The following is a 99,678-nucleotide window of genomic DNA, read 5'->3' on the forward strand; positions in this document are numbered from 1 at the left end:
AAAGCGTCTCGGTGCTCGTGTTGATGCTTTCGATACACGTCCCGTTGTTGAAGAACAGGTAAAGTCCCTGGGCGCATCTTTCGTTAAGATAGACCTGGGTGAGATGGGACAGACCGATCAGGGCTACGCTAAGGAGCTCACACCCGAGCAGATAGCTAAACAGCAGGAAGCTCAGGCTAAGGTGTGCGAACGTTCAGATATCGTCATCACTACCGCTAAGGTATTCGGTAGAAAGGCTCCACGCCTTATCGGCAAGGACGTTCTTGACCGCATGAAGAAGGGCGCAGTTGTTGTAGATATGGCAGTTTCCACTGGCGGTAACGTTGAAGGCTCAAAGCTCTTTGAGGACGTTGTTACCGAAAACGGCGTTACTATCATGTGCGGCGATATGCTTGAAAGACAGGTACCTTACGATGCATCAAAGATGCTCTCGGGTAACTTCTACGCATTCCTGACCCACTTCTATGATAAGGAAAGCAAGGAACTCAAGGTAAATCTCGAAGATGAGATCATGCGTGGCTGCCTGCTCACACAGGGCGGACAGATAATCCACGAGCGCTTCAAGAATAACTGATTCTTGGCGAATGAATCGAAAACGTTTTCTTAAAAATGATCAGGAGGTAAAGTAAAATGGCGACAGGCGAAATTCTTTTGCTGGTATTCGTGTTCGTTATCGCAGGATTCCTGGGCGTAGAGCTTATCTCGAAAGTGCCCTCGCAGCTGCATACACCCCTTATGTCGGGTACAAACGCGATCTCGGGCATCACTATTGTCGGTGCGATATCTGCAACAGCAGTAGCACTCCAGACAGATGGTATGCTCAGCAATATCTGCGGATTTGCAGCGATAGTTCTGGCAACTATAAACGTTATCGGCGGCTATCTGGTAACAGACAGAATGCTTGGTATGTTCAAGAAAAAAGGGGAGGATAAGAAGTGAATTTTGAAAATATCCGCACCGTCTGCACGACAGTGCTCTATATGGTATCCTCTGTACTGTTTATAAGAGGCATCAAGCTTCTGGGTAAGGCAGACACAGCACGTAAGGGTAATCTGATGTCTTCCGTAGGTATGCTCATCGCAGTAGTTACCGTGCTTTTCGAGAAAGATGTCACAAAAACAGTCACCAAAAACGGACCTATTAACAACGCATATGTCTGGGGCGTTGCAGCAATCGCTCTCGGAAGCATCATCGGTGCTATCTGGGCTAAAAAGGTAGAAATGACAGGTATGCCACAGCTGGTTGCTCTGTTCAACGGCTTCGGCGGACTTTCCAGCTTACTGGTGGCACTGACACAGTACATGACAGCCGAAAACATCAATACATTCTCAGCTATCGCACTAGGACTTACAGTAGCCATCGGTGCAATCGCATTCACAGGCTCGGTAGTTGCATGGGGCAAGCTGAGCGGCAAGATGTTCAAGAAGAACGTAACAATCCCTGCCAAGAACGCTATAAACGGCCTGCTGGCAGTTGTGGGACTTGTAGGCGTTGCTATCTACGCTCTGAGCATTGCAGGAGCAGTTGATGCAAGTGTAGGCACCATCGGTATAATCATCGTAACAGCTGCTTACCTTATACTGGGCTTCACAATGGTAGTTGCAATCGGCGGCGGCGATATGCCCGTTATCATCTCCCTGCTGAACGCTTTCTCGGGACTTGCAGCTGCATTTGCAGGTCTTTCCATCAGCAACAGCGTGCTGGTAGTATCCGGTTGTCTGGTAGGTACTTCGGGACTTATCCTGACCCTCATCATGTGCAAGGCTATGAACAGAACTCTTTACGCACTGCTGTTCAGCAGCTTCGGCGCAACCAAGAAGGGTGCTGCAGGCGAGCAGAAAGAGCCCAAGTCCATGTCTGTTGAGGACGCATATCTCATCCTCGAAGCAGCAAGCAGCGTAGTATTTATCCCAGGTTACGGCATGGCTGTTGCTCAGGCACAGCACGCTGTAAAGGAACTCTGTGACAAGCTTGAAGCTAACGGCGCAGAAGTAAACTTCGCTATCCACCCCGTTGCAGGACGTATGCCCGGTCACATGAACGTACTTCTGGCTGAGGCAAACGTACCTTACGAGCAGCTGAAGACCGCTGACGAGATGAATCCCCAGATGTCAAACACAGACGTTGCCATCGTTATAGGTGCAAACGACGTTGTTAACCCCTCCGCTATCAACGACGAAAGCTCTCCTCTTTACGGAATGCCTATCATCAACGCATTCGAGGCTAGAACTGTTTTCGTTCTCAAGCGTGGTAAGGGTACAGGTTTCTCAGGCGTTGAGAACCCCCTGTTCACCAACGACAACACCGTTATGATCTACGGCGACGCTAAGAATACTGTGGCTCAGCTGGTTAGTGAGTTTGAGGAATAAAATGAATGGGGGCTGAAAAGTCCCCATTTTTTGAGGTGATAAAATGAAGTATCGCGTTAATGATACGCTGACACTTTGCAAGGGCAGGACTGTTTCAATAGAAAATGACCTGACGGCATCGGGTGAAAAATTTGATACTGCTGATGTTGATAGCGTAATAAGAAACGCCGTTGTTATCGGCTCAGATTCTGTCTACAAGGCTGATATCGCCATAACTGACGGCAGGATATCTGCCATAGGCGGGGCTGACGATAAGGCTTGCAGGCAGATAGATGCCGAGGGGCTTGTTCTTACGGCGGGGCGAATTCGCACCGTGAGCGGATCTCTGGATTCCTATATGCTGGAAGAACTGCTGTTCTCGGGCGTTTCTACACTTACTTTTGATTCACAGCCCAGTGATAATGATATCAAGATGATGCTGGAACACCCCATGAACTACTGTGTCTGTTTTGACGGTCATCAGCATGATTCAGACGAACTGTTGCACCATGTGGGTGATGTGGCTGTGGGCAGGATAGCAGATCTGTACATTTGGAAGTGTGAAAAGTTCAACATTGCGCCCGAAAAGATAATCAAGTTCGGCAGATGTATCTTTGACAGAAGCCTTACAGACCGCAAAGACATTATCTACGCACTTTCCTATGATACCACCCGCAGACCTGCAAGGTCAGCATCGGTATTCTTCACCTCACATAATGACGTAAATGGCTACTTCGGCAGACTTTATGAGACCGAACACACTATGATCGCTCTTGACACAAAAAAATAACACCCACCATAAAATCAAGTGGGTATATTACCAAAAAATCGGGAACGCAGATGCGCTCCCGATTTTGTTATTTCTTGTTTGCCACAGATATACGGTTGACTGCTCTTTTGAGCTGTCTTTCAGCAAGGTCGAATTCAGTGCGGCTCGACTCGGCTTTGAGCTGTTTTTCAGCCCTTGCCTTTGAACGCTCGGCACGCGCTACGTCTATCTCATCAGACCATTCCACTGCCGATGTAAGCACCGTTACTGCGCTATCCTCCGATACCTTGACTATGCCGTCTGATATCGCAGCACTGCGGAAATTTCCGTCAGCTTTAATTTTAAGCTCGGAAGGCACTATGCTTGCCACATAAGGCGCATGACCTTTCAGTATGCCCACATAGCCCGAGGTAGTCTTTGCCACCAGCTGTTCGGCATCGCCCTCAAAGAATATCTTCTCGGGGGTCAGTACTCTTAACTTGAAAACTGCCATAGTTTCCGCCTTTCGTTAGTTTTCTTCTGCCGACTTCTTAGCCTTTTCCACAGCTTCATCGATAGAGCCTACGAAGAGGAATGCGCTCTCGGGCAGGTCGTCATGCTTGCCTTCGATTATCTCCTTGAATCCGCGGATAGTTTCTTTCAGCGGTACATACTTGCCCTGATAGCCTGTGAACTGTTCAGCCACGAAGAAAGGCTGTGACAGGAAACGCTGTATCTTTCTCGCACGGGATACGGTCAGCTTATCCTCATCGGAAAGTTCGTCCATACCCATGATTGCGATGATATCCTGAAGTTCAACATATCTCTGGAGTATCGACTGTACCTGTCTAGCCACCTGATAGTGCTCGTTGCCAACTATCTCAGGGGTCAGTATACGTGATGTTGACTCCAACGGGTCAACTGCGGGGAAGATACCCAGTGATGCTATGTTTCTCGAAAGAACTGTGGTAGCATCCAGATGTGCGAATGTAGTAGCAGGTGCGGGGTCTGTAAGGTCATCAGCAGGCACGTAAACTGCCTGTACCGATGTAATCGAGCCCTTGTTGGTAGATGTGATTCTCTCCTGAAGAGCGCCCATCTCTGTTGCAAGAGTAGGCTGATATCCAACGGCTGAGGGCATACGTCCCAGCAGTGCCGAAACCTCAGAACCTGCCTGAGTAAATCTGAATATATTATCGATGAACAGCAGAACGTCCTGACCTTCAACATCACGGAAATACTCTGCCATGGTCAGTCCAGAAAGACCAACTCTCATTCTTGCTCCGGGTGGTTCATTCATCTGACCGTATACGAGAACGGTCTTGTCGATAACTCCCGACTCTTTCATTTCCCAGTAAAGGTCATTACCCTCACGGGTACGCTCACCAACGCCTGTAAATACGGATATACCGCCGTGCTGATTGGCAACGTTGTTTATAAGCTCCTGAATAAGAACTGTTTTACCAACACCTGCACCGCCGAACAGACCTATCTTACCGCCCTTGAGGTAAGGTGCGATAAGGTCGATTACCTTGATGCCTGTTTCCAGTATCTCATTAGCGGCAGTCTGCTCCTCGTAAGAGGGAGGCTCGCGGTGTATCTCCCAGCGTTCAGCTGTTTCTGGTGCGGGGAGGTTATCTACGGGGTCACCCAGCAGATTGAACATTCTCGAAAGAGTTTCCCTGCCCACGGGAACAGATATAGCTCTGCCCGTATCCACAGCGTCAACGCCTCTGACCAGACCGTCAGTTGAGGACATGGCGATACATCTTACCACATCATCGCCGATATGCTGTGCGACCTCGACCACCAGCTTGGTGCCGTTATTGTCTATCTCAAGCGCATTCAGAAGGTTAGGCATATGATCTTTTTCAAAGCGAACGTCAACGACCGCTCCGACGATCTGCACTACCTTTCCTATGTTAGTGCTTTCCATTATCTGACTTCCTTTCCGAACTCATAGTCTGCATACAGCAACTGCCTGTCTGCTACGCAAACTATGCCGCACACATAATTATGAATTATGAATTATGAATTATGAATTGTCATTAAGGCTTGCCGAGCTTATCTCGGTTATCTCCTGAGTGATCTGTGCCTGTCTTGCACGGTTGTACAGCAGTGACAGCTTATCGATCATCTCGCTTGCGTTGTCGCTGGCGGATTCCATAGCCGTTCTTCTCGCCGCCTGCTCGGAAGCGAAGCTGTCAACTATGGCGGAATACAGCATTCCGCCCATATATTCGGGTATCAGGCTGTCGAACACAGCCTCGGGAGATGGGTCGTATATGGTCATGGGGTGCTTTTTGCCAAGGTATTCCAGATTTTCCACTGGCAGAATCCTCAGGTGCTGAGGTTCCTGTGTCATAACCGATACGAATGTGGTATAGATCAGCTCCACTGCATCGAAATCGCCTATCTTGAATCTGTCGATGACCTTGTTGGCTATCATCATCGCATCGACCAGCTCGATTCCCTCGGCTATCTGCGGGAAACCCTCGATCAGCTTGTATTCGCGCTTCTCGAAATACTCCACAGCCTTTTTGCCTATCGCCATGATAACGGCTTCTCCGCCGCTTTCTGCTATCTCATCAGCCTTGCGCTTTGCAAGCTTCAGAACATTGGAGTTGAAACCGCCCGCAAGTCCTCTGTCGCCCGCTATGACTATCAGCAGCACCGAATTCTTGAACTTTTTCTTGGTGAACACCGAGGTGAACTCATGGTCGCGGGATATATCCGCCATCACCTGAAAAACGCCCTCAAAGAACGGGTGTACCGCTTCGGCTCTCTCCTTGGCTTTCCTCATCTTCGAGGACGCCACCAGCTGCATAGCCTTGGTTATCTGCATGGTGCTTTCCACGCTTTTTATACGGCGCTTAACGTCCTTCATGTTAGCCATAAGCCGTTCTCCTTACTTTTGCTGCATAAACTTCTCCGCAAATGCTTTCAGCACTTCTTTCAGTGCCTTCTCGTTCTCTGCGGTGAGTTCCTTTGTATCACGTATGGACGCAAGGATATCGGGGTGAGATTCATCGAGGAAAAGGAACAGATCCTTTTCGTACTCACGTATATCCTCAACGGGTATAGTTTTTAGGTAATTATTTACAACAGCGTAGATTATAACTACCTGCTTCTCAACATCAACAGGGGAGTTCTTGGACTGCTTCAGAACTTCCACGATACGCTCGCCCTGTGCAAGTCTGTCCTTGGTATCCTGGTCGAGGTCTGAACCGAACTGTGAGAAGCTCTGCAGCTCTCTGTACTGAGAATACAGCAGCTTCAAAGGACCCGATACCTTCTTCATAGCCTTTATCTGAGCCGAACCGCCGACACGGGATACCGAGATACCTGGGTTAACGGCAGGTCTTACGCCCGAGAAGAACAGCTCGGTCTCCAGGAATATCTGACCATCAGTGATGGATATTACGTTTGTGGGTATGTACGCTGAAACGTCGCCCGCCTGTGTTTCGATGATAGGCAGAGCGGTTATCGAACCGCCGCCGTTCTCTTCGTTCAGGCAGCAGGCTCTTTCAAGCAGACGGGAGTGCAGATAGAATACATCGCCGGGGTATGCTTCACGACCTGTAGGTCTTTTCAGCAGCAGCGACATTGTTCTGTACGCAACAGCGTGCTTTGAAAGGTCATCGTAGATACAGAGCACATCTTTGCCCTGTAACATGAAATATTCAGCCATAGCAACGCCTGCATAGGGAGCTATGTACTGCAAAGGCGCCATCTCCGACGCGGTAGCCGATACTACTATGGAATAATCCATAGCGTCGTTCTTTGTCAGCGTATCAACAATATTCGCAACTGTTGATATCTTCTGACCGATAGCGACATAGATACAGATAACATTCTTGCCCTTCTGGTTGATGATAGTATCAAGGGCGATGGTGGTCTTACCTGTCTGTCTGTCGCCGATTATAAGTTCACGCTGACCTCTGCCCACGGGTATCATGGAGTCTATAGCCTTGATACCTGTCTGGAGGGGTCTGCTTACTGATTTTCTTGTGATTATGCCGAATGCGGGGCTTTCAACGGGTCTTGTCTCGTTCGTGAGTATAGCGCCCTTGCCGTCGATAGGTGCGCCCAGCGCATTTACAACTCTGCCCAGCATAGCTTCGCCAACGGGTACGGATACTATCCTGCCCGTTCTCTTAACGTTCGAGCCTTCTCTGATGCCTTCCTCGGTACCCAGCAGAACGCAGCCGACAAAATCCTGTTCCAGGTTCATCGCCATGCCGTATGTGCCGTTCTCGAATTCCAGCAGCTCGCCCGACATACACTTCTCCAGTCCGTTGACCCTTGAAATGCCGTCGCCCACCGTACATACAGTACCCACATCATCGAGCACCAGCTTGGTACGGTAGTTCTTTATCTGTGATTTTATCAGACCTGTTATCTCATCAGGACGTAAATTCATAATTTTCCGTTCCCTTCCGTATGTTTAAATGAAACTTCGCCTTTACGCGATAGTGTTCGTTATCTGAGCTTTCAGCTTTTCCAGTCTTGTCTTTACGCTGGAATCCAGCTCAGTATTGCCGTAGCGCACCACTATACCGCCTATTATCGACTTATCGATCTGCTCAGTCAGCACGATGCGTCTGCCCGTGGTCTTGCTGAGCTTATCTGTAAGGCGGTTCCTGATTTCTGCTGTCATCGGCTGTGCGGTAACGGCAGTAACTTCCAGCAGACCCAGCTTATCGTTGTACATCTGCCTGAATTCGCCGTATATCTCACCGAGCCTGTCAGCTCTGTTCTTCTCGGCAGTCAGACACAGAAAATCCAGCAGCAGAGCATCTATCTTATCTCCGAAAACAGCTTTGAGGCTGTCTGCCTTTTCCTTGCCTGATATCAGCGGTGATGCCAGAAATCTCAGATACTCGGCACATTCCTTGTCTTTCATGAGCTCCTGAAACTCGCTGTAATCGCTGAAAACCTTTTCCAGCTTATCCTGCTCGGTACAAAGCTCAAACAGCGCTGTGCTGTAAACCTTGCCTACTGTCTCAGCCATCAGTTTTCACCCACGTTATCAATGAATTCGCCGATCAGTCTTTCGTTATCGGCGCTGCTCAGGTCTTTTTCAATAACAGCCTGTGCCGCCTGGAAAGCGATATCGGTGATATCGTCCTTTATCTTGTTTACCGCGATCTTCTTCTCGCGTTCGATCTCGCTTCTTGCCTGCTCGGTGATGCCCTTGGCTTCGACCTTGGCATCAGCGATTATCTCATCGCTTCTCTGCTGAGCCTTGCGGGTAGCCGCCTGGATTATCTTAGCGGATTCTTCCTTTGCACCGCTTATGCGCTGTTCGTAATCCTCCTCCAGCTTTTCGGCTCTCTCCTTGGCTTCGTCCGCCTGTTTATAGGTCTCAGCGACCTCGTTCTTTCTGTCCTCAATGACCTTGTTCACTTTGCTGAACAGGAAATGTTTCATAACAAGGAACAGTATAAGCAGGTTGAGCCATGTAGCGATGATCGTAGTGAGATTTACCGACAGAAAATCGGTAACGTCACCTCTCGCCAGTATCATATGCAAAACCTCCCTTATATCAGAACACTGTACATATAAGCTATATTACAGCTTGCCGATAAAGGGGTTGCCGAACATCAGTATCAGCGCAACAACGAAAGCGTAGATACCTGTTGACTCTGCCATTGCGACACCGATGAACATTGTTCTTGTGCAGTCGCCCTGAGCTTCGGGCTGTCTTGCGATGGATTCGATAGTCTTACCAACAGCGTAGCCCTCACCGATACCGGGTCCGATACCTGCGATCATTGCAAGACCTGCACCCAGTGCGGAACAACCTAATACAAATGCCTTATCACCTAACATAATAAAAACCTCCAAAGTTTTGTTTACCTATATTTGTTCGCAGTTATACTGCGTATCTAACATTATTATCTCGTCTGAACGAGTATTGATCTGCGGTCAGCTTTTAGCTTTGAGTTCATCAAATCCGCAGGCCACTGTACATTTGCTGTCGCTGTACTCGGCATACCAGTAATGACGGTCATCTATCACAAGATAATCTGCATCGCAGTCATGCTTTGCGGTGAACCTGTATTTCAAAAACACAAATATCCGCCCGTCAGCTTTGCTGATATATGTTTCCTTTACGATATTTCCCGATGCCAGTTCTTCATCGACTATGCGTTTTATAGGCGCTGACAGCTTAGCGAGATGTTCTTCGCTTATCATTCCTCAGCCGCTGCCGCAACGTTTACCATTGTCAGGGTGGAGAATATATAAGCCTGTATACAGCCTGAGAACAGGTCGAAATAGATACTCAGCACGGCGGGTATACCTACCTGTAATATGCTGAGTGCCCATGCACCGAATTCAAAGTGAACATGGAGCGCAGTTGAAGCCGCACCCAGTGCGGAATAGAGAAGTCCTGTTATTACCATGCCGCCCGCAACGTTACCGAAAAGACGGAACGCCATAGATGCGGGAGTTGCTATCTCACTTATGATATTCAGCGGGAATATGAAGAATACAGGCTGTCCGAAACTCTTCAGGTATCCACCGAAGCCGTTTGTCTTTATCTTGGTGTAGGTTATCAGAATAAATGTGAGTATCGCCCATGCGGCTGTAACGTTTATGTCCGCCGTCATCGACCTAAGACCCACCATGCTTATCAGTGCGCCAAGCACCGCAGATACCAGCAAAGCGCCTATGTAGGGGGCGTAATACATCATCTTTTCGCCCATCGACTGCTTTACCATGCCGTTGACGAAGTTCACGAACATTTCCGCCACGATCTGCCGTTTGCTCTCGGGCTTCTTTTTAAGGTCTTTTGTAAGCCACAGACAAAGCAGTGTCACCACAGCGATTATCAGCCAGCCCATGACTACCGTTTCGGTTATTATCAGAGGTCCTATCTCAAAGACTATCTTAGGACCGTCGCCCAATCCGTTCATAAAAAGCTATCCTTTCCTGCCGAAAAACTGATCGGCTGTAAGTATCATTTTCGGGAAAAGCTGAGGTATCAGTATCCCCGTGAAGTTTGCAATACCTGTATATGCGGCGGCACAGCTGAGTATTACCAGTGATGCTACCCTTACTGCGTAGCACACGCGCATTTTGCGCACAGCAGATTTTCTGTCCAGCTTTACTGCGCTTTCGCAGCTTCGTCCGAAGTATTCAAACTGAGCGCACATAAATCCGTAGCCCAACAAGAATCCCAGCAGCTGTGCAAAGCTGAATCCCCAGAACAATGTGACAGCAAATCCTATGACTGTCAGCACCGCGCCCCACTTGTATATCATCACAAGCAGTGGCCTTGTCACCGAGGCATTATCACCCGAAAGCTTTGGTTTTTCACGGTTTTCCATGTATTAGCCCTGCCTTTCGGTTTGAAATACACTCGCACATACAAATTAATTATAGCATCTTTTCTTTTCTTTTTAAAGGGGTTTAAAGTATCTGCAGCAAGTTTTACAATTTGTTAACAAAATGCTCTCGAAGAAAGGGTATAATTTCTTGAAAATGGGGTAAGTACAGTGCATAAATATGACCATTGGTCATTTGTTGGTATTATAATATCATATCCTGCTAGTTATGTCAATTAGCAAAATGACCAATAGTCATTAATTGCCTAAAAAATGTAGATGTTTGCATTCTAAAAAAACTTTGCTGAACTTCCATCGTTTATATCCAATAAAACAAAATGCAACAAAAAATTCACTACATCTTGACAATTTTTGCTGGATATGATAAAATTGTACTATATTTAATAGGAAAATAGCAAATATTTATTTTCAGCGCAGCAAAAAATCGTGGAAGGGGGCTTACTATGATCGTTGAGGGTTATGAACTGCCGAAATACAGCGTACTTATGTCGGTCTATGATCAGGAGCTTCCCGAAAATCTGAATCAAAGCCTTGAATCTATGTTAAAGCAGTCCTACCCGCCATCGGATTTTGTGCTGGTATGCGACGGCAAACTGACCAATGCGCTGGACGTAATAGTAAAATCTTTCCAGAACGAGTATAAAGATATATTCCGCATAGTGCGCATAGATGAGAATGTGGGCGCGGGCAAGGCGGTCAACAAAGGCATAAAAGCCTGCCGCTATGAGTATATAGTCCGCATGGACAGTGACGATGTATCACTGCGCGGAAGGTGCATGAAAGAAATGTTCCTGTTTGCGGTGAAGCCCGAACTTGATATCGTCGGAAGTTTTGTAGAGGAATTCGATGACCTTACGGACAAGACCCTTACGCTGAAAAGAGTTCCGCTGGAACAGAAAGAGATCCTCAGTTACTCTAAGCAGCGCAACCCTTTCAATCGGCAGACTGTGGCTTTTCGAAAAAGCAAGGCGCTGAAGGTGGGGGGGTATAGTGATCTCAAGCTTTGCGAAGATTATGATTTTGCCGTAAGAATGCTGGCAGACGGTGCAAAGGGTCAGAATATCCCCGAGGTGCTGGTGAGATACAGGGTCAGTGAAAGCACACCAAAGATAAGAAGCAGCTGGCGTCTGACAAAGGGCTTTATCGCCGTGAGGTGGAAACTGTTCACTGAGGGCTACATAGGTCTGAGAGATTTCTTCACGCCCTGTTTTTTACAGCTGATTCTTTTTATATTTCCAATGCGGTTCACGCGATGGTTTTACAGAAAATTCCTGCGTGATACAAAGATCACTCCCCCGACTGCAGAAGTTCTCGGGCGCGATCAGAAATGAATATCAATAATGAATAGTGGATAATAAAGGTGTCTGCACAGCAGACGAGTTTTAAAATATCATCGTGTAAAGCGTTACCTTTATTATCCATTATATATATTATCGTATATACGAAAGGGGTGATACCTGGCAGACAGAATCACACACAGGGTATGGATAAACGGAGGGTATACAAATGAAAAAAATCAAAAGGATCCTTGCGCTCACAATTGCACTAACGATGAGCTCAGGTCTGATCGGGTGTACAAACAGCACCAAGGAAGAAAAAGGAAAGAAAAAATCGGACAATGCAGAAAGCAGATCTGACGATAACAGCTCAGCCGAGGAAAAGCCTGCTGTAGCAGAAACAACGGGCGACTTTGATCTTTCGGACTTCACATCGGATTACGATGTCCCCGAAGATTTCTCCCTTGAACTTGAAGCAGAGAAGGGTACTTTGCTGAATGAAGCGATGTTTATGGACAAGGCTTTCGCAGGGGAGTTTTCAGGTGACGGATATGTTGCCGTGTATGAAAAGGGCGACGAGGTGACATTCGATATCGAACTGCCTACAAAGGGCAGCTACAACGTGATACTGCGCCTTGCAACCGACAATGTGAATTCGGAAAACCTTATCACGTTAGACGGCAGTGCGGTCAAAAAGTTCACATCAAGCGAACCCAAATTTGCGGAAGTCACCGCTGAAAACGTACTTCTTGATGGTGGTTCACATACGCTTGGTGTTCGTGCGGAAAAAGGGCATATATATGTTGATACGCTGAAGATAGTTCCAGCTGCGGCAGTTGATATCACGCAGTATGAAGTCACGGCGACGCTGTGCAATCCCAATGCCAGCGACAACGCAAAGCGTCTTTACAGCTTTCTGCGGGCAACATACGGCAAGTACACCATATCCGGGCAGTATTCTGGGGATAACATGGGTTCTGAAGCCCGTGAGTTTATCGAGATAAACAAGCGTACAGGCAAAACTCCCGCGATTCTCGGCCTTGATGTTGTGAATCTCGGCATATCCACCAAGATAGATCATCAGGCAGGCGGCGGAGATATGGTACCGATACAGGCGATGGACTGGTACAACAATCACAACGGAATAGTGACACTTTGCTGGCACTGGCACGCTCCCGCGCAATATCTTGAAGCGAACGGTCAGCCCTGGTGGAGAGGATTCTACACCGACAGCACGAATTTTGACTTGGGCAAGGCTATGAGCGGAGAGGACAAAGAAGGCTATGATGCCATAGTTGCCGAGCTGGATAATATGGCTGAACAGCTGAAACCTCTGGCAGAAGCCGATATCCCCATACTGTGGAGACCTCTTCACGAAGCCGCGGGTGATCCGAAATATCCCAACAATGCCTGGTTCTGGTGGGGCGCTTCGGGCAAGGAACCATATCTGGAACTCTACAAGCTGATGTACGATAAGTTCGTGAATGAGTATCATCTGGATAATCTCATATGGGTATGGAATGCCCAGAACCAGAGCTGGTACCCCGGTGACGAATACGTTGATATCGTCGGCTACGACTGCTATCCTGCGGAACAGGACAGTTCTTCACAGAAGTACTACTATGATTTCCTGAAAGAGTGTTCACCTACAGGCAGCAAGATCATCGCTGAGACTGAAAACGGAGCAATGTTTGACCCCGATGCCGCTTTTAACGAGGGTACCAGATGGGCATATTTCAGTACATGGAACGGCGAGTTCGCCATAAAGAACAGTCAGCTTTCCGATCAGTATACCACTTTTGAGATGTGGGACAAGATCTATTCAAGCGACCGAGTTCTTACACTTGAAGAACTCCCCGACCTCAAAAAGTGGCCCATCGAACTTGAAGCATACCTCGCCTCAAAATAAAGATTAAAAAAGACCGCGGACGGTTCCGCGGTCTTTGCTGTTTGTATGGGAATATGGGATAGTTTCTTTTGTTGCAGATGTTCGCTTACAGCCCCTTGCCCAGAGCCGAAGCGTGCTTGATTTCTTTCGGGGTCATGAACATACCCAATATGTAGGTGCTCATGATATCCGTATCTTCGATAGTTATTTTCTTTCCGTCGATCCTGAGTTCCTTAACGGCGGTCTGCCCGTCGGGAGCTCTGCCGAATACCATTTTGTATTCAACGCCATCTTTGTCGATACCGGTGAACGTCACTTTGTTGACGCTGAAATCGAACCACCAGTGACATTCTTCAAAATAGCTGTCGAAAGCTTCGCCGTAGCTGCTGCTTTCAAGCTGGATGTTATCGTTCAGGTTGAAGTCGTAATTTGTATGGGATACTATGAATACTTTTCCCACCGCATACAGGAACATACCGACGGTGATGATTATGATGAACTTTATAACATTGGCTAAACCATTGCTGAAAACGCTTCTGTTGGCCTGCTTACCGCTGCCTGTTCCCGTTGAATAGGGGTTGGTCTTAGTATCCTTGCGGGGATCGTAGTTGTCGGGATGATGTTCTTTGCGGGCTTTAGGTGTGCCGTAATTCTCATCGAGCCTGTCCATCTGTCTGCCCGACCTTGTGGCTGCATAAGGCGTCTGAGTCACCAGCCTTGATGCAGTGAGCCCGTCACGCTCCCTGTCAGTTGAAAATTGATTTCTTTTACCCAGCTCAGCGCCGTTATAAGCCGGGATAACCTTTCCGCAGCCCGGGCATATTTTGGCAGAGCTGTCAACGCTCGCACCGCAGAATCTGCAAGTTATGTTCATTGAAACTTCCCTTTCCTTTCAAACTTTGCTCGGGGATCAGATATATCTTATTACCCCTACAACCCGTCCGAGTATCTCCACATTATCAAGTATTATCGGATCCATAGTATCGTTTTCGGGCTGAAGTCTGAAATGACCTTCTTCTTTGTAGAAAGTCTTGACTGTAGCGTCGCTGCCTTCTACCAGTGCAACGACTATCTGTCCGTTCTCGGCAAATGAAGTCTGTTCAACTACAACAGTATCACCGTCGAGGATAGCGGCGTTTATCATGGATTCGCCGCGTACTTTAAGGGCAAACAGAGGATTTCCGTAATGCCTTGCAGGCTGAAAGCTTATATATTCGCTCACATATTCTATGGCTGTTATGGGAGTACCCGCTGTTACAGTACCCACAAGAGGTATCAGCATACCGCCGCCGCCCACCAGCTTTATCGCGCGGTTCTGGTTGTCGCTTTTTTCAAGGAAACCCTTAGCGGTCAGTGTTTTGATATACCTGTGTGCGGTTGAAGTGGATTTGAAGCCGAAATGGGCGCATATCTCCCTTACCGTAGGGGGATATCCATCCTCAACTCTCTCTTTAATAAATTCAAATACCTTGCGCTCGTTATCGGTGACTTTCATATGCTCCTCCTTTGCGGCAGCTGTGTCAGTCGTTCTCTCTCAGTTTCTTTGCCAGTTTCTTCGCTAGTTTGTAAACATCTCCGCAGCCGAAGGTTATCAGGATATCTCCCTCTTCGGCATTCTTGATTATATAGTCGATGCATTCATCGAAGTTCTTTTCCTTCTGCTCGGCGGTCTGCTTGTCAACGACCTCATGGGGAGTATCGAACCAGACAGCGTTCTTGGTCTTAGTGCCCAGCATTTCGGTGTAGATGCCGTGCTCGTTCTTTTCGCGGCTGCCCATTATATCCGTTATAACGGATATATCGGCTATCTCCAGCGCTCTTGCGAAATCGTCCATCAGTATCTCGGTGCGGGAATAGGTAAAGGGCTGGAACACTGCCCAGACTCTCTTGAAATCAAGACCCTTGGCTGCGCGGAGAGTAACTTCTATCTCCTTGGGGTGATGCGCATAGTCATCAACTATGGTAAGACCCTTTACCTTGTCTATCAGCTGGAAGCGTCTTATGGCGCCGTGGAAGCTTGCAAGACCCTTGGCAGCAGCTTCAAAGGAAAGTCCCGAATACCTTGCGGCAGCCATAGCAGCAAGTGCGTTGAGCACATTGTGGTCGCCGGGGACATTTATCTCAGCCTCGCCTAGAACTTCTCCCTTATAGAATACGGTGAACTTGGTCACCAGACCCTTTTTGCTGATTATCTCGGCAGAATAATCATTAGCCTTATCCCAGCCGAAGCTTATAAGCTCCTTGCCCGATATGCCCTCAAGTGATTTCCTTGTATTGGCATCATCGCCGTTGTAGATAACAGCTTTGGTAGCCATATCTGCAAAGGAGTGGAAGCTTTTGATTATATTTTCGATAGTCTTGAAATACTCCAGATGATCCGCATCAACGTTGAGTATTATTGCACAGTCTGGGTGGAGCTTCAGGAAATGATCCTGATACTCGCAGGCTTCACAGACCATATCCTTTGATCTGCCCGCTCTGCCCGAACCGCCAATGCTGGGCAGCTTGCCGCCGATAACACAGCTGATGTCCTCACCTGCATCAACGAATATCTGTGTCAGCATCGAAGATGTGGTGGTCTTGCCGTGGGTGCCACATACGCAGAGTGCGTTATCGTACCAGCCGGTTATAACGCCGAGTATATCCGCTCTCTCGCATACGATGGCATCGCTTGCCTTTGCTGCGATCAGCTCGGGGTTATCCGCCATTATCGCCGCGGTGTATATTATAAGCTCAGCGCCCTGGATATTCTCGGCTCTCTGTCCGAGGAATACTTTTATACCTAACTTGCGTACTGCTTCGAGCGTTTCTGTCTCGTTATTGTCCGAGCCTGAGATCTCGTATCCTTTTGTATGGAATATCTGCGCCAGCGGATACATACCCGAACCGCCGATGCCGATAAAATGAACTCGCTTTATTTTACTGAGTGCTTCTTCTGTCAGTACCGAACTCATGTAAAGTTCCTCCCTGTATGAAAACATTTATTCTATTATATTATACTACACTTTTCAAAAAAAATATTGACATTTTAAGAATATTTATTTGCTATGTGGTAAACATATTCTCAAATAACAAATGCGGCCATAAAATCGGAGCGATTTTCGTATGATTTCCGCAATTAAAGTGAGGGTATAGGGCAGTATGGAGATATCAGGTATAAAAATAAGAAAGATAACAAACATCGGTCGGTTGAGGGGTATAGTCAGCGTGACATTTGATGATGTATTGGCAGTACACGATATCAAGGTGGTGCAGGGAGAACGCAGACTTTTCGCGGCTATGCCCAGCAGGCGTGACGAAAACGGGATATACCGTGATATAGTTCACCCAATAACCGCTACGGCGCGGGCAGATATCGAGAACAGGATACTTCGGGCGTTTGAAGAGGAATGTATCCGCAGGGGTATATCAATTGATAGCTGATAGAAAGCGTAAACCACGCAAAGTTTTTCTTGCTCACAAAACAGGCGATTAAAGGACAGATGTTATTGCCTCGAAAACGTTTCCAAAAAATTAATGATAGGATATGTTAAGAAAAGTATAGTATAAACTATTCAAATCCGCGTGCTGTGTGCTATAATGAATAATATTTCAAAAAAGAGAGTAAGTAAGAAGACAGACATATCAAGGGAGGAAGAATATGTTTCAGCTCAGGTGGCTTTGGGCGAACCTTAAAGGCAGCCGCGCGGTGTATATCTGTGCGCTGGTGCTTTCGGTAGTCTGCAACGGAATGTTTGTGGCTGCACAGTATTTTCAGTCAAAGATAATCGATACTTTTGTATCCAACAAACAAGCCGCGGAAAATCTGCGGGATCACAGGGATCTTCTGCTGTGGCTGATCGCGGGCATGATAGGTGTAACGCTCCTGCGAACCAGCCTTACCTATACCTGCAATATGTACTATGAAAAGGCTTCGCAGGCGATGATATACAGGATACGCACTCACCTTTTCCGCAAAATAGAGAATCAGGATATGGATTTCTACGACCGCTACCGCACAGGCGACCTGATGACAAGGCTCACAGGTGATCTTGATATGGTAAGGCACATGGTATCCTGGGTAATAAGCAATACCGTGGCGAATCTCGCGCTGTTTGTGGCGTCGATGGTTTATTTCTTTACTATCGATTATCGTACGGCACTCTGCATAATGACCATGACACCTGTTATATTCTTTGTGACGAGGCTGTTCTCCCGCCATGCGGGACCCGCTTACCGTAAGGTAAGAGAAACTTCCTCAGCGCTTAACACTGCGGCACAGGAAAATATCTCGGGCAACCGCGTGGTCAAAGCTTTTGCAAAAGAAGACTACGAGATAGAAAAGTTCCGTCAAAAGGACGAGGAATACCGCGAATCGAACATCAAGGCGGCTATGGTATGGCTGAAATATCACCCCTTTATAGATATCGCGGCGGGTGCACTTTCGGTCATACTGCTGATATGCGGCGGATATTTCATGATAAAACAGCACCTTACCATGGGTCAGTATGTGGCTATATCGGGACTTCTCTGGGCTGTGGGCAACCCCATGAGGAATATGGGTACCTATGTCAACGATTTCCACCGCTTCATGGCATCGGCGGGCAAGGTAATAGAGATATACTATGAAGCACCCCGCATAGTTGACAGGGAAGACGCCCACGAGAACAAGGAGAAACTCCGCGGCGATATTGAGTTCAAGAATGTTACTTTCTCCATCGGCGAAAAGAAGATACTGGATAACGTCAGCTTCAAGATCAACGCAGGTGAGACTGTTGTAATAATGGGTGAAACAGGCAGCGGCAAGACCACCCTTGTTAACCTTATACCAAGATTTTTCGACTGCGACAGGGGAGAGGTGCTTGTGGACGGCAGAAATGTACGTATGCACAAGCTGCACACCCTGAGAAGCAGTATAGGCATAGCAACGCAGGACGTTCTGCTGTATTCGGATACCATAGATTCAAACATAGCCTATGGCGACAGCGATATGGAAGAAGAGTATGTAAGGCGTTGTGCCGAGCTTTCAGCGGCGAGTGATTTCATCGAGAAACTGCCCGATAAGTATGAGACTATCGTCGGCGAGCGCGGTGTCGGTCTTTCGGGAGGACAGAAACAGCGTATTTCGCTGGCAAGGGCGATAGCCGTAAGACCCGCTGTGCTGATACTGGATGATACCACCTCGGCGGTGGATATGGAGACTGAGCATTTCATTCAGCAGAGCCTCAGCGGCGGTCTGGATTTTGAATGTACCAAGATAATCATAGCCCAGAGGATATCCTCCTCAAAAAATGCGGATAAGATAATCATTCTTGAAGACGGAAAGATATCCGATATGGGTACCCACGAGGAACTTATTTCCCGTGAGGGCTATTACAGGCAGATATACGAACTCCAGAGCGGCATAAACTGCGCAGTAGAAAGCGGGGTGACGGTATAATGGCAAGAAACAAATACGATGTGGACGAACAGCTTGAAAAGCCATTTGACTTCGCCCATTTAAAAAGGTCATACGTTTACATAAAAAAGTATAAGGGCAAAATGATACTTTCGCTGCTGATAAGCATGGCGGCGGCAGTATGCGGCCTTGTGGGACCGCTGATAACTCAGCGGGCGCTGGACGTTACTATACCAAACAAGAACGTTAAAGAACTCATTCTTCTGGGTCTTGCCCTGCTGGGATTCAGCGTACTTGGCACGGTGCTTGGCAATATCCGAGGACGTATAATGACTGTTGTAGGTCAGGACATAATCTTCGATATCCGCGAGGACTTGTTCGCACATTTGCAGAAATTGCCCTTCACCTACTACGATGACCGTCCCCACGGTAAGATACTGATACGTGTTATAAACTATGTAAACTCCGTATCGGATATGCTTTCAAACGGTATAATCAACTTCGTTATGGAGATACTGAATATGCTGTTCATACTGGTGTTCATGGTGATAGTCAGCCCCAAGCTGACCATTGTGGCGATGTCGGGTCTGCCTTTGTTTATAATGGTAATGTTTGCCATCAAAAAGCAGCAGCGTATCGCATGGCAGGACGTTTCAAACAAGTCCTCCAACATGAATGCCTACTTGCAGGAAAACATCGTCGGCGCAAGGATAACTCAGGTGTTCACCCGCGAAGAGGAGAATGCCGAGATATACGACCATCTGAACGAGAAGTACCGCAAGTCATGGATGAGGGCGGTAAAGTATTCGAACCTTGTTTGGCCTGCTACGGATAATATTTCAACGCTGATAAGGGCATCGCTCTTCATCGTGGGACTTCTGGTCCTTCCGCGGGAAACAGTATCACTCGGTGTGCTAGCGGCTATGACGGGCTATGCGGGAAGATTCTGGCAGCCTATAATGAACATCTCAAATATCATGAACAACTTTATCAACAACGTTGCATATCTGGAACGTATATTTGAAACTCTGGACGAGCCTGTTACCATTACCGATAAAGAGGGTGCTGAGGAACTTGGCGATATAACAGGTCAGGTGAGTTTTGAGGACGTTACCTTTGGTTATGAGAAAGATATCAACGTGCTTGAGCATCTTTCCTTTGATGTTAAGGCAGGTGAGAGCGTTGCGCTTGTAGGACCTACAGGAGCGGGCAAATCCACCATAGTATCCCTGATATCACGATTTTACGATATCGAACAGGGCAGGATAACCGTGGACGGTGTGCCGATATCCGATGTTACACTGAAGTCCCTCCGCTCAAAAATGGGCATAATGCTTCAGGACAGCTTTATCTTTAGCGGTACGATAATGGATAACATTCGTTACAGCAAGCAGGACGCCACCGACGAGGAAGTCCGTGCGGCGGCTAAAACTGTCTGTGCAGACGAATTCATATGCCGAATGGATATGGGCTACGATACCGAAGTAAACGAGCGCGGCAGCAAGCTTTCGGGCGGCGAGAAACAGCTCATAAGCTTTGCAAGAACTCTTCTCAGCGACCCCAAGATACTGGTGCTGGACGAAGCAACATCTTCCATCGATGCAAAAACAGAAGCACTTCTGCAAAAGGGTATAGAACGTTTGCTGAAAGGCAGGACATCTTTCATAATTGCCCACAGATTATCAACTATCCGCAACTGTGACCGCATAATGTACATCGACGAAAAGGGTATCCTGGAAAGCGGTACCCACGACGAACTGATGGAAAAACGCGGTGCTTACTACGACCTCTACACTTCACAGTCCGCATAACATAAAAACACCTTCGTACCGTGCGATGGTACGGAGGTGTTTTTATAATTATCCCACAGGTTGAACGTCATAATAAAATCTGACTATCCCTTTGCCACACCACATAAAATGCCGAATCAACAGGGATATATTATGCTGACGTTATCTTTTCCCCGCCTGCGGCGGGGGAAAAGATAACCGCCAAACTCTCATTATGTTCCTTTGATCGATGTTAAGTCAGGTGTGTCAGCAGGATAACCATATAATAAAAGGCACTTCTGCCAAAAGAACGACAGAAGTGCCTTAAATACTATTTTACTGTATTTACTGCTTTTTATCAGCTCAGGAGCTTTTTGCCCTTTACGTGTGCAGCTATCTTGGTAACATCAGTGCTGTTGACTTTGCCGTCTTTATTTACGTCAGCACGCTGGAAAGAAGCTGCATCGAGTAACTTCTTACCCTTTGCATGAGCAGCAGCCTTTGTAACGTCGGTAGTGTTGATCTTACCGTCACCGTTAACATCGCCGAGCATGAAATCTACTAAAGTGCTCTTTTCAGCTATTGTAAGTGTGATGCTTGCAACAGCAGTGCCGTTAGCGTTCTTGACAGTGATAGTGGTATTACCCATGCTCTTGAACGTTACCTTGCCTGTATCGTCGATGGTAGCGACTTCAACATTGCTTGAAGACCAGGAAAGCGCATCTTTTGCTTCTGCGCCGCTTGCGGTGGTCTGCTTGCAGCCGAATTTGTAGCTCTTGTCTTTATAAGCCAGGGTTACCTTGCCTGTGAGGACCTTACCGTTCTGGGAAAGGATTGTCAGCTTTGAAGCAACGCGGTCATTATCAATGAATGTTACCTTGCTGGAGTTCTTCGCTGCATATTCCTGTGCTGTAGAATTGCTTGTACCGTAAAGTATGATCTTACCCTTGTTTCTTGTAAATACGGTCTTGCCAAGTGTTACAGTTCCGTTCTGACCAAAGTCAACGCTGTCAAGGTTGTGGCAGTCATTGAAAGCTTTATCAGCTATGGACTTCACGTTCTTGCCCAGTACAGCATTTCTCAGATAAATGTTAGCGCCGCAGGCACACTGTTCGATAGTTTCAACGGAATCAGGAACAACATATTTTGGATCACGTTTAGCAACGGGACGGGCGTGCAGGATCTTCATATCCTTGCTGTAAAGAATGCCGTCAACGCTTACGTATTCTTTATTATTTTTATTGACGTTGATGGCTTCCAGAGGAGTGTAGCCGTTCTTTTCAACTTCTTCCTGCTTGATGTAGATGTTGAGCATGGACATACTTATATCTGAAGCAGATGCGGGCAGATTGAGAACTTGCATACAGAAGTTGTTCTCGAATGCCTTGTTTCCGATGGAAGTGAGAGATTCTGGTATAGTATACTCGCCGTCCTTTGCGGATACTGTTCCGAGGGTGTGCAGGTAATAGCAGTAATAGAATGCGCTGTCACCCAGCTTAACAAGAGTTTTTGGGGGCAGAACTACCGTTTTGAGGTTGGTATCCTTGCTGAAGCAGCTTTCCGGTATCTCTATGATGTTTGAATTGTTAAAATCAACAGTATTAAGTGCTACATTTTCAGAGAAAGCGGCTTTGCCCAGCAGAAGCGTGTCTCCGTTAGCGGGAGTGCCGAAAACGATCTTGGTAAGAGCTGTCTTTGTGAATGCGTTAGCATCTATCTTGGTAAGGCTGTCAGGGAATGTAGAAGTTGTGCCGCCGCTTGATGAGGTGAATACAGCCAGTTTTTCGTCGCCGCTGAACGCACTGCTGCCTATGGTAGCAAGAGCAGAGCCCTTTTCCCACAGAACCTTTGTCATTGATGTACAGCCGCTGAAAGCTTCGCTCTTGATGACACTTACGTTCTTGGGGATCGCAGCACTTTGCAGGTTTTTGCAGTTCTTGAAGGTAGAAGCGTTGATCGTGTCAATGTGAGTAAATGCAGATGCACCGCTCTTGGTGTGAGGCATTTTCTTGAGTGACTCGCAGTCAGCAAATGCTGAATCACGTACCTGTTCGATGGTATCGTTCATTGTTATATCTTCCAGAGCAGTACACTTTTGGAAAGCAGAGGAACCTATAGTGGATACACTTCCAAGAAACTCGATTTTCTTAAGAGATGTACATCCATAGAATGCTTTCTCAAATATATTGTTTACTCCTTTTGGCATGAGTATAGTATTGTTTGAATTTCCAACTTCGTTTGAACCAAGCAGGCCTGTGCATCCGCTGAAAGCAGACTCACCTACAACAGCGAACTGAGAATTACTAGCAAAGTTTATGTACTTGAAGGCGGGGCAGTTTTCAAAACCGCTTTTCTGAACACCGCCAAGAGTTGCAGGGAACTGTAAAGTATAGGAAAGCTTTGTTGCGTTGCTGGGTGTGAGTGTTTCAAGTTTTTCACAGTTCTTGAAAACGCAGCCATCTTTAGTACCGATTATGCCAAGGTTCCTGGATACAATTACATCTTTAAGTGCTTTACAATCCTGGAATGTGTAATCATCGAGGGTTTCAACTGCATCGGGGATCCTGATACCTATCAGAGAACGGCAGCCTTTGAATGCACTTTTTCCTATCGAGGTAGCAGAATTGATATTTGCCTGAGTCAGACCGGAACAATTTTCAAAAGTGTTATCGGCGATCACCTGCCATGTTGCAGGCAGTACTACCTTGTCCCTGGTCTTGTTAGAATCGGATCTGGGATACAGAGACAGTACCCAGCAGCCTCCGAAAGCTCCCTTGCCAACGGTTGTCAGGTAATCGGAAACAACTACCTGCTGAAGCTTTTCACAGTTTGCGAAAGCAGATGCACCGATAATGGTATTGGCGGTTGGCAGATCTATGCTTACGAGTGATTTGCAGTTTGCAAACGCGTTTATGCCGATGGATTCGCAGACAGAACCCGCGGCACCACCCTCAAACGTGAATTTGGTAAGCGCTGAACAGTCGCGGAATGTTTCACCGGGTATCGAGGTGAAGTTGCTAGACCATGTGAAGTTCTGCAAAGAGGTGCAGCCCTTGAATATACTGCTTCCGCAGATGATAACATCAGATCCGTTTGGAAGTCTGTTATAGTTAAAGCCTGTAACGTTTACGGCAGTAAGGCTTATGCAGTTCGCAAAAGCGCTGGAGCCGATATTGGAAAGGGCATCATTACCGCTGAATCTGACGGTTTCCAGATCCTTACAGCCTGAGAAAGCGGTGTTGCCTATGCTTATCAGATTGGCGGGAAAATTCAGGTTCTTGATAGCGGTGTCATTTGTAAATGCACTGTTTCCGATGGAGATGAGATTTGCGCCGAACTTTATGTCAATAAGCTGAGGAACGCCTGAAAATGCTGAGTTATCTATTTTTTCGATGTTTGAAAGATCAAGAGTAGTACCCGATGTACCCACAAGATGATCGCAGTTGCTAAAAGCGCTTGTGCCAATGGTATTGATCTTGCTGCCGAAGGATACGGTCTGAAGAGCTTTACATCCGGAAGCGAAGCTTGAGCCTACGCAGGTCACGAGGTCATCTTTGAAGTTGATATGAGCAAGGTTCACATACTTGCTCAGCTTTGCGGTGCTTGAGGAAGGAGCATTAAGTGTAACTGTCTTACCGTCAAGAGAACCTGCAAAATTAATGATATCGTTTTTCAGACCACTCATATCAATATTCAGAGTAGTAGCACTGGCACTAACACCCAGGTATTCGTAAATATTTGTGGGTGTGATCACGATATCGCCGGTGTTTGTCTTAGTTACAGTGACATTTCCGATTACAAGTTTTGTATCAGCCGCAGAAGCAGTGATAGTATCTATCGCGGAAAAGCCGAAATTTGTGTTAGCAGGTATGCATGAAGCTACCATAAGCATTGCTGCCACGCCTGCTATGATCTTCTTTCTCATTTGTTTCTTCCTCCTTCAGGAATGTTCATAGTTTTATGTTGCTGTCCGAAAAATCGGGTACAAATGTACAAAATAATTATAACACATTTTTTACATTTATGCAATAGGCTGTATCGATTTTTTTTACTTTCGGTATTTTACACTGTTCGTGTGATATTCAGACACTGTAAAGCATATGATATACCAAAAAAAGGAGGCTTAGATATGACAGATATACAGGGCAGGCACAATGCTATTCTTGAAGACCGCAGCAAGCTGATGCTGACGGGTGTGAACGATGTGGAGCGCTTCGACGAAAATACGGTGGTATTATACACTCAGCTGGGGGAGCTAACTGTAAAGGGAGAAAAGCTCCATATCAGCGAACTCAGCGTTGAAAACGGCGAGCTAAATATTGACGGCGAGATATCCGCGATGGTCTACGGTCAGCGGGATGCTGTCAGCAGGCTGGACTTTTTGGGAAAGCTGCTGAGATGACACTGTTTGAAGCTGCTGCACAGCTGGGCGGGCTGCCCTCGGGGGTGATACTAGGTATGGTGTGGGGGATATTGTCCGTCCCGCGACTCCGGTGCCCGCGCTGCGTCTGTTTTGTTGGAGATATATTTGCTGTGCTGATGTTCTCATTCTGCCTGTTCATGCTCGGCGTGGGTATTGAAGGACACCTGCGTTATCCTACAGTACTTGGTACAGCGGTGGGGTTCTCGGCGGTGCGGGGGATATGGCATATCCTGCAAAAAGAGCTCGTCCATTTCGATAAAAAAGGATAAAATTATCGCCTGCGGCATTGTTGGCCACAGGCGGTCTGTTGTTATAGCTTGTCACCCTGATATGCATTTCTGCGGGACATTTCCATATCGATACCATTCAAAACGCGGCGTTTGTCGCGGCTCCACAGCGGTGCTATGAGTTCGTTTCGGTCGCCGTCCCCTGTAAGTCTTTCTATGACTATCTGCGGTGGCAGAAGTTCCAGCTGGTCGCAGATAATGCCTATATACTCGTCTCTTTCCAGAGTTCGGAACTCTCCACGTGCATACATATCGGCAAGTACCGTGCCTTTCAGTACATGGAGCAGATGAAGTTTCACCGCGTGGATATCCAGCTGCCCGACAGTTTGCGCCGATTCGCGCATCATGTCGGCTGTCTCACTGGGAAGTCCATTTATAAGATGTATACACACGTTGACGTTCTCCGCTCTCAGCAGTTCATATGCGCGTAGCAGGTCAGCATAGGTGTGACAGCGGTTCATAGCGAGAGCTGTGCTATCGTATATCGTCTGCAAGCCAAGCTCGACTGTGAGATATGTGTCTTTTGCCAGTTCACCCAGCATCTTCGCTTTTTCGCTGTCGATACAGTCTGCACGGGTGGCGATGCTCAGCCCTACTGCATTTTCAAGTTCAAGTGCAGCTCCGAACATCTCCCGCAGTATCCCCACATCGGCATAGGTGTTGCTTCCTGCCTGAAAATATGGGATACACAGCGCGTCAGCCCATTTTTTCTCCATAACGCCGCGTACTTGGGCATACTGTTCCTCAACAGATCTTCTTGGATCGCCTGCGAAATTTCCGCTCATCTTTGCCGAGCAGAAAGCGCATCCGCCGAAGCCTTTCGTGCCATCACGATTTGGACACCCGAGGTCGATATTCAGCGGGACTTTGTAAACCTTTTTGCCGAAGCGCTTTTTAAGATAATAGCTGTAGCTGTGGTAACGCTTGTTGTCGTCAGAATACTCAAAACCGTTCATCGTTCTTCGGGTACATCAGGGGGCGGTTCGGTGTCCGAGGGTTCGGTATCGGGCTTGGAATCCGGATCTTCGGTAACGGGCGGCTCGGTATCGGAAGGTTCGGTGCTGTCCTCGGTATCCTGAGTAGATTCGGTATGATGTGAGATAACAGTCGTAGTAGTAGTCACGAAGGGCGCCTCGTTGTTTGTGGTGGTCATTTCTTCGTCTGCATCTGGCATTGAGTAGGTCTTGTAGGTCGAGGCAGGTCTTGATACTGCCGTTGTTCCGCCGCCGGGGGCAGTTTCGTCGCGGTCTGCTTCGGTGACGGTGTTGCCGTCTTTGTCGGTCATGACTGCCTTTGTGGTCACGGCATTCTCGTCACGCTCATCGTTGTCAAAGGGGTTATATTCCTCGCCCTCCTGCTGACGCCCTATGAGGTTATTGTAGTTTCCGCTTCCTCTTTCGCTGATGGTGTTGCCTATGCCGTACAGAAAAGATATATGCTCCTCTGCCGACTGCATCTGCTCGGGTATGGGCAGTTCACGGAGATACCTTTTTTCGATGCCCTGTTCAAATTCACCACTGAGAAAACTCTCCTTTGTAAGCGTGAGCTCTTCGTCGTTACGTATCTTTCCTCCGTTTACCGCGAGGAATGATACCGCTATGAATATCATCAGCACCGAAAGTACCAGCAGGTTCAGATTATCGTAATGTCCCACGCCTGTTTCAAGTGCCAGAAACTGCACAGCACGGTCGTTTTCTTCACACTCATCGGGAAGGTCTACCTTTGCGGCTTCTGATTTCAGTTTACTGAATTGGTCTTCCATCTTGTCCTCCGATCTCATACCGCCGCATTAGCTGCGAGGGTTATAACGCTTATCACCAACACTGCCGCTGTTGCTATGGTCTTGCAGATGCGTACCGTTCCGTAAGCTTTTCTGCTTTTAGCCGAAAGCTTGTCCGCCGAGCCTGTTATCAGCCTGCGTACAGGTGTGCATACCACACAGAAAGCTATCAGTATCAGCACGCAGTTGTTGAGCACGGCGTCCTTAACTGCTACGCTTAAGGTGTACTGAACGCCTGAGCCCATCAGACCCAGCACCCATTTATGGTAGCCGAAAAATCCCTTGAATTCAAGCGCGCCGAATATCAGCAGGCTTGCCATAACAAGGTAAACATACTTGAAAAATGCGGGGAGTTTTGCCAGGATATTTTTCAGGAAAAGCTGTTCCAGCGCCACCAGCAGACCTGCCGCAAGCCCCACTATAAGGCTTATGGGCTTGACTGCGTACCACAGCCCCATGATACCGCCGCATATCACTGCACATACAGCAGTGCGTACTTTCGACTTGCTGTTAGGTATACCCAGCAAGTCGCTGAAAAATGCTATAACTGTGGAGTTGTAGCTCTTCACAAGTCCTGTGAAAAGCTCGTCGGGCTCTATGTCTCGGTAGTTTATCGGTAGCACGAACCCGCCCATCAGGCTGAATCCGCGGCTCATATCGCAAAGACCTGTAAACATAAAATAGTACTGTGCAAAGAATGCCAGCATACCCAGCCAGCAGCCCAGAGTAGTTATCTCGCTGCCGTTGAGACCCGCAGTGCGTATCTTGCGAAAAACCTCAGCCAGCAGTACTACCTTGCTAAGTCCCCAGATCATTTTGTTCAGACCGGCGTTCAGTTTTTCTGTGGTGACTTCGCGCTTTCGTATCTGACCTTCCATATCGCCGTAATGCACCATAGGACCTGCGCACATCAGGTGGAAAGATACCATATAAGTCATTATACAGAACACGTTCTTTTCGGCTCGTACCTTTCCTCGGCAGACGTCCGAAACGTAGGAAAATCCCCTCAGCGAATAGTACCCCATGCCTATGGGCAGCATAATGTCTTCAAGGGCGAGGGCTGTATCTGCGAACAGGTAGTTGTGCCCAAATATCAGCATCAGCGCCGCATTCATGATACCGTCCGCCGCAGTGAGGAGCACCGCTCCCGTGCGGTTCTTTTCGCGTATACTGCCGATGCATAGTCCCAGCGCCCAGTCAACCACCAGGGACAGGAATATCAGACATACTACAAAGGGTCTGCCCCAACTGAAAAACAGCAGTGAGGTGATTATCAGTATCAGGTTTTTATATTCCGAACTCCTGTCCAGCATGGAAAGCACCGTTGAAACGGGAAAAATTGCGAACAGGAAGATAAGGTCTGTGTAAGTCAAGATGAATTCTCCTTATATATCAAGTTCAGTTTGACTGAACTTGTGATTTTTAATATTAATCTGCATTGAAGTAACTTTGAACGGAAAAAGAACTGATTGCAGATTTTGCCGATATTTCGCGGTTTTTTGACGTTTTAATTAACGCGATTGAAGCTCTGTTATAATATTTTAGCACACTTCACAAAATTACGCAAGCGAATTTATAAAGAAAATCTAAATTTTTCAACTTTTAACCAAAACATATTGCAAATTATAATAATTGTGTTATAATAATAGCGTAGAGAAAAGTGATAGTGCGCCTATCAATACACGGCGCGGGGATATTCGGCAAAGGGATTTAAGCCCTTAACGGCGTGGCGTGCGCTGGTTTTCCGCGGTTCGGTTATTGACAGCATTCATGGCAATCAAGCTGTAAAGGCGCGTGGTTTGGAAGGAAGTGGCATCAATGTCTACTATACTAATTACTGGTGCCAGCGGCATGATCGGTCAGTACCTGACCTCCAGCCTGCTGCATAAAAAACACCGTGTATTCGCGGTGGATTCAAAAACGAATGACTTCATCGGCAAAGACAGCAATTACAGCTTTACTCAGTGTGATATCAATGATAAAAGAGCTATATGCAATATCATGGAATCAAATCATATCGACGTTGTAGTGCATCTTGCAAATTCCGTGGATAATGATATAGACTCACTGGTGACAGATGCCGAGATAAAGAAGAGCAAAGTTACCGATAAATATATCTATTCTGCGGCTGATAAGTGCGGTGTGGGATGCTTTATACTCCTCAGCACTACCGAGGTCTACGGCCTGCAGAAGGGCAGAGAGCCTATCAGAGAGACCATTGCTGAAAAAGCTATAACCAATTATTCAGTGATGAAGCTGAACAGCGAGAAGCTGATGGAAAAAGCTTTCAAAAAGAGCTCGACGATCCCTGTCGTAGCAAGGGTAGCGCCCATCTATGATGCTGAGCATACCGATAATCTTCATTCCCACGTTTTCGATCACAAGGAGAATGTCGGCTACGTTTTCGGTGAAGGCGACTACGGCTTTACTTTCTGCTGTGTGTTCAATCTTATCGATTTTATAAACGGTATCATATCCGTGCCTCAGGGCAAATACAGCGGCGTATATAATGTATGCGATTCAAGACAGCTGAACGCCAACGAGATAATCCAGTACGAAAAGGATCGTCACCGCATAGGTGCCGTTATCCGCCGTTCACCCGGCAGTGAAAAGGCAATGCTTTTCAACAAGGGCAAGATGAGGACTGATTATCGTTATTTTGACCCCACCATCACCTATAACAACTGGTCGTTCGATAATACCCGCGCAAAGCGTATCGCGCCCATGAGGTGGAACCTGAGCAATACGAAATAATAATGTATACAAAGCGCTCCCGTCTTTCGGGAGTGCTTTTTTTGCGTTAATGACCACAATAAACAATTATAGTATATTATTTTGATAAACAGGCGAAAACGGACGGAAATCTTTATGACATAGTTTGTTTAAGCATAGTGTCGAATGATAAAAAATGCGGTGTGGATTTATGCATATCTACAAAGATGCCAAGTGAATTGTGCAAACTCTTGACAAGTACACTTGGCAGTGGTATAATATCATCATACCAAGTACACTTGGCATAATACCAATAAAACTATGCACATCTGAAAGGATGATATTTATGGATAAAGAGAAAATACTGGCAATGAGCCGCGAAGAATATGAATATGAAGATCTGGCAGAAAGGGAGGCGTGTGAAAGAGGTTTTATTAAATCACACGCGCTGTTGTTCTATATTTGTCTGGCTCTGCTATTTCTGGATTTAATATATACTCATCGTATCAACGCCGGTTATCTTCTGATAACAACGCTGGACACTGCGATCAAATATTGGAATAAAGCAATGATTTCAAAAAAGAAGACCGATTGGTTATGCTTTATTCTGATGGTGTTAGCTGCAATTGCAGATGTTATCATAATGATCGTATTCTATTATCTTTACTCAGATATGTAGACAGATTATATATCGAGGTGCTGGACCTATGGACGAAACACTTATTCTTAAAAACCGCCTTAAAGAAGCCCGCGCCGAAAAACGGCTTTCTCAGGGTGCTCTCGCTAAGATGGTGGGAGTTTCACGCAATACTATAAGCTCGATAGAAACAGGGCAGTTCAGCCCGACTGCCAAGCTTGCACTTATAATATGTATAGCTCTGGATAAAAGGTTTGAAGACCTGTTTTACTTCGATTGAAGACACTTATCATTGTCAAGTATATGCATTTCGGGTGAAAATGAGCGAAAATGCGTCATTTTTGTAGAATGTGCATAGAAGTTGAGCGGAAACATTGTGAAAAATTTTATTACTTAAAATGCTCGGAAACTATGGTAATTTTGGCGGAAATCTGTTATAATATATTTACGACCGTAAATTGGCAGTATCCTGCTGCGCAATAAAACGGAATTTCAAAATTTTTGGAGGTAGATAACCTATGGCAACTAAGTATTGCTATCTCTTCTCTGAGGGTAATGCCAACATGAGAGAACTGCTCGGCGGTAAGGGCGCAAACCTGGCAGAGATGACCAACATCGGTCTTCCCGTTCCCCAGGGCTTCACTATCACTACCGAGGCTTGCACACAGTATTATGAGGACGGCGGTATCTCTGAAGAGATCCAGAAGGAGATCAACGAGTATATCGTAAAGATGGAAGGCATCACCGGCAAGAAGTTCGGTGACAAGGAGAATCCTCTTCTCGTTTCCGTTCGTTCCGGTGCAAGAGCTTCCATGCCTGGTATGATGGATACTATCCTGAACCTGGGTCTGAATGAGACTGTTGTTAACACTATCGCTGAGAAGTCCAACAACCCCAGATGGGCTTGGGACTGCTACAGAAGATTTATCCAGATGTATTCCGACGTTGTTATGGAGGTCGGCAAGAAGTATTTCGAAGAGCTGATCGACAAGATGAAGGAAGAGAAGGGTGTTACTCAGGACGTTGAGCTGACTGCTGACGATCTGAAGACACTGGCTGGCCAGTTCAAGGCTGAGTACAAGGCTAAGATCGGCGTTGACTTCCCTGACGATCCTAAGGAGCAGCTGATGGGCGCTATCAAGGCTGTATTCCGTTCTTGGGATAACCCCAGAGCTAACGTTTACAGACGTGATAACGATATTCCTTTCAGCTGGGGTACTGCTGTTAACGTACAGTCTATGGCATTCGGTAACATGGGTGACGACTGCGGTACAGGCGTTGCATTCACCAGAGATCCCGCTACAGGCGAGAAGAAGCTGATGGGTGAGTTCCTGACTAACGCTCAGGGCGAGGACGTTGTTGCAGGTGTTCGTACTCCTATGCCTATCCAGCAGATGGCTGAAACATTCCCTGAGGCTTTCGAGCAGTTCAAGCAGGTTTGCCAGACTCTCGAGAACCACTATCACGATATGCAGGACATGGAGTTCACTGTTGAGAACAAGAAGCTCTATATGCTGCAGACCAGAAATGGTAAGAGAACTGCTCAGGCTGCTCTGAAGATCGCTTGCGATCTCGTTGATGAGGGCATGAAGACCGAGCAGGAAGCAGTTGCTATGATCGACCCCAGAAACCTCGATACTCTGCTGCACCCTCAGTTCGACGCTAAGGCACTGAAGGCTGCAACTCCCGTTGGTAAGGGTCTGGGCGCTTCTCCCGGAGCTGCTTGCGGTAAGATCGTATTCACAGCTGATGACGCTGTTGAGTGGGCTGAGAAGGGTGAGAAGGTCGTTCTGGTTAGACTTGAGACTTCTCCCGAAGACATCACCGGTATGAAGGCTGCTCAGGGTATCCTGACTGTTCGTGGCGGTATGACTTCTCACGCTGCCGTTGTTGCTAGAGGTATGGGCGAGTGCTGCGTATCCGGCTGCGGCGACATCAAGATGGACGAGGCTAACAAGAAGTTCGACCTCGGCGGAAAGACCTTCAAGGAGGGTGACTACATCTCCATCGACGGTACAACAGGTAACATCTATGATGGTATCATTCCTACCGTTGACGCTCAGATCGCAGGCGAGTTCGGCAGAATCATGGCTTGGGCTGACAAGTACAGAACTCTGAAGGTTAGAACTAACGCTGATACTCCTGCTGACGCTAAGAAGGCTAGAGAGCTGGGCGCTGAGGGTATCGGTCTGTGCCGTACCGAGCACATGTTCTTCGAGGCTGACAGAATCGCAGCATTCAGAGAGATGATCTGCGCTGATACCGTTGAAGAGAGAGAAGCTGCTCTGGCTAAGATCGAGCCTATGCAGCAGGCTGACTTCGAGGCTCTGTACGAGGCTCTGGAAGGCTGCCCCGTTACTATCAGATTCCTGGATCCTCCTCTCCACGAGTTCGTTCCTACTGAGGAAGAGGATATCAAGGCACTGGCAAACGCTCAGGGCAAGTCCGTTGAGGATATCAAGGCTCTGATCGCTGGTCTCCACGAGTTCAACCCCATGATGGGTCACCGTGGCTGCCGTCTGGCTGTAACATATCCTGAGATCGCTAAGATGCAGACAGCTGCTGTTATCAAGGCTGCTATCAACGTTCAGAAGAAGCACGCTGACTGGAACGTTAAGCCTGAGATCATGATCCCTCTGGTAGGCGATGTTAAGGAGCTCAAGTTCGTTAAGAAGGTTGTAGTTGAGACTGCTGACGCTGTTATCGCTGCTGCTGGTTCTGATCTGAAGTACGAAGTTGGTACCATGATCGAGATCCCCAGAGCTGCTCTGACTGCTGACGATATCGCTGCAAACGCTGACTTCTTCTGCTTCGGTACTAACGACCTGACTCAGATGACCTACGGCTTCTCCAGAGATGACGCAGGCAAGTTCCTGGGCGCTTACTACGATAAGAAGATCTTCGAGAACGATCCTTTCGCTAAGCTCGACCAGACAGGCGTTGGCAAGCTGATGGAGATGGCTATCAAGCTTGGTAAGCCCGTTAATCCTACACTCCACTGCGGTATCTGCGGTGAGCACGGCGGCGATCCTACTTCCGTAGAGTTCTGCCACAAGATCGGTCTGGATTATGTATCCTGCTCTCCTTTCAGAGTGCCGATCGCTAGACTGGCTGCTGCTCAGGCTGCAATCGCTGAAAAGAAGTAATTCTTTAAGGCGTACAGCATCCACAGTGATGTGTTAACTGAATAGCAAAATCAAAGCTCTCACAGTTTCGGCTGTGAGAGCTTTTTGCGTGGTTATTCTATTACTTGGGATTATTCAGTAACGGATTGCTGCCCTTAAATACGTCTTCGCCCATTTTTGGCGAACCTTCTATGATAGTCTGTTCGAGAGATGGACAGTTTTCAAAGGCATGATCGCCTATCTCTTCAACGCTTGCAGGGATAGTGATCTTTTTAAGAGAGGGGCAGTCACAAAAGGCATATCTGTCAATGACTTTTATGCTATTCGGAAGTTTTATGCTTTCGACAGAAGAATATTGAAATGCACCATTAATATATTTCACACTTTCGGGTATCTCAACGGTCTTGATATTTTGAGCCTCCCAGAATGCTCTGGAACAGATACTTTCTATCCCATTTGGTATCACAACATTTTCATCACCACCGATATACTTATAAAGTAGTACATCATTGAAAATTATGAAATCGCCTGTTGCTTCTTTTTCAAGAGTTTTTTCAAAGGGGGTTCCTCTAAAAATGCAGCCGCAGTCAGTTTTAAGGTTTTTGGGAATATTGGCTTCTGTAAGACCGCTGTTCTGAAATGCGCCGTATTCTATTTCTTCTATGCTGTCAGGAAGAGTCACTTTTTTAAGGGAAGTGCATTCCATAAAAGCGTTGATACATATTTTTTTCAAGCCTTTCGGAAGTGTTACACTTTTGAGAGAGGTACATCCCGAAAAAGCGGAGTCACCAATCGTTGTAAGGCTTTCGGGGAAGACGACCTCTTGTAAGTATTTCATGTCTGCGAAGGATTCCATAAGCGGTCTGGTTCCATAATTAAATCCTTCAGCGGTATCTCCGTAGCCTATCTCAGTGATGCCTTCGGGGAAAACTAGCTTTCTTACCTTAGCATCGGCAAGAATATGCGAACCGCTGAATCTGAGATTTGATGGGATATTTATCGTTCTGAGTTCTTTGCAGTAACCAAACGCCCAGCCGTGTATCTCCTCAACTGTGTCAGGCAGGTGAATAGCTGTAACATATTTGTACATTACATATTTTTTTGTATCGTATTTACCATTTTCATATAATGGTTCTTCAAAGATAGAATTTCCTATTGATGTAACGGGCTTACCCTCGATAGTATCAGGGATATTCAGAAGAAAAAAGGGTCCCGTGTAATGTTCTATCTCAATAGTGTCATTTTCCAACACCTCATAATCAAAATAACGTTCCGGCATTCCGATGTTCCAGAACACGATATTGATAATGACATATATCAAAATTATCAGACCCAGTAATATCAGTACGATATTGCGTATTCTCTTTATCAGACTTTTCTTCGGTTTTGTATTTTCCATAATTGACCTGCTTTCGTAATGTAAAATATACCAATGGCTATTATACCACAGAATCTCGCTGACGTCAATCGATATAAATTAACGCATTGTGAGAGCTTTTTTATCCACGCTTTCCGATATTTGCCGGTAAATGCAGATATCACCATAACCGAAAAATCCATATTACCGTCACCAAAAATATTAACCTCGCGAATTGTGCATATCATCAAAAATAAGAACTATACATTTGAACATACTGCACATAGCTGTTCCGCATGAGAGACTAATTTTGTGCAAATTATGTGCAATTCTTACCGAAAATTGCGGAGTAATGGTTAAATTGATTGACAATTCTCAAAAGATATGATAAAATGAATATATAAAAATTTTTGGGAGGAGAATCCATCATGAAAGGAAATCTTTTAAAAAGGCTGTCAGCTTGTGCACTTTGTATAACGATGGCTTGCTCGGCTGTACCGTTTACTGCATATTCAGTTTCGGCTGCTACAAGTTCAAGTTCCAGTGCTTCGGGTAATGCAGCATTTTCTACCGACTTCGAGGACGGAGATTGTTCAATGTTCTCTAAGCGCGGCGACAGCGATACTTCTGTTATCAAGGTCATCGAGGACAGCAAGGCACCCAGCGGCAAAAAGGTAATGGCTGTTACAGGCCGTGACCAGAGCTGGAACGGTCCTTCGCTCGGTGTAAAGGGCGTGCTTCAGCCCGGCGTTAAGTATGATATCTCGGTAAAGGTAAAGGCTCAGTGGTATAACACAGTCTGCATCTCGCTCCAGCATACTCCCGGCGGTTCTGATGAACCTCAGTACACAAACCTCGTTAAAGGTGTATCTCAGGGCGATTATGTTGAGTTGAACACAAGCTTCTCATATGGCGCTGAGGAAAAGGACGTTTCCATATACGTTGAGACATGGGGCGATGCAAACGATCTTTATATAGATGATTTCACCATTACTCCTGCAGCTAACAATATGGATGTTAATGCGCCTTCTCTGAAAAATGTTTACGGCGATATGTTCAAGTTCGGTACTGCCTGCACAGTTTCCGAATTAGCTCCAGATTCCACCAAGGCTCTTATCCGCAAGCACTTTAACAGCCTTACCGCAGGCAACGAGCTCAAGCCCGAGAACGTACTCGACAGAGAAGCTTGCCTTGCACTGGCTGCAAAGGGCGATGATGAGAATCCTCAGGTAACTCTTGAAACTGCAAAGCCTATCCTTGAATTTGCACGCAAGTACAATATCCCCATGAGAGGTCACGTACTGGTATGGCATTCTCAGACACCTATGTGGTTCTTCAAGGAAAACTATGATCCCGATGGTGACTGGGTATCCAAGGAAAAGATGCTCAAGCGTATGGAAAACTACATCAAGAACGTCTTTACAGCTGTTAAGAAGGATTATTCCGATGTCAACTTCTATGCGTGGGACGTTGTAAACGAGTGCTTTGATGATTACGGTTCACCCAGAAAAGCAGGCTTCCCCAGTGAATCCAACAACTACGAGGCTTCACCCTGGGTACAGATCTTTGGTGACAACTCCTTCATCAAGCCCGCATTCGTATACGCTAAGAAGTACGCTCCCTCTGGCTGCAAGCTCTACTACAATGATTACAACGAGTATATGCAGAAGAGCGATGCTATCGTAAAGCTCTGCCAGAATATCAACTCCGATGGTCACTACATCGATGGTATCGGTATGCAGTCGCATCTTAACGTAACTAACAACGGTTCATCTGATCCGTTCCCCAGTGTAAGTATGTACAGACAGGCGCTGGAAAAGTACAGCAAGACAGGTCTTGATATTCAGATCACTGAGCTTGACTGCACCGTAAACGACAAGAGATTTGATCTCCAGGCTGAGTATTACAGCGATATTCTGGATGCTCTTGTAGACTACAAGGATTATATCTCCGCAGTTGTAGTATGGGGCACTACCGATGATATCAGCTGGAGAGCAGACCGCGATCCTCTGCTGTTCAACAAGGATTACTCTGTAAAGCCTTGCTTTGAGTCCATTGTTGATGGTATCGATTACAATGATTATCCCAATATCGATCCTCCCTCTGACACTTATCCTAAGAACGTAAAGGCTAATTACAGCACCAAGTATCATCAGGTACAGTTCGTTTGGGACAAGGTAAAGGGTGCTGACAGATATGGCATCGCTGTATATCTGGCTGGTAAATGGAGAGTTCAGACCTCCAACGTTACCACCAACAGCTATGTAACTCCCAAGAACCTTACTCCCGGCATGACCTACAGGGTAGCTGTTGCCGCAAGAGTAAACGGTAAGTGGAACACAGCTGATCCTATCAAGAATGCGATAACTGTTACTATCAAGTAATATACAGTTCACATACCCTATAACGGCAGTTCCTTCGGGAACTGCCGTTTGTTTTTGATATAAAAAAATGACCGACCTAGCATAAAAAGCGAAGTCGGTCATTGTAATTTTATCAGATATCCAGCCTGAGAGCCGTGCTGTTCATTTCGATGAACTGGGGCTTGACTGTCTTTTTCATGGTCTCTTCAACATCGTCTATGCCAAAGGGGAGCACGCCCGAGCGCACCGACTGTCCCAGCATTATCATGTTGAGTGCTCTGGGGAAACCTACCATACGGCAGGCTGCTTCACCATCGATGGTCTTCAGGTCAGCCACGTTTTTTGCCAGATATTCCAGCATCTCGGTGCCGTTGTAGGTAGTGCCTTTCAGTGATACCGTAACAGGCACGATGGGATGAGTATTGACTATCACCTTGCCGCCGTCCTTTAGGTAGGGCAGCATACGGACAGCCTCCGCAGGTTCAAAAGCGATTATCAGGTCAGCAGTTTTCTCGGGGAACATGGGGCAGTAGAGGTCTTCGCCAAGCCTTAAAAAGCTGAAAACACTTCCGCCTTTCTGTGCCATACCGATAGTTTCCGCACTCATTACGGGGATATCTTTTGCCATAGCTGTTGCCGCGATAAGCTTTGAAGTCAGCACGATACCCTGTCCGCCAACACCGCATATAAGAATATTATTCTGCATTTTTGCCGCCTCCTATCGCATTTACGGGACATACCTGTGAACACAGACCACAGCCTGTGCAAAGGCTTTCTTCGATAGCTATCTTGCCGTCCCTGAGAACAAGTCCGGGGCAGCCGAGAAGATTTTTGCACTTCTGGCAGTTGATGCACTTGTCATTGTCGATGACCGCGGGCTTTTCGGGCTTGATAAGCACAGCACAGGGCGACTTGAATATTATCGCCTTGACACCATTTTCATTTGCAACACGCTTTACAGTCTCAACAGCTTCGTCCAGTTTCAGCGGGTCAACAGTTTCGATAGTTGTAACACCTACGCCGCGGAGTACCTGCTCGATGTTGACCTTTTCAACCACCTGACCCATCATCGTCCTGCCAGTGCCGGGGTGGGGCTGATGTCCTGTCATGGCGGTGGTGGAGTTATCCAGAACTACAAGGGTCATATCCGCCTGATTGTATACCGCGTTAACAACGCCTGTTATAGCCGATGCGAAGAAAGTGGAATCACCCACAAAAGCAAAGCACTTGGTGTCGGGATCGATACGTCCTATGCCCTGTGTGATGTTCACGCCTGCACCCATGCAAAGGCAGGTATCCACCATATCAAGAGGCATGGCGTTACCAAGGGTGTAACAGCCGATATCTCCGCAGAATACGCTCTTTATGCCTTTCATTGCCTGCTTTACAGCGAAGAACGATGCTCTGTGAGGACATCCCGCACAAAGTACAGGAGGTCTTACAGGCAGTGGAGGAACGTCCTCAGCCTTTTCCTCAGCGGGGAGGAATATGCCAAGGAATGAAGCAACAGCGCGCTTTACCGATGTGCAGGTGTTCTCGCCCGCAGTGGGGATATTGCCTGTCTGCTTGCCGTATATCCTTGTTTTAAGACCGTACTTTCCGCATACGTATATCAGCCCTCTCTCGATAACAGGGTCAAGCTCCTCAATGCAGAGAACTTCGTCAAGACCTTCAAGAAAAGCCTTTGCAGCTTCCTCGGGGAATGGGAAAGGAGTGCCCACCTTGAAGAGGGGAACTTCCACGTCAAGAGCTTTCAGCGCTTCCTTGGTATAGGTGAAGTTTATACCGTGGGTCGCGATGCCGCGCTTGCCAGAACCGCATTTTACAGGGTTCAGTCCGCTGCCGCTGAATACAGCAGAAAGCTCACTGTTGCGCTTTTCGATATCGCCGTGTGCCTTGAACGAGAGCCTTGGGAAGATGACCCACTTCATGGGGTCGCGTACAAAGCCTTCGGGCTTGTTCTTTACGCACTCGCTGTCGTCCTTGACTTCGATAGATGCATAGCCGTGACAGACTCTTGTTGTAGGACGGAAAAGCACAGGTGTGTGGTACTTTTCGGAGTACTCAAAGGCTGTCTGTATCATGTCGTAAGCTTCCTGAACGGACGAGGGGTCAAAGCAAGGGAGCTTTGAGTAAGCCGCGAAAGTGCGGGTGTCCTGCTCTGTCTGTGAGGAAATGGGACCGGGGTCGTCAGCCACAAGTATTACCATGCCGCCCTTAACGCCGATGTACGCAAGGCTCATCAGCGGGTCTGAAGCCACATTCAGACCTACCTGCTTCATGGTGACCATGCATCTTGCACCGCTGTAAGCCGCGCCTGCGCCGACTTCAAGAGCCGCTTTCTCGTTCACCGACCATTCAACGTACAGGCTGCCGTCATTGTTCTTTGCGGCAGTTTCCAGCACTTCCGTCGATGGTGTGCCGGGGTAGCCCGAAATAACATTAAGCCCCGCCGCTATCGCACCTCTTGCGATGGCAGCGTTGCCCATCAGAAATTCTTTATGCATAAAAAACGCTCCTTTTTTATGGATATTTTCCTAAATTATTATACCACATCTTACGCCAAAAGTAAAGATGCCCGAAAAGAAGCAGCAGATATTCTTATGATATAAATGTATTTTTTGTAAGTTGAATATAGATAAACTATTGACAACGCTGCGGTGCTGTGATATTATATCTATATGGGAATATTGGTCTTTTGTTAAATATTGACAGTTATCCCCGCGGAAGAATAGCATCAACTCTAAAGGAGGTAAAAAAATGAAAATGAAATTCAAGCGCACAGGTGCAGCGCTGTTGGCGTGTGCCATGCTTTTTGGAACGGTTCCGCCGTATGCGGGCGCATTATTTGGTACGGCGATCACAGCCAATGCTGCGGTGGCAGGCAAGGGCACAGAGGACAGCCCTTACATCGTAACGACATATGACGAACTCAAAGGGATATTCGATATGAAATACACCGATTGGGCGGGCGATGTTTATGTCAAGCTGGGTAAAGATATCATCAGTGAAGATAAGCTGAACGATAATGACTTACGTCTATATAATAATAGCAATATAGGTATTGTAAGTGTTCACCTTGACCTTGCGGGACACAAGCTTGCCAGATATGCAAAGACTGATGATGAAGATATGTTCTACATAGGCGGTGGTTGTACACTTTATATCGATGACAGTGTTGGCGGCGGAGTTATTGAAAGCAGTATCGATAGCGGTGAACAATTATCAAAAATGTTCTACCTTGGTGAAAACGGAGCACTTGTGATAAATGATGGAACCTTCAAGTCAGTAAGACCCGTTGGTTTTAACTGCAGAGAACGTGTTATCTATTGCAATCAACCGAGTGCTTATTTGGATATCCAAGGAGGAGTTTTCTCATCTGATTCAGATACTCCCATGTATGTAAATAATGCGAATTATATTTATATATACGGTGGTACATTTATCCAGAAGGCAAAAAAATGTTATGGTATAATAATCAATGATTACGGAGTACGATTATATATAGACAATTGTAAGATCATAGGCGAAGGTGTGTCTACAAGATTAAAATGCGGATCCTGGGATCTGTCAAAAGTTATTAGTACATTGGCGGAAGTGACTGTTGACGGCACTGTACTGGAACGCTGGAACTTAGGTGAAGAAATATCCGGCAATGAGATCGTTATAAGATCACCCAAGGTGATAAACAGAGTAAATATCATGATCGCCGAACCCAAGGCAGGGCAGACCGTATCATACCTTGCTGATACCAACGACCCTGATAGGGTCAGTGCATGGGGTGTCAGCAAAGGAATCAGACTGCGCGGTTATGTACGCGCATGGCTTGAGGGTGATACTGTTTTGAACGGCGATAAAGTGAACAAGTTCGAGGCAGGGAATACCTACACCGCAAAGTTCAGCATAATGACCGAGCAGGAAGGCGATACTTTCAGCGATGATCTTAAAGTGACCGTAAACGGCAAGCCTGTTGAGAACCTGAAAATTGATTCAAAATCGGAATCGGCATCATTCAGCATCACCTACGATCTTAAAAAGCAAAAAGGCGATGTGACAGGTGACGGAAAAATCAATACTTCCGATGTTACCAAGGTAGCTGCTCACGTAAAGGGCAAAAAGCTCCTTACCAAAGAACAGCAGGCTCTTGCCGATATAGACGGCAACGGAAAGGTCACTATTACCGACCTCACCAGAATTGCGGCGCACGTAAAGGGAAAGAAGATGATCGTATAAACCGTTACTGTTTCGTATGCGGTGGTATTATCTCGTATGACTTGGTATAAAACAAAGCGGAGAATGCAAGATGCGTTCTCCGCTTTTATATCGTTTGTTGTGTTTATATCCGCTTGAATACTGTAGCGGAAAGCGGCGCACAGCGCACGTATCCCGAACATTCTTCCTCGTCGATAGTTCCCGATTCGTCGAGCCGCTTGTAGAATATTCCCCAGGGCAGGTTGAAATACCTCTCCTCTAAGTAGGGGTTCAGGGCGATGACGAAACATTCCTTTTCGTTTTCCAGCTTCCATATTATGAAGTTCGCGTCCCCCGTATCGTGGAACTGCAAATGCCTTTCAACGTCGCCCTTGTTCGCCATGCGGAAAAGTTCGCTGGATCTTCTGAGTTTTATAAGCGCCTTGTAGTAGTTGAAGACAGCGCGGTACTTGTTCTTTTTGCCCCATTTTATGGCGTTGGTGTGGTCGGGGGCGTTGTAGCTGTTGCCGTTGTATACGTTCAGTTCGTTGGGCTTTTCGTTATCCGAAAGATTCCTCGGCTTGCTGCGCAGAAAATCCTGTCCCAGCTGTATGAATGGCATACCCTGTGAAAGTATGATTATCGCAGCTGCCATTTTGTCCATCTTTATCAGGTCGGAGGGGCAGTAATGGTTGCTGCCTGATATCTTCAGCTTGTCCCATAGTGTGTGATTGTCGTGGGCTTCGGCATAATTCACCGCCTGTGTGGGCTCGAATGCCCAGCAGGCTTCGGAAGCATCATTCAGCTGATAATGTGGCACAGAACCTGCGATACCTCTTTTCAGTATCGAAGACGTATTGCGGTTGCCGCTTATGAATCCCAGGTCGTAGGGGTTGAAAGTTCCGCCCTTTACCGAATCGCGGATATTATCGTTGAAAAGTCCCACTCTGCCGAATTCGTAGCTGTTCCACTTGTATGCTAGCTTATCCGCAGGCATGGGGGATTCTCCGCCTGTCCAGCCCTCGCCGTACATCAGCAGGCTGGGGTCTATCTTATCCAGTTCATCACGTATGATATTCACTGTTTCGATATCGTGCAGCGCCATAAGGTCAAAGCGGAAACCGTCCACCTTGTACTCCGTTGCCCAGAATTTCAGGGAATCTATCATGTATTTGCGGAACATCAAGTGGTCGGAAGCAGTCTCATTTCCACAGCCCGAACCGTTTGAAAATGTACCGTCCCGCCTTTTGCGGTGGTAGTATCCTGGAAAAGCTTTCTCAAATGAGCTGTCTTCGGTGTGGAATGTATGGTTGTAAACAACGTCCATGATAACGCCTATGCCGTTTTTATGGAGGGTCATAACAAGTTCCTTGAATTCGCGGATACGGCATTTGGGGTCGTAGGGGTCGGTAGAATATGAACCCTCGAGACAGTTGTAGTTTTTGGGGTCATAGCCCCAGTTGTACTGATTTTTCTCGGGGTGCGCCTCGTCTACGGTGGCATAGTCCGCCACAGGCAGAAGATGAACGTGGGTCACTCCAAGTTCTTTAAGATGGTCAAGGCAGGTCTCGGACTTGCCGCAGCGTGTCCTGCTGTGGGTCAGCCCAAGAAATTTTCCCCTGTGCTCGGGACATACTCCCGAGCTTTCATCGATGGTGATATCCCTGATATGGCATTCGTATACTATCGCCTGACAGGCGTTAAGGCACTTCGGCTTGGGAACTTCGTCCCAGCCCTTTGGGTCGGTAGTATCGAAGTCCACAACAGCGCCCCTGTTGCCGTTTATACCGCAGGCTTTTGCATAGATATCGATAGTTTCAAGACGGTTGTGCATATACTCAAATTCGTAGGAAAATGTGTAGAAAAGTCCGTCACAGCTACGGAAAAGCTCAACATACCAAACGCCCTTGTCAAGCATCTCCATCGGCAGAGTTTCAACCAGGTTGTCGCCCTCGCCGTCAAGGTAAAGGTTGAGATAAACGCCCGTAGCCAGCGGCGACCATGTTTTGAAAACTGTTCTGTCCTTATCCGCGCCGACTATATTTGCGCCGAGGTCGTTTCCGTCGTAGTAAAATTTGTTGTCGATATCTGCTGCGTTGTATCTGAGCAATTGTTTCACCAACTTTGTTTAAAATTCATTTTACTTATTACTTACATAAGCTTTTCAAGCTCTTCGCGGAGCTTTCGCTTCATATCCTCAAGCTTCTCCGCGGTGGGACGATTATCATCGCTGTACATTTCTTCCATGGGTATGCTCCACACCGGACCTCTGCCGTTGTTGTAGCAGTTGCCGATATCTCCCGTTCTCCGCGGGAATAGGTGCCAGTGCAGATGCGCGTCTCCCATTCCAAGAAGCTCGTAGTTCATTTTTTCAGCCCCGAAAGCCTTTGCAGCTGCCTGAGCCACGAGAACCATCTCTTCCATGAACTTTGCACGCTCGGCGGTATCAAGATGGAAAAGCTCTGTTTTATCGCCGTGGTGCTTGTACAGAAAAAGCGTATAACCATAGAAATGCTGATGGTCGCCTATGACCACGTATCCTGTTTCAAGCTCTTTCACGAAATACGGGTTCGTCCCGTTTTTTATCATATTGATCCTGTCGCATATAAGGCACATAGTATCCACCGTTTCTTAGTTGAATTTGTACTTGTCATATCGGCATTTTATATGGAACGTTCCTGCTTCAATGACAAAATATTTTCCCTTGTATGTCGCGGCGGGGTGTACCTCTGTGATGTATACGGAGATATCACCTATCTTCGTTTCCTCAAAACCATCGGGTTCACCGACCGCAAGGTACTGCACCGCATAATAATCCATATAGCCGTCATCGTTCTCTATGGGCAGAAAGACCTCAAAAGGGAGCTCGATATTAACACCGAGCTCCGAAAGAAACTCAGCGACTTTTGGGTAAGCCAATTTTATCTCATCAACAAGATTCTGACAATAATCACAGCTGCATACGCTTTCTCTCCCCATACCTGCGTAATACGCTTTTGTAGCTTCGATATCCATAGGCTACTCTTATTTTACGGACTTAGCCAGCTGTTCGCCCTGACGCACCTTGGTCTCAGCGCCCTCGCGTGTGTTTATCAGCAGGTCTTCATCAACTATGGCAGCGCCTTTTTCAAGCAGAAGCACGATAGTCGAACCGCCGAATTCAAACATACCCTTTTCCTCGCCCTGACGGACTCTGTGATTTCCCCATGGGTGATGGTTGGATATCTTGCCCACCATAAGCGCGCCGACTTCCATCTGCACCACATCGCCGAAAAATTCTGTTCTCAGCATACAGTAGGTGCGGGAATTCTCCTTGTAGACCTCAACATGGCGGTTAGCCACGGGGTTAACGGTGTTGAGAAACCCCTTTATCTCACGGTCATGGCTCTTGATACCGCTGAGTGGATAGATGTAACGGTGGTAGTCGTCAACACTCAGCCTTATTATCAGCGCATAGCCGCCGGCATATTTCTGCGCAAGCTTTTTGTCGCGCAGCAGGCTGTCGATATTATACACCGAATCCTTTATAACAAAGGTATTCGAGGGTGTTATCTCATAGGCGCTGACCTTGCCGTCCGAGGGTGATACTAGCTTGTGTTCATCGGGGACGAAATGTCTGCGTCCCGGCTTTATTTTGCGGGTGAAGAAATCGTTGAAGGAAGTATACTGCTTTTCCTCGTAATCAAACATATCAATGCCGTTCTTTTCGGCAAAATTCTCGATAAAACCGCTGCTGAACTTGCTGTTCAGCACCTTTCTGCTGACCTTTGAGAATACGGGCAGTGAAGCTATCTCCAGCACGCTTCTGCCCAGATAGCTGTCATAAGCATCATTCAGGAATCTGTCCTGATTGGTGGTGACTTTATACTCGTTGCCCTGTCTGTCTCTGTACCTCATGTGTATACACTCCTTTCGATCGCGTTTGCTTTAACATTCCATTTCCCAGTCGTAAGGACCTTTTTCCTTATCATAGTTTACCCTTATTTCAGGTGAGCCAAATAGATTATCGGAACCATATACCGCTATGATCTGTGTCTCATCATAAATATCCAGACAAAACAGAGACAGATCGTCGTATATAGAGCCTGCTCAGAGAGTTCGTTGCTATCTTCATCGAACACTTCATCGATATTTTGTGATGCATATCTCCTGCATTTTTTGTCCAGCTCGGCTATATCGCCTATGCGTTCAGCCGCATTTTTTATAATTGCCTCCCACTTTTCGGGTTCGTTTTCCGCATAGATATATGCCCCGATACTGTCTTCGCCGAGCTTCATCTCGCCCTCGAAACGCTCTTCTGTCTTGTCGTACTCAAGCTCTCCGAAGAAGTCGTCCTTTACTATGATAGGCTTGTTGTATTCGTCTACATATGCCTGTAATTCGGGACACTGCACTTTTTTATCAACGATCTTTTCAAGCCAGAACCCTTGGTGTTCTTCTGTGCCGTCCGTATTCTTTTTCATTTGTTCACGAACACGCACACGGTACAGCCCGTTTTCGGTAAAGCCCTTTATTTTGCCGCAGTTATCGTATGTTTGATTTCTTACGAACCAGTGGAGGTATCCCTTTGCGGGCATGAGTTCGCCTTTTTCTTCGTCATAAAAGGCTGTGCAGAGAACGTCCGCGCAGTACGCTTCGCCTTTTTTTCTATTTACGCTGAATGTGCCGTTCGTATCGCATTTTTCGACAGCTGCTACTATCGTGCGGATATCCTTTTCATAATATGAGTTCGGCCATTCTATGCTGTCGGGGTCGATATTGCCAAGAACGATCTTTCTGAGAGCTTTGTGTCCGAAATAAGTCAGCACTATCCACAGCACTGTCACTGCGAAATAAACACCGAGCTCCCGACCCGATTCTTTCAGACAGTAAAAGGTAAGTATCAGCAGGAAAAGACCTCCGCCGTACCAGACTATGTATAACAGCGCCCTGGGAAAGTACCTTATGATCATCAGGTAAGTCAAAAAGTTCCCTTTGAAGTCCCTTTCACCCTGCGACCTGCGTAACGCCGCATATACGAGTCCGCTCAGTATATGCCCCGTGGCAAAGACAAGCAGTGCGAACAGCAAAGCCTCGGGTCTGCTCTCTTTGATGAAGTCTTTTATCAAAAAGAAATCGATCACACCTGTGAATGTTATCACACAGCTTAACAAAAGTACCAGTATCCCGAAAAGAAATATGTCCACAGCTTTTCCCTCCCGACAGAGTTATATGATATGGTTCATTTTAAGATAGCTGAAAAAGAGAATAAGCCCCAGTGTGAACATTACCAGCAGACCCTTGTTGCTGGGTTTGTTGACCTTTATCTTCAGCACGAACATCACCGATATCAGCACAAGGAAACCCTGAAATACATATGGGAATATGTAACCGGGGATATTATGCCTGCCGATATACAAAAGCGGCAGAACTATACATACACTTGTAACAGGCAGCCCCTCGTATTCCTTGCGGTTCTCCTCTGTTTCACGCTGGCGTTCCTCTTCCATAACATTGAAGTATGCCAGTCTTATAACTGCCGCGAGAACTATCATCAGCGAGGGTATCAGTCTCATGGGGTATACTGTATGATAGTGATATCCCAGAACAGCAGGGAAAACGCCGAAGCATACAAGGTCGCACAGAGAATCTATCTGTATGCCGAAGACCTTTTCGTGATCTGAGCGGTTTTTCATTGAACGTGCTATCTTGCCGTCGAACAGGTCGCATATGCCCGATATAACAAGGCAGAAAAACGCGATCGCGTCATGTCCTTCAAATACCTGTGTTATCCCGAATACCGAGGATAACAGTCCCACATAGGTGAGTATTACCGAATAATTATAAAAGCCTATCATTTTGAATTCTTCCCTCTTCTTATCTTTATAAAGTTTTTTGATCTGTGTTTTAGTCCGGCAAAGTCATGCCCCAGCCAAGAATTTTTAGATAAAAAAATCAATTTCGCGGGATATTCAGCTGCTTGTCCGAACGCATTACTTTCAGGTGGGCTATGAACGTTACTATACCGCCTGCTATCAGCACCGCGTAGAATGTAAGTCCTCGACTGAGGAGCAGAGCGGGTTTTACAAATTCTGAACCGAATATCGCTTCAAATACCAGCAGGAAGCTTCCCTCGGTAACTCCCGCCGCTCCGGGCAGAGGAAGCATCTCCACCGCTATTGCTATCATCACCTGCATGGTCACGATGTCGTAGAAACTTACGCCCGAAAGTCCGTAGGACTTGTATATCACCCATGTTACCGCGAAAAGACAAAGCCTCTGCACAAGGGTCATGATGAATACCTTAGCCACTGTTACCGCATTTTCTCTGACGTACTTTGAACCGATAACATAGGTATCGCAGATACGGTTTATTTTCTCCACAAGCTTTTCGTGGTTCTTTTCCTTGACTATCTTCCAGTCCGTAAGCTTGTTGAGTATGGTGATCCCTGCACGTCTTGCCCAGTCGGGTCTTGCGACGATGAATGCAAGTCCTGCGATGAAAGCTATATTCAGCACAAATCCGACCGTTATCAGCAGCGAAAGACGGCTGCCGTGTTCGGCTACAGCGTCAAAGTTGAATATCAGCAGGATAAGCCCCAGTATCACCAGCACTGATTTGTAAGCTATTGTCACCAGCAGCATTATCAGCGAGGAGAAGCCTATCTTTACGCCGTCTTTTTTCATGTAGTACATCTGTGCAGGCTGTCCGCCCGATGACGAGGGGGTTATATAGCTGAAAAAGAACCCGATGAAAGAGTATTTCAGACAGCTTGTCAGCCGCACTTTTTGTCGGCATACCCTTAGCAGGAAATGTATTATGCAGGATTCTCCCGCCACAAAGCAGAAGGTCAGCACAAGTCCCGCCAAGAGCCATTTGTCATCTGCATTCTTAAGGTCTTTTATGATATCCGAAAGCTCCTGTCCTTTGAAGAGCAGTCGGAATGTCAGCAGCATTATAAGTCCGATAAAACCTATATTAAGAACGTATTTAAGATATTTCTTTACCAGTCGTTTTATTGTCGTTCACCAACTTTAATATATGTCTGTATCGCCCGTCAGCTTAGCTGAGGGAGGTGAGTCTGTCGTAGTTTGTGGCAGCAAGGTACATAATATTTATTACCAGCTGTATTATAGTGAATCGCATTACCACCTGTGTATCAGACCAGCCCTTGTTCTTGCGGCAGTGGTCATGCAGGGGAGTGCGGATATCCTTCATGAAGTTCTTCATTTTGAGGAAACGTATGAAGCTTACCTTCAGCAGGCTGAGACCGCCGTCCAGTATGATAACTATGCACATAGGTACAAAGCTGAAAGGGTTCTTGCTCATCAGGAATACTATGGCAAGCAGTACGCCCAGCGCACGGGAACCTGCATCGCCCATAAGCATGGTGGAGGGCGAACAGTTGAACCATAGATATGCCGCCAGAGTTGCAAGCATTATCACTGGTGCAAAATCCAGGAATGACCAGCCCACGGTAAGTGTCAGCACACCGCTGAACAGAACGAAGCTGCCAAGCACCGCCATCACCAGTGAAGCACACAGACCGTCAACACCGTCGGTGCAGTTGGTGACGTTTATGGAAGTCCAAACCAGCACACCTGCCAGTATGATGAATATCACAGCGGGTATGTGGAAATGCAGGTGGAGCAGGGGCATATCAATATTGCTGCCGTTATACTTCCAGAAAGTAACAGCCGTACCCAGAGATATCACCAGGTCAAGCAGACCTTTTTTGAGGTTGCCCCATGGTATCTTGGCGGCATCATCGAGATAGCCGGTCAGCATAGCGCCGTATAACAGCACGAGATAAATAAGATACTCTAAGTCAAGAGGTATGAACAGCGCTGCCGAAAGGCAGAACGTTGTGATGAATATAAGTCCGCAGCCCCTCGCTTTTCCCTGTGACAGCGCACCGTTTACCGCGAATTCTCTGCCCTGATCTTTCGGCAGGATGTTTCTGAAGAACTTCAGTGCCAGAAAACATGACCAGAACGAAAAAGCGAGCATCAAAAGCATGAAAACCGCATATTTCGAGGGATTGCCCTCATCAAAAAAATCATAATGCGAACCAAAAAACAGTCTGTATAACATTTGCATCTTCCTTTTAAATAAAAATACTCATACATCATATATTATACTACATATTATAAGAAAATGCAAATTTTACGGGCGGTCATTTTGCACAAATTTACCCTTCGTACTTCGGAGTTAACTGGGGATACCTTTTTAATAAGTGTATTGATCCTTTGCGGACTGTTATGCTCATCTGACAAACTGTGTATATATCATGTGTGTGTATATACACAGTTAAGGGGTGTGTATATACACGCTTCGGGGGTAAAATATGCCTGAACTTGTCATATGTGCATAACTTAAAGGGAGGGTGGTTTGCAGAAATTATGCATAGATACAATTGTATTCGGGGGGTATTGACAAAACTGTGCAAACTGTGTATACTGTATACATACAGTTAAGGCTGCAATAACAGTCATAACAGTAACACAGAAATACAGACAACAATAACGTTACCGAAAGGAAGTATAATTATGAATAACACAAACAGAAAAGCTCTGGCAATGAGGATCATCGCAGTATTTATGCTGATCATGGGCATCATCGGAACAGCAAGAGGAAGCACAGCGGCGATCGCGTGCCTGTGCAGCTCGGCAAGCATGGTCGCCGCTTCAAACTGGATAGTACGCAGAAGCAGATAGTTAAAGATAAACTGATACAACAAAACGATACGGAACAAAGGGAGTGGATCTTATGAAAAATACAATGTTCAGAAAGATAATAGCAGTTCTGGCTGCTCTGATAGGAATAGGCTCGCTGATAGCTTATGTATTTATGAATATGGGTGACAGCACCGTAGCACCTGCAATTGTGCTCATGGGTCTGATGCTTGTTCTGAGAGTAGGCTTCAATAAGCTGAAAGGCAGATAAAGATATACAAGGAGACACATCATGAAACTGAAGACAAATAAAAGAGATATCATCACAGCGGTTTCATTGGTAATAATAGGTATCATCGTTGCGATACTTTTAAGCGGTCTGAGTGACAGAGCGTTCAGGCTGTTTATAGCCGCTATGCTGATACTGCCCACATTCGGCAGATACTTTATAAGCAGGATAAAAAAGAGAAAGATATAGAACAAAGAGGGAGACAACAGAATGAAAACAAACTCACAGCGCAGGCGTGATGTGTTGAAAGGCGTGGCAGCGGCTCTGCTGATAGCGGCGTGCTTCTTCGCTTTCAGTCACCGCCTTCCGCAGAAAAACGATATCAAAGGGCTGGCAGCGCTGATGCTGGTTTGTGCGGGCGGAAGTTCATTCGGGCTGATGTCAGACAGCATCAATGAGGATATGCTTTCTCAGGAAAACGCTGAGGACAGCTTTATTTGAAAAATATGAGGTGAAACGTATGGAAACAAGAGAAAAGGTTCTGGAGGTCAAGGGACTTTCAAAGCAGTACAAAAAGGGCGTGTACGCTTCGGAAAAGGTAACTTTCGATGTACACAAGGGCGAGATATTCGCACTGATAGGACCTAACGGCGCAGGCAAGACAACAACTATCAGAATGATATCCACCCTTTTGCAGGCAACAGAGGGCGATGCGGTGGTAAACGGTCACAGCATACTTACTGAGCCCGACAAAGTCCGCAAAAGCATTACCTATCTTCCAGATGAAGCAGGTGCCTACAAGACCATGAAAGGCATCGATTACCTGAGATTCATGGCTGAGCTTTATGCTGACAACAAACAGCAGGCTGACAGCTATGTTGAAAGAGGCAGAGAGATATGCGAGCTGGGTGACAGGCTCAATGATAAGATACAGAGCTATTCCCGCGGTATGCAGAGAAAGCTCCTGCTGGCAAGGGCGATAATGTCAAAGCCCGCACTTGCCATACTCGATGAGCCAACTTCCGGTCTGGATATAATCAATGCCCTTGAGATAAGGCGCATGATAAAGAAACTGGCAGGGGAGGGCATGAGCTTCCTGCTGTCCTCTCACAATATGCTTGAGATAGAGTATGTATCTGACAGAGTAGGCATAATCGCAAAGGGTCATCTGCTTGAAACGGGCACTCCCGCGGAGCTTATAGCTAAATACCAAGCTGAAAATCTGGAGGATGTTTTCGAGACCGTGGTAATGAAAAGGAACAAAGAGGTGTGACACAAAATGAAATTCAAGACACTATTTATAAAAGAGCTTCGTGAGATGCTCAGCGTGCAGACCATAATGACTATGGTCATTTCCGTTGTGATACTCTCCTTTGCGGGACAGGCTATGAGCAAAGCCGTTGAGGAAAGCGCTGAAACCATGATGGATATAAATATCTGTGACCAGGACGATACAGAGTTCACCAAGAACATGATAAAATTCCTGACCGCCAACCTTGCACAGCTTGACGGCGAGGTGAATGTGGTGGAGATAAGCTCCGATGACTATGCCAAGGAGCTGAAAAAGGCTGATGTAAAGAACGTTGTTATTATCCCCGAGGGCTTTACCGCAAGCGTGGAGAACAACGAGGCTGCAAAGGTAAAATTCGTCCAGAGACTTAACTCGCTGGCAACAATGTCCAACCTGAACACAGGTTCACAGGTGGCAGTTGAATACCTGACAGCGGCTGTAAAGGACGTTGTATACAGCACCAAGGTATCCAGCGGCAAGCTTTCAAATGAAGAGGTATCATTCCTCAACAACCCCATAGCACTTGAAGAATCCACAGTAGTAGCGGATAAGAGCGCTGATATCTCCGCAAGCATAGTAATGTCGCTGTGTTCTGCACAGGGTATGATAGTTCCTATCATGATGTTCGTACTGGTCATGATGTCTTCCAACATGATACTTAACGCTATAAGCACCGAGAAGATAGACAAGACCCTTGAAACTCTGCTTACCGCGCCTATTTCAAGACTTTCCGTTATAGCGGCAAAGATGCTGGCAGCAGCAGTTGTAGCGGCTATGCAGGCGGCTGTTTATATGTTCGGTTCAAAGAACATGATGAACGGCGTACTTGAAAAGGTGGGCTCTGACAGCGGCTACTCCGAGATACTGAAAGACCTGGGTCTTACCATGGACGCAGGTCAGTATGTCCTCGTAGGTATCCAGATGTTCCTTTCCATACTGATAGCACTGTCAGTTGCACTGGTACTCGGTGTTCTGGCAAAGGACGCAAAGAGCGCACAGACACTTACTCTGCCTATCATGATGTGCACAATGATACCCTATATGCTTTCAATGTTCGTTGATATCAAGACAATGTCCCCAGCAGTAAGATATATCGTATACGCTATACCTTTCACACACTCCTTCATGGCTTCCGAGAATGCTATGTTCGGCAACTACGGTGTGTATACAGGCGGACTTATCTACCAGTTCATTTTCCTCATAATATGTATGTTTATGGCATTGAGGATATTCATGAGCGACAGGATATTCACCATGTCCATCGGCGGCAAAAAGAGCAAAGGCTCAGCCAACGAGGAGAGCGAATCATAAATAACACTTTAAAGAACTATCGGGAAATCCTTTCAGGCTATTTCCCGATAGTTCGCTTTATATATCAAAAAAACACCGCGGAAATTTCCCGCGGTGTTAGTCGTTATTATGAATTGTTCTGCTTAGCAACTACGGATTCGCCGCAATAGATCTTGCGGAGAACAGGCTTTTCGATTTTGCCTGTGGGGTTTCTGGGCACGTCCGCGAAGATGACCTTGTGGGGTCTCTTGTAGCGAGGGAGTTTGTGGCAGAAGTCATTTATATCCTCTTCGGAACATTCCATGCCCTCTTTTATGGATATTATAGCCGCTGCTATCTCACCCAGTCTCTTGTCAGGCAGACCGATAACTGCAACGTCCTTTACAGCAGGGTGCGCACGCAGGAAATCCTCTATCTGTACGGGGTAGAGATTCTCACCTCCGCTGATGATAACGTCTTTCTTTCTGTCAACGAGGAATATGAATCCGTCCTCGTCTTCCTGTGCCATATCGCCTGTGAACAGCCAGCCGTCCTTGATGGTCTCCTCGGTAGCCTTGGGGTCGCGGTAATAGCAGGTCATCACGCCGGGACCCTTTACGCAAAGCTCACCGACCTCGCCGCGGGGAACAGTCTCGCCGTGCTCGTCAACTATCTTGACCTCCCAGCCGAAGCCAGCCTTGCCGATAGCGCCAACCTTGTGGATATTCTCCACACCGAGATGTACGCAGCCGGGGCCTATGCTCTCGCTGAGACCGTAGTTTGTATCGTACTGATGATTGGGGAACAGCTTCTTCCATCTTGAGATAAGAGAGGGCGGAACAGGCTGTGCGCCTATATGCATAAGTCTCCATTGGGAGAGCTGATACTGGCTTATGTCGATATCTCCTCTGTCAACTGCATCGAGGATATCCTGAGCCCATGGCACCAGCAGCCATACGATGGTGCAGAGCTCGCTTGAAACTGCTTCAAGCACGAACTTAGGCTTGACACCTTTGAGTATAACAGCCTTGCCGCCCGAGATAAGGCTGCCGAACCAGTGCATTTTAGCGCCTGTGTGGTAAAGGGGCGGTATGCAGAGGAATACATCGTCCGCAGTCTGACCGTGGTGTGCCTGTTCAACTCTTGCGGAATGTACAAGGCTCATGTGCTTGTGAAGTATAGCCTTGGGGAAGCCTGTAGTGCCAGAAGAGAAGTATATAGCTGCATAATCGTCATCAGTCAGTCTGATATCAGGTGAAACGCTGGAGCAGTTTGCAGCAAGTCTGTCATAGTGTTCAGCGAAAGTAGGACATCCCTCACCAACGTAGAACAGCAGACGGTTCTTGCTGATATCGTCAACTATCTCTTCAACTCTGCCGATGAACTCGGGACCGAAGACGAGTATATCTACCTCAGCCAGTTCAACGCAGTACTTTATCTCATCTGCGGTATATCTGAAATTAAGGGGCACAGCAAGAGCTCCTGTTTTCAGTATACCGAAGTATATAGGCAGCCATTCAAGGCAGTTCATTAGTAATATACCGACCTTGTCGCCCTTTTTAACGCCGCGGGAAATGAGCAGGTTAGCGAAGCGGTTGGCTTTCTCATTGAATACCGACCATGTTATCTCGCGTCTGTAAGGTACATCAGCGGTAGGCTCGATGAGTTCATATTCCTTCCATGTTACGCGCTTCTCGCGTATCTCGGGGTTGAGCTCAACAAGGGCTGTTTTATCGGGGAGTTCAGCTGCATTTCTTTCCAAAAATTCTGTAATTGGCATTATAAAATTATCCTTTCCGAACGAATTTTGTGCTTTGATATATGAAAGTATAAAAGCTGTAAAGCACAAAAGCAATTAAGTTAATTTTACCACATTCATAGGAAAAAGTAAAGTCTTTAAAGGGCGTTTTTTGTACAAAAATGGTGCAGAGCCTTGTTGCAGTTTGCACAAGCCAAAAGCAGATAGGGGATGAATCGTACAGGATAGAGCTTTTTATGCGCTGCTTTGCTGGCATAATATTACTTTACACCCAAAAACGCCGTTCCCATACAGAGAACGGCGTTCCATATTAACCTTCATTTTCACGAGGTCACTCGCTCGCAGTATACCAGATACCGCTGGCTGTTTATGCCGTAAGGGTGACAGGTGTACAGCGTCAAAGTGTCTTTTCCGGGCTGTATCAGTATAGAGTCTACAGCGTCAGGTTCAACTATCTTAGTGCTGGCCACGCGGTACTCCATTGTGTACCAGTAATTCTGCAGCTTGATGATATCACCGCTCTCCAGTTTTTCAACGTGCCTGAGGAAGTCCGAACCGCCAAGCCCGCGATGAACTGCAATTACACAGTTCGTATTTACATCGCCTATGGGGTACGATGTATAGGTCAGATGTCCGCAGCCCGCTGTAAGATTTGCATCATTTGCTCCCAGGAACAACGGTAGCTTTAGGTTCAGCTTTTCTATCTCCAATAAGCCTATGCTTTCCGTTTTGATACCGTAATCAATAAGATCAAACTCGGGATACTTGTATGCCGTAGGAGAATTCAGCTGGCTCTGTCCGGAAGCGTACAGCTCTTTGTTGCGCCTGCGCATATACTGGTACAGTTCGTTGAGGTACGGCTGATTTTCCTCAGCCTCTTTATCGTATCGTACCTTTTCATAAGGTGCAGGATCACCGTTTTCGTCACGGGGCACATCGTCACCAAAATCAACATCGCCGTTTTCTTCGGCTTCTTTGATTATCCTTGTCAGATCGTCCTTGTATTCCTGTATGTTCTCTTCTACCTGTTTGCTTATGATGATCTTGCTGATAACGGGATACAGAAATAATCCCAGACCTATAAGGAACAGCAGTATCAGTGCTATCAAAGCCGGACGTTTATTCTTCTTTTTCTTTTTACTCAACAGCTTGTCCTCCTTACAAAGGCAGTGCCGCCCGCAAAGCAAGCGGCACTGTTTATCAGCTCATATCATATGTGATCATCGGAGGGTCTTAACAAGTTTCCGAAACATCATTCGCACATAAGATCAAGCATTTTCCTTGTCTTCCTCGTCCTTGTCTCTCTTCTTGAAGAGTATGAAGATGAAGAACATTGCTCCGCCCATTATGCCGATACCTGCTATTGTGAATACGATAGCTGCTGTTGTACCTGTGAAAGGCAGATCGAAAGCCTTGATAGTCTGATCATTAACAAATACTATCTTATTATCTGAGATCAACTTTTCTTCGTTTGCTTCTGTACCATAGTAAACCTTACCGTTCTTGGCAATGAATATGGTCTTGGTGTTAACAGCTTCGTCATCTTCAACATAATAGCCTGACTGTGTTGAGATCTGCTTGATGGTGTAGACACCGGGTGCAAGGTTTGCAAGTGTTACGAGCTTTGTTTCTGCATCGTCGGAATACTCACTGCAGCGTGAAACTTCGAATGTACCTGTAAGTTCCTTTGAAGTATCATTTTTATCTACGTTCGAGATAGTGATGGTTGCAGGTGTGAATTCGTCATATGTACCATCAGGAGGATAATCAGGAGCACTGGGATCGGGATAGCTTGTTATGCCGGGATAGTTATCAACCTTATCAGGATCCGGGATATCATCGGGTATTTCATCATCAGGATCCGATGCAGGGGGATTATAAGCATACTCATAAGCTATCGATGAACTGTTCTTTACTTTACCCGCTGTATAACCGTCAACGATAGTTGATGTAACGGTTATTTCGAGAGAAGTATAATCACCAAGTTCTCCTATGCCATCCTTTGTCAGTGTAACGGTTAATATACCATCGCCTGTGCTTACAGTGTAATCTTCTGTCAAAGCGAGTGTTTTCGAATTCGTACCGTCTGTTGCAACAACACTTGCTATTGCTACATCCTTCTGATTTTCATAGGTATCTGTTACAGCGTAGCTGATAAGGTTTTGAGCCTTATCCGGGATATCAGCAGTGATCTTCCACATATAATTCTTGCCTGTATTAAGATTACTGTCTGTCATTACTTCCTTAGCAACTTCCAGTTCCTTGTCATTTGGGAATGTATTGACCTGAATAGCATTGGATGTTCCGTCAAGTACAAACTTGATGGGTGTCTTATCAAGCAGGTATCCTTCGGGAGCTTCTGTTTCAACTGCGTAGTATGTACCCAGCGGCAGACCGTCTACCAAAAGAACGCCATTTTTTGTTGTGAAATTCTGTTTTTTCACCCAGTTGCCCAGATTATCTTTATAGTAGATATCAAATACTGCTTCTCCAACTGTTGTCCAATTAGTCGCACCGTCACTCAGTGTCTTAGTCAGCTTGATCGAGTGCTTATCGTTAGAATTGGGATTTTCCGGGTCGCTCAGAGATGTGGGATCTGTATTATCGCCATTATCATTATTGTCTGTCAGCTTGGGGTAAATATCAACAGTATTTAATGTTTTACCGCCAACTACCGCAGGCAGATGAAGATAGAAAGCCTCTGCATCTTTGAAATTTACATCTGTATCATTGTTATATGGCGTTATCTTATAAAATGCGTTAGGAATATCAACGACATTTGTAACATTCGAGTATGTGTGTCCGCCTTGTACTTCTTTACCGTAAAAATCCACTTCAACGATATCGAATGTAATACCCGCAGTTTCTTCACCATAAGCATCTGCCACCCAGTTACCATCAACGTTAGCTTTACCTGTGGGTGTATAGTCTGATGCTTTCGCTGCATTATAATTTTCTTCACTTAATACATACGGGTGTATCGTCAAATTGGTTGTACCTGTTGTAGCCGGTGTTGCAAATACATTGTAAGGTGCCATCTGACCGATCATGAGTGCTGAAGCGGCTATAGCCGTTGTGCGTTTAAACATTTTTTTCATAGTTAGACCCTCCTATTATTTAGTTTTTTGATTTTTTCTTCTTCTGTTTTACTGCGCATATGTACGAACAGCAGGAAAACAGCAAGTACCATTGTTGATAATCCGAAAACAGTGTATCCTGTCATCGGTGTACTGCCGGCATAAGGCATCTCAAACGGTGTAACATCCAGGAATATCTCGATATCGTCTATGACTATGGCATCATCGGAAGTCCCGACTGTGACCGTTGCTTCGCCTGTTCCGTATCCGTCAGGCGGTGCAGTACACTTTATCGTGTAGGTCATGCCCTTTCTGATATCGAATTCTTTATTATCCCACGATACAACGCCGCTTGTGTTCTGCTTTGTACCGATCAGTGTTCCGTCCTGAGCGTACAGCTCAAATGTTCCGCCCTTGAGGAGAGGTGCTCCTGCAATGGCTTTGCCGCTGTCGCTGTCCTTATAGTATAAGCTGTAGATATTTGCCTTTATGGTAATATCCGCGGCATTCTCTGTGTAGTAGACCGTTTCCGGCTTGTCTGCCAGAGCAACGCCTGTTACACGCAGCGGTTCAGCAGTATAGTTCTGTAAAGTGGGTGAGATGATCTCATAGCTCTTGCCGTAGTCAGTCTGATGGACATACTGAGCATGGGCTTCTGTGCCGCGGATCGTGGTATCAATCACGTTCCAGGCATACAGATACTTTACGGTTATCGTTATCTTTGAAGATTCCCATACAGCATAGAGATCGATAGGTTTTTCCTTGCTGCCGGTAACTATCGTATCGTCCTCGATGATATCGCCTGCAGCTGTTTTCCAGCCTGTATGACGATATTCATGTGTGGGATCCACAGTTGTGGGAAGAGGTATGAAGTCGTCCTTTTCAGGAACGTAGCTGTACTCTCTGCCGATGACAGCTGTTCTTGTTGCAATGGGATCAGTATCTCCAATGTTTTTGTACAGATTTATTGTCACAGTCTGAGGTATCTCACGGTAGTATACGTTGTATGTTCCCGCGCCTGTGATCTCTTCAACTTCTGTTTGAGTTCCATCGCTTGCGAACTTTGTGATCTTTACCTTATCATATCCGCTTATAGCAGTTGCTATCTCACCGCTGATCAGGCTGTAGTTATAGCCTGAAACGTGTGTTATCGCGGATTTTGAAGAAGCTTTGTTCAGAGGTGCTCCTCTTACATCGCATTCAACAAAGTTCACTATAAGCTCAGTGTCCTCGTCAACTTTGGTGTAGTATACATCGACCGTCTTCGACGGATGCGCGTAATTATTGACATCATAAACAGTTTCGTTAAGACCGGCTATGAACGCATCGTCCACTTTACCTGATACATAAGGCATATTCGTTACATATCCCTTGATCTCGGGCGAAGCTATGTAGAACTCAGCGCCCTTGGTAAGTGCGATATCGTAAGTATCGTTTTCATACTTCGTCCTGTCGAGAGGAGAGGTATATGTGTGATGCAGTACAGCATCAGCATCTGGAGTATCTGCACTTTCCTTGGTGTAGTATTTTACTGTTATAGCGTAGGTTATCGGCTTGTAAGTACCAATTATTATCACATCTTCCTGACCCATGATATGATCGCCGTTGTTATCGGCTTCTATGGACCAGTCCCAGAAGTAGCCGTCGTATCCGTTTGGATACTCATCGGGACGTGAGGGATAAGTGATACCGCTGATAACGTCGCCGTTAGCGAATGTCTTGCTGTCAACAGCTTCTTCAAGGCTTATCATCTTGCTGATTGGGTCGTACATCTCATAGTAGTACTTGACGCTGTGTTTAGCGTAAACGCCCGAAGCTGTTACTGTGACTTTACCGTTTATGCTTTTCCTCGGGATATAGACTGTGATCTTATCGCCTATCTTCTCCACCACTGCATTTTCTATCACAGTGGGTGAAGCATTGGGTACTGTTATATCCGTGTTGGTTATAGCAACATCTTCTGCTGCGGGAAGATCATAGCCGTCATCAGCGTAGATATCGAAAACCAGTTCGGTATCATCGACTGTCGTGGGGAACTTATCCGCCGCATTTGATGTAAGGTTCGTAAGCTTGGTTTCTATGGGATAGCTTACATATACAGGTACTTTGAAGTTCCTTTCCGCAGTGTCCACTTCATCGATGACCGTAGCCTTGCTTGCTGCAGAATCAGCTTTCAGTGATGCTGTCAGGATATAGTCCGTATCAGCTTTTATCTTGTCCCCGAGTTCGGGTTCGTAAGAAAGGACTCCATAATCTGCATGATCTTTCTGCCAGTCTTCGGGATCAAGTGCGTTATAAACCGCCGCATTGCCGCTGAAAACATCAGCTGTTATCGTAGAACCGTAGTCCACGAATATCGGGTCGGAGCTTATGGTATCCTCCAGAGTTTCATCCGCCAGCTTTACATTTGCAAAGTCGGTGTAGTCAAGTGGGGGGATATCCAAGACATCATCATTATCACTAGCTGTGTTATCATGATGTGCCAGTGTTGCACTTGTCAGCAGAGGTACATCGTTACCGCCTAAGAAACCGTCTTTGGGTTTGAGTTTGACAGTGTAACCGCTTTCACTTATACTCGTAGAGTACGTATAAGATCGCATTGTTGTCTCATAAGTCAAGTCGCTTACACTTTCCGGAGTGAAACTTACGTTTTCTGATACAACTTCATTGATCTCACCAGAACTTACAGTACCTGCATCATTAAAAGTTACTACATTGTCAGATGCTACAGTACCAGTTCCGGCATCATATATATCGAAGTATCCAGAATAACTTTCGGTGAGTGTAAAGTCTCCGCCGTTAGTCTGCAAAGCATCTCTTGCACTAGTCTTTAAACTGTTTTCATAGTATGCAACTTCATCAGCACTTAGAGTTGTTTCAGTTTCATCACCGAATACATAGCCACCCTTTATACCAAGCTTTGTTAATCTTAAAGATCCTTTAAGTTTTGACTGCAAATTTCTTGATATCAGATCTTTGGATCTATCAACAAACTCAGGTAATTCATCTTCGGGTATAAAGTAACTTTCATCTACATAGTTTTGCCCACCATAACCACCGTTATTTCCACTTCGACCGGTGTATTGACCATCAGTTCTTACGCCGTCTTCATTTGGGAAACCAGCAGAATATCCGTTACTACTTGAAGACGAACCGCCACCGCCTCCTGCTACCATTATAATGTCAACAGGCTCATGACGTTCTGAAGTTATTTCGTTAAAACCGAGTGAGATAATAGTAGGGTCAGCACCACCACCGTAGTTTGTGCCATCCGTTCCTGCATCACCTATAAAAACGTAAATATATGTATCATCTTGGGGAACAAAAAAGTATCTTATTATATGTCCGCCTTTTCCGCCAGAATAGCTACTATTTTTCTTTTTACCGCCATCTCCACCATAGATTTCCAAAGCGTAATATCCAGCAGACATCTTTATAGGATGACTAATTTTTAAAACTGTTGAGTAATCAATGTTTTTTCGTTTGATAGGATCATATACATAAAATGACTTATTAGCTGATACATCCAAACCAAATTTTGTGTTTATTGTAAGGTCATAGGTTTCAGTATCACTATTGTATTCCAGCTTTTTATCAATATCCAATCCAAGTCCGTCAACACTGTACGGAGCAGACATGACACATCTCAAAGCTGCTTTATTATAGAAGACATTGGTTCCTGTGCTTCCAACCTTTGCAGGTGTAATGCCTGTGGGTTCTTCAAGTGTTACTTTGATATCGGAAGACAGTGTTTTGTTAACGTCATTTTCTGTGATGGTATAACTTAAATTACTGCTTGCAGTATATCCATCTGTGCCAAGCCCTGATATCTCATAGCTTATACCCGATATGAAATCCTGCATGGGGTCATTTGCGTTGTATGCTATCTCACTGTAACCATCAGCATAAAGTTCAGCCTTTGTGATAACATCATTTTGATGTACCGTGGAGTTCTTTGTCTTTATACTGATGTTGTAAGGCACGTTAACATACTTTACATCGTCACCCACTGTGAACTTGGTAGTTTTATCGCCGCCCTTTACTGTGAATGTCGAGTCGTTCTCCTTGAATATCGGAACTCTGTTTCCGCCGAAGAATCCTGCCTTGGGCTTTATTGTTACGGATATTGTCAGCTTGTCTTTTTCCTGACCCTTTGCAAGACCTGAGCTTACAGGTGCTACCGAGCCGTTGGCTGTAAAGCTGTTTCCCTCTGCCGTACAGTTCGCCGACTTCGATACTATATCAAAGTACTGCGATATCTCGCCGCTGACATCTATGCTGTTAAGGTAATCGTAATCTGTGCCATTATTTGACAGATGTCTTATAACTACCGCACCGCCTGTATCGGAATTTGTATTGCCGTCTCTATTAACGAAGTAGTTAGTGTCTCCCTTATCTCTGGGTGTGAAATTTGAGAACTTACCCACATAGGAAGAACCGCCGCCGCCGCCACCGACATTTCGTGCGTCAACGGGCTCATTCTGCATACCGCCGCTGCCGCCTGCAAATCCTGCACCACCGCCGCCGCCGCGGAAGTTACTTGCGCCGCCGACACCGCGGTCAAGTTCGGGGTGATAGGTCTTCTGCCAGTCATTAGGATAGGAAGAAGCTGCCAGATAGCCTATAAAACTGGTCACTATCTCACCGGGGATATCGGTTCCGCCCTTACCCACGTAAGCGCCCTTGGTACCTGATGTGGAACCATTTTCGCCTGCGTAGTAAAGACCTACGTTAGAATTCGCTGATTCGAAATTACCGATATTCGGGATCTCACTGATATCGCTGTCGAAAGTACCGCCGTCACCGCCGTTGGCTTTGCCATCGCCGCCGAATAATCCGGGGAGAGTATGCAGCGCTGCACCTGCACCGCCGCCGCCGCCGCCGCCGGCTATCATAAGCACCTTACTCGGGTCGTTGCGTACAGTATCAGTTAATTCTTCATTTTCATCCATAAGGTACACAGCGGAATAACCTCCGCCTGCGCCTACCGAGAATATAACTATATCGCCCGCACCGCCGCCGATACCGCCAGTACCGCCGCTGTCGTACCGTCTTGTCTCGCTGAGACCGCGGCTGCCTATCTCGTAGTAGAGTTTCTTCTTCTGAGCAGCCAGTTCTTCGCTGACTTCAAGGAGTCCGTATACGAAGCCGCCCTTGCCGCCTGCACCTGCTTTGAAACTCAAAGGGAACATGGAACTGCCGTCGCCGCCGTCGCCGCCCCAGAGTTCGATAAGGTATGTGCCTGCTTTATCAAGAGTATAGCTTCCGTCCTGGCTTTGCATCCAATTTCTGCTCTCATCGAAGTACGAGTAAGAGGACTTGAGCTCAGTAGTAAAGGTAAATGTACCGTCGCCGTTGTCGATCAGCTGATCGCTGTGAGAAAGTATAGCGGATACTTCATCTACATTATGTATATCCGGAAATTCAACAGCTCCGCTGTCTGAAGCGGATCTTCCCGCCGAAACAACTATCTGCGGAAAATAGGCAAACTGTTCCATAACTATCAGTGCCGCCATAGTAAACGCAGATATTCTCTTAGTCAGTTTGCTGTTCCTTTTGATCGTCAACGTTCTCCACTCCTTTCAGCCAAAATTTTGCACAAAGAAATATGTCAGTAATACACAATTACCAACGGTTAATACCAAAAAATATTGTTGTTAACTTACAAACAAGTATAGCACAGTCATTATGTTATGTCAATAAAATTAATAGCTTTTCAAACTTGCGCGATAAATTTTTGTATGAATAACCATATTTGGAGATGATATTTGTTTACAATTAACACATAAATCACACTCTATTAATTTATTAAATCATTTACAACCATTAATATACTCATTTCCTATTGGTAATTTTCGCAAAATATCGGAAATAAATGGATTTTAGCACGGCGGCCAAGTTCAGGCAGCCGACAAAAAGTTGCTTCGCTTTATTCACATTTCATGCATTTTTTGACATTAAAGCGATAAGTTCGTATCTGCGCGGTTTACTGCATCTGTCCTTCGGGCTAACAAAAAAGACAGCCATTCAAACGAATGACTGTCTTTATGTTATCGGTTATTACTGCATATCGGTATTTCTGTTTTTCAGAAGCTTCTGTCTCTTTCGCTCGTGCATATCCATGTATACCTTCTCGGCAAAATCAACTATCTTCTTCATTATGGGTCTGAATGTGTAGAAGTACTCACCCGCATAGGTGATAACTTCGCCGTTAAAGCCCTTCTTGAACTTGTAAACACCGTAGTTGGGGTTGGTCTCGTCCTTGTAGAAAGGTATGCCCATGAAGTCGTAGATATCGCAGTTGCCCTCCAATGCCCAGTTTATCATAGTCCACTGCATCAGATAGTTGGGGTACAGATTTCTGTGGTGGTTAGCAGATGCGCCGTAAACGTAGCAGGTCTTGCCCGCATACTGTGTTGTTACCGCACCCGAAAGGGGTATCTTTTTGCCGTCTTCATCAACATAGCACATGAAAAGATGACAATGCTCTTTTCCCAGACCCTCAATGAACTTTACAAAGTAATCCTTGCCTCTTATAGAGAAACCGTCACGGATACCTGTAGCTTCCATCATGGGATAGAAATCGTCCAGCGCCTCAGTGCCGCATATCTCGCAGTAAACGCCCTTTCTGGGAGCCTTACGTATACGGTTGCGCCAGTCAGCCTTGAATGACTGCATCATCTCATCGGCTGTTTTGCCCTTTATTCCGCAGAGCATATAGTTATTTCTCGCCTGTATGGTAGTCAGCTCGGGTGCGTCATCGATATGCGAGAATCCCATATCGGTTATCAGCTTTGAACGATCCCTCTCCTTCTCCTCAAAGGGCGGATCCCACATGAACTGATATGCGCGGTATTTCTTAGCCAGAGCCTTTACGCCCTCAAACAGGTCAGCCATTACTTCCTTATCGCTCCAGTCGCAGACAGGACCGTGGGGCGCATACAGGAATGTTGTGGGGAATATGGGTATATTCTTGATTATTACAAGACAAGTACCCCTTATCTTGCCGTCCTTGCCGCGGGATATTACTGCGTCCCAGCCCCAGTTATCCTTTACCTTAGGCCATCTCAGCGACTGCATGAAGTTGCCGTATTCGCTGTTTTTCGCGAAGTCTTCATACTCTTTCAGAAGCTGTTTGTTTTTCTTATCTATAATTTCCATCTTTTACCTCTCCAAAGCAAAAAATCCTATATTGTGACATATCCTAACCTATCTATTATACAATACCGCGCCACAAAATTCAATAGTATTTATAGACAAAACCGCCCATCAGGTAAAGTATCATTACTATCTATTATGGGTATTTTCGCCGCTTTTATCCACGGGCGGTACAAGTCCGTAGCTCTCATAAAAGGCATGGATATCCTCTTTGCCGCGAACAAGCTCCTTGTATTTCAGTTCACCGCTTTTTCTGTCAAAAAAGCCTATGGTCTTTTCGCCCGTGCAGGTTGAGGTCTGCACCTTTATCTCCAGACCCTCACAGCCCTCGGGTATTTTTTTAGTGACCTTTTTCCTGAATATGCTCATATATCCCCCTGAAAGCAGAGCTCGCACAGCATATCGCGGGTGTCGGCGCACTGCTGTATCTCGTCATAGATGATATCCATGTTGTCACTGTCGTACTCGACTTCCTTTGAAAGCTCCTTCACCAGAAGTATCCGCCTGTCAAGGTTGGGAAGAGTGCCGTTTTCCGCATACTCCCGTAGGAACAGCCCTCTCGCCGCAAGGGTCATGTACACCGCTGAGAACAGCCTTTCCTCAGCTGCATAGTCCCTGGTGCATTTGATGAAGTATCTGTACAAAAAATATACCAGTATATTTTCAAGCTCATGCTGATAGGGCGCGTAGCTCTTGCTGAAAGCCTTTTCTGCCGAAAGCATCTTGTCGCGGATATCTTCCGTCAGCGCGAATCTCTCGCCCAGATCACCCATGTACTCCATTCCCGAAAACAGCGAGAACAGCCTGTCCAGCCCCTGTCTGCCAAGAGCCCTGACATCCCCTGAAAGTATATCCTTTTCCGCCTGAATGACTATCTCCATGCGGAAGCCGTCTATCGCCAGCATACCCGATATCTTTTTCAGCTGTTCGCAGTCCTCATCCTGCAAAGCTTCGCTGATATCCTCGGCGCAGTAGCACAGCACCGCCAGCCTTTGCAGCATGGTGAATCCCCTGTCCTGTGCGATATCTATTAGCTTTTCGCGGATACTCTTCACCGCTGCGAATATCTCACTGTCGAATTCAAGGTCATCGGGAGCTTCGTCCGTCTGCTTTTCACTGAAAAGCACAGGGCGCTCATGGGTCAGCACCAGCCTGCTGACTTCCTCACAGCAAAGCCCCAGCCCTGCTTCCTTGTAGTCCCCGAACCATTCGTAAAACCTCGGATGCTCGCGGCATATCTCCGAGATATGCTCCGCACCAAGCTCCTGCTGTACCCCGCAGAGCCCGTCATCAGTCAGGAAAGGACATCCCCCCTCCTGCGACATATAATGCGCACCATCTTCTTCGTATATGTTCCCGCAAAGCCGCTCGCAAAGCTCACCGCCATGCTCACGGTAGTACGAAAGCGTACCTTCATCTATCTCAATGTCCCAGCCCATCTTGCAGCAGTTGTCCCTGCAATCCGTACAGGTACACCTGAAAGCGGAAAAATAATCAGGCTGTAAAACTGTCATATAATCACGTCCTCTACGCTGAATATAAATAGTCCCCGCCTCGTCCGTGTATCGCCACCGATAGTGATGTGTCTTACGAACTGCGGGCTTTATTGAGGAAGACCCTTTTGAAAAAGGGTCCTCCTCAAACATCAGCTTTGCTGATGTTGACTCCATCCCCGAAAACTTTTATTTCTTTTTGGCAGGGGGCAGCTATTTCTATAAAGTGCAGTTAGTGACCGTACTAAGTAAACTTTATAAAGATATCTGCCCCCTGCCCAAAAGAGAGAAGTCTTTGGAAAGAGGTCTGGGGAATAACCTTTCTTCAGAAAGGTTTTCCCCAGCAGAACCCGCAGTCCGTAAGATATACCGCCATCAGCGGCGATACACGGACGGAGCGGGGCTGTTTACAGTTCGCTTTTGCAGTTAGCGAAGCTGCGGAATGCTTGTTTCATGGGTTCGTAGGTAAAGGTGAAAGAACGTGCAGGGGAGGAGAGTTTGTTGATGTATACGCGGTCGTCCTCGAAGCACAGCTGAACTTTCCCGAACATGAAAACCTCGGTATTTTCCGATGGAGTTATGGGTTCGGATATCTCCAGCAATGGTCTGCACTTGCTCAGCAGAGCGTCAAACACGCGGATATTGCGCCCGATACCTTTTTCCTTGGTTATGTAGGAGTATTCCGATCCGGATGCCGAATCTCTTGCGCCGTAACTTTGTATGCAGGCGTTATTAGGGTCGATGATGATGGAGCAGGCAAATCTTCCGCCGACGGGGGCAGTTGAATAATATGGCTCTATCTGCCCGAGTACATATAAAGGCAGCCAGCTGATGATAGCCTCTATCATCTCATGTACACTGCGGTCGATGCTGTGGATTATCTTAATGTGAGTCCCTAAGTTATAGCACACTTTCATTAGGTTTATCCACAGCGAGCCGTAATCCCATGTGAGCCAGTCGATGTTGATATCAGAATACAGAAGTATCTCACGGCTGTTGTTTTTGATGATGTTGTCAAGAAATCGGGTACAGCACTGCTGCAATCCTTTCGCGCCGAAGTACTCGGATTTTATCTCATAAGGCGGAACTTCCGGCATATCGTATTTTTCGGGCACATCGGGGATATCGTTCAGCATCTTGATGAGCCACTTGACGGACTGCATATTCGCAGGCATCTCCCTGCTGCTCAGCCACATAAATATCTGCTCGGAACGCTCGGTCTTGGCTTTATCGTCCTTTGCACCCATAAGCTCATTCAGCCGCATGACCTTTTGCTCGCTGTCGATGCTCTCAGCAATGGCAGAACACAGCTTCATCAGCAATCCCGAGTTTCTGAGCGGCACCCTCTCTCCGTTTCTCATACGGCTGATATAAGATGGGTCAACACCGATCATGCCGCTGAGTTCCTTGTTGGAAAGCTCTGCGATATCCATAAGGCTGCACAGCTTGTTCCCGAAGATATTGCTCTCGGGGCTTTCATCGGTATCATACGGAGTATCCTTGCCGTCAAAAAGCCACACCGTCAGGGCAGAAATGATCTTGTCCTCAGTCATTTCCGAGCATTTTATAATACCGCAAAGCTCACTCAGCCTGCTGTTATCACAGCAGTAGTAGTAAACACCCTCGACAAATTTTTTGACGGTGGTGCTTTTGCCCGTGTAATTTCTGGAACCGCTCCTGAGCCTGCAAAAATTCGCAGGTCCGCAGCCCGCATATCCCGCGATCACGCTGTTTTCAACGCCCAGTTTTTTCAGCAGGAAAGCAACTTTCTTACTTAACATCAGCCGTGATCCTTTCTTGTAGACTTGCATAAACATACAGATATTATATCATATTTCAGGCAGGATTACAAGTGCTTACCAAATCATACCACCGTATGCGGTCGTATCCTCCAAAAAACAATCGCCGAAGGCGATACCATCTATTATTCATTTTACATTATTTACTATTCATTATTCATTGAGCGGGCGCAGATACCGAACGATAAAAATAAAATGCACTTCTGCCATATAATGACAAAAGTGCTGAAAAACATATATTACCGCGCCCGCGATTCAGTCTATCTCGACCATGATCTTCTGACCGGAACGAGAAGCAGCCGCTCTCATAACAACGCGGATAGCCTTGGCGATCCTGCCCTGCTTGCCTATAACTCTGCCCATATCATCAGCAGCAACGTGCAGATGGTATACGATAACGCCCTCATCATTGGGCTCATCAGCAGATACTTCAACAGCGGTCTTGTCTTCCACCAGATCGCTAACGATAGTTTTCAGTAATTCTTCCATAGTAAAGCTCCTTACCTCCCGCAAAAGTTATCGGTAAGGCAGATGCGGGATACGTTTACCTTACCGATCGGATCTTTATACAAAGCTTTCGGCTCGTATATTACAGTGTGCCGTTCTTCTTCAGAATTGCCTTTACTGTATCGGTAGGCTGTGCGCCCTTAGCGATCCAGCTCTTTACCTTCTCGTCATCAACCTTTACCAGGGAAGGCTCCTTGGTAGGATCATAGTAGCCCAGCTCCTCGATAAATCTGCCATCTCTGGGATATCTGGAGTCAGCAACAACAAGTCTGTAGAAAGGAGCCTTCTTAGCGCCCATTCTTCTCAGTCTGATCTTAACTGCCATTTGTATTCACCTCCATAAACTTTCCTTAATATATCAAAGCGGGGAACTCCGCATTGAAAACTTAAATTGAAACAAACAATGTTACAACACCTATCAATACGAGGAACACGCCGATTCCGATATAGAACTTTCTTGCGTCGTCACGTCCGAGTATCCTTACCCAGAACCGCGCCTTGCGGCTGTCCATGTACCAGTCATAGTCCTTGTAAGCACAGAATATTGAGAAACCGCCTGCCAATATGATCAGCAAAGCTATCAAAGGATCACTCATATCCTAACCTCGCGTTTATGTCCTCGGTGTATTGTTCTTTCCTGCGCCCAGGCCTTTCAGCAGTGCAGCTCTCTTGCGTCTTGCGCTCTTGCCGTGCAGCATACCGCCGCCGATACCGAACTGCTTCATCATCTTCTTCATATCATCGTACTGTTTCAGCAGCTGATTTACATCGGACACCTGTGTGCCGCTGCCCGCAGCGATACGTCTTTTGCGCTTGGGGTCGATTATTGCGGGCTTCTTGCGCTCTGCCTTGGTCATAGAATGTATGATAGCCTCAGTCTTTTTCAGCGCAGCCTCGCCCATTTCCAGATCCTCATCGGATACTTTACTAGCACCCGGCAGCATCGAGATGATGTTCTTTATACTGCCCATCTTGTGGATCTGCTTCATCTGCTCCAGCAGGTCATCAAGGTCAAAGCCTTCCTCCTGCATCTTCTTTGCAAGCTTCTCGGCTTCCTCTTCGTCAACCGTCTGGCTCGCCTTTTCGATAAGGGTGAGCATATCGCCCATGCCCAGTATTCTCGAAGCCATTCTCTCGGGGTGGAAAGGCTCGAACTCGTCAAGCTTTTCGCCCATACCCACGAACTTGATAGGCTTACCTGTAACAGCAAGTACGGACAGCGCCGCACCGCCTCTTGTATCGGAATCGAGCTTGGTCAGTATAACTGAATCTATGCCCAGTGCTTCATCAAAGCTTGAAGCTACCTTGACAGCATCCTGACCGATCATCGCATCGACAACCAGCATTATCTCGTTGGGTTCTGCGATCTTCTTGATGTCCTTCAGCTCGTCCATCAGCTCTTCATCGATGTGCAGACGACCCGCAGTATCTATGATAACAAGATCATTGCCGTAGTCCTTAGCCTGTTTAAGACCTTCCTTGACTATCTTGCGGGGGTCTATCTGACCCATCTCGAATACGGGTACTTCCGCCTTTTCAGCAACGATCTTCAACTGATCGATAGCCGCAGGTCTGTAAACGTCCGCCGCTATCAGCAAAGGTCTGCTGCCCTGACGCTTGAACATCTTAGCCAGCTTTGCCGCATGGGTGGTCTTACCAGAACCCTGCAAGCCGCACATCATGATAACACAAGGCGGTTTGCTTGGGAAATTTATCTTTGAGTTTGCCTCGCCCATCAGCTTGACAAGCTCCTCGTTAACTATCTTTATCACCTGCTGTGCGGGAGTAAGGCTCTTCAGAACGTCCTCGCCTACACTTCTCTCGGTAACGTTAGCCACGAAATCCTTGACTACCTTATAGCTTACATCTGCCTCCAGCAGCGCCATCTTGACTTCTTTCATAGCCTCCTTAACGTCGGCTTCAGTCAGTTTTCCTCTGCCTTTCAGCTTTTTGAAAACGCCGCCAAGCTTTTCGCTCAATCCTTCAAATGCCATAAGTATGCCTCCCTGTCCGTGGAATTTATAGTAGATATGAAGCCGTTATTCAGCAGCTTCTTCGCTGATCTCTTCTGCTTCGTATTCGGCAAGCTTGCTGTCAAGATTTTCAAGCAGTACGACAGTCTTTTCGGCTATCGGCCTTGACATACTTATGCGCTTGCATTCGTTGAATATATCGAGCGCCTGTTCTTTCAGCTCTCTGAGCTCCTCAACATACGCTCTCTGCGCTTTCAGCAGACCGAGCTTTTCCTCATAATCCGCCAGTGCCTTTTCGCAGTGCTTTACCGCATCATGAACGCCCTGTCTTGATATGCCGCATTCAGCCGCTATCTCACCAAGACTGAGGTCATCATTATAATAAAGATCCATGATGTTGAACTGCTTTTCAGTCAGCAGCCTGCCATACAGATCGAGCAGGATATACATTTCAAAGCTTTTTGCCAAGATTATCCGCCCCTTTCAGACTTACTGCGAACTTTTTCGGATACCTGTAAAGCATCACAGCTTTACAATGTTACTTATTATATAACACTTTTCCCCTTTTGTCAAGAGGGTTGAGACAAAAACATAAAATTTTACAATTTGTTATATAAATACAGCTTTTTATATGTTATAATTTTAGGATACTAATAATATGATGATTAAAATATTGAACAAGAGGAGGGCTTTAAAATTGATAACCTGTACACTTAAAAACGACAAATACGAGATAAAGATCCCCAGCCTTACCTACGGTACAGCGAATTTTGAGAGAAAGGACAGCGACGAGACCTATTTCTCCTATCTGGATAAATACATCGAACTCGGCGGCTGGTGCATAGATACAGCCCGCGTTTACTGCGACTGGGTCGAGGACGGCGCTGATGTCAGCGAATCTGTCATAGGCAGATGGCTTGAAGCCAGAAAGTGCCGTGAAAAGGTGATCATCTCCACCAAGGGTGGTCATTACGACCTTGAGACAAGAGAATCCCGCCTTGACAGAGCAAGTCTTGAAGCTGACCTTGCAAGAAGTCTTGAATGCCTGAAAACAGACTATGTAGATATATATTTTCTCCACCGTGATGACCCCCATATCCCCGTTGAGGAGATAATGCCCATACTGAACGATATGTATCAGTCGGGAAAGATACACTTCATCGGTGTATCCAACTGGACTACCGCTCGTATACAGGAAGCTAACAAATTTGCACGCAAGCACGGCATGGAGCCTATCCGCATCAGCCAGATAAACTATTCCCTTGCCCACGCCAGCACCGATATACTGGGTGACGATACCCTTGTGTGCATGGACACACAGGAGTTCGGCTGGTACAGGCGAAATCATTTCCCTGTTATGGCGTTCTCGCCTCAGGCAAAGGGATTCTTTGCGAAGCTTGCAAGAGGTGATGCAGCAACAAATCTCCCCGAGAGCCAGTTTGCGTCCACCGCGAACCTTGCACGTCTTGCGAGAGTAAAACAACTCTGCGATAAGACAGGCACTCCCCCCGCAGTAGTACCTCTGGGCTACCTGAACAGCCAGCCTTTCTTTGTATCATCGGTATTTGCCGTAACAAAGCTCTGGCAGATGGAAGAAAATATGGAAGCGCAGGATCTGGTCTATGACGAAAAGACCCTGGCATTCCTTGATAACCGCATATAACTTTTCAGACCGTCGGGTTTCCCTGACGGTTTTTTTGTTTGTCGGGGGCGAGATTTTTCTGGCAAGCTTTGCAAGATGTGATTTATTTTAAATCGGGCAACATTCGATGCAGTCAATGTCCGCCATAACAAAAAGCGGATAGCAAAACACGCTATCCGCCCATGTCAATAATTATGAATTATGCATTATGAATTATCAAGCCATTCCGCTGGCAGCGATCTGGGATTTCAGGAATACGTTGCCCTGATCGATAGTGATCTTGGTGATATACATATTTCCGCCCAGCTGGAACAGTATGCCGTCGCCCCAATTGTCAGGATTTTCGGGATCAGCAGTTGAGCTGTCGATGAGTGCGTTTATCTCGGCTGCGGGGATAGTGAACTCGATGCTCTTTACATCGTGGTTAGTTACCTTGATGAAGCCGTCTGCCTTAACGAATACATCGGGCCATACCTGATCTGACTTGGACTCAGCGTCCTTGGTATCGGGGGTAGCCAGGTCTTCGCCGTTGGCAACAACGTACTCGGTGAGAGCGGGATCGTTTACTGCGGGATAATCGGTAACAAGGCCCTCAAAGGTCTCGCCGAACTTGTTCCAGCCGTTAGCATGTGCAGGTCCTATAACGATCTGCTGCTTGTGCTGATCGGTAACGCCATCGTCGATCATCTGGTTGAACTTCTCGGTGTACTCGAATTCAACTACCATGTGAACGTCCTTATCTCTGTCGAAGCATCTGCCGTCGATGTAGTTATCGCCGCTGCCGCCATCGAAAGAATAGGAGCCCAGACCGTTTGCCCATGCGTCGGATACCTGATCTGTCAGTTCGATAACAGTCTCGGCAGCGTTCTCGTCATAGCCCTCTACCTTAGTTCTGTCGAACTCGGCAACTTCACCTTCGCCCTCAGCGGCACTGTCGTCACCCTCGGCAGTGCTCTCTGCAGGAGCTTCGGTCTCTGCGGGAGCTTCCGTTTCAGCGGGAGCTTCTGTCTCAGCAGGAGCCTCCGACTCGGCAGCCTTGGAATCAGCAGCCTTGCTGCTTTCGTCCTTGGTATCGCCGCATGACGCGAACATCAGCGCAGACATAGTCAGCGCAAGTGTCAATGCAAGGATCTTTTTCATAGTTAATACCCAACCTTTCTGAATTCAGGGATATACCCTGTACCTGTCGGCGGTATCACCGCCTTATTTTCTAACGTAATGATTATAGCAGATTATAAAAGCATTTTCAAGAAATACGCTTTATTTTTATCAGATAGCACAAAACGATATGAAACTCCCGCCGTGATTTCTGATGAAATGATAAAAATCTATATTTGATTTAGTTAATTATTTTTATGGCTATCCCGCTGACACACCTGACTTAAAAACGATCAAAGGAATATAATGAGCGTTTGGCGGTTATCTTTTCCCCCGCCGCAGGCGTGGGAAAAGATAACGTCAGTATAATATATTCCTGTTATTCCGGCATTTTAAGTGGTTTGGTAAAGGGATAGTCAGAATTATTTTTTCAAGACGAACAAAAAGCTGATCATTCATTTAAAATATTCGCACCGAGCGGAACTTTTATGGTGCCGATATCATGACCAATCCTGCTGTTTAGCCGCAGTTACGTGCCTTTTGCGCTGTCTGTTGCTTCATGAAAATAACGTTCACGATGTCTTTACTTTTTATGAATAATGTGCTATAATAAAAATGAGAAATTGTATAGTCTCATAATTATTAGAAAGAAGTGTTTTTCATGACTAAGATCACCATATTCAGCGGATTCCTCGGTGCAGGCAAGACCACGCTGATAAAGAAACTCATCGCCGACGGCTACAAGGGCGAGAAACTCGTGCTTATCGAGAACGAATTCGGACAGATAGGCATCGACGGCGGATTTTTGCAGGATGCAGGCGTTGAGATAACCGAGATGAATTCGGGCTGTATATGCTGTTCGCTGGTGGGCGATTTCGGCAAGGCACTGGTACAGGTGCTTGAGACCTATAAGCCCGACCGTATACTTATCGAACCATCGGGTGTCGGCAAGCTCAGCGATGTTATCAAGGCTGTGCAGGATATCCACGCACATGACGTGGTACTTGACGGCTTCACCACCGTTGTTGACGCTGCAAAGTGCAAGATGTACCAGAAAAATTTCGGTGAATTCTTCAACAACCAGATAACCTACGCAAGCTGCCTGATACTCAGCCATACAAAGGGCGTTCCTCAGGAGAGACTTGATGATGTAGTTGCAAGGCTCCGTGCGCTGAATGACAAGGCTCCCATCGTTACTACCGACTGGGATCTGCTGACAGGCAAGCAGCTCACCGATGCCATGACACAGAAGAATACTCTTGATGATGAGCTGAAGGCTCTGCTGGAAGAGGAAAATGAGCATCACCACCATCATCACCACGATGATGAGGAGCACGAACATCACCATCATCACCATGACGATGAAGAGCATGAGCACCACCATCACGAGCATGGCGAGGACTGCACCTGCGGCTGCCACGATCATGATCACGAACACGAACATCATCACGACCACGATCATGAGCATGAACACCATCATCACCATGATCACGATCATGACCACGAGCATCACCACCATGAGCACGGTGAGAACTGCACCTGCGGCTGTCACGATCACGATCATCATCACCACCACGCTGATGAAGTATTCACCAGCTGGGGCAGAGAGACCGCTAAGAAGTACACCGCCGATGAGATACGTTCCGCCCTTGAAGCACTGGAAGACGAGAAGAAGTACGGCTTCGTGCTCCGTGCAAAGGGAATAGTTGAGGGCACCGACGGCACCTGGATACACTACGACTACGTTCCCGGCGTGCCCGATGTTAGAACAGGTTCTGCAAGCACCATCGGCAGACTGTGCGTTATCGGCTCTCAGCTGAACGAAGAAGCTGTTTCGGAGCTTTTCGGGGTACAGTGATCCCGTAACGCTCCCGTAAAATAAATTATACTATATTAAATGGTAAAACTAATGTATACCAAAAAGGAGGTACAGCATGGATAAGTCAAATTACGAGATAAAGAGAGACCTTTTCTACCCGGGAAGTTTTCAGGGTGAGGACGGCAGCACTCAGTATGTTCCCTTTGAGAACGCAGGCGAACGCTTTGAGTTCAGCAGTGAACTCAACGGCAAGGTCTACGAGAAGGTAAGCGTAAAGTTCAAAAAGGATGGCGAGGACGCACAGTTCTGCGGCGTATGGCACGGTCATATATTTACCGAAGATGAGGTATCCGTGCTGTGCAGCGGCGGGAGCATCACCTTTGATTCTGTAGAGGGTGACATGGTATACACCGTTACAGGCAGCCTGAAAGAGGTGCAGAAGGACATCGACCCCTTCAATGTGTCCTTCAATTCAAGCTACAAGCTGTTCAATGCGGCTGAGTACGAATTCGTGCCTGAGGTATTCCCGAAAAAGTACATACCCAAGATAACCGAGTTCGGTAAAAAGACCCTTTACATCTACCACGAGGGTGAGCTTGTGGAGATGGAGTTCCTTTGCAGGGAACTGCCCGATGCGGCACAGCTGAACCGTCTGCTGGGCGGCGGAATAATCGAGGTCGTAGGCAAGGAGTTCACCGAGAGCGGACAGCCCGCGGCATACTACGGCTACGAGCTGAAAAAGGCTTCGGCAAAGTACGGCGGATGTGTTATACACTACAATGACGGCAGCTATATACCGCTGAAGAACAGTCTGGGCGAATACAGGTTCCTGTATGAGAGAAGCCTGCGCACAGGCGACCTGACTGTTACCCTGAGCAGCTTCTTCATGCCGAAAGATATGGATATGAGGAAAGTTGCAGAACAGCTTTTCCAGATGGAATTTCTGTATGAGAATTACAGCAGCGAGATACTCGACCGCGACCTTGATGAGTTCATGGGGCGTGTGCTCAGGTGTCCCGTGAAGTTCTCGGGCGTATGGTGCGGACACATCTTCACCCCCGAGGAGATAGGCAAACTCAGCAGGGGCGAATCGGTGGATTTCGACTACTTCGATGAAAGCGGTGCGCTTTGCAGAGTAAAGGGCGCGCTGGAGATAAGCGGTCTGCAGTGCATACTCCACAAGGAGGGCGGCTCGGTACTGCTTGATCAGTACGACATAGTACGCGGTTCTCAGGACAAGATAGTTATGCCCGATTACGACTGCGAGCATGAGTATTTCTGCAACATGAGCTTTGTGCCGGAGGGCGGCATGAAGAAGTTTGTGCCTGTCAAGGAGGAAGAGGAGTTTGAATCCTACGACCCCGACGGCATGGTGCCGTTCTGACTGCAGTGATAATAATGGAATATGACTATCCCTTTATCACACCGCTTATACCCGTTCCGGTAATGAATATTTATTTAGATATCTTCTTCCCCCGCCTGCGGCGGGGGAAGAAGACCGCCGTCTATTGATATTGCCTGTTAAAAGGCTGTTTAGTGGTGTGTCAGCGGGATAACAATATAAAAGATCAGGAGAGTAATCTGAAAATGAATGAAGATAATTTTGTGCCCGTGTACCTGTTCACGGGATTTCTGGAGGGCGGCAAGACCACCTTTATACAGAAGACGCTTGAAGACAAGCGTTTCAACAACGGTGACAGGACACTTCTGCTGATATGCGAAGAGGGCATGGAGGAGTACGATACCAAGGACTTCGAGAAGAGCCATATCTATCCCCGTGTTATCGAGGACAAGGACGAGCTGAACCCTATCAATCTGCAAATGCTGTACACACAGGTACACGGTCAGAGAGTAATGATAGAGTACAACGGTATGTGGACGATGAACGATCTGCTGAACGCACTGCCCGAAAGCTGGGCGATCTACCAGATAATGAATTTCACCGACGCTACCACATTCCTCAACTACAACCAGAACATGAGATCACTGGTAGTTGATAAGCTCTCAAACTGTGAGCTGACGGTGTTTAACCGTTTTGACAAAGCGACTATGGACAAGATGGAGTTCCACAAGATAGTAAGAGGTGTCAGCAGACGTACCGATATCGCCTACGAATGCACCGACGGAACTTCCGAGTACGACGACATCGAAGACCCTCTGCCTTTTGATATCAACGCTGATACCATAGAAGTCGATGAAAGGGACTATGCGCTGTGGTACAGGGACATCAACGAAGAGCCCGATAAGTACGACGGCAAGCGGGTGCATCTGAAAGCTATGGCGGCGATGAATCCGAAGTTCCCCAAAGGTACCATCGCACTGGGCAGAAAGATAATGACCTGCTGTGTTGAGGATATCACATTCTGCTGGCTGGCAAGCCTTTGCGATGAACAGCTTGATCTGACAAAGCCCAAGTGGTTCGATGTGACATTCACAGTAAAGATGCAGAAGCACAAGCTGTATAAGGGAAAGGGTCCTGTACTTGTGGTGGAGAAGCTCACACCTGCCGATGCACCTTTGCAGGAAGTCGCTACATTCTATTGATAAATTACACAGGTCTTCCGACGATTTATACATCGTCGGAAGGCTTTTTAATTATACAGAATAGCTAACTATCCCGAAAAATCCACCATAAAGAAACGTCTAAAATTTTCACCTAAAAATCATTGACATTAAAATATTAAAGTGTTATAATTTTAACGAGTAGAGAGAATTTTTCTGCTCATTACCCGTTATATATAGGAGGCATAAAAAATGAAAAACAACAAAAAGATCATTTCAGGCTTAACGGCACTGGCACTTGCCTGCGGACTTGCTCTGCCCGCATCGGCTTCGCTCAACACAGGCGATTCAAGGGCTTACAGAGGCACAGGCTATCTGGCAAAGTACGAGGTGCTTTCCGTTAAGGACGGTTACACCACAGTTAAGATCTCCCTGAAGAACACCAGCAAGAAGACAATAAACAACTGGGCTGTTGGCTTTGAGCACGAAGGCAGGATCCAGAGTGTAAAAAACGGCAGACTGTTCGATACTAACAATTGGTATAACAGCGGTTATCCATGTGGTTACAACGTTATCAGGAACAGCAGCACCAATGGCACTGTTGCTCCGAACGAATACGTTTCGTTCAGCTTTACCATGACAGACGAGAATGGATACAATGAACTTCCCGAAAGACTCAAAGTATACTCCGATGTGGATAAGTCAAACACAGTTGACGGTCTGAACAAAGCCGCAAAGGAGTGCTTCGCTGCTGTTGATGTAGTTTTTAGGGATTATGAATATGAGGGGCTCAGTTTAGAGGATTGCTTCAAGAACGGAGAATTTGCAAAAGCAAATTCAAAGGACGGCATGAAGACGGGCTTCAATTACAAATATACAGCTAAAGGCGACAACGAAGTAAATATCGAAGCATCGAAGTATGCCCGCGGCAATATAAGCGTATATGTCGGCAAAACAAAAATCAACGGCGAGGACTCTGCCTTTGTTCAGGTAAGGGATAACAAGACAGGCAAGGTAGGTCAGTGGCCAAGACCCTCAGATGGTACTGTAACATGGGGCACATTTGACCCTGATTCACCTATATACACGAATTACAGCGTAGAAGATCTTAACAGCGCAGCTAAGGATGCCTATGATGATGTGGCTGAATATATAGCTGATCTGGAAACAATGGGACTTGACTATAAGGGATGCTTTGAAAACGGCGGTTTCCCGAATGCGCATACTCAGGACGGATTGAAGATAGACTATAATTCATCGTTTACTGAGGGTGATAAAGCCATCAACGACTGGCTGAAATTCATGTATGACGGCATGATAGTCTATGTGGGCAAAACCGGTATCGACGCATACGGACAACCTGAATTTTTTGTTCAGGCAAAGGACCCTAAGACCGGAAAGATAGGTCAGTATCCTCACCCCACACAGGGCGAAGCAACATGGGGCACATTCGATGAAAATACACCTGAGGCTGTGAAGACTTGCACATCAAGAGAGCTTGACGAAGAAGCCAAGATTGCGTATAATGCTGTGGCTGAATATTTTGCCGATCTGGAGACCCAGGGCTATGATGTTTTGGAGTGCTATAACAACGGCTACTTCAAATATTCGAGCACAAAGGAAGGTCTGAAGATGGGTACAGCATCACTTACTGATGGTGATAAAGCTGTCGTTTCTGAACTGTACTCATATGGTTCTTACAGTGATGTCACTATATATGTGGGCATAAATAGTGTCGATGAGTACGGAGACCCGTATTTCTTTGTTCAGGTAAAGGATAACAAGACCGGCAATATAGGTCAGTATCCTACAACCGATCACAGGAACCTTGAATGGGGCACATATTCAAATGCAGTTCCAAGATTGGTTCACGACCAAAAGCATCTTAACGGCGATGCTAAGACCGTATACAATGCAGTATCAGAATATTTTGCTGATTTGGAGACCGAAGGCTATGATCTGATGGAGTGCTATAACAACGGCTGTTTTGCAAAGGCAAGCACAATTGAAGGTCTGAAGATAGGTCAGGAAACCTCACTTACCGATGGCGATAAGGCTATCTATGATGAGATGAAATGGAATATCCGCATATATGAAGGTCTTACTGTTTATGTTGGCGTGGATTTGGACAGCAAAAACGAGTACGGCGATTATGCATTTTTTGTTCAGGTAAAGGATGCTACAGGCAGAGTAGGTCAGTATCCTGACCCCACAAGAGATTCAGCAACATGGGGCACCCTGCACGCCAAGGAACCTGAACAAAGCGAAAAGGTTACTCTATCTCTGTATGCTGAGCCCGGTTCTTCTGCTAAGGTACATAGTATACAGCTTGAAGCAGGCAGCACAATACCGGAGAGTACTATCGCTTCCTGGATCAATTTGGGTGAATCAAATACTACTGCTTGGATTCCTTGTCATGGCTATTACATAAGAACAGTTTTCGTAGCGATCGTGGATGAAGATGGAGAAAGAATCGAAGAATACTTAGATAAACCTGTTCTCGCAAACAGTAATTTCTATATTTTGACACAATCTGAAATAAAGGAGGAACCTAACCAAAGCGAAAGGGTTACTGTATCTCTGTATGATGAGCCCGGTTCTTCTTCTAAGGTGACAAGTATACAGCTTAAAGCGGGCAGCACAATACCGGAGAGTACTATCGCTTCCTGGATAAAAATTGGTAAATTAAAGACTACTAACTGGATACCTCATAATGGCTATTCCGAAAGAACAGTTTTCAGCTCGATCCGATCTGATACAGGAGAAACTATCGAAGAATACATAGATAAACCTATTCTCACAGACTGTCATTTCTATATTTTGACACAACCTGAAACAAGGGTGGAACCCTAACAAGATATTCAGCAACATGGGGCACAAACTAACGTATCACAAGTACAAAGCAGATGCCTGATCCATGATCAATGACAGTTCGCAAGGCCATTATCCTGCGTAAACTGCTTATAAAAAATATTCACGCGGTATATGCTGCTTTATCGGCATATACCGCGCTTTGTTTTCCCAGAATTTCCCGTCTGTCTGATATATAAAACGGGCACTTTTGTCATATGACAAAAGTACCCGTTACTATTCATGAAAAGCGGATATTATTCCTCGGTCTCGTCGTCGGAAAAGTCAAATTCAAGACTTTCTCCACAGTTCGGACATTCGATAGAACCGCTCTCGACCATCTTGTCGTCCATTACAATGGTCTCGCCGCAGGTGGGACATACACACTCGTAAAGTGTGTCATCCTCGGGATCATAGTCATAATCCTCATCGTCGTCGTCACCGTAGAACTCATCGTAGAAATCGTCCTCCAGATCGGAAAGATCGTCGCTTAAACTGTCTACTACATCAACAGTCTCGTCAGCCAGAACAGTAACGTCCTCGATAGCCTTAGCCATCTCCTCCATCAGTTCTGCCATAGCCTTCAGTACCTTGCCCTGATCGGTGGTCTCATCGATCTTCATACCTTCCATAAGACCTTTGATATAAGCTGCCTTGTTGCTGAGCTCCATTACAGCCGCCCTCCTTTTCACAGATAATGACGTATTTAGTGTGACTTATGCACGCTCCATGTACTCGCAGGTACGAGTATCGATCCTGATCCTGTCGCCGGTGTTGATGAACAGAGGAACTCTGATCTCAGCGCCTGTCTCAACAGTTGCAGGCTTTGTAGCGTTTGTAGCAGTGTTGCCCTTCTCGCCGGGCTCTGTCTCTGTAACCTCGAGGTCTACAAAGAAAGGAGGCTCAACGCCGAATACCTGACCCTTGTAGGAAAGGATCTTACATACCATGTTCTCCTTAACGAACTTGAAGTTGTCGGAAAGCTCGCTCTTGTTTACGGGGATCAGCTCGAATGTCTCTGCGTCCATGAAGTAGTAGAGATCGCCGTCGCTGTAGGAATACTCCATATCCTTTCTCTCAACGTAAGCAGTAGGGAACTTTGCAGTAGGGTTGTATGTCTTTTCAATTACAGAACCTGTAATTACGTTCTTTACCTTTGCTCTTACGAAAGCTGCACCTTTACCGGGCTTAACGTGCTGGAATTCAACGATCTGCATTACGTTGCCTTCCTCTTCAAAAGTCATACCATTTCTGAAATCGCCGGCTGTTACCATATTTAAGTACCTCCATTATTTTCTTTAAAAATATTTGTCCAAATCATATTTGCACATTTACATATCATAATCATACCATATTTCGCGCTCCATTTCAAGTCTTTTAAAAAACTTTTTAAAAATTATTAGCATTAAATTTTTCGCATATTACAGAATCTTCCCTTGATACGGTGTTTTAGGGTAATAATTTATATCTTGAAGTTGGTAACAATACAAATTTTTGTGAAAAACTGAAAAGATTATTAAGATTTGAAATTCTCTCTTTAATTTGAAAGACAAATATGCTATAATTTTGAGGAAAGCGGAGTGGTGTCCGCTGAAATAAGGTGTTTTATGGAGGTATACAAATGAATATTGCAGTTGCTCAGTCGGGCGGACCGACCTGTGCTATCAACGCATCCTTGGTAGGGGTATTCAAGGAAGCACTGAAAACTCCCGCGATAGACGCTGTTTTCGGCTCTATCAACGGTATCGAGGGCATGATAAAGGATGAGCTCATCGACCTTAAAATGGTGATAAGGTCAAATGAGGACATGGAACTTTTAAGACAGACGCCCTCCACAGTACTCGGTTCGTGCAGATACAAGCTTCCCGCTGCGGACGTTGATGATGAAGTCTACCGCAAGATACAGGCTAATCTGGAAAAGCACCGTATCCAGGCGTTTTTCTACATTGGCGGTAACGATTCGATGGATACGGTGGACAAGCTTTCGGTCTATCTGAAATCCGTAGGCTCCGATATCAGGGTCATCGGTATCCCGAAGACCATCGATAACGACCTGCCCGTGACAGACCACACTCCCGGCTTCGGCTCGGCGGCGAAATACGTGGCGGCTACCGTGCAGGAGATAATCCGCGACAGCTCGGTGTATTCCGTGGATTCTGTTACCATCATCGAGATAATGGGCAGACACGCAGGATGGCTCACAGCTTCCACCTGTGTGCTGAGGGCTAACGACGAGATAGCTCCCCACCTGATATATCTTCCCGAATGCGACCTTGACGCTGACAAGTTCCTTGAAGATGTGCGCATAATGCAGGCAAAGCACAAGGCTGTAATCGTGGCTGTATCCGAGGGTGTGCGCATACCCGAGGAGAACAGGAAGGATATCGTAGTCGATAACTTCGGTCACGAGTACCTTTCTGGCATCGGCAAGACCCTTGAACAGCTGGTAAAGGACAGGATAGGCTGTAAAGTCCGCTCCATCGAGCTCAACGTTATGCAGAGATGCTCTTCACATATCTGCTCCAAGACAGATATCGACGAAGCCGAGCTTATCGGCAGTGAGGGCGTTAAGCGCGCTCTTGCAGGCGAGACAGGCAAGATGGTATACTTCAAGCGTCTCAGTGATGTTCCCTACGTTATAACCGTTGAGACCACCGACGCTTCTCAGGTGGCAAATAAAGAGAAGTTCTTCCCGAAAAAGTGGGTAAATCACGCGCAAAACGATATCATGCCCGAGGCTGTAAAATACTTCCTGCCCCTCATTCAGGGCGAAGTTAAGATAGCCATGAAGAATGGTATGCCTGTACACTTTAAGCTGAAATAATATTTGAACGCACTTTGATGCGGGGGATAGCTGTACTTTTGAAGCACGGCTATCCCCCGCATTGCGCTTTTCGGGACAATGTTTAGAGTATAAAAAAGCTCCCATAACACGGGAGCTTTTGATATCAGAGAACTATCTTGTCCAGTACTTCTCCCACCTTGTCGTGGAGTACCAGTTCGCACATTTCGTCCATGGGGGTGGGGTCGCGGTTTATCAGGACCAGGTGCTTGCCGCGGAAGTATCTTACCATGCCTGCAGCGGGGTAAACTGTCAGGGAAGTGCCTGCGATGATAAGGCAGTCGGCGCGGGAAATGCATTCGATAGCACCCTCAACGGTATCATTATCAAGACCCTCTTCGTAGAGGACAACATCGGGCTTGATAGTGCCGCCACAGGTGCATTTGGGCACGCCCGAACCATTGAGGATATCTTCCACGGCATAGGGCTTATGGCACTTCATGCAGTAATTTCTCAGCACCGAACCGTGAAGCTCGTAAACATTCTTACTGCCTGCCGCCTGATGCAGTCCGTCGATATTCTGGGTGACTATGGCTGTGAGCTTGCCTGCTTTTTCCATCTCGGCAAGTTTCAGGTGAGCTTTGTTGGGCTTCGCCGTAAGGCACAGCATTTTGTCGCGGTAGAATTTGTAGAAATCCTCGGTTTTGTTCATAAAAAACGTGTGGCTGAGGATAGTTTCGGGGGGATAGTCATACTTCTGATTGTAAAGACCATCCACCGAACGGAAATCGGGTATTCCGCTTTCGGTGGATACTCCCGCACCGCCGAAAAATACTACTCGCTTTGAATCGTTGATTATTTCCTGCAATGTCATGGTGATACCTCCTTCTGGTTCAAGATGTTTTTGCTGTTTTGGGTCAAGGCTTTATCAGCCTGCGATCATTTCTTTGAGGAATTCATTTCCGTCAGCATCTACAAAGCGGAAAGTGAACGTAACGTCTTCGTGGAGAGAATATGTGTGGTAAATTGAAGCTGCTTGTTCGATTACCGCTGTTATCTCTTTATCAGAGCTTTTTTCAAAAGCTTCCCTGCTTTTTACTTGGATAGTGAAATCGGTGAACTCTTCGTTATAGGTGATATCCGTTACCGTTTCATAGGCGTCAAGACCGTTAGCGATGAGATCATCGAGAGTTTCTTTGCTTGAATTTATGTTGTTTTGAGCCACAGTATTGAAATAATCTTCATCAAAGGTAAGATAGGTCATATCGGAATTCTCTTCGCTTTTTACCTCTTCCTTTTTGACGATGTGGTGGTCGGAGTAATTTGCTTCTTCGTTGGTTATGCCGTTTGAGGGTATAGCTACCGTAATTGTTCCGTCATCGTTTTGGGCGATTGCAACTTCGCCCTCAGGGTCATCAAAGACGTAGCTTTTGCCGCCATCGGGATCGGTAGCGGGCTTTGATGTAGTCTTTTTGGGCTTTTTTTCAGCCTTTGAATCTGCGGCTTTGCTTTCGGTGGAGCTATTGCTGTCTTCGGTGACAGTTTCGGAACTTTCTGCATCGGTTACGGAGTCATCTTCTGTAACCGAAGAAGTATCCGCCTCGCTCTCGGTCTCTGCTTTTGAACTTGATTGCCTTTTATAGGTATGTGCGTCTTTGCTGCCGCAGGCACTGAGCCCGAAAGCCATTATTACAGCGGCTGTAAGTATATATATCTTTTTCATGGCATATCTCCTTGTCATTCTGTTATCTCGATGAGGTTTCCCTCAAACCCGATGATGCAGCTTTCGTAGTAGCCGTCACCTGTAACTCGGGGCGGGCTTTGAAGTCTGAAGCCGTCATCGGTGATGCGTTTTGTAAGTTCATCGACTTTTTCTCGGCTGCCCACACTGAATGCGATGTGCGCGTAGCCCATTCGGGATATCCTGTTGTCGTCCTCGAATATGTTGGGCTTGTTCATTATCTCAAGGCGTGAGCCTTCATCAAAGCTGAGAAAGTAGGAAGAAAATCCTGTTCTGGGGTTGCGGTAAAGTTCGCCGCTTTTGGCATTCAGGTACTTGGTGAAAAAGTCTTTTGCGCCCTCAAGGTCGTTGACATAGAGGGCTGTATGTTCTATTTTCATGATTTTGCTGCCTGTTTTTCAAAGCACATTACTACTTCTTCATCGCGGGGTTCTTCCATCTCCTTTTTCAGGCAGAGGTATACTACCACGATGTTGACTATCTCGATAAGCAGCAGGAATCTTCTGTCCATAGAGCCCTTGCCGAAAAGATAGCCCGAAAGTGCCTGTACCGAGCAGTACTGTGATGTGAATATCAGCCACAGTCTGCTTCTGTAGCAGAATGCGAAGATAACGAACATCACTTCGGAAAGATAGAAATATCTCTCGTGCATATGGGGCAGTACAAAGGGCACTACGAAGGAGGATATCATGGCAAGTGCCACCATTGTATTGTTTGTGAGTTTCAGTTCCTTTTTGGTGATGTAGTAGTACATCACGGTGACAACGCAGGCGCCTGCAAAAAATATTCCCGCAGGTCCCAGAAGTTCGTTTTCAACTTCTTCCCAGAGTGTCCAGAGGTTGGGCAGGGACATACAGAGGTCTTCGTACTGACCCGACTGACGGAAGTATACAGTCAGCAGACGGAAGAAGTCTCCGCCGGCGATAGTTGCGGGGATTATGCTTATGACGTATACAGCAGGTATCCACAGCAGGTTCAGGGGACGAATCTTCTTTTTGAAAAGGGCTATGCCTATGAAAGGTGCAAAGAATATCGCCTGAAGCTTGAATGAAAAGCTTATGCCGAACATTATCATCGCCACGTTATCCTTGCCTTTCATCATATAGTAAAGGCACATTACAAGGAAGCAGGAGTAGATGACATCGCACTGACCCCAGGTTGCGGAGTTGAGTACAACAGTCGGCAGACAGAATACTGCGGTGAATGCTATTACGGGGAGATGAGGGTTCTTGCTTTTCTTGTCAGCAAGTTCGACTATCCACATGGCGTATATGGCTGTGATGAAGTCGAATACTATAGAAAGTATTTTAAGTCCCGTCTGGGCTGAGATATCTTTGAAGTAGGTGAGTGCTGCTATGTAATAGTAATATAACGGCGTGTAATCGCCCACATCGTCACCCACTGCCTTGAATCCGCCGTGTTCGGCGAAGTAGTTGTACCATCTTTCAAGGTAAAGCCACATATCTCTTGAAGTGTGGGGCATTAGTTTATGCCTCATAAACATTCCGCACACGCACACGATCATGATGTAGATCAGTTTTGCGATATTATCAAAATCCCAGCCTTCCAGAAATTTGGGCTTTGACGCAGTTTTTTTGTTTTCGCTCATTAAATTGCCTCCAGTTATTGATTCATACATACAGTAAACGACATAAATTTCCAGCCTAGTTCCTTCTTTGGTGGGTGAAAATTTAGATGTCGTTTACTATAATATATTTTACCTTATTAATAAACTTTTGTCAATAGCGAGGAAAATGCATAAAATCAAAGCTGTGTTTTGACAAAACTGATCTTGTGAATGCTCCTTTTGATATTCGATTGTCAAGATGCTGATATCCGCTGTACAGTATAACACGCCGCTTCATATACCGTGGTCATAGTCAGCGGCTGCCTGTCATCGTGCGCACAGATGGAGAATATATATAAACGGCTTTTCCTTTTTGGGGACTGCCGGGACAACAAAAAAGGTCTTGTTACTATCAGGTGTTTTGGGTGGAAAAGTTGTACGTTTTTGTACAACTCTTGCAGAAATATGTCGGAGTTAAATATAAAAACAGATGTTTGCACAGAGAGTGAGGGGTGGATATAGGAGATATGACAAGAAAAAATGCGTGGGAAGCTGCCAAAGAAGAGAGCTTTTGGCTCAAGCCTTTCGCGAAAGGGTCCTCGGCCGGACACGTTCGACGCAGTCAACGTTGGTCAATTTCGCGGCACGCGGTCGACGCAGTCACCGCTGCAAAAATCCGAGCGTATGCGACCGTATGCCACCGCACAAACTATCTGCGTATAATATTGCCGCGCCTGCCGTCAAACAGCGAAGCCACAGCCGACGCAGTCGCTGTTATTCGACGGCTCGACCCGAGGAACGAGGGGCGAAAATTCGCAAAGTAATGCCCACTAACAAAACCATCGACTATACCAACAAATTCTGTTTTATGGCAGCAAGCGAAATTCCCATATAAGCACACGCCTTATCATCAGAATAGGGAAGCACCGCAAAAAGTCGGCTTTGTGGGGTGCTATTGAAATAGGACATTTTGGCACGCAGAGATAGTTCAGCAAACAAATTGGCATAAATTTACAAATATAGATATCTGAAACGAAGGCGTAATTTGTAAAACACACAAAAATGTGTGAACTATATATAAAATATTGGATCAGCACTTGCAATTTCGAGCAAAGTATGCTATACTTTGCTTTAGTGATTTAAAGCTTAGACTGCATAAAGCTGTAAAGCGAATTATTATATTAAATGGGAGATGTATGATATGAAAGAGATATCCAATCTGATGAATTACAGAGACAGTATAAAGGTGGTTGACGCAACACTGCGTGACGGCGGTCTGGTAAATGACTTCTTCTTCACCGATAAGTTCGTACACGACCTGTACCTTGCAAATATCAAGGCAGGCGTTGATTATATGGAGTTCGGCTACAAGGGCGACAAGGAAATGTTCGATAAGACCAAGTTCGGCAAGTGGAAGTTCTGCGATGAGGACGACCTGAGAGCTGTTGTTGGCGACAATGATACCGACCTCAAGATAGCTGTTATGGCTGACGTTGGCAGATGCAACTACAAGGAGGATATCATTGACAGAAATGACAGTGTTATCGACCTTATCAGAGTTGCTACATACCTCAACCAGATACCCACAGCTGTTGATATGATAGAGAACGCAAAGAGCAAGGGCTATGAGGTAAGCTGCAATATCATGGCTATATCCACAGCACAGGAGGGCGATCTTCGTGCAGCGCTGGATATACTGGGCAAGAGCCCTGTTGATGTAATATACATCGTTGACAGCTTCGGTGCTATGTACCCTGAGCAGATGCAGAGACTTGCTGCGGTATATGTTGAGCTTGCTGAGAAGTACGGCAAGAAGGTAGGCATACACGCACACAACAATCAGCAGCTTGCATTTGCCAACACTATCGAGGCTGTTGGTGACGGTGTTGACTGGCTGGATGCTACATACTCCTCAATGGGCAGAGGTGCAGGCAACTGCGCTATGGAGCTTCTGCTTGGTTTCCTGAAGAATCCCAAGTACAATGTATTCCCTGTTATCAAGTTCATTGACGAGCACATGACAAAGCTCCGCGAGCAGGGTATTGTATGGGGCTACGATCTCCAGTACCTCATGACAGGTCTGCTGAACCAGCACCCCAGAACTGCTATCGCTTTCACCAAGGATGACAGAAAGGATTATGCTGAGTTCTACAAAGAGATAGTTACTATGGACTGATGCTCGACATTGCTTATAATTGCCAAATATCTTAATGATAATGGAAAAAGATGGAGAGGACGGCGCGGCGCTGTCCTCTCTTTTTTGGTGCTTTAGCGTAAATAAACCCCGGTTCTACCGGGGGAGATAAAAAAGCTTTAGCATGAGTGTTTCCCGAATGGAAACATATGGCGAAGCCAGAAAGTAAAAAGCATACTAAAGGATTTACGCATACTTTGACTGATAAATATATTACCCGTTTACGGGTGGCGGTGCCAGTAATGCAATGACAATAATTCAGTACCCGCTTTTAGTGGGTTAGCCAGTAATAGCCCCTTTTAGGGGCAGAGCAAACCACCACTTTAGTGGTGGTTTTGATTTGTGCGGTGATTTTTCGTGAATAGGGCGTCAGAGGTGGTAAAAAAACTGATTGGAAGTATTTTAAACCGCTTTGTCAGAAAAATGACAATGCATAAGAATGGTCGGTTGCTCGATAACACGATTCATAAGCGCATTTTGGAGTTTGAAATTTCCAAAAATATCCGATTAAGGTATTGACATTTTAGCTTTGTTGTGATATTATAGTATAAGAGAATTTGAAAATATTTTAGATTCGATAAAAGGTTTTCCAAAAGGCGGGCGATTTTTAATGACAGATTTTTACTATCCTGTGCTGGGTGATGAGGTATCACTTCCGCTGTTCGTGCTTGGCGCGGGCGCCAGGGACAGAGAGTGGCATTTTATAAGAGAGGACGGTTATCCCGGTTATCAGATAATCTATTGTACCAGGGGTTCGGGCGTTCTTAAAATTGCTGACGGCGAGTTCCCTGTAAAGGCGGGAGATGCTATGTATCTTCCCCCTAATGTACCTCATGAGTATTATCCTGTGGAGGACATCTGGGAGACACACTGGATAGCTTTTTCAGGCAGAGATGCGCAGTACACTCTTGAACATATAAAGCTGGAAAAGGCGAAGGTAGTACATATCAGCGACCTGAGCGGCGTTGAGGCTATATTCAAGAAGATACTCTATCTTCTGAAGACGAATTACTATTATGCGGGTCACGAGTGTTCGATGCACCTGTATCAGTTTTTGATCGAGCTGCACAGGGTAACGAATATGCAGAACGGCGGTCAGGACAGCACCAAACTGAATCAGCTGAAGCCTGTTATAAACTATATTGATACCAACTTCTACAAGGAGCTCACTCTGGTGGAGCTGGCTGATCTTATTGATCTTTCGCCACAGTATCTTTGCAGACTTTTCAAGGAATGCCTGAATCTTCGTCCCTTTGAATATCTTGCAAGAAAGCGCATACAGCAGGCTAAGATATTCCTGCTGGAGGACAAGCTGAATATCAACGAGATCGCTACCAAGGTAGGTTACAACGACTGCAGTTATTTCTGTGCGGTATTCAAGAAGCATGAGATGCTTTCTCCTGCGGAGTTTCGTTCGCTTCACAAGAAGGCGGGAAAGTAATGCGGGGAGGATCATTCCGAAAAAAAATAATAGATCTCAGGCGGGCAGTTAAGGCTGTCCGCCTTTACTTTTTCATAGGGATATGGTATAATACTTAAAACAAAACGGGGGTGTTTTTATGAATGGCGGTAATGACGAGTTTACTTCACCTGTGTTCAGCAGGGAAACGCTTATGCGGGCGATAGTCAATCCTTACGGGAAAAGGGTGATAGTGAACGGCGTGCCTGCGGAAAGGCTGGGGCTGGAAGAAAGCAAGACAAGCAAGGCGGAAAGTATCAAAGGGGCGATATTCGTAATATCGTTTATCGGCGCGATAATTGCTATGGCTGTGTTCGCGCAGACAGAACCTATGCTTTGTGTGGCGACCTTAGGAGCGGTAATACTGGTCATCGGGTTGGCTAATCTGTTTCAGAACGGGGTATCCCTTGAGGAGATAATGAATCTGGTTTTTCCTCTGATAGGTGCTGTGCTGGTGGCGATACCCGCGGTGAATGTTTATCATAAATCGCACCCCGACAGTTTTTATTTTTCTAAGTCGGAGATAATAGATGTAGTCTGCATCGGTTTTATGATGATCGGGGCAGGGCTTCTGTTTATACCACCTGTGGTGCGTTCGCAGAAAATGAAGACCTGTACGCAGGTGATATCTGCCATGTGCATTTACAGAAATACACATCAGGCGACTTCAAAACGTGCAAACGGCAGGACACGCAGGTATGATCTTTATGCGCCCTGGTGGCAGTATGAGGTGAACGGAATGATATATGTCACCCGAGAGAATACTTTTACAGATGAAGATGTCCCGCAGATAGGGGATATCCGCGAGATACGCTTCTCACCTGAGGATCCGTCGGAGATATACCGTCCGCTCTTGGTGAAAAAGTTCGTGCCGGCTTTTATCGGTGCGATGTTTGTGGTGATACCTGCGTTGGCGATGGTCGTTTTGCATAGACGGTAAAACTGCCAAGGAGGAGAGCTTTGGATCAAGCCTTTCGCGAAAGGCTTGCGGATGAGCACACAGTCAGCAAAGCTGACTGTTAGAGGCAGAGCCTCTCGGTCAAGGCGCAAAAGCGACGTGACAATAATGCCGTAAATAGAACAGCAAACTTCCAATCATGACAAAAAGGCACGGCAATAACAAGGATTAGAGCGTGGACAAATCGAATGTCCACGCTCTTTCTGTGTCCGTAAATATATTGCCGCGCCCGCTGTCAAACAGCGAAGCCACAGCCGACGCAGTCGCTGTTATTCGACAGCTTGACCTGAGGAACGAGGGGCGAAAATTCGCAAGCTATCGTTAACCAGCGAATACCGGCGCATACCAAAGTATGCGACCATATTCGAAAAATCCATACAAAAAACGCCCCGAAGTGCTTTTGAAAAACTTCGGGGCAAAATTTTTATATGGGGAATGTCGTATGGCGGGTGGGTATGGTCGGCATTTTCAGGGAGAGATGTGGCGGAAGACGGGGCTTTAAAATCGGGGTGGGGGAGTTGTTAGTATAAATACGTGATATAAGCGATAATTTATTCCTCAGTGCTTTACATTTTTTGCTTTTTATGTTATAATAATTACATATGTATTTTAAGCCGTTAAATCGTTAAAAACACCGGCATAGAAAGAGTGATTAAAATGGTATTCAGATGCGAATTGAAAAAAGTGGTGGACGACACTTATGATATAGAGATAGGTCACGGTTTGCAGAAACAGCTGGTTGATGACCTTAAAAACGGGCTTACAGGCAAAAAAAGGTTCGCTGTGATAACTGACAGTATCGTTGAGGGGCTGTATGCGGCGGATATCCTCGGTATGCTGAGAGATGCGGGCTTTGCGGCTGAGATGTTCGTTATCCCCGAGGGTGAGAAGTCCAAGACCAGAAAGTGGAAAGAATACCTTGAGGACGCTATGCTTGAAAAGGGCTTCCGCCGTGACTGTGCGGTCATAGCCGTTGGCGGAGGTGTTGTTACCGACCTTGCGGGATTTGTGGCAGGAACTTTCGGCAGGGGTGTGCCTTTTATTAACTATGCCACCACTCTGCTGGCGGCGGCTGATGCTTCGGTAGGCGGAAAAACTGCGGTTGACACTCCTCTTGCGACTAATCTTATAGGCATATTCAATCAGCCTGACAAGGTATACATCGACATAGATACATGGAAAACTCTGCCAAGACAGCAGATAGCCAACGGTCTGGCGGAGACCATAAAGCACGGCTGTCTGGGGGACAGGGAGCTTTTTGAATATCTGGAAAAGAACGTTGAAAAGATATTTGAGGGCGATGTTGAAGCCTGCGAGTATATTGCGGAGCGCAACTGTGCGGTGAAATACAATGTTGTTATGCAGGACGAGCGCGAGAGCGGTCTGCGTGAGGTGCTGAACCTGGGGCATACAGTTGGCCGTGCGGTGGAGACGGTTTCGGACTATGAGCTGTACCACGGCGAGGCGGTATCCATCGGTATGGTGGCGCAGGCAAGGCTGGGCGAGAAGTACGGATTCGTTACTGCTGAGGAAAGACAGCGTGTGGAGGCTCTGCTTGAAAGTGCAGAACTGCCTGTGCGTGTACCCGAGTATATCGACAAGGCGGCACTGGTGAAGAAGCTTTACACCGATAAAAAGGTTAGGGACGGAAAGCTAAGGTTCGTATTCCAGAAGGGGATAGGCGAAGTTGTGCAGTTCGGTGAGAACAATTTTGCGAAAGAGATAGCCGAGGACGAGATCGCGGCTGTTATCGCTGATATGTAAAGTGGCTGCTGAAATGTGATATTTTCGGAGGTGCAGTCGTGAAAGATTTCCCCGATTTTATGAAGAGCAGGCTCAACCATATAGACAGCTCTCAGCAGAATACGCCTGATATTGACGGTTATTACTACGAGGGAAAAGACGGGAGCCAGATATGCTTTTGGACATATTTCTCCGACAGAGAGTCGAAAGAGAATGTGCATGAGTTCGATGAATACGTGTTCTGCGTTTGCGGTGAATATGTTGAGATATTTGACGGCGAGGAACATATACTGCACGCGGGCGATGAACTGTTCGTACCGAAAGGCACACCGCATCACGGACGAGTGACAAAGGGCACAAGAACGATACACGCTTTCGGCGGACAGCGGATAATTGATATAAAGGACTGATAGTATGGATATAAAGATAACACCTGCAAAACTTCACGGCGTGGTGACACCGCCGCCCTCTAAAAGTGCGGCACACCGTATGCTTATCGCGGCGGCGCTGGCTGAGGGCACTTCGGTGATAGACAGGCTGTATCCCTCGGTAGATATACTGACCACTGTTGAGGCTATGCGTCGGCTGGGGGCTGAGATAGATGTAGAGGGTGACAGGGCAGTTGTCCGCGGAATAGGAAATGCTCCCGAAAATGCGGTGCTGGACTGCTGTGAGAGCGGTTCGACGCTGAGATTTCTCATACCCGTGTCGGCGGCACTGGGCGTTAAGACGGAGTTTCTGGGGCGCGGCAAGCTTCCCGAAAGACCTATTACTCCTTATCTGGAAGAATTTCCGAATCATGGTGTTGAGTTTGACTACAACAACACCATGCCTTTCACAATAAATGGTAAGCTCACAGGGGGCAGATACGAGATAGACGGCGGTATATCCTCGCAGTTTATAACGGGACTTCTGCTGGCGCTTCCCCTTACGGGACAGCGCAGTGAGATAGTGCTGACTTCACATCTTGAATCACGCCCTTATGTGGATATGACCATCGATGTGATGCGCAAATACGGCGTAAATGTGGAAGTCACCGAGAACAGCTTCATCATTCCCGAGGGGCAGAAGTTCAGGGCTTATGACGATGCTGTGGAGGGCGATCATTCTCAGGGTGCATTCTTTGAGGTGGCAAATTCTCTGGGTTCTGATATCGATATCAGGGGGTTAAATGAAAATTCTTTTCAAGGTGATAAAAAAGTCATTGAAATATGCAAAGAAATAGTGTATAATGATAATGGTGCGATGAAACCATTTACCGTAAGTGCGGCTGATATTCCCGATCTGGTGCCTATACTGGCGGTACTGGGCAGTTTTTGCGGCGGAGAGAGCAGGATAATCGATGCTGCTAGGCTGAGGCTGAAAGAGAGCGACCGTCTTGCGGCTATGGAGGAGACCCTCAACGCGCTGGGCGGAGATGTTACTGCAACGGCGGACAGCCTTATAATAAAGGGCAAGGAAAGTCTTTCAGGCGGTGCTGAGGTATCTGCGCACAACGATCACCGCATAGCAATGGCTATGGCGATAGCGGCTACAAGATGCGAAAATCCCATAATCATCCGCGGTGCGGAATGTGTGAGAAAGAGCTATCCCGATTTCTGGGAAGTATACAGAAGTCTCGGCGGCATAGCTGAGGAGATCTGAGGTCTCTGCGGGATAAAATTTCAGAAGAGTTTTACTTGACGTTGCGGTCACATTGGTTGTTTTCGGAGGTAATACTATGGAGAGTTTTGACGGTTTCGAGTTCGGGGGTGCTTACAAGGGCGAGCCTGTTGAGGAGATCGGCGGCGTGCTGCTTCCCGAGGATTACCTTGCGTTCATGCGGGAGCATAACGGCGGCGAGGGTGAAGTCGGTGGGACATACCTTGTGCTTTTCCCGCTGGAAGAGCTTTCGACGGTATATGACAACTACGATCTGGGGAGAGTGCTTCCCGGATATGTGGTAATAGGCGGCGACGGCGGCGGAGAGCTCTACTGTGTTGACGAAAATGGCAGGTACTACAATGTTCCTGCGATGATAGATAAAGATGATCTGACCTGTCTGGGCGACAATTTTGAGGATTTCATAAAAAATGCTGTTGCCCTTTGGAAGGGGGATGACTGATATGGCTATCGACAGAGCTGACTGGCACTGGGACAGCGCGGTAAAGCTATACCGTGAAACTTACGGTATAACAGGAGAGCTGACCGAGGAACAGGAAGATGAGATATGGCTGCTGGCGGGCAATCATATCGGTATGTTCCTGCACTGGATAATAGAGAACGGATTCGAGGGCGAAGAGGCTGACCCCGAGCACTGTGAGGACGTCCGCAGAGGGCGCATGACAGGTGCGGAGTTCCTTATGTGGGACTGCGACGGCAAGCTGTGGGATGAGGATATCCGCGAGGATATTCTGCCCTTTGCGAAGAAGTACTACGAGAAGCAGTTTTTTAGTGATTACGGCGAATGCTGCGGCGGAGATCAGCCCTGTTATGGATTCATCAGCGGCGAAGAAGATTATGCGAGGCTCCGCGAACGCATAGATGCGGCATTTGAAGCTTTTTACGAAGAGGATCTCTGAAATGGGTGACTATATATCTTATATCCGCGGAATGGTGGGGCATGAGCTGGTCATAATGACCGCTGCCTGTGCTGTGATAGAGGACGGCGATGGAAGGATACTGCTACAGAAACGCCCCGGCGGAAAATGGGGACTTCCCGGAGGTATAGCGGAGCTTGGGGAAGCTCTGCACGAGGCTGCAGAGAGGGAAGCCTTTGAGGAAACAGGTCTGAAAGTCCGCGCGACAACGCTTATAGGGGTATATTCGCGTTATCTGGCGGAATGTTCAAACGGCGATAAATTACAGCCGATGGTGGCACTGTTCGGTGCTGAGGTCATCGGCGGTGCACTGAAAACAGACGGCATAGAGACACTTGAACTGAGATATTTCGGGAAAGGGGAGATACCGGAATTATACTGTAAACAGCATCAAGATATGATAGGGGATTATTTCACGGGTAAAACAGGATTTTTCAGATGATGCCTGATGTGCGATTGGGGTGATCGTGCGGGCATACGATAGGGGGATGGATTTATGGGTATGTTGGAAAAGCTCCTTAATGGAGAAATAGACGAACTGAGCGACGGACAGGCTGAAAAAGGTATGCTCAGGACTGTTCGTTTCGGAGGTTATGACAAGAAAGAAACATTGTTCGCAGTAAACAGGCTTCAGGATGAGATAGTTGCCCTTGAACAGGCGCTGAAAGCGAAAAAGCTTGAAATGCCTTACAAGATACCGCCTGAAACGGAGCTTGCACCGATAAGGCGTGCTATGACAGGCGGATTCAGCGAAAAGGATACGAATGCTTATTTTGATGAGCTTTTTAAAAAGATACATGAGCTTCGTGAACAGCTTGAAGCTGATACTACCGATGGTAATGAGTGATAACGATATATGAATCTATCAGAGGGAGGTAATCGAGATGGGATTTTTAAGCAGACTGTTCGGCGGCGGAAATGGTGAGGACGGCATAGCAAGCGCGCCTGCACATTCGGCGGGAGGCACGGGTATGCCTATGCTCAGGACTGCGGTCAGGAGCGGATACGACAAGCGGGAAACGCTGATGATGTTCGATCAGCTGACGACCGAAAAACTGATGCTTGAAGAAGCACTTGCAGCCAAGGATAGCGGTGCGCCATATCAGATACCGCCCGAGGCAAAGAATATTACACCGCACATTGTAAGAATGGGCGGATTCAACGAAGAAGATGTAAATGAATATGCGGAACAGCTGGCGGCGGAGAATGCTTCGCTGCGTGCAAGGCTGATCTGACAGGATAAAGCACACATTTGTGTGCTTTGATATATTCCGTGAGAACGCGGGGCGTATCAAAGTACACAGAGATATTTAGGTAAAGATTTGGATACAGGAGGAAAGTAAGATGTCATCAACATGGAAAAACAATATAAGTTTCACTGTTTTCGGTGAAAGCCACGGACCTGCCATAGGTGTCTGCATGGATAATGTTCCCCCCGGAGAGAGCATTGATGTGGACAAGATATACAAGTTCATGGCACGCCGCGCCCCTAAAAAGGACGGCACCACCACTATGAGGAATGAAAAGGATATCCCGCAGATAATCTCGGGTTTCCATAACGGCAAGACCACAGGTACTCCGCTGGTTGCTATGATAGCTAACAGCGATCAGCATTCGCAGGATTACAACAACCTTTCAAAGCTGGCAAGACCCGGTCATGCAGACTATACAGGCGCGCTGAGATATCGCGGTTTCAATGATATACGCGGCGGCGGACATTTTTCGGGCAGACTGACTGCACCCCTGTGCTTTGCAGGTGCTGTGGCACAGCAGATACTGGAAAAGAGAGGTATCTACATAGGTGCGCATATCTCTGAGATACATGGTATAACAGATAAGTCCTTTGACCCGATAAATACTTCGAGACAGGATATAATCGACCTTAAAGAAAAGGATTTCCCTGTTATTATAGATGTACAGGGCAATGAGATGAAAAAGGAGATTCTCAATGCCCGCGAAAATCAGGACAGTGTGGGCGGTATCATCGAGTGTATCGCTATAAATGTTCCTGCGGGCATAGGTTCGCCTATATTTGACGGCCTGGAGAATTCAATTGCACAGCTGATTTTCGGCATACCTGCAATAAAGGGTCTGGAATTCGGCGCGGGCTTTGATGTGGCTAAGATGACAGGTTCGGAGAACAATGACGAATTCTATGTAAACGAGAGAGGCATAGTTGTAACTAAGACCAACAATCACGGCGGTATACTGGGCGGAATATCCTCGGGTATGCCTATTACGCTTAAGGTAGCTGTTAAGCCTACACCTTCAATATCGCAGCCTCAGGAGACTATCGACTATTCGGCAATGAAGAACGAGACACTGGTGGTAAAGGGCAGACATGACCCATGCATAGTAGCACGTGCTGTGCCTTGCGTTGAAGCGGCGGTAAGTCTGGCTGTACTCAGCCATATGCTGGAATACCCAAATTTTTAGACAGTTTCCCGAAGGAGGGTGATGGCAACGATAAATAATCCCGAAAACTTTATTTCAGGGAGCATGAAGAATGTCACGGAGGTCTACCGTGTTCAGATACTGCTGGCATATTTCCTCAGCAGGATAAATCAGCTTTGCACACCTAATCAGCTGACGGAGATAGCGACAGGCGAGGGGATAGTGAACTATTTCGACTATACCGCCGCAATAAGCGCTATGCTGGAGAACGGCACTATCGAGGTGGCGGAGATAGAGGGGACGGAGTACTATCGTCTTACCGAAAAGGGCAAGAGCGGTGCGGAGAGCTTCAAGAAGCAGGTGGAGAAGAGCCTGAGGGACAAGATATACGCATCTGGGCTCAGATTATTCGCACAGCTGAAGAGCGAGATGGATATAAGCTTCGACGTGACCCCTGAGGGAAGCGGTTTCAACGTGGGATGCAGGTATCTCGACGGCGATATGACCCTTATGGATATCAACCTTTATGCACCCGATGAAGATCAGGCGAATTTTATCAAATCGAAGATAAAGATGAACCCTACGGATTTCTATTGCAGGGTCATTGACTATATAATAGATAATGAGGAGTATGTGCCCAGCGTTGCGGAAAACGAGGGTATGCTTTTCTGATATTTATGCTGCGGTATTTAGCGCCCGAATCAGGGCTGATATCGCAGTTTTTTTATTGCCGTTTGTAATGGTTGATTTTAACTGTCGAAAATGAACAGAAATTTCGTGAAATAACGAAAATCGTTTTACATCGAAAACTGTTGACAAACGCGAAAAATGGTGCTATAATAATTAAGCTGTCAACGAGAGAGCACGAAAGAGCGAAAGAGCGCAGGAAACTTAGGGATAAGAGAACGAGCGCGGGAGTAGTTCGGAAGAGCGAAACTCAAAAAAACAGCAAAAATTTATCACGAAAACCTCTTGACAAAAAGGAGAAAAAGTGATATAATGAAAAGTACCGCACAAGAGAAAAGTTCAGAAATCGAACTGATCTGAAAAGAAACTTCGAAAAAAGTTCTGAAAAAGGCTTGACAAACGAAGAAAAATGTGGTATAATAAAAAAGCTTATAACGCACTAAAGACTCTGAAAAGAGTTCAAAAAATCTTCAAAAAACTTCTGAAAAGGGGTTGACAAATGAAGAAAAGTGTGATATAATAAATGAGTTGTCTGACAAAGACAGATAACAAAAAGGCATCTTGAAAATTGAACAACCAAGAATACGAAAACCCTTGAAAATACTTTGAGTAAAAGTATTCAAAAGTCAAGTACAAGACTAAAAAAATGTACACGTTCAGTGAAACGAAACTGAGATCATAATTACTCTGAAGAGAGTATTAGGATACAACTTTATTAAGAGTTTGATCCTGGCTCAGGACGAACGCTGGCGGCACGCTTAACACATGCAAGTCGAACGAGCGAAAGGTGCTTGCACCTCTAGCTAGTGGCGGACG

General features: G+C 46.5%; 89 protein-coding genes, 1 rRNA gene and 1 pseudogene. 43 read left to right on the forward strand and 48 right to left on the reverse strand.

What is annotated here, in order from left to right:
- The 4 genes and pseudogenes from BMY75_RS13025 to BMY75_RS13040 form a co-directional block, all read left to right on the forward strand.
- Positions 1-574 (forward strand): annotated as a pseudogene (locus tag BMY75_RS13025) (NAD(P)(+) transhydrogenase (Re/Si-specific) subunit alpha); the annotation flags it as partial.
- Positions 575-630: 56 nt separating this feature from the next.
- The gene (locus tag BMY75_RS13030) at positions 631-939 is read left to right on the forward strand and encodes an NAD(P) transhydrogenase subunit alpha part 2 (protein WP_024855976.1); all 309 of its coding nucleotides are present in this window, start codon (positions 631-633) and stop codon (positions 937-939) included.
- On the forward strand, positions 936-2,369 hold the full coding sequence (locus tag BMY75_RS13035; RefSeq protein ID WP_081350552.1) for an NAD(P)(+) transhydrogenase (Re/Si-specific) subunit beta: 1,434 nt from the start codon (positions 936-938) through the stop codon (positions 2,367-2,369). Before BMY75_RS13030 ends, BMY75_RS13035 begins: the two co-directional genes overlap by 4 nt.
- A 43-nt stretch (positions 2,370-2,412) precedes the next feature.
- The gene (locus BMY75_RS13040; RefSeq protein WP_074834474.1) at positions 2,413-3,138 is read left to right on the forward strand and encodes a hypothetical protein; all 726 of its coding nucleotides are present in this window, start codon (positions 2,413-2,415) and stop codon (positions 3,136-3,138) included.
- Positions 3,139-3,205: 67 nt separating this feature from the next.
- Here BMY75_RS13040 and atpC read toward each other — a convergent pair whose 3' ends face one another.
- The 10 genes from atpC to BMY75_RS13090 all read right to left on the reverse strand — a co-directional run bounded on the left by atpC (position 3,206) and on the right by BMY75_RS13090 (position 10,433).
- Positions 3,206-3,610 (reverse strand): ATP synthase F1 subunit epsilon, encoded by a 405-nt coding sequence (gene atpC, locus BMY75_RS13045; protein ID WP_074834476.1) that lies wholly within the window; start codon positions 3,608-3,610, stop codon positions 3,206-3,208.
- A 15-nt stretch (positions 3,611-3,625) separates the two neighbouring features.
- A complete protein-coding gene (gene atpD, locus BMY75_RS13050) occupies positions 3,626-5,032 on the reverse strand; it encodes a F0F1 ATP synthase subunit beta (RefSeq protein ID WP_074834477.1) in 1,407 nt (468 codons plus the stop codon).
- Positions 5,033-5,131: 99 nt separating this feature from the next.
- Positions 5,132-5,992 (reverse strand): ATP synthase F1 subunit gamma, encoded by an 861-nt coding sequence (atpG, locus tag BMY75_RS13055; RefSeq protein WP_074834479.1) that lies wholly within the window; start codon positions 5,990-5,992, stop codon positions 5,132-5,134.
- A 12-nt stretch (positions 5,993-6,004) separates the two neighbouring features.
- On the reverse strand, positions 6,005-7,519 hold the full coding sequence (gene atpA / locus BMY75_RS13060; RefSeq protein WP_074834482.1) for a F0F1 ATP synthase subunit alpha: 1,515 nt from the start codon (positions 7,517-7,519) through the stop codon (positions 6,005-6,007).
- A 42-nt stretch (positions 7,520-7,561) separates the two neighbouring features.
- The gene (gene atpH / locus BMY75_RS13065; RefSeq protein WP_074834484.1) at positions 7,562-8,110 is read right to left on the reverse strand and encodes an ATP synthase F1 subunit delta; all 549 of its coding nucleotides are present in this window, start codon (positions 8,108-8,110) and stop codon (positions 7,562-7,564) included.
- Entirely contained in the window at positions 8,110-8,625 is a 516-nt protein-coding gene (atpF, locus tag BMY75_RS13070; RefSeq protein WP_074834487.1) for a F0F1 ATP synthase subunit B, read from the reverse strand. Before atpF ends, atpH begins: the two co-directional genes overlap by 1 nt.
- Positions 8,626-8,670: 45 nt before the next feature.
- Positions 8,671-8,931, reverse strand: a complete 261-nt coding sequence (gene atpE, locus BMY75_RS13075; RefSeq protein ID WP_024857849.1) for an ATP synthase F0 subunit C — start codon at positions 8,929-8,931, stop codon at positions 8,671-8,673.
- A 96-nt stretch (positions 8,932-9,027) separates the two neighbouring features.
- Positions 9,028-9,297 (reverse strand): hypothetical protein, encoded by a 270-nt coding sequence (locus tag BMY75_RS13080; RefSeq protein ID WP_074834490.1) that lies wholly within the window; start codon positions 9,295-9,297, stop codon positions 9,028-9,030.
- The gene (locus tag BMY75_RS13085; protein ID WP_074834493.1) at positions 9,294-10,019 is read right to left on the reverse strand and encodes a F0F1 ATP synthase subunit A; all 726 of its coding nucleotides are present in this window, start codon (positions 10,017-10,019) and stop codon (positions 9,294-9,296) included. The genes BMY75_RS13080 and BMY75_RS13085 overlap by 4 nt, the downstream gene beginning before the upstream one ends.
- 6 nt (positions 10,020-10,025) lie before the next feature.
- Positions 10,026-10,433 (reverse strand): hypothetical protein, encoded by a 408-nt coding sequence (locus tag BMY75_RS13090; protein ID WP_074834496.1) that lies wholly within the window; start codon positions 10,431-10,433, stop codon positions 10,026-10,028.
- Positions 10,434-10,894: 461 nt separating this feature from the next.
- Between BMY75_RS13090 and BMY75_RS13095 the strand changes: the two genes are divergently transcribed.
- Positions 10,895-11,782: a glycosyltransferase gene (locus BMY75_RS13095; protein ID WP_074834499.1), complete on the forward strand. Its 888-nt coding sequence runs from the start codon at positions 10,895-10,897 to the stop codon at positions 11,780-11,782.
- 175 nt (positions 11,783-11,957) lie between these two features.
- The gene (locus tag BMY75_RS13100) at positions 11,958-13,637 is read left to right on the forward strand and encodes a glycosyl hydrolase (protein ID WP_074834501.1); all 1,680 of its coding nucleotides are present in this window, start codon (positions 11,958-11,960) and stop codon (positions 13,635-13,637) included.
- Positions 13,638-13,722: 85 nt separating this feature from the next.
- Here the strand turns inward: BMY75_RS13100 and BMY75_RS13105 are convergent, their stop codons facing one another.
- Genes BMY75_RS13105 through murC form a run of 3 tightly spaced genes read right to left on the reverse strand, consistent with a single transcriptional unit; the run spans position 13,723 to position 16,570 of the window.
- On the reverse strand, positions 13,723-14,490 hold the full coding sequence (locus tag BMY75_RS13105) for a zinc ribbon domain-containing protein (RefSeq protein WP_074834503.1): 768 nt from the start codon (positions 14,488-14,490) through the stop codon (positions 13,723-13,725).
- A 36-nt stretch (positions 14,491-14,526) separates the two neighbouring features.
- On the reverse strand, positions 14,527-15,111 hold the full coding sequence (gene lexA / locus BMY75_RS13110) for a transcriptional repressor LexA (protein ID WP_074834505.1): 585 nt from the start codon (positions 15,109-15,111) through the stop codon (positions 14,527-14,529).
- 25 nt (positions 15,112-15,136) lie between these two features.
- Positions 15,137-16,570, reverse strand: coding sequence for a UDP-N-acetylmuramate--L-alanine ligase (gene murC / locus BMY75_RS13115; RefSeq protein ID WP_081350553.1), 1,434 nt, complete (start codon positions 16,568-16,570; stop codon positions 15,137-15,139).
- Between the two features lie 187 nt (positions 16,571-16,757).
- Between murC and BMY75_RS13120 the strand changes: the two genes are divergently transcribed.
- The 3 genes from BMY75_RS13120 to BMY75_RS13130 all read left to right on the forward strand — a co-directional run bounded on the left by BMY75_RS13120 (position 16,758) and on the right by BMY75_RS13130 (position 20,804).
- Positions 16,758-17,039, forward strand: a complete 282-nt coding sequence (locus BMY75_RS13120; RefSeq protein WP_074834507.1) for a SpoVG family protein — start codon at positions 16,758-16,760, stop codon at positions 17,037-17,039.
- Between the two features lie 217 nt (positions 17,040-17,256).
- On the forward strand, positions 17,257-19,035 hold the full coding sequence (locus BMY75_RS13125) for an ABC transporter ATP-binding protein (RefSeq protein WP_074834509.1): 1,779 nt from the start codon (positions 17,257-17,259) through the stop codon (positions 19,033-19,035).
- Positions 19,035-20,804 (forward strand): ABC transporter ATP-binding protein, encoded by a 1,770-nt coding sequence (locus BMY75_RS13130; RefSeq protein ID WP_074834511.1) that lies wholly within the window; start codon positions 19,035-19,037, stop codon positions 20,802-20,804. Before BMY75_RS13125 ends, BMY75_RS13130 begins: the two co-directional genes overlap by 1 nt.
- A gap of 316 nt (positions 20,805-21,120) precedes the next feature.
- On the opposite strand, the gene BMY75_RS13135 is transcribed toward BMY75_RS13130, so the two are convergent.
- Positions 21,121-24,687 carry a leucine-rich repeat protein gene (locus BMY75_RS13135; protein WP_074834514.1) on the reverse strand — a complete coding sequence of 1,189 codons (3,567 nt, stop codon included), beginning with the start codon at positions 24,685-24,687 and terminating at the stop codon, positions 21,121-21,123.
- A 204-nt stretch (positions 24,688-24,891) separates the two neighbouring features.
- On the opposite strand from BMY75_RS13135, the gene yabP reads away from it, so the two are divergent.
- Both yabP and BMY75_RS13145 read left to right on the forward strand, forming a co-directional pair.
- On the forward strand, positions 24,892-25,164 hold the full coding sequence (yabP, locus tag BMY75_RS13140; protein ID WP_074834517.1) for a sporulation protein YabP: 273 nt from the start codon (positions 24,892-24,894) through the stop codon (positions 25,162-25,164).
- The gene (locus tag BMY75_RS13145) at positions 25,161-25,454 is read left to right on the forward strand and encodes a hypothetical protein (protein WP_074834520.1); all 294 of its coding nucleotides are present in this window, start codon (positions 25,161-25,163) and stop codon (positions 25,452-25,454) included. The genes yabP and BMY75_RS13145 overlap by 4 nt, the downstream gene beginning before the upstream one ends.
- Before the next feature lie 41 nt (positions 25,455-25,495).
- On the opposite strand, the gene BMY75_RS13150 is transcribed toward BMY75_RS13145, so the two are convergent.
- The 3 genes from BMY75_RS13150 to BMY75_RS13160 are packed head-to-tail and all read right to left on the reverse strand — an operon-like array spanning position 25,496 to position 28,625.
- Positions 25,496-26,428, reverse strand: a complete 933-nt coding sequence (locus BMY75_RS13150; protein WP_074834523.1) for a tRNA modification radical SAM protein MnmL/YtqA — start codon at positions 26,426-26,428, stop codon at positions 25,496-25,498.
- The gene (locus BMY75_RS13155; RefSeq protein WP_074834526.1) at positions 26,425-27,234 is read right to left on the reverse strand and encodes a hypothetical protein; all 810 of its coding nucleotides are present in this window, start codon (positions 27,232-27,234) and stop codon (positions 26,425-26,427) included. Before BMY75_RS13155 ends, BMY75_RS13150 begins: the two co-directional genes overlap by 4 nt.
- A 14-nt stretch (positions 27,235-27,248) precedes the next feature.
- Entirely contained in the window at positions 27,249-28,625 is a 1,377-nt protein-coding gene (locus BMY75_RS13160; protein WP_074834529.1) for an acyltransferase, read from the reverse strand.
- Between the two features lie 445 nt (positions 28,626-29,070).
- Between BMY75_RS13160 and BMY75_RS13165 the strand changes: the two genes are divergently transcribed.
- From BMY75_RS13165 to ppdK, 4 genes are all read left to right on the forward strand, one after another.
- On the forward strand, positions 29,071-30,006 hold the full coding sequence (locus BMY75_RS13165) for an NAD-dependent epimerase/dehydratase family protein (protein WP_074834531.1): 936 nt from the start codon (positions 29,071-29,073) through the stop codon (positions 30,004-30,006).
- Between the two features lie 304 nt (positions 30,007-30,310).
- Entirely contained in the window at positions 30,311-30,643 is a 333-nt protein-coding gene (locus BMY75_RS13170; protein ID WP_074834532.1) for a DUF6442 family protein, read from the forward strand.
- 28 nt (positions 30,644-30,671) lie between these two features.
- Positions 30,672-30,881 (forward strand): helix-turn-helix transcriptional regulator, encoded by a 210-nt coding sequence (locus BMY75_RS13175; protein ID WP_074834535.1) that lies wholly within the window; start codon positions 30,672-30,674, stop codon positions 30,879-30,881.
- A 238-nt stretch (positions 30,882-31,119) separates the two neighbouring features.
- Positions 31,120-33,747: a pyruvate, phosphate dikinase gene (gene ppdK, locus BMY75_RS13180; RefSeq protein WP_074834537.1), complete on the forward strand. Its 2,628-nt coding sequence runs from the start codon at positions 31,120-31,122 to the stop codon at positions 33,745-33,747.
- Between the two features lie 100 nt (positions 33,748-33,847).
- Here the strand turns inward: ppdK and BMY75_RS13185 are convergent, their stop codons facing one another.
- On the reverse strand, positions 33,848-35,125 hold the full coding sequence (locus BMY75_RS13185) for a leucine-rich repeat domain-containing protein (RefSeq protein ID WP_074834540.1): 1,278 nt from the start codon (positions 35,123-35,125) through the stop codon (positions 33,848-33,850).
- Positions 35,126-35,511: 386 nt separating this feature from the next.
- Here BMY75_RS13185 and BMY75_RS13190 point away from each other — a divergent pair, with 386 nt between their 5' ends.
- Positions 35,512-37,467 (forward strand): endo-1,4-beta-xylanase, encoded by a 1,956-nt coding sequence (locus BMY75_RS13190; protein ID WP_074834543.1) that lies wholly within the window; start codon positions 35,512-35,514, stop codon positions 37,465-37,467.
- A 112-nt stretch (positions 37,468-37,579) separates the two neighbouring features.
- Here BMY75_RS13190 and BMY75_RS13195 read toward each other — a convergent pair whose 3' ends face one another.
- Positions 37,580-38,152 (reverse strand): indolepyruvate oxidoreductase subunit beta, encoded by a 573-nt coding sequence (locus tag BMY75_RS13195; RefSeq protein ID WP_074834546.1) that lies wholly within the window; start codon positions 38,150-38,152, stop codon positions 37,580-37,582.
- Positions 38,142-39,953 carry an indolepyruvate ferredoxin oxidoreductase subunit alpha gene (iorA, locus tag BMY75_RS13200; protein ID WP_074834549.1) on the reverse strand — a complete coding sequence of 604 codons (1,812 nt, stop codon included), beginning with the start codon at positions 39,951-39,953 and terminating at the stop codon, positions 38,142-38,144. The genes BMY75_RS13195 and iorA overlap by 11 nt, the downstream gene beginning before the upstream one ends.
- Positions 39,954-40,206: 253 nt before the next feature.
- On the opposite strand from iorA, the gene BMY75_RS13205 reads away from it, so the two are divergent.
- Positions 40,207-41,679, forward strand: coding sequence for a dockerin type I repeat-containing protein (locus BMY75_RS13205; protein WP_074834551.1), 1,473 nt, complete (start codon positions 40,207-40,209; stop codon positions 41,677-41,679).
- 103 nt (positions 41,680-41,782) lie between these two features.
- Here the strand turns inward: BMY75_RS13205 and pulA are convergent, their stop codons facing one another.
- The 8 genes from pulA to BMY75_RS13245 form a co-directional block, all read right to left on the reverse strand.
- Complete coding sequence (gene pulA, locus BMY75_RS13210) at positions 41,783-43,747, reverse strand: type I pullulanase (protein ID WP_074834553.1); 1,965 nt, start codon at positions 43,745-43,747, stop codon at positions 41,783-41,785.
- 41 nt (positions 43,748-43,788) lie between these two features.
- A complete protein-coding gene (locus BMY75_RS13215; protein ID WP_347500073.1) occupies positions 43,789-44,226 on the reverse strand; it encodes an HIT family protein in 438 nt (145 codons plus the stop codon).
- A 42-nt stretch (positions 44,227-44,268) separates the two neighbouring features.
- Positions 44,269-44,652, reverse strand: a complete 384-nt coding sequence (locus tag BMY75_RS13220) for a hypothetical protein (RefSeq protein ID WP_074834558.1) — start codon at positions 44,650-44,652, stop codon at positions 44,269-44,271.
- A gap of 9 nt (positions 44,653-44,661) precedes the next feature.
- Positions 44,662-45,534 (reverse strand): phosphatidylserine decarboxylase, encoded by an 873-nt coding sequence (locus tag BMY75_RS13225; protein ID WP_074834561.1) that lies wholly within the window; start codon positions 45,532-45,534, stop codon positions 44,662-44,664.
- A 125-nt stretch (positions 45,535-45,659) separates the two neighbouring features.
- On the reverse strand, positions 45,660-46,823 hold the full coding sequence (locus BMY75_RS13230) for a DUF7021 domain-containing protein (RefSeq protein ID WP_074834564.1): 1,164 nt from the start codon (positions 46,821-46,823) through the stop codon (positions 45,660-45,662).
- Between the two features lie 21 nt (positions 46,824-46,844).
- Complete coding sequence (locus tag BMY75_RS13235) at positions 46,845-47,474, reverse strand: CDP-alcohol phosphatidyltransferase family protein (RefSeq protein ID WP_074834567.1); 630 nt, start codon at positions 47,472-47,474, stop codon at positions 46,845-46,847.
- Positions 47,475-47,571: 97 nt separating this feature from the next.
- Entirely contained in the window at positions 47,572-48,636 is a 1,065-nt protein-coding gene (locus tag BMY75_RS13240) for a lysylphosphatidylglycerol synthase transmembrane domain-containing protein (RefSeq protein ID WP_431602522.1), read from the reverse strand.
- Positions 48,637-48,679: 43 nt separating this feature from the next.
- A complete protein-coding gene (locus BMY75_RS13245; protein WP_081350554.1) occupies positions 48,680-49,711 on the reverse strand; it encodes an MraY family glycosyltransferase in 1,032 nt (343 codons plus the stop codon).
- A gap of 455 nt (positions 49,712-50,166) precedes the next feature.
- Between BMY75_RS13245 and BMY75_RS18045 the strand changes: the two genes are divergently transcribed.
- Genes BMY75_RS18045 through BMY75_RS13265 form a run of 6 tightly spaced genes read left to right on the forward strand, consistent with a single transcriptional unit; the run spans position 50,167 to position 53,123 of the window.
- On the forward strand, positions 50,167-50,334 hold the full coding sequence (locus BMY75_RS18045; RefSeq protein WP_170844302.1) for a hypothetical protein: 168 nt from the start codon (positions 50,167-50,169) through the stop codon (positions 50,332-50,334).
- Positions 50,335-50,386: 52 nt separating this feature from the next.
- Entirely contained in the window at positions 50,387-50,563 is a 177-nt protein-coding gene (locus tag BMY75_RS18050) for a hypothetical protein (protein ID WP_170844303.1), read from the forward strand.
- Positions 50,564-50,584: 21 nt separating this feature from the next.
- Positions 50,585-50,770 carry a hypothetical protein gene (locus BMY75_RS13250; RefSeq protein WP_074834572.1) on the forward strand — a complete coding sequence of 62 codons (186 nt, stop codon included), beginning with the start codon at positions 50,585-50,587 and terminating at the stop codon, positions 50,768-50,770.
- 21 nt (positions 50,771-50,791) lie between these two features.
- Positions 50,792-51,022 carry a hypothetical protein gene (locus tag BMY75_RS13255; RefSeq protein WP_074834574.1) on the forward strand — a complete coding sequence of 77 codons (231 nt, stop codon included), beginning with the start codon at positions 50,792-50,794 and terminating at the stop codon, positions 51,020-51,022.
- 19 nt (positions 51,023-51,041) lie between these two features.
- Positions 51,042-51,794: an ABC transporter ATP-binding protein gene (locus BMY75_RS13260; RefSeq protein WP_074834577.1), complete on the forward strand. Its 753-nt coding sequence runs from the start codon at positions 51,042-51,044 to the stop codon at positions 51,792-51,794.
- Between the two features lie 6 nt (positions 51,795-51,800).
- Positions 51,801-53,123: an ABC transporter permease gene (locus tag BMY75_RS13265; protein ID WP_074834580.1), complete on the forward strand. Its 1,323-nt coding sequence runs from the start codon at positions 51,801-51,803 to the stop codon at positions 53,121-53,123.
- A 106-nt stretch (positions 53,124-53,229) separates the two neighbouring features.
- Here the strand turns inward: BMY75_RS13265 and BMY75_RS13270 are convergent, their stop codons facing one another.
- From BMY75_RS13270 to BMY75_RS13330, 13 genes are all read right to left on the reverse strand, one after another.
- Positions 53,230-54,861 carry a class I adenylate-forming enzyme family protein gene (locus tag BMY75_RS13270; protein WP_074834583.1) on the reverse strand — a complete coding sequence of 544 codons (1,632 nt, stop codon included), beginning with the start codon at positions 54,859-54,861 and terminating at the stop codon, positions 53,230-53,232.
- 302 nt (positions 54,862-55,163) lie between these two features.
- Entirely contained in the window at positions 55,164-55,985 is an 822-nt protein-coding gene (locus BMY75_RS13275; protein WP_074834585.1) for a class C sortase, read from the reverse strand.
- Positions 55,986-56,108: 123 nt separating this feature from the next.
- Positions 56,109-57,938 carry a SpaA isopeptide-forming pilin-related protein gene (locus BMY75_RS13280; protein WP_074834588.1) on the reverse strand — a complete coding sequence of 610 codons (1,830 nt, stop codon included), beginning with the start codon at positions 57,936-57,938 and terminating at the stop codon, positions 56,109-56,111.
- A gap of 2 nt (positions 57,939-57,940) precedes the next feature.
- A complete protein-coding gene (locus BMY75_RS13285) occupies positions 57,941-63,484 on the reverse strand; it encodes a glycine rich domain-containing protein (RefSeq protein ID WP_074834591.1) in 5,544 nt (1,847 codons plus the stop codon).
- A gap of 493 nt (positions 63,485-63,977) precedes the next feature.
- Positions 63,978-65,078, reverse strand: coding sequence for a lipid II:glycine glycyltransferase FemX (locus tag BMY75_RS13290; protein ID WP_074834594.1), 1,101 nt, complete (start codon positions 65,076-65,078; stop codon positions 63,978-63,980).
- Positions 65,079-65,204: 126 nt separating this feature from the next.
- On the reverse strand, positions 65,205-65,444 hold the full coding sequence (locus tag BMY75_RS13295) for a hypothetical protein (protein ID WP_074834597.1): 240 nt from the start codon (positions 65,442-65,444) through the stop codon (positions 65,205-65,207).
- Entirely contained in the window at positions 65,441-66,589 is a 1,149-nt protein-coding gene (fliB, locus tag BMY75_RS13300) for a flagellin lysine-N-methylase (RefSeq protein ID WP_074834600.1), read from the reverse strand. The genes BMY75_RS13295 and fliB overlap by 4 nt, the downstream gene beginning before the upstream one ends.
- A gap of 386 nt (positions 66,590-66,975) precedes the next feature.
- Positions 66,976-68,349, reverse strand: coding sequence for a helix-turn-helix domain-containing protein (locus BMY75_RS13305; RefSeq protein WP_074834603.1), 1,374 nt, complete (start codon positions 68,347-68,349; stop codon positions 66,976-66,978).
- 273 nt (positions 68,350-68,622) lie between these two features.
- Positions 68,623-68,856 carry a KH domain-containing protein gene (locus tag BMY75_RS13310; protein ID WP_024857800.1) on the reverse strand — a complete coding sequence of 78 codons (234 nt, stop codon included), beginning with the start codon at positions 68,854-68,856 and terminating at the stop codon, positions 68,623-68,625.
- 100 nt (positions 68,857-68,956) lie between these two features.
- The gene (gene rpsP / locus BMY75_RS13315) at positions 68,957-69,199 is read right to left on the reverse strand and encodes a 30S ribosomal protein S16 (RefSeq protein WP_013497166.1); all 243 of its coding nucleotides are present in this window, start codon (positions 69,197-69,199) and stop codon (positions 68,957-68,959) included.
- Positions 69,200-69,260: 61 nt separating this feature from the next.
- Positions 69,261-69,470, reverse strand: coding sequence for an immunity 17 family protein (locus BMY75_RS13320; RefSeq protein ID WP_074834605.1), 210 nt, complete (start codon positions 69,468-69,470; stop codon positions 69,261-69,263).
- 15 nt (positions 69,471-69,485) lie between these two features.
- Positions 69,486-70,868 (reverse strand): signal recognition particle protein, encoded by a 1,383-nt coding sequence (gene ffh, locus BMY75_RS13325; protein WP_074834607.1) that lies wholly within the window; start codon positions 70,866-70,868, stop codon positions 69,486-69,488.
- Positions 70,869-70,913: 45 nt separating this feature from the next.
- Positions 70,914-71,315 (reverse strand): putative DNA-binding protein, encoded by a 402-nt coding sequence (locus tag BMY75_RS13330; protein ID WP_081350555.1) that lies wholly within the window; start codon positions 71,313-71,315, stop codon positions 70,914-70,916.
- Between the two features lie 229 nt (positions 71,316-71,544).
- Between BMY75_RS13330 and BMY75_RS13335 the strand changes: the two genes are divergently transcribed.
- A complete protein-coding gene (locus BMY75_RS13335; RefSeq protein ID WP_074834611.1) occupies positions 71,545-72,510 on the forward strand; it encodes an aldo/keto reductase in 966 nt (321 codons plus the stop codon).
- A gap of 195 nt (positions 72,511-72,705) precedes the next feature.
- Here BMY75_RS13335 and BMY75_RS13340 read toward each other — a convergent pair whose 3' ends face one another.
- Entirely contained in the window at positions 72,706-73,629 is a 924-nt protein-coding gene (locus BMY75_RS13340) for a hypothetical protein (protein WP_074834614.1), read from the reverse strand.
- 619 nt (positions 73,630-74,248) lie between these two features.
- On the opposite strand from BMY75_RS13340, the gene BMY75_RS13345 reads away from it, so the two are divergent.
- The 4 genes from BMY75_RS13345 (at position 74,249) to BMY75_RS13360 (ending at position 80,761) form a co-directional block, all read left to right on the forward strand.
- The gene (locus BMY75_RS13345; RefSeq protein ID WP_074834615.1) at positions 74,249-75,445 is read left to right on the forward strand and encodes a GTP-binding protein; all 1,197 of its coding nucleotides are present in this window, start codon (positions 74,249-74,251) and stop codon (positions 75,443-75,445) included.
- Between the two features lie 76 nt (positions 75,446-75,521).
- Positions 75,522-76,790 (forward strand): hypothetical protein, encoded by a 1,269-nt coding sequence (locus BMY75_RS13350; protein ID WP_074834618.1) that lies wholly within the window; start codon positions 75,522-75,524, stop codon positions 76,788-76,790.
- Between the two features lie 203 nt (positions 76,791-76,993).
- Entirely contained in the window at positions 76,994-77,950 is a 957-nt protein-coding gene (locus tag BMY75_RS13355; RefSeq protein ID WP_074834620.1) for a TIGR03943 family putative permease subunit, read from the forward strand.
- Positions 77,951-78,160: 210 nt separating this feature from the next.
- Positions 78,161-80,761 carry a hypothetical protein gene (locus BMY75_RS13360; protein WP_074834623.1) on the forward strand — a complete coding sequence of 867 codons (2,601 nt, stop codon included), beginning with the start codon at positions 78,161-78,163 and terminating at the stop codon, positions 80,759-80,761.
- Positions 80,762-81,015: 254 nt separating this feature from the next.
- Here BMY75_RS13360 and BMY75_RS13365 read toward each other — a convergent pair whose 3' ends face one another.
- Together BMY75_RS13365 and efp are read right to left on the reverse strand one after the other, a co-directional pair.
- Positions 81,016-81,429, reverse strand: coding sequence for a CD1247 N-terminal domain-containing protein (locus BMY75_RS13365; protein ID WP_074834625.1), 414 nt, complete (start codon positions 81,427-81,429; stop codon positions 81,016-81,018).
- 45 nt (positions 81,430-81,474) lie between these two features.
- Positions 81,475-82,032, reverse strand: a complete 558-nt coding sequence (gene efp / locus BMY75_RS13370; RefSeq protein ID WP_074834628.1) for an elongation factor P — start codon at positions 82,030-82,032, stop codon at positions 81,475-81,477.
- Positions 82,033-82,379: 347 nt separating this feature from the next.
- On the opposite strand from efp, the gene BMY75_RS13375 reads away from it, so the two are divergent.
- Entirely contained in the window at positions 82,380-83,582 is a 1,203-nt protein-coding gene (locus BMY75_RS13375; protein WP_074834631.1) for a 6-phosphofructokinase, read from the forward strand.
- 124 nt (positions 83,583-83,706) lie between these two features.
- Here the strand turns inward: BMY75_RS13375 and BMY75_RS13380 are convergent, their stop codons facing one another.
- From BMY75_RS13380 to BMY75_RS13395, 4 genes are read right to left on the reverse strand one after another with little or no spacing between them, the layout of a single operon-like run.
- Complete coding sequence (locus BMY75_RS13380) at positions 83,707-84,414, reverse strand: NAD-dependent protein deacylase (RefSeq protein WP_074834634.1); 708 nt, start codon at positions 84,412-84,414, stop codon at positions 83,707-83,709.
- 54 nt (positions 84,415-84,468) lie between these two features.
- A complete protein-coding gene (locus tag BMY75_RS13385; protein ID WP_074834636.1) occupies positions 84,469-85,263 on the reverse strand; it encodes an LptM family lipoprotein in 795 nt (264 codons plus the stop codon).
- Between the two features lie 14 nt (positions 85,264-85,277).
- Positions 85,278-85,661 carry a VOC family protein gene (locus tag BMY75_RS13390; RefSeq protein ID WP_074834639.1) on the reverse strand — a complete coding sequence of 128 codons (384 nt, stop codon included), beginning with the start codon at positions 85,659-85,661 and terminating at the stop codon, positions 85,278-85,280.
- Complete coding sequence (locus BMY75_RS13395; RefSeq protein WP_074834643.1) at positions 85,658-86,890, reverse strand: glycosyltransferase 87 family protein; 1,233 nt, start codon at positions 86,888-86,890, stop codon at positions 85,658-85,660. Before BMY75_RS13395 ends, BMY75_RS13390 begins: the two co-directional genes overlap by 4 nt.
- A 1,159-nt stretch (positions 86,891-88,049) precedes the next feature.
- Here BMY75_RS13395 and BMY75_RS13405 point away from each other — a divergent pair.
- From BMY75_RS13405 to BMY75_RS13475, 14 genes are all read left to right on the forward strand, one after another.
- Entirely contained in the window at positions 88,050-89,024 is a 975-nt protein-coding gene (locus BMY75_RS13405; protein WP_074834648.1) for an aldolase catalytic domain-containing protein, read from the forward strand.
- A gap of 628 nt (positions 89,025-89,652) precedes the next feature.
- Complete coding sequence (locus BMY75_RS13410; RefSeq protein ID WP_074834651.1) at positions 89,653-90,483, forward strand: helix-turn-helix domain-containing protein; 831 nt, start codon at positions 89,653-89,655, stop codon at positions 90,481-90,483.
- Positions 90,484-90,601: 118 nt separating this feature from the next.
- Positions 90,602-91,441 (forward strand): hypothetical protein, encoded by an 840-nt coding sequence (locus BMY75_RS13415; protein ID WP_074834654.1) that lies wholly within the window; start codon positions 90,602-90,604, stop codon positions 91,439-91,441.
- Positions 91,442-92,116: 675 nt separating this feature from the next.
- Positions 92,117-93,223: a 3-dehydroquinate synthase gene (gene aroB / locus BMY75_RS13420; RefSeq protein ID WP_074834656.1), complete on the forward strand. Its 1,107-nt coding sequence runs from the start codon at positions 92,117-92,119 to the stop codon at positions 93,221-93,223.
- A 38-nt stretch (positions 93,224-93,261) separates the two neighbouring features.
- Positions 93,262-93,612, forward strand: coding sequence for a cupin domain-containing protein (locus tag BMY75_RS13425; RefSeq protein WP_074834659.1), 351 nt, complete (start codon positions 93,262-93,264; stop codon positions 93,610-93,612).
- A gap of 4 nt (positions 93,613-93,616) precedes the next feature.
- On the forward strand, positions 93,617-94,846 hold the full coding sequence (aroA, locus tag BMY75_RS13430) for a 3-phosphoshikimate 1-carboxyvinyltransferase (protein ID WP_074834661.1): 1,230 nt from the start codon (positions 93,617-93,619) through the stop codon (positions 94,844-94,846).
- Positions 94,847-94,922: 76 nt separating this feature from the next.
- Positions 94,923-95,306, forward strand: coding sequence for an SMI1/KNR4 family protein (locus BMY75_RS13435; RefSeq protein WP_074834663.1), 384 nt, complete (start codon positions 94,923-94,925; stop codon positions 95,304-95,306).
- A gap of 1 nt (position 95,307) precedes the next feature.
- Positions 95,308-95,763, forward strand: a complete 456-nt coding sequence (locus BMY75_RS13440; RefSeq protein ID WP_074834666.1) for a DUF7832 domain-containing protein — start codon at positions 95,308-95,310, stop codon at positions 95,761-95,763.
- Between the two features lies 1 nt (position 95,764).
- Entirely contained in the window at positions 95,765-96,223 is a 459-nt protein-coding gene (locus BMY75_RS13445) for an NUDIX domain-containing protein (protein ID WP_074834669.1), read from the forward strand.
- 54 nt (positions 96,224-96,277) lie between these two features.
- Complete coding sequence (locus tag BMY75_RS13450) at positions 96,278-96,628, forward strand: hypothetical protein (RefSeq protein ID WP_074834672.1); 351 nt, start codon at positions 96,278-96,280, stop codon at positions 96,626-96,628.
- A gap of 37 nt (positions 96,629-96,665) precedes the next feature.
- Entirely contained in the window at positions 96,666-97,016 is a 351-nt protein-coding gene (locus BMY75_RS13455; protein WP_074834674.1) for a hypothetical protein, read from the forward strand.
- Positions 97,017-97,125: 109 nt separating this feature from the next.
- A complete protein-coding gene (gene aroC, locus BMY75_RS13460; protein WP_074834676.1) occupies positions 97,126-98,217 on the forward strand; it encodes a chorismate synthase in 1,092 nt (363 codons plus the stop codon).
- Positions 98,218-98,238: 21 nt separating this feature from the next.
- The gene (locus BMY75_RS13465) at positions 98,239-98,847 is read left to right on the forward strand and encodes a DUF4364 family protein (RefSeq protein ID WP_074834678.1); all 609 of its coding nucleotides are present in this window, start codon (positions 98,239-98,241) and stop codon (positions 98,845-98,847) included.
- Between the two features lie 726 nt (positions 98,848-99,573).
- Positions 99,574-99,678 (forward strand): 16S ribosomal RNA (locus BMY75_RS13475); the annotation flags it as partial.

Source organism: Hominimerdicola alba, from assembly GCF_900109655.1.
GTDB classification, from domain to species: domain Bacteria; phylum Bacillota; class Clostridia; order Oscillospirales; family Ruminococcaceae; genus Hominimerdicola; species Hominimerdicola alba_B.

Bases quoted from the DNA above. Each gene is read 5' to 3' on its own strand.
- BMY75_RS13030 (WP_024855976.1), top strand. From the start codon at position 631: ATGGCGACAGGCGAAATTCTTTTGCTGGTATTCGTGTTCGTTATCGCA.
- BMY75_RS13040 (WP_074834474.1), top strand. From the start codon at position 2,413: ATGAAGTATCGCGTTAATGATACGCTGACACTTTGCAAGGGCAGGACT.
- atpC (WP_074834476.1), bottom strand. From the start codon at position 3,610: ATGGCAGTTTTCAAGTTAAGAGTACTGACCCCCGAGAAGATATTCTTT.
- atpD (WP_074834477.1), bottom strand. From the start codon at position 5,032: ATGGAAAGCACTAACATAGGAAAGGTAGTGCAGATCGTCGGAGCGGTC.
- atpG (WP_074834479.1), bottom strand. From the start codon at position 5,992: ATGGCTAACATGAAGGACGTTAAGCGCCGTATAAAAAGCGTGGAAAGC.
- atpA (WP_074834482.1), bottom strand. From the start codon at position 7,519: ATGAATTTACGTCCTGATGAGATAACAGGTCTGATAAAATCACAGATA.
- atpH (WP_074834484.1), bottom strand. From the start codon at position 8,110: ATGGCTGAGACAGTAGGCAAGGTTTACAGCACAGCGCTGTTTGAGCTT.
- atpF (WP_074834487.1), bottom strand. From the start codon at position 8,625: ATGATACTGGCGAGAGGTGACGTTACCGATTTTCTGTCGGTAAATCTC.
- atpE (WP_024857849.1), bottom strand. From the start codon at position 8,931: ATGTTAGGTGATAAGGCATTTGTATTAGGTTGTTCCGCACTGGGTGCA.
- BMY75_RS13080 (WP_074834490.1), bottom strand. From the start codon at position 9,297: ATGATAAGCGAAGAACATCTCGCTAAGCTGTCAGCGCCTATAAAACGC.
- BMY75_RS13085 (WP_074834493.1), bottom strand. From the start codon at position 10,019: ATGAACGGATTGGGCGACGGTCCTAAGATAGTCTTTGAGATAGGACCT.
- BMY75_RS13090 (WP_074834496.1), bottom strand. From the start codon at position 10,433: ATGGAAAACCGTGAAAAACCAAAGCTTTCGGGTGATAATGCCTCGGTG.
- BMY75_RS13095 (WP_074834499.1), top strand. From the start codon at position 10,895: ATGATCGTTGAGGGTTATGAACTGCCGAAATACAGCGTACTTATGTCG.
- BMY75_RS13100 (WP_074834501.1), top strand. From the start codon at position 11,958: ATGAAAAAAATCAAAAGGATCCTTGCGCTCACAATTGCACTAACGATG.
- BMY75_RS13105 (WP_074834503.1), bottom strand. From the start codon at position 14,490: ATGAACATAACTTGCAGATTCTGCGGTGCGAGCGTTGACAGCTCTGCC.
- lexA (WP_074834505.1), bottom strand. From the start codon at position 15,111: ATGAAAGTCACCGATAACGAGCGCAAGGTATTTGAATTTATTAAAGAG.
- murC (WP_081350553.1), bottom strand. From the start codon at position 16,570: ATGAGTTCGGTACTGACAGAAGAAGCACTCAGTAAAATAAAGCGAGTT.
- BMY75_RS13120 (WP_074834507.1), top strand. From the start codon at position 16,758: ATGGAGATATCAGGTATAAAAATAAGAAAGATAACAAACATCGGTCGG.
- BMY75_RS13125 (WP_074834509.1), top strand. From the start codon at position 17,257: ATGTTTCAGCTCAGGTGGCTTTGGGCGAACCTTAAAGGCAGCCGCGCG.
- BMY75_RS13130 (WP_074834511.1), top strand. From the start codon at position 19,035: ATGGCAAGAAACAAATACGATGTGGACGAACAGCTTGAAAAGCCATTT.
- BMY75_RS13135 (WP_074834514.1), bottom strand. From the start codon at position 24,687: ATGAGAAAGAAGATCATAGCAGGCGTGGCAGCAATGCTTATGGTAGCT.
- yabP (WP_074834517.1), top strand. From the start codon at position 24,892: ATGACAGATATACAGGGCAGGCACAATGCTATTCTTGAAGACCGCAGC.
- BMY75_RS13145 (WP_074834520.1), top strand. From the start codon at position 25,161: ATGACACTGTTTGAAGCTGCTGCACAGCTGGGCGGGCTGCCCTCGGGG.
- BMY75_RS13150 (WP_074834523.1), bottom strand. From the start codon at position 26,428: ATGAACGGTTTTGAGTATTCTGACGACAACAAGCGTTACCACAGCTAC.
- BMY75_RS13155 (WP_074834526.1), bottom strand. From the start codon at position 27,234: ATGGAAGACCAATTCAGTAAACTGAAATCAGAAGCCGCAAAGGTAGAC.
- BMY75_RS13165 (WP_074834531.1), top strand. From the start codon at position 29,071: ATGTCTACTATACTAATTACTGGTGCCAGCGGCATGATCGGTCAGTAC.
- BMY75_RS13170 (WP_074834532.1), top strand. From the start codon at position 30,311: ATGGATAAAGAGAAAATACTGGCAATGAGCCGCGAAGAATATGAATAT.
- BMY75_RS13175 (WP_074834535.1), top strand. From the start codon at position 30,672: ATGGACGAAACACTTATTCTTAAAAACCGCCTTAAAGAAGCCCGCGCC.
- ppdK (WP_074834537.1), top strand. From the start codon at position 31,120: ATGGCAACTAAGTATTGCTATCTCTTCTCTGAGGGTAATGCCAACATG.
- BMY75_RS13185 (WP_074834540.1), bottom strand. From the start codon at position 35,125: ATGGAAAATACAAAACCGAAGAAAAGTCTGATAAAGAGAATACGCAAT.
- BMY75_RS13190 (WP_074834543.1), top strand. From the start codon at position 35,512: ATGAAAGGAAATCTTTTAAAAAGGCTGTCAGCTTGTGCACTTTGTATA.
- BMY75_RS13195 (WP_074834546.1), bottom strand. From the start codon at position 38,152: ATGCAGAATAATATTCTTATATGCGGTGTTGGCGGACAGGGTATCGTG.
- iorA (WP_074834549.1), bottom strand. From the start codon at position 39,953: ATGCATAAAGAATTTCTGATGGGCAACGCTGCCATCGCAAGAGGTGCG.
- BMY75_RS13205 (WP_074834551.1), top strand. From the start codon at position 40,207: ATGAAAATGAAATTCAAGCGCACAGGTGCAGCGCTGTTGGCGTGTGCC.
- BMY75_RS13215 (WP_347500073.1), bottom strand. From the start codon at position 44,226: ATGATAAAAAACGGGACGAACCCGTATTTCGTGAAAGAGCTTGAAACA.
- BMY75_RS13220 (WP_074834558.1), bottom strand. From the start codon at position 44,652: ATGGATATCGAAGCTACAAAAGCGTATTACGCAGGTATGGGGAGAGAA.
- BMY75_RS13225 (WP_074834561.1), bottom strand. From the start codon at position 45,534: ATGAGGTACAGAGACAGACAGGGCAACGAGTATAAAGTCACCACCAAT.
- BMY75_RS13235 (WP_074834567.1), bottom strand. From the start codon at position 47,474: ATGATAGGCTTTTATAATTATTCGGTAATACTCACCTATGTGGGACTG.
- BMY75_RS13245 (WP_081350554.1), bottom strand. From the start codon at position 49,711: ATGTTATACAGACTGTTTTTTGGTTCGCATTATGATTTTTTTGATGAG.
- BMY75_RS18045 (WP_170844302.1), top strand. From the start codon at position 50,167: ATGAATAACACAAACAGAAAAGCTCTGGCAATGAGGATCATCGCAGTA.
- BMY75_RS18050 (WP_170844303.1), top strand. From the start codon at position 50,387: ATGAAAAATACAATGTTCAGAAAGATAATAGCAGTTCTGGCTGCTCTG.
- BMY75_RS13250 (WP_074834572.1), top strand. From the start codon at position 50,585: ATGAAACTGAAGACAAATAAAAGAGATATCATCACAGCGGTTTCATTG.
- BMY75_RS13255 (WP_074834574.1), top strand. From the start codon at position 50,792: ATGAAAACAAACTCACAGCGCAGGCGTGATGTGTTGAAAGGCGTGGCA.
- BMY75_RS13260 (WP_074834577.1), top strand. From the start codon at position 51,042: ATGGAAACAAGAGAAAAGGTTCTGGAGGTCAAGGGACTTTCAAAGCAG.
- BMY75_RS13265 (WP_074834580.1), top strand. From the start codon at position 51,801: ATGAAATTCAAGACACTATTTATAAAAGAGCTTCGTGAGATGCTCAGC.
- BMY75_RS13270 (WP_074834583.1), bottom strand. From the start codon at position 54,861: ATGCCAATTACAGAATTTTTGGAAAGAAATGCAGCTGAACTCCCCGAT.
- BMY75_RS13280 (WP_074834588.1), bottom strand. From the start codon at position 57,938: ATGAAAAAAATGTTTAAACGCACAACGGCTATAGCCGCTTCAGCACTC.
- BMY75_RS13290 (WP_074834594.1), bottom strand. From the start codon at position 65,078: ATGGAAATTATAGATAAGAAAAACAAACAGCTTCTGAAAGAGTATGAA.
- BMY75_RS13295 (WP_074834597.1), bottom strand. From the start codon at position 65,444: ATGAGCATATTCAGGAAAAAGGTCACTAAAAAAATACCCGAGGGCTGT.
- fliB (WP_074834600.1), bottom strand. From the start codon at position 66,589: ATGACAGTTTTACAGCCTGATTATTTTTCCGCTTTCAGGTGTACCTGT.
- BMY75_RS13305 (WP_074834603.1), bottom strand. From the start codon at position 68,349: ATGTTAAGTAAGAAAGTTGCTTTCCTGCTGAAAAAACTGGGCGTTGAA.
- BMY75_RS13310 (WP_024857800.1), bottom strand. From the start codon at position 68,856: ATGGAAGAATTACTGAAAACTATCGTTAGCGATCTGGTGGAAGACAAG.
- rpsP (WP_013497166.1), bottom strand. From the start codon at position 69,199: ATGGCAGTTAAGATCAGACTGAGAAGAATGGGCGCTAAGAAGGCTCCT.
- BMY75_RS13320 (WP_074834605.1), bottom strand. From the start codon at position 69,470: ATGAGTGATCCTTTGATAGCTTTGCTGATCATATTGGCAGGCGGTTTC.
- ffh (WP_074834607.1), bottom strand. From the start codon at position 70,868: ATGGCATTTGAAGGATTGAGCGAAAAGCTTGGCGGCGTTTTCAAAAAG.
- BMY75_RS13340 (WP_074834614.1), bottom strand. From the start codon at position 73,629: ATGAAAAAGATCCTTGCATTGACACTTGCGCTGACTATGTCTGCGCTG.
- BMY75_RS13345 (WP_074834615.1), top strand. From the start codon at position 74,249: ATGACTAAGATCACCATATTCAGCGGATTCCTCGGTGCAGGCAAGACC.
- BMY75_RS13350 (WP_074834618.1), top strand. From the start codon at position 75,522: ATGGATAAGTCAAATTACGAGATAAAGAGAGACCTTTTCTACCCGGGA.
- BMY75_RS13355 (WP_074834620.1), top strand. From the start codon at position 76,994: ATGAATGAAGATAATTTTGTGCCCGTGTACCTGTTCACGGGATTTCTG.
- BMY75_RS13360 (WP_074834623.1), top strand. From the start codon at position 78,161: ATGAAAAACAACAAAAAGATCATTTCAGGCTTAACGGCACTGGCACTT.
- BMY75_RS13365 (WP_074834625.1), bottom strand. From the start codon at position 81,429: ATGGAGCTCAGCAACAAGGCAGCTTATATCAAAGGTCTTATGGAAGGT.
- efp (WP_074834628.1), bottom strand. From the start codon at position 82,032: ATGGTAACAGCCGGCGATTTCAGAAATGGTATGACTTTTGAAGAGGAA.
- BMY75_RS13375 (WP_074834631.1), top strand. From the start codon at position 82,380: ATGAATATTGCAGTTGCTCAGTCGGGCGGACCGACCTGTGCTATCAAC.
- BMY75_RS13380 (WP_074834634.1), bottom strand. From the start codon at position 84,414: ATGACATTGCAGGAAATAATCAACGATTCAAAGCGAGTAGTATTTTTC.
- BMY75_RS13385 (WP_074834636.1), bottom strand. From the start codon at position 85,263: ATGAAAAAGATATATATACTTACAGCCGCTGTAATAATGGCTTTCGGG.
- BMY75_RS13390 (WP_074834639.1), bottom strand. From the start codon at position 85,661: ATGAAAATAGAACATACAGCCCTCTATGTCAACGACCTTGAGGGCGCA.
- BMY75_RS13395 (WP_074834643.1), bottom strand. From the start codon at position 86,890: ATGAGCGAAAACAAAAAAACTGCGTCAAAGCCCAAATTTCTGGAAGGC.
- BMY75_RS13405 (WP_074834648.1), top strand. From the start codon at position 88,050: ATGAAAGAGATATCCAATCTGATGAATTACAGAGACAGTATAAAGGTG.
- BMY75_RS13410 (WP_074834651.1), top strand. From the start codon at position 89,653: ATGACAGATTTTTACTATCCTGTGCTGGGTGATGAGGTATCACTTCCG.
- BMY75_RS13415 (WP_074834654.1), top strand. From the start codon at position 90,602: ATGAATGGCGGTAATGACGAGTTTACTTCACCTGTGTTCAGCAGGGAA.
- aroB (WP_074834656.1), top strand. From the start codon at position 92,117: ATGGTATTCAGATGCGAATTGAAAAAAGTGGTGGACGACACTTATGAT.
- aroA (WP_074834661.1), top strand. From the start codon at position 93,617: ATGGATATAAAGATAACACCTGCAAAACTTCACGGCGTGGTGACACCG.
- BMY75_RS13435 (WP_074834663.1), top strand. From the start codon at position 94,923: ATGGAGAGTTTTGACGGTTTCGAGTTCGGGGGTGCTTACAAGGGCGAG.
- BMY75_RS13440 (WP_074834666.1), top strand. From the start codon at position 95,308: ATGGCTATCGACAGAGCTGACTGGCACTGGGACAGCGCGGTAAAGCTA.
- BMY75_RS13445 (WP_074834669.1), top strand. From the start codon at position 95,765: ATGGGTGACTATATATCTTATATCCGCGGAATGGTGGGGCATGAGCTG.
- BMY75_RS13450 (WP_074834672.1), top strand. From the start codon at position 96,278: ATGGGTATGTTGGAAAAGCTCCTTAATGGAGAAATAGACGAACTGAGC.
- BMY75_RS13455 (WP_074834674.1), top strand. From the start codon at position 96,666: ATGGGATTTTTAAGCAGACTGTTCGGCGGCGGAAATGGTGAGGACGGC.
- aroC (WP_074834676.1), top strand. From the start codon at position 97,126: ATGTCATCAACATGGAAAAACAATATAAGTTTCACTGTTTTCGGTGAA.
- BMY75_RS13465 (WP_074834678.1), top strand. From the start codon at position 98,239: ATGGCAACGATAAATAATCCCGAAAACTTTATTTCAGGGAGCATGAAG.